The sequence below is a fragment of the Chryseobacterium manosquense genome, from assembly GCF_014623485.1.
In the GTDB taxonomy this organism is placed as follows: Bacteria; Bacteroidota; Bacteroidia; order Flavobacteriales; family Weeksellaceae; genus Kaistella; species Kaistella haifensis.
In genome coordinates, this window is record NZ_CP060203.1 from 2,401,947 (window position 1) to 2,517,289 (window position 115,343).

Annotated in this window: 116 protein-coding genes, 1 tRNA gene and 3 pseudogenes (1 of these 120 only partly in view); 73 read left to right on the forward strand and 47 right to left on the reverse strand. The window is 38.3% G+C overall.

Features of this window, described 5'->3' with window-relative positions:
• Together H0S70_RS11485 and H0S70_RS11490 are read right to left on the reverse strand one after the other, a co-directional pair.
• Positions 1 to 429, reverse strand: partial view of a 3'-5' exonuclease gene (locus H0S70_RS11485; protein WP_188320894.1) — the 5' portion only. Its footprint begins 798 nt before the window's first position; only the first 429 of its 1,227 coding nucleotides appear in the window; it begins with the start codon at positions 427 to 429; its stop codon lies beyond the left edge, outside the window.
• A 33-nt stretch (positions 430 to 462) separates the two neighbouring features.
• Positions 463 to 1,989, reverse strand: coding sequence for a helicase HerA-like domain-containing protein (locus H0S70_RS11490; protein ID WP_188320895.1), 1,527 nt, complete (start codon positions 1,987 to 1,989; stop codon positions 463 to 465).
• A gap of 137 nt (positions 1,990 to 2,126) precedes the next feature.
• On the opposite strand from H0S70_RS11490, the gene H0S70_RS11495 reads away from it, so the two are divergent.
• The 9 genes from H0S70_RS11495 (at position 2,127) to H0S70_RS11535 (ending at position 9,498) form a co-directional block, all read left to right on the forward strand.
• The gene (locus H0S70_RS11495) at positions 2,127 to 2,489 is read left to right on the forward strand and encodes a hypothetical protein (protein WP_188320896.1); all 363 of its coding nucleotides are present in this window, start codon (positions 2,127 to 2,129) and stop codon (positions 2,487 to 2,489) included.
• Between the two features lie 100 nt (positions 2,490 to 2,589).
• Positions 2,590 to 3,447: a hypothetical protein gene (locus H0S70_RS11500; protein WP_188320897.1), complete on the forward strand. Its 858-nt coding sequence runs from the start codon at positions 2,590 to 2,592 to the stop codon at positions 3,445 to 3,447.
• A 122-nt stretch (positions 3,448 to 3,569) separates the two neighbouring features.
• Positions 3,570 to 5,558, forward strand: coding sequence for a TonB-dependent receptor plug domain-containing protein (locus tag H0S70_RS11505; protein WP_188320898.1), 1,989 nt, complete (start codon positions 3,570 to 3,572; stop codon positions 5,556 to 5,558).
• Between the two features lie 75 nt (positions 5,559 to 5,633).
• Positions 5,634 to 6,086, forward strand: coding sequence for a hypothetical protein (locus tag H0S70_RS11510; RefSeq protein WP_228453731.1), 453 nt, complete (start codon positions 5,634 to 5,636; stop codon positions 6,084 to 6,086).
• A 77-nt stretch (positions 6,087 to 6,163) separates the two neighbouring features.
• On the forward strand, positions 6,164 to 6,964 hold the full coding sequence (locus tag H0S70_RS11515) for a sulfite exporter TauE/SafE family protein (protein WP_188320899.1): 801 nt from the start codon (positions 6,164 to 6,166) through the stop codon (positions 6,962 to 6,964).
• Between the two features lie 2 nt (positions 6,965 to 6,966).
• Positions 6,967 to 7,326 (forward strand): hypothetical protein, encoded by a 360-nt coding sequence (locus tag H0S70_RS11520; protein ID WP_123249174.1) that lies wholly within the window; start codon positions 6,967 to 6,969, stop codon positions 7,324 to 7,326.
• Positions 7,327 to 7,416: 90 nt separating this feature from the next.
• Positions 7,417 to 8,823: an MBL fold metallo-hydrolase gene (locus H0S70_RS11525; protein WP_188320900.1), complete on the forward strand. Its 1,407-nt coding sequence runs from the start codon at positions 7,417 to 7,419 to the stop codon at positions 8,821 to 8,823.
• Positions 8,824 to 8,844: 21 nt separating this feature from the next.
• Positions 8,845 to 9,156: a rhodanese-like domain-containing protein gene (locus tag H0S70_RS11530; protein ID WP_188320901.1), complete on the forward strand. Its 312-nt coding sequence runs from the start codon at positions 8,845 to 8,847 to the stop codon at positions 9,154 to 9,156.
• A gap of 30 nt (positions 9,157 to 9,186) precedes the next feature.
• On the forward strand, positions 9,187 to 9,498 hold the full coding sequence (locus H0S70_RS11535) for a thioredoxin family protein (protein ID WP_031504476.1): 312 nt from the start codon (positions 9,187 to 9,189) through the stop codon (positions 9,496 to 9,498).
• Here H0S70_RS11535 and H0S70_RS11540 read toward each other — a convergent pair.
• Positions 9,495 to 10,253: an amidohydrolase gene (locus tag H0S70_RS11540; RefSeq protein ID WP_188320902.1), complete on the reverse strand. Its 759-nt coding sequence runs from the start codon at positions 10,251 to 10,253 to the stop codon at positions 9,495 to 9,497. The two genes, H0S70_RS11535 and H0S70_RS11540, sit on opposite strands and share 4 nt — an antisense overlap.
• Before the next feature lie 111 nt (positions 10,254 to 10,364).
• On the opposite strand from H0S70_RS11540, the gene H0S70_RS11545 reads away from it, so the two are divergent.
• From H0S70_RS11545 to H0S70_RS11565, 5 genes are all read left to right on the forward strand, one after another.
• Complete coding sequence (locus H0S70_RS11545) at positions 10,365 to 10,805, forward strand: DUF6646 family protein (protein ID WP_188320903.1); 441 nt, start codon at positions 10,365 to 10,367, stop codon at positions 10,803 to 10,805.
• A 39-nt stretch (positions 10,806 to 10,844) separates the two neighbouring features.
• The gene (locus H0S70_RS11550) at positions 10,845 to 11,306 is read left to right on the forward strand and encodes a hypothetical protein (RefSeq protein WP_188320904.1); all 462 of its coding nucleotides are present in this window, start codon (positions 10,845 to 10,847) and stop codon (positions 11,304 to 11,306) included.
• 110 nt (positions 11,307 to 11,416) lie between these two features.
• Entirely contained in the window at positions 11,417 to 12,754 is a 1,338-nt protein-coding gene (gene rseP, locus H0S70_RS11555; protein ID WP_123904005.1) for an RIP metalloprotease RseP, read from the forward strand.
• Between the two features lie 77 nt (positions 12,755 to 12,831).
• A tRNA-Asn gene (locus tag H0S70_RS11560) sits at positions 12,832 to 12,905 on the forward strand.
• 157 nt (positions 12,906 to 13,062) lie between these two features.
• A complete protein-coding gene (locus H0S70_RS11565; protein ID WP_188320905.1) occupies positions 13,063 to 13,965 on the forward strand; it encodes a hypothetical protein in 903 nt (300 codons plus the stop codon).
• Between the two features lie 7 nt (positions 13,966 to 13,972).
• Here H0S70_RS11565 and H0S70_RS11570 read toward each other — a convergent pair whose 3' ends face one another.
• The gene (locus H0S70_RS11570; protein WP_088263474.1) at positions 13,973 to 15,319 is read right to left on the reverse strand and encodes an IS5 family transposase; all 1,347 of its coding nucleotides are present in this window, start codon (positions 15,317 to 15,319) and stop codon (positions 13,973 to 13,975) included.
• A gap of 349 nt (positions 15,320 to 15,668) precedes the next feature.
• Here H0S70_RS11570 and H0S70_RS11575 point away from each other — a divergent pair, with 349 nt between their 5' ends.
• The 30 genes and pseudogenes from H0S70_RS11575 (at position 15,669) to H0S70_RS11710 (ending at position 44,454) form a co-directional block, all read left to right on the forward strand.
• Complete coding sequence (locus H0S70_RS11575; RefSeq protein ID WP_059344231.1) at positions 15,669 to 16,010, forward strand: helix-turn-helix domain-containing protein; 342 nt, start codon at positions 15,669 to 15,671, stop codon at positions 16,008 to 16,010.
• The gene (locus H0S70_RS11580) at positions 15,998 to 17,185 is read left to right on the forward strand and encodes a VapE domain-containing protein (RefSeq protein ID WP_188320906.1); all 1,188 of its coding nucleotides are present in this window, start codon (positions 15,998 to 16,000) and stop codon (positions 17,183 to 17,185) included. Before H0S70_RS11575 ends, H0S70_RS11580 begins: the two co-directional genes overlap by 13 nt.
• Before the next feature lie 273 nt (positions 17,186 to 17,458).
• A complete protein-coding gene (locus tag H0S70_RS11585) occupies positions 17,459 to 18,382 on the forward strand; it encodes a toprim domain-containing protein (RefSeq protein WP_188320907.1) in 924 nt (307 codons plus the stop codon).
• A 236-nt stretch (positions 18,383 to 18,618) separates the two neighbouring features.
• Positions 18,619 to 19,095: a plasmid mobilization protein gene (locus H0S70_RS11590; protein ID WP_188320908.1), complete on the forward strand. Its 477-nt coding sequence runs from the start codon at positions 18,619 to 18,621 to the stop codon at positions 19,093 to 19,095.
• Positions 19,061 to 19,969 carry a relaxase/mobilization nuclease domain-containing protein gene (locus H0S70_RS11595; RefSeq protein WP_188320909.1) on the forward strand — a complete coding sequence of 303 codons (909 nt, stop codon included), beginning with the start codon at positions 19,061 to 19,063 and terminating at the stop codon, positions 19,967 to 19,969. Before H0S70_RS11590 ends, H0S70_RS11595 begins: the two co-directional genes overlap by 35 nt.
• A 28-nt stretch (positions 19,970 to 19,997) precedes the next feature.
• Entirely contained in the window at positions 19,998 to 20,582 is a 585-nt protein-coding gene (locus H0S70_RS11600) for a hypothetical protein (RefSeq protein ID WP_188320910.1), read from the forward strand.
• Between the two features lie 58 nt (positions 20,583 to 20,640).
• Entirely contained in the window at positions 20,641 to 21,057 is a 417-nt protein-coding gene (locus H0S70_RS14325; protein WP_228453732.1) for a hypothetical protein, read from the forward strand.
• 225 nt (positions 21,058 to 21,282) lie between these two features.
• Positions 21,283 to 21,669: a hypothetical protein gene (locus H0S70_RS11605; protein WP_188320911.1), complete on the forward strand. Its 387-nt coding sequence runs from the start codon at positions 21,283 to 21,285 to the stop codon at positions 21,667 to 21,669.
• 19 nt (positions 21,670 to 21,688) lie between these two features.
• Entirely contained in the window at positions 21,689 to 22,312 is a 624-nt protein-coding gene (locus tag H0S70_RS11610; RefSeq protein WP_188320912.1) for a DUF3347 domain-containing protein, read from the forward strand.
• A gap of 14 nt (positions 22,313 to 22,326) precedes the next feature.
• Positions 22,327 to 23,610: an efflux RND transporter permease subunit gene (locus H0S70_RS14505; RefSeq protein WP_031504500.1), complete on the forward strand. Its 1,284-nt coding sequence runs from the start codon at positions 22,327 to 22,329 to the stop codon at positions 23,608 to 23,610.
• A 2-nt stretch (positions 23,611 to 23,612) separates the two neighbouring features.
• Complete coding sequence (locus tag H0S70_RS14510; RefSeq protein ID WP_188320913.1) at positions 23,613 to 25,571, forward strand: efflux RND transporter permease subunit; 1,959 nt, start codon at positions 23,613 to 23,615, stop codon at positions 25,569 to 25,571.
• Positions 25,572 to 25,589: 18 nt separating this feature from the next.
• On the forward strand, positions 25,590 to 26,837 hold the full coding sequence (locus tag H0S70_RS11625) for a TolC family protein (RefSeq protein WP_188320914.1): 1,248 nt from the start codon (positions 25,590 to 25,592) through the stop codon (positions 26,835 to 26,837).
• Positions 26,834 to 28,084, forward strand: coding sequence for an efflux RND transporter periplasmic adaptor subunit (locus tag H0S70_RS11630; RefSeq protein WP_227587140.1), 1,251 nt, complete (start codon positions 26,834 to 26,836; stop codon positions 28,082 to 28,084). The genes H0S70_RS11625 and H0S70_RS11630 overlap by 4 nt, the downstream gene beginning before the upstream one ends.
• An 11-nt stretch (positions 28,085 to 28,095) precedes the next feature.
• Complete coding sequence (locus tag H0S70_RS11635; protein WP_188320915.1) at positions 28,096 to 29,301, forward strand: efflux RND transporter periplasmic adaptor subunit; 1,206 nt, start codon at positions 28,096 to 28,098, stop codon at positions 29,299 to 29,301.
• Between the two features lies 1 nt (position 29,302).
• Positions 29,303 to 29,764, forward strand: a complete 462-nt coding sequence (locus H0S70_RS11640; protein ID WP_031502512.1) for a heme-binding domain-containing protein — start codon at positions 29,303 to 29,305, stop codon at positions 29,762 to 29,764.
• 120 nt (positions 29,765 to 29,884) lie between these two features.
• Complete coding sequence (locus H0S70_RS11645) at positions 29,885 to 30,454, forward strand: helix-turn-helix domain-containing protein (RefSeq protein ID WP_188320916.1); 570 nt, start codon at positions 29,885 to 29,887, stop codon at positions 30,452 to 30,454.
• Positions 30,455 to 30,787: 333 nt separating this feature from the next.
• Positions 30,788 to 31,039 (forward strand): heavy-metal-associated domain-containing protein, encoded by a 252-nt coding sequence (locus tag H0S70_RS11650; RefSeq protein WP_059344219.1) that lies wholly within the window; start codon positions 30,788 to 30,790, stop codon positions 31,037 to 31,039.
• 335 nt (positions 31,040 to 31,374) lie between these two features.
• Complete coding sequence (locus H0S70_RS11655; protein WP_332030246.1) at positions 31,375 to 31,611, forward strand: four-helix bundle copper-binding protein; 237 nt, start codon at positions 31,375 to 31,377, stop codon at positions 31,609 to 31,611.
• Between the two features lie 47 nt (positions 31,612 to 31,658).
• Positions 31,659 to 31,808: pseudogene (locus tag H0S70_RS14640) on the forward strand (hypothetical protein); the annotation flags it as partial.
• Between the two features lie 79 nt (positions 31,809 to 31,887).
• Positions 31,888 to 32,919, forward strand: a complete 1,032-nt coding sequence (locus H0S70_RS11665; RefSeq protein WP_188320917.1) for a type II glyceraldehyde-3-phosphate dehydrogenase — start codon at positions 31,888 to 31,890, stop codon at positions 32,917 to 32,919.
• Positions 32,920 to 33,072: 153 nt separating this feature from the next.
• The gene (locus H0S70_RS11670) at positions 33,073 to 34,134 is read left to right on the forward strand and encodes a class I fructose-bisphosphate aldolase (RefSeq protein WP_188320918.1); all 1,062 of its coding nucleotides are present in this window, start codon (positions 33,073 to 33,075) and stop codon (positions 34,132 to 34,134) included.
• A gap of 26 nt (positions 34,135 to 34,160) precedes the next feature.
• On the forward strand, positions 34,161 to 35,003 hold the full coding sequence (locus tag H0S70_RS11675) for an ATP cone domain-containing protein (protein ID WP_188320919.1): 843 nt from the start codon (positions 34,161 to 34,163) through the stop codon (positions 35,001 to 35,003).
• Between the two features lie 13 nt (positions 35,004 to 35,016).
• Positions 35,017 to 36,390 carry an MBL fold metallo-hydrolase RNA specificity domain-containing protein gene (locus tag H0S70_RS11680; RefSeq protein WP_188320920.1) on the forward strand — a complete coding sequence of 458 codons (1,374 nt, stop codon included), beginning with the start codon at positions 35,017 to 35,019 and terminating at the stop codon, positions 36,388 to 36,390.
• Between the two features lie 9 nt (positions 36,391 to 36,399).
• A complete protein-coding gene (locus tag H0S70_RS11685; protein WP_188320921.1) occupies positions 36,400 to 36,960 on the forward strand; it encodes an AAA family ATPase in 561 nt (186 codons plus the stop codon).
• A gap of 46 nt (positions 36,961 to 37,006) precedes the next feature.
• On the forward strand, positions 37,007 to 37,579 hold the full coding sequence (locus H0S70_RS11690) for a DUF305 domain-containing protein (RefSeq protein ID WP_228453733.1): 573 nt from the start codon (positions 37,007 to 37,009) through the stop codon (positions 37,577 to 37,579).
• A gap of 37 nt (positions 37,580 to 37,616) precedes the next feature.
• Positions 37,617 to 39,743, forward strand: a complete 2,127-nt coding sequence (locus H0S70_RS11695; protein ID WP_188320922.1) for a heavy metal translocating P-type ATPase — start codon at positions 37,617 to 37,619, stop codon at positions 39,741 to 39,743.
• A 7-nt stretch (positions 39,744 to 39,750) separates the two neighbouring features.
• Positions 39,751 to 39,894, forward strand: a pseudogene (locus H0S70_RS14645) (heavy metal-binding domain-containing protein); the annotation flags it as partial.
• A 246-nt stretch (positions 39,895 to 40,140) separates the two neighbouring features.
• A complete protein-coding gene (locus tag H0S70_RS11700) occupies positions 40,141 to 42,657 on the forward strand; it encodes a multicopper oxidase domain-containing protein (RefSeq protein ID WP_394367327.1) in 2,517 nt (838 codons plus the stop codon).
• A gap of 570 nt (positions 42,658 to 43,227) precedes the next feature.
• Positions 43,228 to 43,551, forward strand: a complete 324-nt coding sequence (locus H0S70_RS11705) for a hypothetical protein (protein ID WP_188320923.1) — start codon at positions 43,228 to 43,230, stop codon at positions 43,549 to 43,551.
• A gap of 24 nt (positions 43,552 to 43,575) precedes the next feature.
• Positions 43,576 to 44,454: pseudogene (locus H0S70_RS11710) on the forward strand (nucleotidyl transferase AbiEii/AbiGii toxin family protein).
• A 36-nt stretch (positions 44,455 to 44,490) separates the two neighbouring features.
• On the opposite strand, the gene H0S70_RS11715 reads toward H0S70_RS11710, so the two are convergent.
• Entirely contained in the window at positions 44,491 to 45,702 is a 1,212-nt protein-coding gene (locus H0S70_RS11715; protein ID WP_188320924.1) for a site-specific integrase, read from the reverse strand.
• 406 nt (positions 45,703 to 46,108) lie between these two features.
• Positions 46,109 to 47,368 carry a peptidase T gene (gene pepT / locus H0S70_RS11720; RefSeq protein ID WP_188320925.1) on the reverse strand — a complete coding sequence of 420 codons (1,260 nt, stop codon included), beginning with the start codon at positions 47,366 to 47,368 and terminating at the stop codon, positions 46,109 to 46,111.
• A gap of 150 nt (positions 47,369 to 47,518) precedes the next feature.
• On the opposite strand from pepT, the gene H0S70_RS11725 reads away from it, so the two are divergent.
• Positions 47,519 to 48,367 carry a beta/alpha barrel domain-containing protein gene (locus H0S70_RS11725; RefSeq protein ID WP_188320926.1) on the forward strand — a complete coding sequence of 283 codons (849 nt, stop codon included), beginning with the start codon at positions 47,519 to 47,521 and terminating at the stop codon, positions 48,365 to 48,367.
• Positions 48,368 to 48,383: 16 nt separating this feature from the next.
• Entirely contained in the window at positions 48,384 to 48,788 is a 405-nt protein-coding gene (locus H0S70_RS11730; RefSeq protein ID WP_123904032.1) for an OsmC family protein, read from the forward strand.
• Between the two features lie 9 nt (positions 48,789 to 48,797).
• On the opposite strand, the gene H0S70_RS11735 is transcribed toward H0S70_RS11730, so the two are convergent.
• Genes H0S70_RS11735 through H0S70_RS11750 form a run of 4 tightly spaced genes read right to left on the reverse strand, consistent with a single transcriptional unit; the run spans position 48,798 to position 50,580 of the window.
• Positions 48,798 to 49,124: an SUF system Fe-S cluster assembly protein gene (locus tag H0S70_RS11735; protein WP_031501288.1), complete on the reverse strand. Its 327-nt coding sequence runs from the start codon at positions 49,122 to 49,124 to the stop codon at positions 48,798 to 48,800.
• Between the two features lie 40 nt (positions 49,125 to 49,164).
• Complete coding sequence (locus tag H0S70_RS11740) at positions 49,165 to 49,863, reverse strand: 3'-5' exonuclease (protein WP_188320927.1); 699 nt, start codon at positions 49,861 to 49,863, stop codon at positions 49,165 to 49,167.
• A 50-nt stretch (positions 49,864 to 49,913) separates the two neighbouring features.
• Positions 49,914 to 50,258, reverse strand: a complete 345-nt coding sequence (locus H0S70_RS11745) for a tRNA-binding protein (protein WP_188320928.1) — start codon at positions 50,256 to 50,258, stop codon at positions 49,914 to 49,916.
• Between the two features lies 1 nt (position 50,259).
• Positions 50,260 to 50,580, reverse strand: a complete 321-nt coding sequence (locus H0S70_RS11750; RefSeq protein ID WP_228453734.1) for a c-type cytochrome — start codon at positions 50,578 to 50,580, stop codon at positions 50,260 to 50,262.
• Positions 50,581 to 50,667: 87 nt separating this feature from the next.
• On the opposite strand from H0S70_RS11750, the gene H0S70_RS11755 reads away from it, so the two are divergent.
• Positions 50,668 to 51,663: an enolase C-terminal domain-like protein gene (locus tag H0S70_RS11755; protein ID WP_188320929.1), complete on the forward strand. Its 996-nt coding sequence runs from the start codon at positions 50,668 to 50,670 to the stop codon at positions 51,661 to 51,663.
• 21 nt (positions 51,664 to 51,684) lie between these two features.
• Entirely contained in the window at positions 51,685 to 52,668 is a 984-nt protein-coding gene (meaB, locus tag H0S70_RS11760; RefSeq protein WP_031501282.1) for a methylmalonyl Co-A mutase-associated GTPase MeaB, read from the forward strand.
• Positions 52,669 to 52,671: 3 nt separating this feature from the next.
• Here meaB and H0S70_RS11765 read toward each other — a convergent pair whose 3' ends face one another.
• A complete protein-coding gene (locus H0S70_RS11765; protein ID WP_188320930.1) occupies positions 52,672 to 53,196 on the reverse strand; it encodes a DUF4251 domain-containing protein in 525 nt (174 codons plus the stop codon).
• A 106-nt stretch (positions 53,197 to 53,302) separates the two neighbouring features.
• Here H0S70_RS11765 and H0S70_RS11770 point away from each other — a divergent pair, with 106 nt between their 5' ends.
• Together H0S70_RS11770 and H0S70_RS11775 are read left to right on the forward strand one after the other, a co-directional pair.
• Positions 53,303 to 54,112, forward strand: coding sequence for a M48 family metallopeptidase (locus H0S70_RS11770; RefSeq protein ID WP_188320931.1), 810 nt, complete (start codon positions 53,303 to 53,305; stop codon positions 54,110 to 54,112).
• A 77-nt stretch (positions 54,113 to 54,189) separates the two neighbouring features.
• A complete protein-coding gene (locus tag H0S70_RS11775; RefSeq protein WP_088264118.1) occupies positions 54,190 to 54,507 on the forward strand; it encodes a lipopolysaccharide assembly protein LapA domain-containing protein in 318 nt (105 codons plus the stop codon).
• A gap of 37 nt (positions 54,508 to 54,544) precedes the next feature.
• Here H0S70_RS11775 and H0S70_RS11780 read toward each other — a convergent pair whose 3' ends face one another.
• The 8 genes from H0S70_RS11780 to lon all read right to left on the reverse strand — a co-directional run bounded on the left by H0S70_RS11780 (position 54,545) and on the right by lon (position 64,021).
• Positions 54,545 to 55,168: an outer membrane beta-barrel protein gene (locus H0S70_RS11780; RefSeq protein WP_188320932.1), complete on the reverse strand. Its 624-nt coding sequence runs from the start codon at positions 55,166 to 55,168 to the stop codon at positions 54,545 to 54,547.
• Complete coding sequence (locus H0S70_RS11785; RefSeq protein ID WP_188320933.1) at positions 55,161 to 55,970, reverse strand: ABC transporter ATP-binding protein; 810 nt, start codon at positions 55,968 to 55,970, stop codon at positions 55,161 to 55,163. Before H0S70_RS11785 ends, H0S70_RS11780 begins: the two co-directional genes overlap by 8 nt.
• A complete protein-coding gene (locus tag H0S70_RS11790; RefSeq protein WP_188320934.1) occupies positions 55,970 to 56,722 on the reverse strand; it encodes an MlaE family ABC transporter permease in 753 nt (250 codons plus the stop codon). Before H0S70_RS11790 ends, H0S70_RS11785 begins: the two co-directional genes overlap by 1 nt.
• Before the next feature lie 37 nt (positions 56,723 to 56,759).
• On the reverse strand, positions 56,760 to 58,127 hold the full coding sequence (locus tag H0S70_RS11795; RefSeq protein WP_188320935.1) for an exopolysaccharide biosynthesis polyprenyl glycosylphosphotransferase: 1,368 nt from the start codon (positions 58,125 to 58,127) through the stop codon (positions 56,760 to 56,762).
• Between the two features lie 33 nt (positions 58,128 to 58,160).
• On the reverse strand, positions 58,161 to 58,793 hold the full coding sequence (locus H0S70_RS11800; RefSeq protein ID WP_188320936.1) for a 7-carboxy-7-deazaguanine synthase QueE: 633 nt from the start codon (positions 58,791 to 58,793) through the stop codon (positions 58,161 to 58,163).
• The gene (locus H0S70_RS11805; protein ID WP_188320937.1) at positions 58,786 to 59,670 is read right to left on the reverse strand and encodes a bifunctional 5,10-methylenetetrahydrofolate dehydrogenase/5,10-methenyltetrahydrofolate cyclohydrolase; all 885 of its coding nucleotides are present in this window, start codon (positions 59,668 to 59,670) and stop codon (positions 58,786 to 58,788) included. The genes H0S70_RS11800 and H0S70_RS11805 overlap by 8 nt, the downstream gene beginning before the upstream one ends.
• A gap of 28 nt (positions 59,671 to 59,698) precedes the next feature.
• Positions 59,699 to 61,339, reverse strand: coding sequence for a glucose-6-phosphate isomerase (gene pgi, locus H0S70_RS11810; protein ID WP_188320938.1), 1,641 nt, complete (start codon positions 61,337 to 61,339; stop codon positions 59,699 to 59,701).
• A 276-nt stretch (positions 61,340 to 61,615) separates the two neighbouring features.
• Positions 61,616 to 64,021 (reverse strand): endopeptidase La, encoded by a 2,406-nt coding sequence (gene lon / locus H0S70_RS11815; RefSeq protein ID WP_031501276.1) that lies wholly within the window; start codon positions 64,019 to 64,021, stop codon positions 61,616 to 61,618.
• Positions 64,022 to 64,259: 238 nt separating this feature from the next.
• Here lon and H0S70_RS11820 point away from each other — a divergent pair, with 238 nt between their 5' ends.
• The 7 genes from H0S70_RS11820 to H0S70_RS11850 all read left to right on the forward strand — a co-directional run bounded on the left by H0S70_RS11820 (position 64,260) and on the right by H0S70_RS11850 (position 71,868).
• A complete protein-coding gene (locus H0S70_RS11820; protein ID WP_188320939.1) occupies positions 64,260 to 66,407 on the forward strand; it encodes a peptidylprolyl isomerase in 2,148 nt (715 codons plus the stop codon).
• Between the two features lie 127 nt (positions 66,408 to 66,534).
• Positions 66,535 to 67,485, forward strand: a complete 951-nt coding sequence (locus H0S70_RS11825) for an MlaD family protein (protein ID WP_188320940.1) — start codon at positions 66,535 to 66,537, stop codon at positions 67,483 to 67,485.
• A 19-nt stretch (positions 67,486 to 67,504) separates the two neighbouring features.
• Positions 67,505 to 68,836 (forward strand): (Fe-S)-binding protein, encoded by a 1,332-nt coding sequence (locus tag H0S70_RS11830; protein ID WP_188320941.1) that lies wholly within the window; start codon positions 67,505 to 67,507, stop codon positions 68,834 to 68,836.
• 60 nt (positions 68,837 to 68,896) lie between these two features.
• Positions 68,897 to 69,682: a (Fe-S)-binding protein gene (locus H0S70_RS11835; protein ID WP_188320942.1), complete on the forward strand. Its 786-nt coding sequence runs from the start codon at positions 68,897 to 68,899 to the stop codon at positions 69,680 to 69,682.
• A gap of 57 nt (positions 69,683 to 69,739) precedes the next feature.
• Positions 69,740 to 70,867: a hypothetical protein gene (locus H0S70_RS11840; protein ID WP_188320943.1), complete on the forward strand. Its 1,128-nt coding sequence runs from the start codon at positions 69,740 to 69,742 to the stop codon at positions 70,865 to 70,867.
• 21 nt (positions 70,868 to 70,888) lie between these two features.
• A complete protein-coding gene (locus H0S70_RS11845; RefSeq protein WP_188320944.1) occupies positions 70,889 to 71,377 on the forward strand; it encodes a hypothetical protein in 489 nt (162 codons plus the stop codon).
• Positions 71,378 to 71,382: 5 nt separating this feature from the next.
• Positions 71,383 to 71,868 (forward strand): acyltransferase, encoded by a 486-nt coding sequence (locus tag H0S70_RS11850; protein WP_188320945.1) that lies wholly within the window; start codon positions 71,383 to 71,385, stop codon positions 71,866 to 71,868.
• Positions 71,869 to 72,687: 819 nt separating this feature from the next.
• Here H0S70_RS11850 and H0S70_RS11855 read toward each other — a convergent pair.
• A complete protein-coding gene (locus H0S70_RS11855) occupies positions 72,688 to 73,215 on the reverse strand; it encodes a hypothetical protein (RefSeq protein WP_188320946.1) in 528 nt (175 codons plus the stop codon).
• Between the two features lie 41 nt (positions 73,216 to 73,256).
• On the opposite strand from H0S70_RS11855, the gene H0S70_RS11860 reads away from it, so the two are divergent.
• The 3 genes from H0S70_RS11860 (at position 73,257) to serS (ending at position 76,326) form a co-directional block, all read left to right on the forward strand.
• Positions 73,257 to 74,468, forward strand: a complete 1,212-nt coding sequence (locus H0S70_RS11860; protein ID WP_188320947.1) for a lipopolysaccharide biosynthesis protein — start codon at positions 73,257 to 73,259, stop codon at positions 74,466 to 74,468.
• A gap of 18 nt (positions 74,469 to 74,486) precedes the next feature.
• Positions 74,487 to 74,978 (forward strand): hypothetical protein, encoded by a 492-nt coding sequence (locus tag H0S70_RS11865; RefSeq protein WP_228453735.1) that lies wholly within the window; start codon positions 74,487 to 74,489, stop codon positions 74,976 to 74,978.
• 79 nt (positions 74,979 to 75,057) lie between these two features.
• Positions 75,058 to 76,326: a serine--tRNA ligase gene (gene serS, locus H0S70_RS11870; protein WP_188320948.1), complete on the forward strand. Its 1,269-nt coding sequence runs from the start codon at positions 75,058 to 75,060 to the stop codon at positions 76,324 to 76,326.
• A gap of 17 nt (positions 76,327 to 76,343) precedes the next feature.
• On the opposite strand, the gene H0S70_RS11875 is transcribed toward serS, so the two are convergent.
• The 9 genes from H0S70_RS11875 to H0S70_RS11915 all read right to left on the reverse strand — a co-directional run bounded on the left by H0S70_RS11875 (position 76,344) and on the right by H0S70_RS11915 (position 86,711).
• Positions 76,344 to 77,690 carry an IS5 family transposase gene (locus H0S70_RS11875; protein ID WP_088263474.1) on the reverse strand — a complete coding sequence of 449 codons (1,347 nt, stop codon included), beginning with the start codon at positions 77,688 to 77,690 and terminating at the stop codon, positions 76,344 to 76,346.
• Positions 77,691 to 77,872: 182 nt separating this feature from the next.
• Positions 77,873 to 78,616: a sulfite exporter TauE/SafE family protein gene (locus H0S70_RS11880; protein ID WP_188320949.1), complete on the reverse strand. Its 744-nt coding sequence runs from the start codon at positions 78,614 to 78,616 to the stop codon at positions 77,873 to 77,875.
• Positions 78,607 to 79,062, reverse strand: a complete 456-nt coding sequence (locus tag H0S70_RS11885; RefSeq protein ID WP_188320950.1) for a FixH family protein — start codon at positions 79,060 to 79,062, stop codon at positions 78,607 to 78,609. Before H0S70_RS11885 ends, H0S70_RS11880 begins: the two co-directional genes overlap by 10 nt.
• A gap of 5 nt (positions 79,063 to 79,067) precedes the next feature.
• On the reverse strand, positions 79,068 to 80,516 hold the full coding sequence (gene ccoG / locus H0S70_RS11890) for a cytochrome c oxidase accessory protein CcoG (RefSeq protein WP_188320951.1): 1,449 nt from the start codon (positions 80,514 to 80,516) through the stop codon (positions 79,068 to 79,070).
• Positions 80,517 to 80,612: 96 nt separating this feature from the next.
• Positions 80,613 to 81,491, reverse strand: coding sequence for a c-type cytochrome (locus tag H0S70_RS11895; RefSeq protein WP_188320952.1), 879 nt, complete (start codon positions 81,489 to 81,491; stop codon positions 80,613 to 80,615).
• An 11-nt stretch (positions 81,492 to 81,502) separates the two neighbouring features.
• Positions 81,503 to 81,697 (reverse strand): cbb3-type cytochrome oxidase subunit 3, encoded by a 195-nt coding sequence (locus H0S70_RS11900; RefSeq protein ID WP_031501305.1) that lies wholly within the window; start codon positions 81,695 to 81,697, stop codon positions 81,503 to 81,505.
• Between the two features lie 19 nt (positions 81,698 to 81,716).
• Complete coding sequence (gene ccoN / locus H0S70_RS11905) at positions 81,717 to 83,996, reverse strand: cytochrome-c oxidase, cbb3-type subunit I (RefSeq protein ID WP_188320953.1); 2,280 nt, start codon at positions 83,994 to 83,996, stop codon at positions 81,717 to 81,719.
• Between the two features lie 23 nt (positions 83,997 to 84,019).
• Positions 84,020 to 84,205 (reverse strand): cbb3-type cytochrome oxidase assembly protein CcoS, encoded by a 186-nt coding sequence (gene ccoS, locus H0S70_RS11910; RefSeq protein WP_188320954.1) that lies wholly within the window; start codon positions 84,203 to 84,205, stop codon positions 84,020 to 84,022.
• 115 nt (positions 84,206 to 84,320) lie between these two features.
• Positions 84,321 to 86,711, reverse strand: a complete 2,391-nt coding sequence (locus H0S70_RS11915; protein ID WP_188320955.1) for a heavy metal translocating P-type ATPase — start codon at positions 86,709 to 86,711, stop codon at positions 84,321 to 84,323.
• Between the two features lie 91 nt (positions 86,712 to 86,802).
• Here H0S70_RS11915 and H0S70_RS11920 point away from each other — a divergent pair, with 91 nt between their 5' ends.
• The 3 genes from H0S70_RS11920 to H0S70_RS11930 are packed head-to-tail and all read left to right on the forward strand — an operon-like array spanning position 86,803 to position 88,722.
• Positions 86,803 to 87,516: a Crp/Fnr family transcriptional regulator gene (locus H0S70_RS11920; RefSeq protein WP_188320956.1), complete on the forward strand. Its 714-nt coding sequence runs from the start codon at positions 86,803 to 86,805 to the stop codon at positions 87,514 to 87,516.
• Positions 87,517 to 87,576: 60 nt separating this feature from the next.
• Positions 87,577 to 88,392, forward strand: coding sequence for a 3-methyl-2-oxobutanoate hydroxymethyltransferase (gene panB / locus H0S70_RS11925; RefSeq protein WP_188320957.1), 816 nt, complete (start codon positions 87,577 to 87,579; stop codon positions 88,390 to 88,392).
• Positions 88,393 to 88,722 carry a hypothetical protein gene (locus tag H0S70_RS11930; RefSeq protein ID WP_188320958.1) on the forward strand — a complete coding sequence of 110 codons (330 nt, stop codon included), beginning with the start codon at positions 88,393 to 88,395 and terminating at the stop codon, positions 88,720 to 88,722.
• Positions 88,723 to 88,725: 3 nt separating this feature from the next.
• On the opposite strand, the gene H0S70_RS11935 is transcribed toward H0S70_RS11930, so the two are convergent.
• The 6 genes from H0S70_RS11935 to H0S70_RS11960 all read right to left on the reverse strand — a co-directional run bounded on the left by H0S70_RS11935 (position 88,726) and on the right by H0S70_RS11960 (position 94,450).
• Positions 88,726 to 89,184, reverse strand: a complete 459-nt coding sequence (locus tag H0S70_RS11935; protein WP_188320959.1) for a heme-binding domain-containing protein — start codon at positions 89,182 to 89,184, stop codon at positions 88,726 to 88,728.
• Complete coding sequence (locus H0S70_RS11940; RefSeq protein ID WP_188320960.1) at positions 89,184 to 90,872, reverse strand: Ig-like domain-containing protein; 1,689 nt, start codon at positions 90,870 to 90,872, stop codon at positions 89,184 to 89,186. The genes H0S70_RS11935 and H0S70_RS11940 overlap by 1 nt, the downstream gene beginning before the upstream one ends.
• Before the next feature lie 91 nt (positions 90,873 to 90,963).
• Complete coding sequence (locus H0S70_RS11945; RefSeq protein ID WP_188320961.1) at positions 90,964 to 92,181, reverse strand: serine hydrolase domain-containing protein; 1,218 nt, start codon at positions 92,179 to 92,181, stop codon at positions 90,964 to 90,966.
• A gap of 88 nt (positions 92,182 to 92,269) precedes the next feature.
• On the reverse strand, positions 92,270 to 93,199 hold the full coding sequence (locus tag H0S70_RS11950) for an NAD(P)-dependent oxidoreductase (protein WP_188320962.1): 930 nt from the start codon (positions 93,197 to 93,199) through the stop codon (positions 92,270 to 92,272).
• Between the two features lies 1 nt (position 93,200).
• The gene (locus H0S70_RS11955; RefSeq protein ID WP_031501299.1) at positions 93,201 to 93,716 is read right to left on the reverse strand and encodes an acyl-CoA thioesterase; all 516 of its coding nucleotides are present in this window, start codon (positions 93,714 to 93,716) and stop codon (positions 93,201 to 93,203) included.
• Positions 93,683 to 94,450 (reverse strand): HU domain-containing protein, encoded by a 768-nt coding sequence (locus H0S70_RS11960; protein WP_188320963.1) that lies wholly within the window; start codon positions 94,448 to 94,450, stop codon positions 93,683 to 93,685. Before H0S70_RS11960 ends, H0S70_RS11955 begins: the two co-directional genes overlap by 34 nt.
• A 300-nt stretch (positions 94,451 to 94,750) precedes the next feature.
• Here H0S70_RS11960 and H0S70_RS11965 point away from each other — a divergent pair, with 300 nt between their 5' ends.
• From H0S70_RS11965 to pdeM, 8 genes are all read left to right on the forward strand, one after another.
• A complete protein-coding gene (locus H0S70_RS11965) occupies positions 94,751 to 95,266 on the forward strand; it encodes a pyridoxamine 5'-phosphate oxidase family protein (protein WP_188320964.1) in 516 nt (171 codons plus the stop codon).
• Complete coding sequence (locus H0S70_RS11970) at positions 95,266 to 96,249, forward strand: catalase family protein (RefSeq protein WP_188320965.1); 984 nt, start codon at positions 95,266 to 95,268, stop codon at positions 96,247 to 96,249. The genes H0S70_RS11965 and H0S70_RS11970 overlap by 1 nt, the downstream gene beginning before the upstream one ends.
• Positions 96,250 to 96,394: 145 nt before the next feature.
• The gene (locus tag H0S70_RS11975; protein WP_188320966.1) at positions 96,395 to 96,643 is read left to right on the forward strand and encodes a GlsB/YeaQ/YmgE family stress response membrane protein; all 249 of its coding nucleotides are present in this window, start codon (positions 96,395 to 96,397) and stop codon (positions 96,641 to 96,643) included.
• Between the two features lie 87 nt (positions 96,644 to 96,730).
• A complete protein-coding gene (locus H0S70_RS11980) occupies positions 96,731 to 97,723 on the forward strand; it encodes an SDR family NAD(P)-dependent oxidoreductase (RefSeq protein WP_188320967.1) in 993 nt (330 codons plus the stop codon).
• Between the two features lie 67 nt (positions 97,724 to 97,790).
• Positions 97,791 to 98,798, forward strand: coding sequence for a ligase-associated DNA damage response exonuclease (locus H0S70_RS11985; protein ID WP_188320968.1), 1,008 nt, complete (start codon positions 97,791 to 97,793; stop codon positions 98,796 to 98,798).
• 196 nt (positions 98,799 to 98,994) lie between these two features.
• Complete coding sequence (locus H0S70_RS11990; protein ID WP_188320969.1) at positions 98,995 to 100,575, forward strand: ATP-dependent DNA ligase; 1,581 nt, start codon at positions 98,995 to 98,997, stop codon at positions 100,573 to 100,575.
• The gene (locus H0S70_RS11995; RefSeq protein ID WP_262891115.1) at positions 100,572 to 103,034 is read left to right on the forward strand and encodes a ligase-associated DNA damage response DEXH box helicase; all 2,463 of its coding nucleotides are present in this window, start codon (positions 100,572 to 100,574) and stop codon (positions 103,032 to 103,034) included. Before H0S70_RS11990 ends, H0S70_RS11995 begins: the two co-directional genes overlap by 4 nt.
• Positions 103,031 to 103,678: a ligase-associated DNA damage response endonuclease PdeM gene (gene pdeM / locus H0S70_RS12000; protein ID WP_188320970.1), complete on the forward strand. Its 648-nt coding sequence runs from the start codon at positions 103,031 to 103,033 to the stop codon at positions 103,676 to 103,678. Before H0S70_RS11995 ends, pdeM begins: the two co-directional genes overlap by 4 nt.
• Positions 103,679 to 103,763: 85 nt before the next feature.
• Here pdeM and H0S70_RS14515 read toward each other — a convergent pair whose 3' ends face one another.
• Positions 103,764 to 103,895: a hypothetical protein gene (locus tag H0S70_RS14515; protein ID WP_262891116.1), complete on the reverse strand. Its 132-nt coding sequence runs from the start codon at positions 103,893 to 103,895 to the stop codon at positions 103,764 to 103,766.
• Between the two features lie 234 nt (positions 103,896 to 104,129).
• Here H0S70_RS14515 and H0S70_RS12005 point away from each other — a divergent pair, with 234 nt between their 5' ends.
• Both H0S70_RS12005 and H0S70_RS12010 read left to right on the forward strand, forming a co-directional pair.
• Positions 104,130 to 104,681 carry a ferritin gene (locus tag H0S70_RS12005; protein ID WP_188320971.1) on the forward strand — a complete coding sequence of 184 codons (552 nt, stop codon included), beginning with the start codon at positions 104,130 to 104,132 and terminating at the stop codon, positions 104,679 to 104,681.
• Between the two features lie 775 nt (positions 104,682 to 105,456).
• Complete coding sequence (locus tag H0S70_RS12010; RefSeq protein ID WP_228453736.1) at positions 105,457 to 105,942, forward strand: GreA/GreB family elongation factor; 486 nt, start codon at positions 105,457 to 105,459, stop codon at positions 105,940 to 105,942.
• Positions 105,943 to 106,494: 552 nt separating this feature from the next.
• Here H0S70_RS12010 and H0S70_RS12015 read toward each other — a convergent pair.
• The 11 genes from H0S70_RS12015 to H0S70_RS12065 form a co-directional block, all read right to left on the reverse strand.
• Entirely contained in the window at positions 106,495 to 107,652 is a 1,158-nt protein-coding gene (locus tag H0S70_RS12015) for a cation:proton antiporter (protein WP_228453737.1), read from the reverse strand.
• Between the two features lie 30 nt (positions 107,653 to 107,682).
• A complete protein-coding gene (locus H0S70_RS12020) occupies positions 107,683 to 108,306 on the reverse strand; it encodes an HdeD family acid-resistance protein (protein WP_228453738.1) in 624 nt (207 codons plus the stop codon).
• A gap of 217 nt (positions 108,307 to 108,523) precedes the next feature.
• Complete coding sequence (locus H0S70_RS12025; protein ID WP_139418839.1) at positions 108,524 to 108,883, reverse strand: hypothetical protein; 360 nt, start codon at positions 108,881 to 108,883, stop codon at positions 108,524 to 108,526.
• Positions 108,880 to 109,878: a sigma-70 family RNA polymerase sigma factor gene (locus H0S70_RS12030; RefSeq protein WP_188320973.1), complete on the reverse strand. Its 999-nt coding sequence runs from the start codon at positions 109,876 to 109,878 to the stop codon at positions 108,880 to 108,882. Before H0S70_RS12030 ends, H0S70_RS12025 begins: the two co-directional genes overlap by 4 nt.
• 175 nt (positions 109,879 to 110,053) lie before the next feature.
• Complete coding sequence (locus H0S70_RS12035; RefSeq protein ID WP_188320974.1) at positions 110,054 to 111,022, reverse strand: DnaJ C-terminal domain-containing protein; 969 nt, start codon at positions 111,020 to 111,022, stop codon at positions 110,054 to 110,056.
• Positions 111,023 to 111,037: 15 nt separating this feature from the next.
• Positions 111,038 to 111,523, reverse strand: coding sequence for a zinc metallopeptidase (locus H0S70_RS12040; RefSeq protein WP_228453739.1), 486 nt, complete (start codon positions 111,521 to 111,523; stop codon positions 111,038 to 111,040).
• Between the two features lie 309 nt (positions 111,524 to 111,832).
• Positions 111,833 to 112,201: a hypothetical protein gene (locus H0S70_RS12045; protein WP_188320975.1), complete on the reverse strand. Its 369-nt coding sequence runs from the start codon at positions 112,199 to 112,201 to the stop codon at positions 111,833 to 111,835.
• A gap of 257 nt (positions 112,202 to 112,458) precedes the next feature.
• Positions 112,459 to 113,403 (reverse strand): YfdX family protein, encoded by a 945-nt coding sequence (locus tag H0S70_RS12050; RefSeq protein WP_188320976.1) that lies wholly within the window; start codon positions 113,401 to 113,403, stop codon positions 112,459 to 112,461.
• A 21-nt stretch (positions 113,404 to 113,424) separates the two neighbouring features.
• Positions 113,425 to 113,862, reverse strand: a complete 438-nt coding sequence (locus H0S70_RS12055) for an Hsp20/alpha crystallin family protein (RefSeq protein WP_076781576.1) — start codon at positions 113,860 to 113,862, stop codon at positions 113,425 to 113,427.
• A gap of 78 nt (positions 113,863 to 113,940) precedes the next feature.
• On the reverse strand, positions 113,941 to 114,381 hold the full coding sequence (locus H0S70_RS12060) for an Hsp20/alpha crystallin family protein (RefSeq protein ID WP_188320977.1): 441 nt from the start codon (positions 114,379 to 114,381) through the stop codon (positions 113,941 to 113,943).
• A 111-nt stretch (positions 114,382 to 114,492) separates the two neighbouring features.
• Positions 114,493 to 115,176 (reverse strand): Crp/Fnr family transcriptional regulator, encoded by a 684-nt coding sequence (locus tag H0S70_RS12065; RefSeq protein WP_188320978.1) that lies wholly within the window; start codon positions 115,174 to 115,176, stop codon positions 114,493 to 114,495.
• Positions 115,177 to 115,343: the final 167 nt, after the last annotated feature.

Genomic DNA, 115,343 nt, shown 5'->3' on the forward strand with positions numbered 1-115,343 from the left:
CTGATCAACCAGAGGAATTCCCAAGGATTTCACCAGTTTTCCCAATGAATAACTTTGCGCTTCAGGAATGAGTTTTTTAGCTAAAGGAATGGTGTCTAAAGTGTTGATTTTGAATGTGTAACCGAGCCGTTTAAACTCCTGGCGAAGCATTCGGTAATCGAAATCAATATTATGACCTACCAAAGTTGTATTTTCGGTAATTTCGACCACTCTTTTAGCAATTTCGTGGAATTTTGGAGCGGTTTTAACCATTTTTGGTGAAATTTTGGTGAGTTTTTGCACAAACGGTGTGATCTCGCCTTCCGGATTTACCAAAGAGATAAATTGATCTACAATTTCATGACCATCATATTTATAAATGGCGATTTCAATGATGCTTTCTTTTCGGAAACCGGCTCCGTTACTTTCTATATCGATTACTGAATACATTTTTCGTTTTGCTTCTTCTTTGCTTGGGGCAATTTATCTTTTTCTACCTCCTAAACCCAACATTCCCAATACAAATTTTGCACCTTCTCTTGCCAAAGTTGTTGTGAAAGTTCTTCCAGCTCGAGATTTCATTACGCTTTCAAACATCCCCGGTTCTTCTTTTACAGGTCGGGATTTTTGTGTAGTGGATGTGTTCTGTGTGGCTTGTTCCATACGATTTGCCAACATTTCGTAGGCAGAATCTTTGTTAACGGTCTGTTCATATTTCGCAACCAAAGCGGACCGCGAAGTAAGATCGGAAACTTCCGCATCAGTCAGTACATCCATTCTAGATTCAGGTGAGATCAAATAAGTATGAACCAAAGGTGTAGGAATTCCTTTTTCATCCAGCGCAGTGATAAATGCTTCACCAATTCCTAAGTTCTGAATCAATTCATCCGCTTTATAAAATTCTGTAATTGGGTAATTTTCAACTGCTTTGGAGATTTCTTTTCGGTCTTTTGCCGTAAACCCTCTTAAGGCATGTTGTATTTTTAAACCTAATTGAGAAAGCACATTTTCCGGAACATCACCAGGAATTTGAGTGATAAAATAAATTCCAACTCCTTTCGAGCGGATTAGTTTCACCATGGTTTCAATTTGTGCCAATAAAGTTTTGGACGCTTCATTGAAAATTAAATGCGCTTCATCGATAAATAAAACCAATTTTGGTTTGCCGGAATCGCCTTCTTCAGGAAAAGTCATGTAGATTTCCGCAAAAAGTGACAACATAAAGGTAGAAAACAATTGAGGTTTGCTCTGGATATTTCCGACCCTCAGAATATTTACAACTCCTTTTCCGTCTCTTTGGTGCAGTAAATCTTCCACATCGAAACTTGGCTCCCCAAAAAACTGTGCGGCACCCTGTTGTTCGAGCGACACAATTGACCGGAGAATTGCGCCTAAAGATGCCGGTGCAATAGAGCCGTAATTATTGGCTAAATCTGCTTTCCCTTGTGGATTGTCGGTGACGTACTGCAGGACTTTTTTCAAATCTTCCAGATCGATGAGCGGCAAACCTTTGTCATCGCAATATTTAAAAATAATTGAAATTATACTTTGCTGGGTGTCATTCAGTTCCAGAATTTTCGAGAGTAAAATGGGCCCGAATTCCGTTACTGTGGCGCGCAGTTTTACACCTTTTTCACCGGAAATGGTCATCAATTCTACCGGAAAAGCCTGTGGCTGATAGCTAAGTTGGGTTTTTGCGTAACGTTCTGTAATGACTGCATTTTCAGAGCCCGGTTCTGCAATTCCAGAAAAATCTCCCTTGATGTCTAGAACTAAAGACGGAATTCCTTTATGGGAAAGCTGCTCGGCAAAAGCCTGCAAAGTTTTTGTTTTTCCTGTTCCGGTAGCGCCGGCGATAAGGCCGTGTCTGTTAATGGTTTTCAGGGGAAGAGTAACGTTTACTTCAGGTATAACTTCACCATCGAGCATCCCTTTTCCCAATATTATGAAATCTCCTTTTGGAGAATATCTTGCCGAAAGCTCTTCAATAAATTTCGCTTTATCTGCCATGTTGAATCAAGTTTTATTTTATAAAGATAAAAAAATATTGAAAGACTTCAGAAGTTTTCGAACAGATTAGTCATTAAGGTGATGATGAAAATCATTTTTTAATCCGGATAAAAAAGTCTTAAATTTGAATTGTCAAAATGAGACGGTTTTTTCTTACCATATTATCCACGTTAATTTTTCTGGCAAGTTTTCAGAATTCGCTGATTTTGGTCGATTATCAAATCAACAGGGATTTCTATGAAATTCATTGCGTAAACAAGGCTAGACCCGAGCTGAACTGCCACGGTAAATGCGAGATGCAGAAGGAAAGCAGCAAAAAAGAATCTTTGCTAAAGGTAGTAAAATACAGTTTTGAATTTAACATTTTACCTTCACCGCAAACTGCAATTGTCGACACGAAAAATCCAGATTTCGAAACCCGCCAGAAGATTAATACAGATAAAGATTTTGATTTGCTGAAAATTTATCTGAACATTCTTCCTCATCCGCCGCAAGTTTAAATTTCATTTTATCTTACTGTTCGATTTTGAGCAGCATATTCCTATTTTTTTAAAGACAAAGTCTTTAGAACAATTTCTCCAATCTTAAAATTTATAAAAAATGAAATTTTCACTAAAAATATTCTTGGCACTTTTTGCCCTTTCAATCTTCCTTATTTCCTGCAGAACATCAGATGATCCTGTAACTCCACCATCAGTTAACGAACTCGAAGGTCTGGCTAAGGTTAAAGAATTCTCAAACGACACCCATACCATCGAACTTTATACAGTCACCGGAACGACACAATTAGGTTATAACGAACTTAAATTCAGAATCAAAAATAAATCAAATAATCAGTATGAAAAAAATGCGACAGTAAATTGGAATCCAGTAATGCACATGACAACCATGAGCCACTCCGGGCCAAAATCCGAAGTCACTAAAGTTACGCCGGATGGAACGCTGTACGCTGGATATCTTGTATTTCAAATGCCACAAAACGCGACGGAATACTGGGATCTGAAATTTGACTATTCAATAAACGGAATGGCTTATACAGCAACCACCGTCGTTGATGTTCCCAATTCGTTAAAAAGACGGGTTAGTTCTTTTTTAGGCAGCGACAATACAAGATATATTGTTGCGTATATCGAACCGAGAACACCAAAAGTTGCTGTTAATGACTTGACGGTTGGGGTTTGGAAAATGCAGGATATGATGACTTTTCCTGTGGTAAACGGTTACACCGTGAAAATCGATCCCAGAATGCCGGGAATGGGAAATCACGGCTCGCCAAATAATGTGAACGCGACCCAAACTTCAGCCGGAAAGCTGTATAACGGAAAACTTTCGCTTACCATGACCGGTTACTGGAAGATTAATCTGCAGCTCGCAAACGCAGCCGGAACAGTGTTGAAAGGTGAAGAAGTTACGGAACAAAATCCTGAATCATCATTGTTTTTCGAGATCGAATTCTAAGAAATATTTTTCGCAGTCTTTTTAGCATTTTGAATGCCCGTTTTCAAAGGATTCTTTTCCTGAAGTTGGTCATCTTAGCCAGCCAGAACGGACATTTCTTTCATTTTTGAATACAAATTATAATGAAAAAGAATTTCGTCCTGATTTCAATACTTATTGCTGTGGCAGCCGTTGCTCAAAATATCAATCCGGATTCTCTGCAGCACCACAGCATTCAGGAAGTTGTGGTTATCGGTACCAACCGAATTTCTGCGAAGGATTCCAAACCCCTGAGTTCCATTGATGAATACCTGCAGAAATCAGCAAAAATTGAAATGATAAAGCGGGGAGCTTACGCCTGGGAGCCTTTGCTGAATAATATGCCAACCGAAAGAACGATAATAACCATCGATGGTATGAGGATTTTCGGGGCGTGCACCGACAAGATGGATCCGGTGACTTCTTATGTGGAAGTATCGAATCTTTCAGAAGCGGAAATAAGTTCAGGACAGGCCGGAACAGCGCATGGCAACACGATTGGCGGAGCAATTGATCTGAAAAGAAACCGGACAGGATTTGGTGAAAAAAAATGGAGTTTCGGGGTTAATTCCGGTTTTGAAAGCGTTAACCGACAGAAAATTTTCGGCGGTTCTGCGGCCTTTAAAGCGCCAAAATTTTTCGCAGATTTTAATGTGATGTCCAGAGATGCCGACAATTATAAGGATGGTGGTGGCCTTGAAGTTTCTTATTCACAATTCCGAAAAATTAATTTTTCAGGAAATTCCGGAGTTAAATTAGGCGACAATAAAATGCTCGAAGCCTCCGTGATTTACGATAAAGCAACAGATGTAGGTTATCCGGCTTTGCCTATGGACATTTCACTGGCCGAAGCGCTGATCAGTTCATTTAAATTTCAGCTCATTCCCGTTTCAGATTTCTTTACCAACTGGGAAACCAAGGTTTATTTTAATAACATCACGCACAGAATGGATGATACCAAACGTCCCGCAGTTCCCATCCATATGGATATGCCAGGTTGGAGCAAAACATTTGGCTATTTTACCAACCTGTCTGCAGAATTGCCCGATCATCATTTTACTATAAACTTAAATGGATTTTCGAATTTGTCAACTGCTGAAATGACGATGTATCCAGCCAATTCCACCGAAAAACTGATGTTTATGTATACGTGGCCTCAGGTGAGGACTTTGTTTCAGGGGATCTACCTTGATGATCATTTTAATCTGAACGGAAATTCTTCGCTTCAGATTTCCGGATCTTTGGGTTTTCACTCCAATAAAGTAGAAAGTGCATTTGGGCTGAACAGTCTGCAGATTTTTTATCCTGAGATGAATGCCCAGAAAAACAGGATGCTGAAGAGTATTTCTGCAAAATATCAGTATTCAGCAAACGGGTTTGAGTTTGGTATTGGTGGGGGTTACGGCGACCGCGCGCCTTCGGTTTCGGAAGGGTATGGTTTTTACCTTTTCAACAGTTCCGAAAAGTATGATTATATCGGAAATCCCAACCTAAATAATGAATCGTCGCTGGAAGCGAATGCGTTTGTCGCCTTTAAAAATGAAAGAATTTCCGCAAAACTTTCTTCAAATTATTTCCATATCTCAGATTATATCGTTGGGAAAGTTATAGAAGGACTTGTACCGATGACGATTGGTGGAAAGGGTGTAAAGCAATATGGCTCTCTGGATTATGCCACAATTTTTAATGCAGATCTCAATACGCAGGTTCAGCTTTTTTCTTTTCTAAAATGGAATTCGCAGTTTACCTATGCCCGCGGAAAGGATTACAGCAAAGAAAATCTTCCGTTTATGAGTCCGTTGAGTTACCGTTCGGCATTACAATTTTACAAAAACAGACTCTCCGCAGAATTTTCAGTTTTCGGCAATTCCAGATACCGTGATTTTGCAACTGTTTACGGTGAAACAGAAACGCCGGATTACACAATCTTTAATGTTAATGCAGGTTACCAGTTCCGCTTTATTGGGGTGAAAGTTTTAACTAAAATTGGCGTTGAAAATATATTCGACCGACTTTACACAACGTATGCTGACTGGAATAAAATTCCGCGTCCCGGAAGAAATTTTTACCTTAATCTGAATCTGAATTTTTAAAATCTTTAATTCAAAAATCACATTTCGACCCTGAAAAAGGCAGATATTTTTAGTAAATTTGTTGACCATCAAAAAATGAAAATAATGAAAAGGGATTTAATTCTTGAGAAGCTGATCGCTGAGCAGCGTAAAGTTATAGAAAGCTTGCAGCAATCTGTAAATCAATATAAAAGTGCTTCGGATATGGATGAAGAAAGCACGCACGATCCGGAAGATTTCTCTCAGCAATCCCAGGCTAAAGATATGCAGTTGCGTTTTGAAAAGATGTTGGGCGAGGCTGATGAAAATCTCAGTTTTCTGATGAACGAGAAAGAATCAAGTCACCATATGATCGAAAAGGGGAGTGTAATCGAAACCGATAAAAACTTTTTATTCGTCGGAATTTCGGTGCCAGTTTTCGAAGTTAATGGTAAAGAAGTGATTTCCTTTTCGGATAACGCTCCTATATTTGAAGGGTTTAAAGGAAAGAAAATCGGAGACAGTGTAAAGATTGGTGATCATTCATATAAAATACAATCCGTTGGCTAAATGTAGCTACAGTGGCTTGTAACAAAGGTTACGCTGGTTCTTAATCTAATAAGCTAGTTTTGCCAAAAAAATAACAGATGGAGTTTTTAGGATATTTTTCGGCATTAATAATAGGACTGGTAATGGGCCTCATCGGAGGTGGCGGAAGTATCTTGAGTGTTCCGATTTTTGTTTATGTTTTTGGTTTTGATGCGGTTACCGCTACTGCGCTTTCGTTGTTTGTCGTGGGAATTACAAGTTTGGTAGGTTCTGTAGGCTTCATTAGACAGAAACAGATTGATTTTAAAACCGCGTTTACATTTGGGATTCCTTCAATTTTGGGAGTATTGTTTTCCCGCAGGCTTATTCTGCCGCATTTGCCGCACTATATCATTAATCGGTGGGGAATTACCCTAACAAAAGATATGTTTCTGCTTTTGCTTTTTGCGATTTTAATGCTGATCGCTTCATATAAAATGATCAGAAAAAATGAAAGGCCAAGACTGCAGACTTTTGAGGATACCAATTATACCATTTTAATTTCGCAAGGACTTCTGGTCGGCATTATTACAGGATTAATTGGTGCCGGCGGTGGATTTTTAATCGTTCCCGCACTTGTAATGCTGCTGGGAGTTCATATGAAAAAAGCGGTGGCAACCTCACTTTTTATCATATCGATGAATTCTATTTTGGGATTCATCAGCACCATGGAGATGGTGAGCCATGACTGGGGATTTCTGCTTGGATTTACCGGTTTATCCGTGCTGGGAATCTTTGCGGGCATTGCAGTTTCAAAAAAAATGGATGGCCGAAAACTAAAACCCCTTTTTGGATGGATCGTTTTGGGAATGGGACTTTTTATCATCATCAAGGAAATATTTTTAAAACAACAATTTTAAACATGAAAAATATACTCGTAGCAGGCTTCGCTTTGCTTTTAATGAATTCTTGTACAAAAGCAGAAACCAATTCAGTGTCAACAGAAAATGAAAAATCTACTGAAATAGGACTAGTTCAGAAACCTTTAACACTGAAAAGCCCTACAGGTGAAGAGATTTCAGTAACCTATTTCTCAGAAGGTGATGTGGTTGCTGTAAAAATTCGGAAAGCAGGGGAGGAAGAACAGAAACTATCTGCCAAAACAGTTAACCCAAGCGGCAATCCCATTTTTACGAATGAAGAGTACATGTGGGAGCTCACCCAGGAAGGGCAGGCAGGAAAACTGTCCGACAAAGACGGTAATGTGACAGAATATAATTAATTCCATACACCTTAATCGATTATTTCAATTTATCGCTGGTGTATATTGCTGGCGAATTCACGAAATTTGTCAGGTATTTAAAATGATACTATGAAAATAGAACAAATATATACAGGATGTCTTGCACAGGGTGCCTATTATATCGTTTCTGAAAAAGAAGCGGCAATCATCGATCCTTTGCGAGAAACTAAACCGTATATTGACAGGCTGGAGAAAGACGGAGTGAAGCTCAAATATATTTTTGAAACGCATTTTCATGCCGATTTTGTTTCAGGACATTTGGATCTGTCCAAAAAAACCGGAGCACCAATAGTTTATGGACCAACTGCAGAACCCGATTTTGAAGCGATTATCGCAGAAGATAATCAGATTTTCGAAATTGGAAATATTAAAATTAAAGTGCTCCATACGCCAGGTCACACGATGGAAAGTTCAACTTTTTTATTGATCGATGAGAACGGGAAAGAAACTGCGATTTTTTCTGGAGATACTTTGTTTCTAGGAGATGTGGGAAGACCGGATCTGGCGCAAAAATCAGCACATATGACTCAGGAAGAGTTGGCGGGGTTGCTGTACGACAGTCTGCAGAACAAAATTGTTCCGCTTTCTGATGATATTATCGTATATCCTGCTCATGGCGCCGGATCTGCCTGCGGAAAAAATATGCAGAAAGAAACGGTAGATACTTTGGGAAATCAGAAAAAGACCAATTACGCACTAAAACAGCCTAATAAGGAATCCTTCGTTAGAGAAGTTCTCGACGGACTTTCTGCTCCACCGAAATATTTCGGTATGAATGTCGCGCTCAACAAAGGTGGCTATGAATCTTTCGACAATGTCCTGCATCAATCCAATCAGCCAATAAGCGCAGAAGATTTCGAAGGAGTTGCTGAAGATACGGGTGCTTTGGTTTTAGATACCAGAAATGCTGCAGATTTTCATCAGGGATTTATTCCGAATTCGATAAATATTGGTTTGAAAGGAGATTTCGCACCGTGGGTTGGCGCAATGATTGTAGATGTACATCAGCCTATTTTACTGGTTTCGGATCCCGGAACAGAAGAAGAGGTGATTACTAGACTTTCCAGAGTTGGCTTTGATCATGTTTTAGGATATTTGGAAGGGGGTTTCGAGTCTTGGAAAAATTCAGGTAAAGAAATTGATACGATTCACAGGATTTCACCTCAAGAATTTGCAGCAAAATTTAGTGACGATTCCAAAGTAATCGATGTAAGAAAAGAATCCGAGTATGATGCTGCACATGTGGAAAAAGCTTATCGCAGACCTTTAGCAGATATTAATGAATGGGCAAATGCTTTAAATAATGATGAGCATTTCTTCATTCACTGTGCAGGTGGATACAGAAGTATGATCGCAGCAAGTATCTTAAATTCAAGAGGAATTAGGAATTTCACCGAAATTGATGGTGGTTTCAATAAAATAAAGGAAACGAGTGTTCCAAAAAGTAATTTTGTTTGCCAAAGCAAAACATTGTAAGCCATATTAAAAACTACAAAAATGATCGATTTTTTCAAGAAATTATTCGGTAAAAACAAAGTTGATTATAAGGCTCTTGTAGAAAATGGGGCACAAATTATTGATGTGAGAACTCCCGCAGAATTCAGCAACGGCAATATTAGATTTTCTAAAAATATTCCGTTGCAAGAATTAGCTGCCGAAATGAAAAAGCTCGATCTGAAAAAGCCCATTATCACGTGTTGTGCAAGTGGTATGAGAAGCGCTTCTGCAAAAATTATCTTCGAGCAAAATGGTTTCGAAGCTTATAATGGCGGAAACTGGAAGTCGCTGGAAAATAAATTGAAAGGATAATTTTGTTTAATGATTTTAATTTTTTAAAAAATGTCACAGAAATTTCAAGAACTTATCAATTCTGAAAAGCCGGTTTTAATCGACTTTTTTGCCACTTGGTGTGGACCATGCAAAGTGCAATCTTCGGTTCTCAATACCGTTAAGGAAAACGTGGGCGATTTGGCGCGCATTGTGAAAATAGATGTCGACCAATTTCCTGCAATTGCGGCTGAATACGGAGTGCGTGGAGTTCCGACATTGGCGGTTTTCCAAAATGGAAATCTTCTTTGGAAGGAAAGCGGAGTTCATGATGTGAATACGCTTACCAATTTATTGCAAAATTTTGCGAATCAATCCAACTAAATTATTTCAAAGGAATCGCGATCGTTTAGAAACCGGAATTTCTCTCGGAATTTCAGGAGCTTTTCTGCATTGAATTCTGCGGATACAATATTGTTTTCAGTAGTTGAAACCAAAGTGCCGTCCGGCGCGTAACAATATGAACTTTCAGGATAATGCAAATTATTTCCATCCGTTCCAATTCTGTTTAAACCAAAAACATAAGCTAAATTTTCAATTGCGCGGGCTTTCAGAAGGGTTTTCCACGCATCGATTCTTACTTCCGGCCAATTGGCTACGTATAAAATTGCATCGTAATCGTCATTATTTCTCGCGAAAACCGGAAATCTAAGATCGTAACAAACCTGCAACAAAATTCGCCAACCTTTGTAGTTTACAACGATCCTTTCTTTCCCAGCCGAGTAGGTTTGATCTTCTCCTGAAAATGAAAACAAGTGACGCTTGTCATATTGATGATAGTTTCCGTTGGGTTCTACGAAATAGAAACGGTTATAAAAATTTTCTCCTTCCATTATTGATGCGCTTCCTGCCACCGCGCAATTTTTTTCCTTTGCAAATTTTTTCATCCATTCCAAGGTTTCGCTGTTTCGGTCTGCAACTTCTTCGGGTTTCATATAAAATCCTGTAGGAAACATTTCGGGGAGTAAAATAAGGTCCGTTTTTATTAGTTTCATCGAGTTTTCGATGAGCTTAAAATTTTTCTTTTTTTCTTTCCACCGGATATCAAGATTAAGTCCGGAAACTGTAATATTTTGCATAATAAATTGGCATAATGCTTCACTAAATGTACGGAATATATATGGAATATCAAAAAACCTTCTGTTTTTGGTCTTATTTTTGATGTTCACAATTTATACTAAACTTTTTATATGAAGAAATTATTTTTTATGATGATGGTGGTTGCACTTTCTCAAACATCATTTGCACAAGCATGGAACGGAAGTGGAGACCAAAAAGTACAAGTCGGATTGAGCGGTTGGGGAAATGGAACCGGAATTACCGGAACTTATGATTACGGAATCAGTAATTTAATTTCCTTAGGTGGTGGAGCAAATCTGTATTTCGATGGGTACAAAGATGATAATAAGGACAATAGTTTTTTTGTATTTGGACGCGTAAATTTCCATTTGCAGGATGCTTTGGGATTGCCTGAACAGTGGGATATTTATCCTGGAGCAGATGTTGGAGTTTTGGGAAATACTTTTGGATTAGGCGTTCACCTTGGAGCAAGATATTTCTTTAATGATAAATTCGGAGTATTTTTAGAAGCGGGTAATAATGGAAGTTTAGGTGTCTCTATCAATCTATAAAATACATTAAACAAAATATAACAAATTAAAATTACTATTATGAAAAAGTTATTCGCAGTTGCAGCATTCGCTGCGGCAACAATGTTAGGAGTTTCCCAGGCACAAGCACAAACCTACAAAACCGGAGCTGGTGTATTGGTAGATTTTGGTGATGGTTCAACCTTCGTTGGTCCACATGTGAAACATTTCTTCAAAGCAAATCACGCAGGAGAATTCAGCGTATTGTTTGCAGATGGTGCAACCTTAGCACAGGCAAACTATCAGTACCACCAACCTTTTGCAGGAGTGAACGGACTACAGTGGTATGTTGGTGCAGGTCCTGGAATCATCTTTGGTGATGGGTCTACAGAATTTGCTCCATCCGCAATGTTAGGTTTGGATTTTAAAATTCCTGGAGCTCCACTTGATTTTTCAATGGACTGGAGACCTAGATTCATCATTGGTGACAACTCTGATGCTGAAGCGGGAAGATTTAACGCTGGTTTCAGATTTACTTTCTAAGAAAACCTCTTAAAAATAACACTAAAGGTTCCCATTTGGGAGCCTTTTCGTTTTGGCATACTTTTGATAATTCGTATCTTCGCAATTATTTAAAATTTTAATAAAAATAAATGACACTCATCCAATTATTTCAATTCATATTGAGTATTTCAATTCTGGTTATCCTTCATGAATTAGGGCATTTTATTCCAGCAAAACTCTTCAAAACTAAAGTTGAAAAATTTTACCTCTTCTTCGATCCGTGGTTTTCGTTGGTAAAGAAAAAAATAGGTGATACCGAATATGGTATTGGCTGGCTTCCGTTCGGTGGTTATGTGAAAATCGCCGGAATGGTAGATGAAAGCATGGATACCGAACAGTTAAAAAAACCAGCTGAGCCTTGGGAATTCCGTAGCAAACCCGCGTGGCAGCGCCTAATTATTATGATGGGAGGTGTTACGGTGAACTTCTTTTTGGCTTGGTTTATTTACTCGGCATTATCATTTTTTAATGGTGAAAAATACCACGACAATTCAAAATTTGAAAACGGAATTGCAGTAAGTGACGAAGGGCGTAAAATGGGCCTTCAAACGGGTGATAAGATTTTGAAAATTGACGGAAAAACAGCAGACCGGTTCGAGACTTCTACTGTAAATATGCTCTTTGCGGATGAAGTAACCGTTTTAAGAAAAGGAAAAGAAGTTACCTTCCCTGTGAACGAAAATGGTGTAGCAGATGTATTGAAAGCGAATGAAGCCAAGGCATATTTCTCACCGAGATTTCCGGTTGTGGTAGACAGTATTCTTCCAAAAAGCGGTGCCGAAATTGGTGGATTAACAAAAGGAGACAAAATTGTAGGAATTAATGGGAAATCCATCCAGTACTTTGACCAGCTTTCTGATGAGTTGAAAAATCTTAAAAATCAGGAAGCTGTAATTTCAGTTGTTAGAAATAATCAAACTTTAAATAATACCATAAAAGTATCTAATGATGGCACTATTGGATTTTTTCCTAACAAAAAAATACAACTTGCTGAATTTGACAAAGCCGCAGTAAATAAAAAGTACTCATTTTTAGAAGCTATCCCAAGAGGTTTTACAAGAACAATTGATGTTCTTACGATGCAGATCAAGCAGTTCAAAATTGTTTTCAATACCACTACTGAAGGTTACAAGAAAGTTTCCGGACCAATTGGGATCATCAAACAAATGCCAGAAACCATCAATTGGGAATTTTTCTGGAGCTTTACCGCGATGTTTTCGGTATGGTTGGCGTTCCTTAATTTAATTCCGATTCCGGGTTTAGATGGAGGTCATGTGGTGTTTACCTTGTGGGAAATGATCACCGGAAAGCCAGTTCCGCAGAAAGTTTTGGAAAATGCACAAATGATCGGCGTAATTTTCTTATTAGGTTTAATGGTCTTAATCTTTGGAAACGACATAGTTAAGTGGATTACCGGAAAATTTTAGTAAAAATTTTGCAAAAATATTTTGGAGAAATTAAAAAAGTTTTTATATTTGCACACGCTTAAAGCAAAGGAAAACACTCCTCTTTAGCTCAGTTGGTTAGAGCATCTGACTGTTAATCAGAGGGTCGCTGGTTCGAGCCCAGCAAGAGGAGCACTGAAAATGAGACACTTACAGAAATGTGAGTGTCTTTTTTTATATTTGTCACGAACATTTCACGAACAAAAGTATTTTATTTTAATGCTATTTTTGTGTAAGAATATTTTAGTACGTTATCTATGACTAACTTCTATATCGCAATATATATTCTAATGGTAACCTTTACAATCCTTGTCCCCTTCTATCTTGCAGGGCGGCTTTGGTTTGAGTTCAGTCCGTTTGCGATAAACTATTACTCCAAGGAAAAGGCAAACTGGTATAACGAGTGGAACACCCAGCGGTTTTTAATCGTTTTGAATTTATTTTTGGTTTCATTGTCGCTTTCCTTTTTCTGGGGCGGGAAAATACTGGAAGATATCCATGCCGAGAAGATCGACTTTACCCAAATCCTATTCTATATCATTCTTCAAATTCTTGCCGTAATACTGTTCGAGGTAAAAATGGAACACCCATTTAAGCCAATTCAGGCATTCAAAAAATTCAAGAAAAACAGTTATAGCGAAAGGTTTGAGTTCCGAGAAAAGCAAGACGCGGCAGATAAAATAGAACACCATTCCAATGAGTTAAAAAGAGAATTTTTGAAAGTTGGCACTAAGATTTCAAACGAATTAAATAATCAACAAATCATTTTATCTGAAACCAACGAACTCGCAAAACACAACAATAATATCCTACAGGAATCCGATTTTGCTTTTGAAATAAAAAAGAATCCGAATATGGTCATTGATGACATTTTGCGGGATTATTTTATTTCTAAAGATTCCGAGAGGGTTTTATCGGACTTTTTACTGCGGAAGAAAAACTCTGGAAAGATTCTGTTTACAAAGCCTGCAAGGAACGGCGTGAGCGTACAGCCTATTTTGGACTTTTTATCGGCCTTTACTAATGTTATGGAAAGTTGTAAATCCGGCACAATAACCCAAGCCGAAACCTGCAAAATTATCAACGCCGTCACCTCGGCAAAAGACAGGCTCGGAAATATCGCAGAAGAGCCAATAAACAGCAGGAACCTCTCAAAATATCTTTCCAACAGCGATGTTCAGGATGATATATAGTCGTTCCTTAACAATATAAATATTTTCTTTTTATTGTGAAAAAATATGCAGCAAAGAGGAAATTCTGCAAAGAAAAATATAGCCAACGAAGATTGGCTTTAAGAATCTCCATCATTTTCTTCATATTCCAGGCAGTTGCTGCTAGGAAGGCATTGATTTGAGGCCCCGTTTCTCCCATAAAGTAATTTTTAGCCAGCCTGAAATCAGTTTTTAAATGTCCGATGATAGGCTCTATGGCAGCTCTGGTTCTGAATTTTTTGCGCTTTGTTTGTTTCTGGTAGAGGGTGTCTTTTTTTCTCGGTGGACCTGGAATGGAGATTTTCACTCCTTTTATTTCCGATTTCCCTTTTCCGCCACGGTCGTAAACCAGTTCTTTGGGAAGGGGTTGGCCACCTGTTTCCATTTGTTCCAAAAGTGGTTCAATGGTGTGACCATCATAAGGGGTTTGTAAAAATGCTTTAATTGCGAGAATGATTTTTTTTCCTTTATTAGCGGTGGTGATCAAGCCCACTTTATTCCCGAATTCGTATTGTTTATGCGCTTTTCCTTTGGCGATGCATTGGGTAAAAGGTTTGTGCAGGCTGTAAATTTTATCGGTACCTTTTCTTTCCTGAGTGACGGCTTTGGAGTAAAGAGCGAGTAAATCTTTGTAGAATTCTTTTTGTTCAGGAGTAAAGTTGCGCTCCAGTTCGCGTACCATCCTCAGGGCAATAGTCTTTAATCGTCTTGCAGATTTTCTTGCTCCTTTGGCTCGCTTAGGATGTTTGCCATTATAGGTGTCACGAACCAATTGTTTACTGACTTTCGTGTAGCGTTGTCTTTGTTTTATGCCTTCTTTTTCGGCTATTTTGTTGCAATAATCAATTACTTTCTTGCACAATTTTGCATCGGTGGGAAAAGTGGTATTATTCTCCTGAACAGTAGTGTCTGATAAAACAAAGTTCGAGGTCTTCGTCTTTACATCGTGCATCCTTACGCTGTAGGCGAAGATTTTCTCAATTCCCTTCTCGCCAATTCTTTTTCGGAAATGAACCAAATTGCTCGGGTCACACGGAAACTCGTGTTCAAAGAAAACCCTGCCACAAAAATATTGCATGTAAGGATTCATAATCCAGGCTTTTTCTAAAGTCTCATCGCCCAAATTGTAAAGGTGTTTCAGAAGCAGACAGCCCACCATAAACCGGATCGGATGGCTTGCGTTTCCTTTCTTGGAATATAGGGAGGCGAATTCTTTTTCAAAATAATTCCAATCAACTTTTTCTGCAAGCAAAACAAGTTCGTGCGTATTATCAATAAAATCTATCAACATAGGACGGAATAATTCTGGCAGTTTCTCTGGATTTTTTCCCAACATATTTGCAAGGTTTTAAGGCTCTAAGATACAAAAGCCTGCAAGAAAACACAAGTGAAATATTGATTAAAACACTAATATTCAATATGTTAAACACATTTTAAGGAGCGACTATATAGTCTAAAATCCAAAAAAACATTTTCTCTTTAAAAATCATATTTGTCCGATAACCAGAATTATAAAGGCGACAGTTAGTCGCTTTTAATGGTTTATTGACTAAACCATTATCAAACAAAACCTCCTATTGAACGCACATTTCTTTAGGTTGTTTTATTTTACAAAAAACTTTTTAAGTCGCTTTTAGGCGGCTATTTCTTTGGGAAATATCTTGGCCTCAACAAAATTCAACGAAATGAAAGACCAAGAAAGACTAGCTGCGCTAGAAAGTCAAATGTCCACCTTGGTAAACTCGCAAAAAGAGTTTACCTCCAAGGCGCTACAGATGCTCGCCCTCGGAACCAAGAAGATCTATTCCAAGGAAGAGGCCGCGCTGTTCCTCAACCTGGATCCGGACTATCTCTACCAACTCAAACACCACGGCAAACTGAAGGCCTACAAAAAGAAGGGGCAAAAGAAAATCTACTTTCGCAAAGAAGACCTGGAAGCTTATCTTCTGGGGGATAATGTGGAGGAAATACAAAATGATGACTACGATGCATTCGAGCAGGAAATTCTGGAGCGATGGAAGAAATAACCAACAAGCCGGCTGAAGAGCAAAAAATCCCAGTACTCTACCAAACCGCTTCCGAGACCACTACCATTTTCGATATGGTGATGAAGTATCTGGGAAGCAAGTATGACCTTCGCTTTAACGCCATCGCCCTGGAGATAGAAATATCGCTCAAGGGAAAGGACGACTGGACAGAGCTAAACATCAACTCCCTGCTGATAGAACTCGTACAGGCCGGGATGCAGATCACCATGCAGAAGCTGGAGATCCTCGTTCGGAGCCACCTGATAAAGAGATACAACCCGATAGCTGAATACTTTAAAAAACTCGCGGGCTGGGACGGCGAAGACCATATCCGGAAGCTGGCGGGATTTGTTCGGACCAACGACAGCGAAGCGTTCCGCTACCATCTCGAGAAGTGGCTGACCCGCGCCGTGCTTTGCGCATTGAAGAAAGACTATGTCAACAAGCAGTGCCTCGTGCTGGCAAGCTCCAAACAGAACACGGGCAAAACCACCTTCCTGCGGTTCCTCATTCCCGACGGGCTTAGGGGTTATTATTCCGAAAATGTCACAGTGGACAAGGACGGCATCATTGCCATCTGCAAAAATTTCATCCTCAATGCGGACGAGCTGGCCGTGCTGTCCAAATCGGATGTCAACACCCTGAAATCCTTCATCTCGATGGGCGGCGCGAAAGTAAGGGTGCCGTATGGGAGAAAGCCGGAGAACATGGATAGGATATGTTCCTTTGTTGCCTCAACCAACAGAACAGATTTCCTTACCGACGAGACAGGAAGCGTAAGATGGCTGGTTTTCGAAGTTTTAAGCATTGACTTCAATTATTCCAAGGAAATAGACATAGACAAGGTATGGGCGCAGGCGTACCACAATGCTTTTGAAAGAAAAAATTACCAACCGGAAATGACGCTCTCGGACATAGAGGCTAATGAGCTGAGGAACGAGCAGTTTTCCCAGCTTTCACTTGAGCAGGAAATCGTTTCCGCACACTTCGAGAAATCGAAGGACATCAAGGATTTTCTTACGGCGACGGACATCGTTGTGGCAATGAACAACGCCCTGAATTTAAGATTGAACAACATCAAGGTCGGAAAGGCGCTCACCAGGCTCAAGTATGAAAGAATCAAGCATCCGAAACTCCAGGTTTACGGCTACCTGATCCGAAGAAAGATTGACTGAAAGAAAGTTTAAATCCTTGACATTCAATTTATCCTACCTACTTACCTAAGTGGACTTACAGAACTCATTTTCAAATTTTTATCAAGGTAATAAAATAGATAAGACTTTACCTAAACTACCATCGTTAAAGAAGGGATCCAATTAACAGGTAACAACAAGGTAAGTTATAAAATGATATAACTAACTGATATTCAATATTTAGGTAGGCAGGTATAGAAAAACGGTAAAAACATAACTGGATATAAAAAAAATAAACTTTAAAAAACACAAAAGATGAACTGCAAACAAGCCAACGAAAATATCAGCATCAGAGAAGTAATGGAAAGTTTTTCTCTATTCCCAAGCAAAGAACATCCGAAAACAGCCTATTATTATGCTATCAATCGACAAGAACGAACGCCAAGTTTATTAGTGAATTATGTGAAAAATATTGCCTTTGATTTTGGCACTGGAAAACAATACGATGTCGTGTCGATAGTTCAGGAGCTCAAACAATGCACTGTATCCGATGCTCTTGAATATCTTGAAAAATTTGATTTTTCTTTTCAAAAGCAAAAGGGAAATTTAAACAATCCAAAAGAAGAAACTAAATCTTATCAAATATTAGAAGTAAAAGAAGTGTCACATCCAGCGTTGATTGAATATTTAAAATATAGAAAACTCGAATCTCAAAAATCTGAACTTCAGGAAATTCATTACGAAATGAATGGGAAGAACTATTTCGGATTAGGATTCAAAAACGATTCGGGAGGCTACGAGATCCGCAGCAGGTTTTCCAAAATCTGTCTTGGAAAAAAGGATATCACCACGATAAAAAATAATTCTGAAAACCTAAAGGTTTTCGAGGGCTTTACCGACTACCTCTCCCTTAAAATTTTAGCACAAGAAAAGACACCTTCCGACCATCTAATTCTGAACTCTGTCGCCATGGTTCGCAAGGCATCAGGGATTTTTAGAAATTATAAATCTGTCGAAATGTATCTGGATAACGATCGCGCCGGCGAACAGTGCCGGGATTCAATTTTGAAAATATTCCCGGAGGCAGATGACCGGTCGAATGAATATTTCCCTCATCAAGATCTGAATGATTTCCTGATATCACAGGAAGAAAAGACACTTGAAAATAAGCTTGAAAAAAATCAAACAGCCATACACGAGTCCGAGGAAAACCGGAATATTTACAGGAGAAAAAGATGAAGATTTATACAAGCCGGGCTGCGCAAAATAAGCACAGGTGGGATACTCTAAAAAAGCTGGGTAAAAACTTGCCATGTATTTAGTGCAAAAAGTACCCAATGTTTACAACAAGCGTATGCTTGCCGTAAAAATCGGGCTTTTTGGTTTCCTCCTATCGTCGGAAACGCATGTCTGGAACTACGATTCAAGCCCATAGTTTAAAATTATAAAAAAATTAAACACCACATAAACACAAGATGAAAAATGACTTTTTAAAACAGTTTGTCAGGCAGATTTCCGAGCAGCAAATTGCAAAGGTTGCAGAAGAAAAAAGAAAGAACCGGTTCCGAGAAATCGGTAGAGAGGGAGGTTTGAAAAAGAAGACGGCGAACCACTTTTCAAAGGTAGTCTCAGTTCGTTTTACCGAAAAGGAGTTTGAGAAAATTCGAAAGGAAGCAGAAAAATATAACCTGAAAATTTCAAAATATTTAAGGCTGATTTCTACCGAAAAGGAAATTAAAGTTAACGAGTTTCAAACCGATGCGGTTCTGTTGAATTACGGCAACAACTTTATAAGGATATCCAATCTGCTCAGGAACAGAGAATGGAACGAGTTTGAAAACAAGAAAGCGATCCTTGAAGAAATTCACACCGTCACCAAATTAATCAGAGAATTCCTCTACCAACAAATCATCAAGCATGAACAATTCGGCAACGACGAGGAGGATCAGTAAGATCGCGATTGAATACAATGGCAACGACAAAGGCACGGCAGAATGTATTTATTCCAACAACCTGCTTTCAACAACGCCGGAGGAAAGATTTGAAGAGATGAAGATTGTCGCCGAGAGAAATCCGAATGTAAAGAAATGGGCTCTCACAGGTTACATTTCTCCGGCAAAGGAAATTGGAGACATACTGACCAACGACGAATTGAAGGAACTGGCTTTAAAATCATTGAAAGACGTGGGACTTACAGAAAATAACCAGGTCGTCCTGGATGTCCACAATTCCACGAAGCAGAAACATATCCATTTCATCGTGAACCGCATAGATGTTTATGGTAAATGCACGGTAAAATCTGCCAATATCGGAAAGCGCTTCGGTGAATCAGTGAGAAATGTTTGCAAAGAGATGAACCTCAAAACAGATGTGGAAATCGGAAAGGAAAAAAAGCAGCAGATGCTGAAAGTGCTGCAAAACTGTCTGAAGGTCTCAAGAAATTTTGATGACTTGGTCGATTATATGCGGAGATGTGGTTACAGAGTGACGCTCTCGCAGAATGTGAAGGACGGTATTTCGGGGATGCGGATTGTTAGATTAAAGGACATCAACGACCATACCCAGAGGCAGTACCATCCCGGTTACAAACTTTCGGAGATCACCAGCAAACTGAAGATTAAGGACATCAAAGAAATCCTAAACCGGAATGCGGAAAACCATCATTTGGCAATTTTCACTCAGAGTAATCCGCAAACGAACGAAATAAAACATCCGGAAAAATCTGCCCTCAGGGAGATTGAGAGTGCCATGAAGGAACTGCTCAAACCGAGCTACGCACCTGCGGCTGACGACGAATTGCTGAGGAAGAGAAAAAGGAGGCGATAAATTTAATTAACATCAATAAAAAAACAAAATGAACAACAACGAATTTAACAACCAGGAGAATACAGAAAATTATTCTTCACAAGATGCAGGCATCGAACTTTTGCACCGCGTCATAGAAAGTAATAAGGCGGTAGAAATTTCGGGGAAGGCGATTTTCCACATGTACTGCGACATCAAGGAGGATGTGAAAAAGATCCAAGCACTGGCACATGAAGAAAATCTAAAACGGCAGGAATTGCTTAAATCCATCCCCAACAATATTTTCGCAGAATTATCTCCGGACGGTGTAAAGCATCTGGAAAAATTCCATCATAGATCACATACAGTTAAATATTGGTTTTTCGGAATTTTAGCTATGCTGCTGGTTGCATTTTTTATTTTAACAGCAACTGTTTATCTAGGAAAAAACTGGTACCGAGAGAGCATCCGCACCAAGACCGAGGTTCGAGAGGAAATCCTCAAGGAGATCAAGGATGAAAACAAGGCGATTTATGAAACAGAGCAAGTAAAACAGCTGGAGCACAATACCGCACTAATGAAAAAATGGATGAAGAAAAATCCAAAGGACGCAGAAAAGTTTTTGAAGTTTAAGGAGGGGTATGAGAGTAGGTAGACTAAAAATTATTTGTCCATTCTAAAATAATTCCCTATCTTTGTGCTGTTTACTTACAATGGTCAGAAATTTTAAAATACTGTTGCTTTCCCTTACACTCGCGTTATTTCTGGCGCCAGGGATTTCTCAGGCTTGCAGTACAAAGGAGAAGCAGGTTATTAAAACCGCGACCAGTTCGCAAACTTTCATAAAACAGTCATTCGCACAGATACAGCCGTCTTGCGACAGCGGCGATTGCAAAGATGAGTGCTGTCACCCCAAATCACACAATTGTCAAACGGAAGGATGCTCAGGAAACTGTAGCGGAAACCTTTGCAGTTCTGCTCAATACACTGTTTTAGCGGATAGTAAATTTTTAGAGGATTCTAAAAATGAAGACTCCGGCTATTATAGCAACAATTCCAATTTCTATTATCAGAATCCCCATTACTCTGGTGGATTCCATACCATTTGGGAACCGCCCAAAATAGGTTAATCACTTTCTTTTACAGCCCGAATTATGCCCGGTCGTGAAGTGTTTTTTAACACTTTATCGCTGTTATTTTCGCGGCGCTGTAAATGAATTTGAACTTCTACTACTCTTTTAAGAGTAAATCTTTCAAAATAGATTCCTTTTGATTAAGGACACTTTTGAAGATCTGGATGTTCGTAAGCAGTTTCTAAACACGGAAGCTTAAATTAACCTGTAATCTAAAATTTAATGAAGAATATTCTTTTGGGAATACTGGCTTTTGCATCGGTATTTCTCGTTTCCTGCAACAATTCAAAAGCCGAAAATACACAAATCGCGGTCGCAAAGTTCACCACGGGCGATATTGTTCCTCACGACCAGGTCTGTATGGTAAACAACGCCTACATGGGCAAAAAACAGCTCGAAGTAAAGCATGACGGCAAAACCTACTACGGTTGCTGCGAAAACTGCAAACTCAGAATCCCGCAGGAAGAAAATGCGCGCATGGCGTATGATCCGATATCTCATCAACTCATCGATAAAGCAACCGCAATTATTGCAATCTCTGATAAAAATGATAATGTCGTGTACTTCGAAAATAAAGCAAACTACGAAGCCTTTTTTAATAATAAATAACCTTTAAACTTATAAAATAATGAAAACACTAATATTCAGCCTTTTAGCAATTGGCACACTTGCACTCTCTTCTTGTAAAGAAAACAAAGAACAGAAAAAATCCACTGAAACATCCATGCAGCACGATATGAGCACAATGTCCGATAGTGCAGCGATGGGCAATATGGCAACGGATAAAGAGGTAACCGTTACTGAAGCCAAAAAGTCTTCCGCTGATCTTACGGAGCTTTATTCCCATTACACCCACCTTACATTCGCTTTGTCCGGTGATGATGATAAAGAAGCGGTTAGTGCAGCGAAAGGGATCCTGGCCTCTTTTCCTAAAATAGACAAAAATGGGTTTTCCGCTGAACAGAAAAAAGAATATGCAGAACTGGAATCAAGCATTAAGGAACACGCACAGCATATTGCGGATAATGCCGGAAACATTGATCATCAGCGCGAACATCTGGATTTAATGAGCGCAGATTTTTACGACCTGCTGAAAGAGTTCGGAACTCCAAAACCTGTGTATAAAGTATTCTGCCCGATGTATAATGACAACAAAGGCACATTTTGGCTCAGCGATTCACGTGAGGTGAAGAATCCTTATTACGGCAAAGAAATGCTTTCATGTGGCGAGGTCCAGGAAGAAATTAAGTAAAACCGAACAGAACCATGATTCAAAATTTAATCAAACTGTCCCTCCGCAACAGGTATTTCGTTTTGCTGATAGCAATCGGCCTTTTTATCTGGGGTATTTTTGCGGTAAGGGACAATCCCATCGATGCAATTCCGGATCTGAGTGAGAACCAGGTCATCGTTTTTACGGAGTGGATGGGCAGAAGTCCCCAGATTATTGAAGATCAGGTGACTTTCCCGCTGGTCAGCAACCTTCAGGGAATTCCGAAAATTAAGAACATCCGCGCCTCTTCCATGTTTGGGATGAGCTTCGTGTATGTTATTTTCGAAGATAACGTGGACATTTACTGGGCCAGAACCCGGGTAATGGAACGGCTTAACTATGCCCAGCGTTTACTCCCGCAAGACGTTACGCCTACTCTCGGACCGGATGGCACCGGTGTAGGTCACGTCTTCTGGTATCATTTCGATGCACCCAAAATGGATTTGGGAGACCAGCGTGCCCTTCAGGACTGGTATGTAAAGTTTGCGCTTCAGACGGTTCCCGGTGTGGCGGAAGTAGCCTCCTTTGGCGGCTTCGAAAAACAGTACCAACTCATTGTAGATCCTGTAAAACTCCAGTACTATAACGTATCCCTCATGGATGTGATGAACAAAGTGAAAGCCAACAATAATGATGTGGGCGGACGTAAATTTGAGATGGCCGATATGGCCTATATCATTCGCGGCCTGGGTTATATCAAGAACGTAGCCGATATCGAGGAAATTGCTTTGGGAAATTACAACGGAATTCCTGTGCGGGTGAAAGACATTGGTTCTGTACAGATGGGTGGTGATTTGCGTCTGGGTATTTTTGATGCAGACGGTGAAGGCGAAGTCGTGGGCGGTATCGTAGTGGCACGGTATGGCGAAAATGCAGATAAGGTCATCAACGATGTGAAAGAGAAAATGAAGGACGTTGAAAAAGGACTCCCTGAAGGTGTCACCTTCAAGACATCGTACGACCGCAGTACCCTTATTGAAGGGGCAATAGACAATATCAAAACCAAGCTGATTGAAGAAATTATCGTGGTCGCTATCATTGTTATTCTGTTCCTATTCCACTGGCGAAGTGCATTGAGCATCATCATTCAGATTCCGGTCACCATTGCCATCAGTTTTATTCTGCTCAATGCGTTTGGACTTTCCTCCAATATCATGTCCCTTACAGGAATTGCGCTGGCAATTGGGGTGATCGTGGATAACGGAATTATCATGTCCGAAAATGCCTATAAAAATCTCTCCGATTGGCAGAACCATCAACAAAATAAAAACCCATAACAATGAAAACCAACTGGTTTAAAAATATATTCAGAAAAAAAGACAAAGAGAAAGAGAGTTACGTTAAAATTCCCGAAGATATTCGGCTGAAGATTATCGAAAAATCATCCTTACAGGTATCCAGAGGGGTCTTTTTCTCTACGGTGATTATCGTGGTTTCCTTTCTCCCCGTATTTATGTTGACAGGTCAGGAAGGTAAACTTTTTCACCCGCTGGCGTACACCAAAACCTTTATACTGATCGTTGATGCGATCCTGGTACTTACCCTTGCACCGGTGCTTATCTCTTTTTTCATGAAAGGAAAGTTTAAGGATGACAATAAAAACCCGATAAACAGAGGGCTTGAGCGGATATACGAACCCATCATTCGCTGGTGCATGGAATGGAAAAAAACAACGCTTGGCATTAATATTCTTGCCCTTCTTATCAGCATCCCTTTAATTATGAACCTCGGCCGTGAGTTTATGCCGCCCTTAGATGAAGGCTCACTACTCTTTATGCCGGTTACCCTTCCCGATATTTCAAACTCTGAAGCCAAAAGATTACTCCAGGTGCAGGATAAAATCATTAAGGGTGTTCCTGAAGTCGATCATGTCCTCGGAAAAGCTGGACGGGCAAATACCGCCACAGACAATTCTCCCATCTCCATGATTGAAACCATTATTCTGTTGAAACCTCAGGACGAATGGCGCGACGGCCTTACAAAAGACGATCTTATTAATGAATTGAATGCCAAACTGCAGATTCCCGGCGTAACAAATGGCTGGACCATGCCGATTTCCAACCGGATCAATATGCTTTCAACAGGGATTAGAACGGATGTGGGCGTAAAAGTGTACGGACAGAACTTGGACAGTATCGCCGTCCTTTCCGAAAAAATAAAAAAGGAGCTCACCGGTATTGAAGGAATTAAAGACATGTACGTAGAACCCATCACCGGCGGAAAATATGTGGATATTGAAGTGAAACGCGAAGAAGTAGGAAGATACGGCCTAAGTGTGGATGATGTAAATGCCGTCGTGGAAAGTGCCCTCGGCGGAATGAAACTCACCACCACCGTGGAAGGCCGACAGCGCTTTTCGGTAAATGCCAGGTACGGCCAGGATTTCAGAAATAATTTGGAATCTCTGAGAAGACTGCCCATGCAGACGATGGAATTTGGTTCCATTCCGCTAAGTGCAGTGGCTGACATTCGTCTTACAGAAGGACCACCAATGATCAATTCTGAAAACGCAATGTTGCGCGGAACCGTTCTGTTCAACGTCCGTGACCGGGATTTAGGCAGTACCGTAGAAGAAGCCCAGGCAAAACTCAATAACATGGTGAACAAAATGCCTAAAGGTTATTTCGTGGAATGGAGCGGCCAGTACGAAAACCTGATTCGAGGAGAGCAGACTTTAAAAATGATTATGCCCCTCGTATTAATCGTGATCTTTCTTTCCATGTACTTTGCATTCAATTCTTACCGCGAAGCTTTTTTTAATCTCATCAGTATTCCTTTCGCCTTAATCGGCGGTGTCTTTATGATTTCGCTTTGGGGTGTTAATCTCTCCGTAGCAGTAGCAGTGGGATTTATTGCCCTGTTCGGACTTGCGGTAGAAACCGGAATTGTTATGGTCATTTACCTGAACGATGCCATGATTCAGCTTATTGCCAAAAATGGCAACTCACGGGAGACCATTACCAATGAAGAACTTCGGGAGTACGTCATCAATGGAGCAGCGAAAAGATTAAGACCTAAAATTATGACAGTGTGTGTTACCCTCTTCGGACTGGTTCCCATCCTGTGGAGTCACGGCGTTGGAAGTGATATGATGAAACCAATCGTATTACCGATGGTGGGTGGCGTTTTTACTTCCGCAATTCACATCCTTTTGGTAACACCTGTTATCTTTTATATGCAGAAAGAGTGGGAACTGAACAAACTGGGGAAAATTGACGTCCTCGACTCTTCCCATTAATCCTTAAATGATTACAAAATGAAAAAATTCATAATAACAGGAGTACTTACCTTGCTTTTTACCGCCACTTTTGCTCAGCAAATGTCCCTGCCCGCTGTAATGGACAGTATCGCAGCCAACCATCCGGTGGTTAAAATGTATAATGCGGAAATCCGGTCAATGGATGCTGCAGCCAAAGGCGCAAGAAGCTGGATGCCGCCAACCGTTGGAGCCGGTTTCTTCATGACGCCCTATAATGCAAAACTGTGGCAGCGCGACGGCGATATGCTCGGTATGGGCTCAGTAGCAGTTTCGGTAGAACAGATGTTTCCCAATAAACAAAAACTCGATGCCAACGAAAAGCTGATGAAGGCAATGTCTTCCGTAGAAAAAGAAAAGCTTTATGCGGCCCTCAATGAAAACTTTCAGGATGCGAAAAAACTGTATTACAGTTCAATCGTCCTGGATAAAAAGCTGAAGGTCGTTAAGGAAAACGAAAAGATGCTGGACTTTATGATTAGAAACGCCGAGATCCGGTACAAAAACGGGCTTTCCAAAATATCTGCATATTACAAAGCCAAAGCCGCCCTCGGAAGCTCCAAAAACATGCAGCTCATGTACGAGAATGACCTTCGCGTCAACCGGATCCGGTTGAATGCCCTCATGGGAAGAGACGCGCTCGCACCGCTGGAGATTGAGCCCGAATACAACCTGAATGACTACTCTCTCGAGACTTTTGGTCAGGATCTCTTTTATCAGAACAGAAGTGATCTCCGCGGCATCGACCGGGAAATCAATATTGCCAAACTCAAACAGGATCTGGAAAAGCAGAATCTAAAGCCGGAATTTGGCGTAAAGTTCGAAAACATGTTTGGTTTTGGCGGCCAGCCCATGCAGTTTTCTCTGATGCTGATGGCAAAACTGCCTTTCGTATCCTGGGCTTCAGGCATGAATAAAGCCAATATTGAAAGCCTGAAACTGAAAGAAGAAGCCTTGCAGGCACAGAAAGAAATGATGGTGAACGAATACAGCGGAATGGCCTACGGAATGCGCAATGAACTGGACCTGAATAAAAATCAGCTGAAACTCTATGAAGACACCATTATTCCGGCCTTAAAAAACAACTACAAATCCATGCAGTTGGGCTATGAGCAGAATACGGAAGAACTCTTCATGTTATATGACGCATGGGAACAGCTGAATATGGCCCAGCTGGAATATTTCGAGATCCTTACCAAAGCACTGCAGACGCAAACTGAAATTGACCGCTTAATTGAAAGAAGATGAGAAAAATTATAATATTCACTATGCTTTTATTTGGTTTGACGGCGTGTGACAAAGTTAAGTTCTGGGAAGATAAGCACTCGGCAGAAGCTGCAATGCATACTTATACCTGTCCGATGCACCCGGAAGTGATTTCAGACAAACCCGGCAAATGTCCCAAATGTGGGATGGATTTGGTCCTGAAAGATGCCCCTGAAAAAAAGGAAGAGGGGATTAAACTCGACGATCTGCTGAAACCAACCAATGAATTTGTAGTGTCGGAACAGCCCGTAATAAAAGTAAAAAGAGAAAACATACCCACCACGGTTGATGCTTTAGGGACGGTAGAATACGATACTCGACAGATTGGCAGTATTTCCTCACGCGTTGCGGGCCGTATCGAGAAACTCTATGTGCGGTATAAATACCAGAAAGTGTCGAAAGGGCAGCGTATTTTAGATATATACAGCCCGGAACTTTTAACCGCACAGCAAAACCTGCTCTTCGTTATTAAAAATGACCGCTCAAACAAAACAATGATCGATGCTTCACGCCAGAAACTCCTTCTTTTGGGAATGCCGGCTTCACAGATACAGAAAGTCATCCAGCGAGGGAAACCTGATCTCACAGTTCCGGTTTTCAGCAATTACAGCGGACACATTCAGCAGGCAGGATCGGCCGGAAGCATGGGGTCATCACCACAATCTGCACCCGCAATGGCTTCAAATACGGCAGCCACCGCTGAACTACCCCTAAAAGAGGGAATGTATCTCCAGAAAGGACAGAATATTTTCAGTGTCTACAATCCCAACAGAACCTGGGCCCTGATCAATATTTTCTCTGAAGACATTGCACTGGTCAGCAAAGGACAGTCAGTCATGATCATCCCGGAAGCCAATCCTGAAAATCGCTTCAAAGGAATCATCGGTTTTATTGAACCCTTTTTCAGGCAGGGCAGCAAAACCGTAACGGCGCGCGTCTATTTTGATAATTCCACCGCAAAAATTCCTGTCGGAAGTCAGGTTAAAGCGGAGATTATGAGCCACAACAGAATGGCAGACTGGCTGCCGAAATCAGCGGTGGTTTCTTTAGGGATTGATAAAATCGCGTTCAAAAAAGTAGAAGGCGGTTTTATTGCCCATAAAGTTGTTACCGGCGCGGTGGTAGGCGATAAAATTCAGATCGTCAGTGGTTTGCTTCCTGAAGATGGAGTTGCCGAAAATGCACAGTACCTGATGGACAGCGAAAGTTTCATAAAAATTAACAGATAAAAATTGATAAGATGAAATTCAATATTTTAATGCTTGCCTTGCTGGTTTTTCTTTACTCCTGTAAAAAGGAGGAAGATCCGCATGCCGGCCACGATATCTACTACACCTGTTCCATGCACCCGCAGGTAGTCTCCGATAAACCCGGAAAATGCCCCATTTGTCACATGGATTTGGTGCCTGTCGAGAAGAAAAAGAATGCGGATCCTAACGAAATTGTTTTGAATGACGAGCAGGTTAAACTTGGGAATATCAAAACAGTCGCACTATCTGATGGGTCTATGGCCGACAAACTTACCCTGACTGGAACACTCAATTTTAATCAGTACCAAATGCAGGCAGTAAGTTCCAGAGTAATGGGTAGAGTTGAACGGTTGTATTATAAAAACATTGGCGATTTTGTTCCGAAGGGGGCGCCGTTGGTCGATATTTACAGTGAAGAACTCAATAATGCAAAGCAGGAATATTTGCTGGCATTAGAAAGACGCAAACTTTTCGTCGGTAAGACTTCCATTGATTTTGACCAGCTGCTCCAGAGTGCCCGCAACAAGCTTTATTTATGGGGAATGTCCGAAGGCCAGATCAAACAGCTGGAAAGATCAGGAAAAGCCACACCTACTACTACCGTGTTCAGCAATGCAGCCGGTTACATCACCGATCTGAGCATTGCCGAAGGCGATTATCTTGCCGAAGGTGGCACCATCGTGAATCTGGCAGATCTTTCATCGCTTTGGGCAGAGGCGCAGGTGTATTCTTCCCAAATGGCTCTCCTTCAGAAAGACAGCAAGGTCACCGTATATATTCCCGATCTGGATAATTTGAAGATTAATGGGAAGATTGATTTTACAAACCCAGAAATCAGCGCTTCCAGCAGGATAAATCTGGTTCGCATTTCCGTGCCCAACAAAGGAAATCTGCTGAAACCCGGCATGCCGGTATATGTTCTGGTGGAAAACAAATCCCGTGATGGTCTATCAATGCCTGTGGATGCGGTAATCAGGGATGGCAAATCTTCCACGGTGTGGGTGAAAACCGCGAAGAACACCTTCGTCAACAGAATGGTGGAAACGGGTCTCGAATATGAAGACAGAATAGAAATCACATCAGGAATTAAGGCGGGAGACGAAGTAGTGGTCTCCGGGGCCTACCTTCTGAACAGCGAATATATATTTAAGAAAGGGGCAGATCCCATGGCGGGTCACGATATGAGCACAATGTAATATGAGAAAATTGAATATGATAGGCTGGCTGGCGGTGCTAGTGGTGGCTATTGTTTTAGTCATTCAGGTCATACCGGTGGAGCGTAATGTCTCCACCGTTCCGCCAGGTCAAAGTTTTGAAAAAACCGAAAAGGTGCCCGCCAACGTGGCTGCAATCCTTAAAGTTTCCTGCTATGACTGTCATTCAAATAATACCCGTTATCCCTGGTATTCGGTATTACAGCCGGGCGCGTGGTTCATGGCCCGGCATATTAAAAAAGGCAAAGAAGAACTCAATTTTGATGAGTTCAATAACTATTCAAAAAGACGTAAAAAAGCAAAAATAAAAAGCATCATCAGCCAGATTGAGAAAGACGAAATGCCTTTAAAATCATACCGCATGATGCACGGAAACGCCAGATTATCAGCGGATGAAAAAAAAGAACTGTTAGATTTTTTTCGTGACAACGAATATAGTAAGTAACGCAGAACATAAGAAATGACGCTCGACTTTGGTTTTTAGAGTATCAGAAATGGCCGTTTAGAATAAAAAAGGATCGGAAAAGACTATGCTGTAGAATCAACAAAAATTAAAAACAACGTGATGAAATTAAATATTAAAAATATGGTTTGCAGCCGATGTCTCAAAGTGCTTAGGCAAGAGCTTGAACAACTGGGAATTAAGGTTTCATCAATTGAACTCGGGGTATTGGTAATCGACGAGATGGCTGGTAATCATACTGAAATCTTGGCGAAAATTGAAAGCGTTCTCCATACCAATAAATTTGAAATAATCCATAGTCCAGAGGAAGTGCTCGTCGAAAAAATCAAACATTTTTTACTTCGTAAAATAGAAGAGCCCCCTCTCGATTCCACGGTAAACCTATCTCAAATTTTAAGCACGGAGTTCAACCACGAATATAAGTCACTGAGCAAGTTGTTCTCACACTTTGAAAATACAACGCTCGAAAAATATTTTATTAAATTAAAAATTGAGAAAGTAAAACAACTTATTCAACTCAGGCAGTACACCTTTTCAGAAATAGGGCATCTCCTGGATTACAGCAGCGTCAACCATCTGTCGAGACAGTTTAAAGAGATTACCGGAGAGAGCATGACAGAGTATAAAAATGCTGAACTAGCCAATCGAAGACCCTATGATGAAATTAGTTAACCTTAGAACTTAGGCGTATGAAATTATAAATAGGAAATAGTTGCGAAATAGAAACGGCAATCACAGGGACGTTTGCGCAACTCTCGATAAACTTCAGGTATAGTTTTGATGTTACTTGGCCTTTTTTTCAAAGCGAAATTATATAGAAACTAACGAAAATTATGCAGAACATCCGTTTAAGAAACTTGTACTTTTACAGTAGTAATTACAGCCAGCTCGCTTTCAAAAAACTATTTTATTGCAACACGAGTTTGGCCAAGTAAGGCTCACAGAACGTATTGTAAAACGGATAGTCGGAAAGTAACAATATATAAAAGAATAAAATCAAACAAAATGAAACAACAAATTGAAATAACAGGAATGTCCTGCGAAGGCTGCGTTAAAAATGTCGAAAAAGCGTTGAAAGAAATTGATGGCGTACAGAATGTAAAAGCGAGTCTGCATCCACCACGCGCAGTTATTGAAGCAGAGAAATCGATTAATACAGCGCAGTTAACGCAAGCCTTGGCGAAAGTAGGTTATAGTATTGCCGGCGCTTCCGTAGATGAGAATTTAAAAAAGTCTGGTGGCTCCTGTTGCTGTTGAAAAGTATGAACTGCGCGGGCAAGTATAATGTTAGTACGATGTGAACGATAACGGTAGAAATGCTCCGCTGAAAACTAAGTGAAAGAAGCAAATAAATTTTTTAAAAAAAATCAAAGTAGCCAGCAATAGCTTGCCTGATCAAACGCACTTATGATTGCGACAGGATCAGCGCAGGAACTGCATATTTATTGAAAAAACCAACCTATTTATTAACATAAAAACCAACAATTATGACAGGTTATCACACGTACCAAAGTTGTATTGAAGCATGTTTAAAATGTGCTGCAATATGTAATCACTGTGCTTCATCATGCACTGAGGAAGAAGATGTAAAAATGATGGCGAGATGCATTCAGTTAGACATGGAATGCGCAGCGATCTGCTATGCCTCAGCACAGTTAATGAGCCTCGGCAGCGACAAAGCAAAAGAAATTTGCCGCATTTGTGCCGACATCTGTGAAGCATGTGCTGCAGAATGTGAAAAACATGCACAACATGGAATGGATCATTGCCGTGAATGTGCAGAAGCTTGTAGAAAATGCGCCGAAGAATGCCGGAAAATGGCAGCGTAATTTAAAACGGGTGGTGATTTAAGAAGGCTCACGGTGTAGTAGTAAGCAACGATGGTAAATCAGTTTTTGTAACAAATACTATAGATAATACCGTTTCTGTGATTGATGTGGCAAGTCAAAAAGTAATCCACACAATCCCGGTTGGCAAAGGCCCTAATGGAATAAGCTATTGGTTTGAAACTGGTGGAATGCCGTAAACAGGATATTAAAGGAAATAGATATCAAAGAACGTTCTAGTAATATCAATTTATATAAATTAAGCTAAATAAATTTATTATGGAAAAGATTAAAGTAGCCGTAAACGGATATGGTGTCATTGGCAAACGGGTTGCCGATGCCGTACAGATGCAGGAAGACATGGAACTGTCAGGTGTATGCGATGTGGTAACTGACTGGCGCATTCAAATGGCGGTATTAAAAAAATATCCTGTGTTTGCTTCCGATGACATGTTTAAAACAAAGATGAACGAAGCAGGCATAAATTCATCAGGCACGTTGAACGATCTGCTTGCATCCTCAGATATTATTGTGGATTGTACGCCCAAAAAAATTGCGGCTCAAAATATAGAGCTTTATAAAAAACTTGGTAAAAAGTTTATATTACAAGGAGGTGAAAAGCATGAAGCAACCGGTCATTCCTTTAGTGCCGAAAATAATTATGCAACTGCAATTAACCTTGATGCTACAAGAGTAGTTTCCTGTAACACTACTTCCATTGTAAGAACACTAACCGCACTGAAGAATGCAGGCTTGCTCTTAAAAGCAAGAGGCACTTTACTTCGTCGTGCAACCGACCCATGGGAAAGCCATTTGACCGGGATTATGAATACCCTGGTTCCCGAAAAAGATATACCCAGCCATCAGGGACCCGATGCGCAATCCGTTGACCCCTCTTTTGACGTTATCACATCAGCAGTTAAAGTACCGGAAACGTTAAGCCATCTACATTACTGGAATGTACAGTTGACCAGAAAGGCCGATAAGGAAGAAGTTTTGGATGCGTTCAATAAATCTACCAGAATTGCAATGATTAAATACAGCGATGAGTTAGCAGCTAATAATACAGTTAAGGAATTAATGCTTGCAATAGGCCGCCCTTATGGAGATATGTATGAAGTAGCAGTGTGGAAAGATATGCTGAAAGTAGTTGGGGATGAGTTGTTTTATGCATACATAGTAGATAACCAGGCTATAGTAATCCCCGAAACTATCGACGCTATACGTGCATTGGCGGGAATAGAACCAGACGCTGAGAAGTCAATAAAAAAGACCAACGAAAGCCTTGGAGTAAAACAGAGTTTTTATTAGGAGTAAGCAAAAAGTAAATTATCAAATTAATAAAACGAAATGTTAAGGAAAATGGTTTTGTACCCTGCAAATATTTGTAAGACGCGCACTTCCGCAAATGCCTATTTCTAAAACAAATAGAAATTTAGGGATTAAATTAAAGTTTAAAAAAAAATGAAAATGATCGATAACATTGCAGACTTATTAGGCAAGAAGGCAGCCTTCTATTTGGATCACGTTTGCCAAAAAATTACAAAAGATGAACTGCTGACTCCAGGCAAATACAGTCTGGAAAAGGTCTTTGGCGATAGCAACAGAAACCCGCAGGTTCTGCGGAGTCTCGCTCAACTTTATGGTCAGGGTAATCTTGGCGGCACGGGTTATCTGAGCATTCTTCCCGTTGATCAGGGTATTGAGCATAGTGCTGTGTACTCATTTTATAAAAACCCCGACTATTTCGACCCTGAAAACATTTTAAAACTTGCACTCGAAGCCGGCTGTAACGGTGTGGCTTCTACCTTCGGCGGGTTAGCCTTGAATGCCCGAAAATATGCGCACAGAATCCCTTTCATTGTAAAGATTAATCACAATGAATTACTGAGTTTTCCAAATAAATATGACCAAACGCTATTTGGAAAAGTTAAAAACGCCTGGGATATGGGGGCCCTTGCCATAGGAGCAACCATCTATTTTGGTTCCGAAGAAAGCGACAGACAGATCAAAGAAATTGCCGAGGCGTTTGAGCACGCCCATCAGCTCGGTATGGCGACTATATTATGGTGCTATCTTCGAAATGAGGCATTTAAAACAGCAGATCAGGATTATCACTCCGCTGCGGATTTGACAGGACAAGCCAATCATATCGGAGTAACAATTCAAGCTGATATTATTAAACAAAAATTGCCGACAAATAATTTTGGATTCAAAAACATTAAGTTCGGTAAATACGATGACGCGATGTATGAGGCATTAACAACTCCCCACCCGATTGACCTCTGCAGGCTGCAGGTAGCGAACTGTTACATGGGCAAAATCGGATTAATTAACTCCGGTGGCGATTCAAAAGGTGAGTCAGATCTGCTTGAGGCCATTACAACAGCGGTCATCAACAAAAGAGCGGGCGGCACTGGACTGATTATGGGTCGGAAGGCATTTCAGCGCCCGTTTAAAGACGGTGTGAACTTGCTACAAAGGGTACAGAGTGTATATCTCGATAATAAGATAACAGTTGCCTAAAATAAGTTTCAACAAACTATCAGAAAATGAAGATTCCCATTAGCATCGTAAAAAAGTCCGGAGATATTGTCGCATTTGATGTCGAAAAACTCATTAATTCACTTAGGCGCGCGTCTGCTGGGGAAAACGTCATTCAGCAAATCGTTGGTGAGGTTCAGTCCACGATTTACGAAGGCATGACCACCACAAAGATCTATAAAATTGCTTTTGATTTGTTAAAAAAATATTCCCGCGTAAGTGCTTCAAAATACAAACTCAAAAACGCACTCTTTGAATTGAGTCCCTCCGGTTTTCCCTTTGAAAAATTAGTGGGCAAACTGATGGCTCATGAAGGTTTTTCCACCCAGGTTGGGGTCATTGTTCAGGGAAATTGCGTGTCGCATGAAATAGATGTCATCGCTGACAAAGACGACCAGCACTGTTTTATTGAATGTAAATTTCACAGCGACCAAGGGAGATTTTGCAATGTAAAAATTCCTCTGTATGTCAATTCCAGATTTCTGGATGTAGAAAAACAGTGGAAAAAACAAAAAAGTAACGAAGGAAAAATATCTAAAGGAGGTGTGTACACCAATACAAGATTCACTTCTGATGCCACACAATATGGGAAATGTGCAGGTTTACTAATGGCAAGCTGGGACTATCCTTTTGGGAACGGTTTAAAAGAGAGAATAGACAAATCCGGTTTGCATCCATTAACCGCATTAACGACCCTGACAAAAAACGAGAAAACAAAATTGTTAGACCTTGGTGTAGTTCTTTGCAGAGAAATTTACGAAAACCCGGGGGTCTTAAACCAAATCGGACTTGCAAAACCACGCCATAAAAACATTATCGAAGACGCAAAAGAATTATGCACTCAGCACTAAATCAATCTGCCCAATGAAAAATACAAAAATTACCATTCATTTTTTGGGCGCTGCGGGTACAGTAACGGGTTCCAAATATTTAATCGATACAGGAGCACATCAACTCCTAATCGACTGCGGAGTTTTTCAAGGATTAAAGGAATTACGGCTTAAAAACTGGGAATATCCGCCTGTGGACGTTTCAGCCATTGATGCCGTTTTATTGACTCATGGCCATTTCGACCACACAGGATACCTTCCACGATTAATAAAATATGGTTTTAACGGACCAGTTTACGGAACAAATCCCACTTTGGATATTGCCACAATCATTCTGAATGACAGTGCCAAAATCCAGGAACAGGAAGCGGCGCGAGCTAATAAAGAAGGTTACTCCAAACACAGTCCGGCAGAACCGCTGTATGGTGTGAAGGATGTAGCAAAAACCATTTCCCATTTTAAGGAGGTTCCACCATCACAGTGGATTCCGTTGTTTGAGGGCATCAGTGCCCGATTTCAGTACAATGGGCATATCTTGGGTTCTACTTTCATAGAGCTGGAGATACATGAAAAACGTTTTGTTTTTTCCGGGGATATTGGACGCACAAATGATTTATTGTTGTTTCCACCCCTGAAACCAGAAAAGGCGGATGTTCTTTTCATAGAGTCGACCTACGGAGGAAGGTTTCATCCGGATGAAGTGGAAGCGGTTCTGGAGATTGAAAAATTAGTCAACGATACCATTAACCGTAGAGGCAGCGTGTTTATTCCCAGTTTTTCGGTTGAACGTGCTCAACTGATGATGCTTATTTTATGGAGGTTGCTTAACGAAAATAAAATACCCAAAGTACCGATAATCATGGACAGTCCGATGGGAGCCAGCATACTCGATCTGTTTTACCGTACCAGAGATTGGCACCGGTTAACAACCGACGAATGTGATGAAATGTGCGATCATTTCACGGTGGTCAGCAGCTATCAGGAAACCATGGAGTTGCGGTCCGACAACAAACCAAAAATTGTTATCGCCGGCAGCGGGATGCTCACCGGTGGCAGAATGCTCAACTATCTTGAAACCCAGGCACAAAACCCTGATAATACCCTGCTTTTTGTCGGCTATCAGGCCGAAGGAACCCGTGGAAGAAAACTATTGGATGGTGAGAAAGAACTAAAAGTGTATGGAAAATGGGTTCCTTTCAATATGGAAATAGCGGAAATTGAAGGACTATCTTCACATGCAGACCACAATGAACTCATTGGTTGGATGAATGAAATAACAAATATTCCTGAAAGAATTTTCATCGTACATGGAGAAAAGGAAGGCGCAGAAGCGCTGCAGCTGGGCATAAAAGAAACCTACGGCTGGGATTCGCAAATACCGCAACTTTATGATATTGAAGAATTATAATTTGGAGAGATGAATCATATAACGGACAGTAAAATCAAGCATTCAGAAGAGACCAACTGGTATGTGATTACCGGCGGACCCAGTACCGGAAAAACAACGACCATTGATTTGCTTCAGAAGCAAGGTTACCATACGACAATAGAACACGCAAGGCATTACATTGATACCATGCATAATGAAGGAAATTCCGTTAAAGAAATTAGAAGCAATAAGAAGAAATTTCAATTGGGCGTGTTAGATATGCAGATTGCCCAAGAAGGATCGCTCAATAAGGAGGATATGGTTTTTTTGGACAGGGCTATCCCGGACGCAATGGCTTATTATCAATTTTTAAACTTGGATTATGATGAAAAGTTACTTAATGCCGTCAACGGGGTTTCCTACAAAAAAATCTTTATTCTAGACCGATTGCCGTTTACCAAAGACTATGCGAGAACCGAAAATGAAGACGATCAAAAACTAATTCATCAGTTGATAATAGAAAGCTATACCAATCTCGGTTTCACTATCGTTTTTGTTCCGGTTTTGCCTCCCGAAGAAAGAGTGAAATTCATTTTAGATAATTTATGAACAAAAAATATTCATCCAAATTGTTAACATATAAAAAATTATTATTATGAAAAATTCAGAACATGATCACAACATGCTTAAGGATACTGATTCAGCAACAGGCAATCATTCCAAACATGAAATGGAATCGGGCAAGGAGTCTGTCCAGCACGCGCAAGAAAGCCATGCCTCTGCATACAAAAAGTTATTTTGGATGCTTCTGATTTCCTTTATTTCAATGTTTATACTAATGTATGCGATGGTGGACAAGCTGGCTAACGTAATTCCAAACATAAACCAGTTATACATGGCAGGCCTGATGGCTTCTCCTATGTTAATCATCGAACTGCTGTTAATGGGGAAGATGTATCCCAACAAAAAACTCAATAAAATTCTTATGGGCCTAGGAGTGCTGATGATGGTGCTGTTTTGGTCCGGGATTCGGCAGCAGACAGCCGTGGGAGATGTCCAGTTTCTAAAGTCCATGATTCCACACCATGCAGGGGCTATTCTTATGGTCGAAGAAAGTAATCTGGTCGATCCGGAAGTGAGAAAGTTGGGCGAGGAAATTATCAAAGCACAGGAGGAAGAAATTGCCGTCATGAGGGCGAAAATTAAAGAACTTCAAACCCGGAAGTAATCTCAAATAGCAGAATTTAACGCAAAAAAATTGAATTATGAAAAAATACACCTGTCCCATGCATCCCCAGATATTGAAGGACGAACCGGGGAAATGTCCACTTTGCGGAATGAACTTAATTCCCTTGGGAGGAACCGCCCGACCTGAAAAAGACGAACACAGCCATCATCATCAGAATCATGATCATCACTCCGAATCTGATAGTTCAGCGGCGGGATTTGACAAACATGCAGGTCATCATACTCCGGATTTCCTGAAGAGATTCTGGATCTCTTTGGCACTTACCGTTCCGGTCCTTCTGCTTTCTCATATGATTCAGCAGTGGCTTGGTTTCACCATAGCTTTTCAAGGCGATAAATACGTGCTGTTGGTTTTGGGAAGTATTATTTATTTCTACGGTGGAATGCCTTTTTTCAAAGGGTTTTTGGGCGAAGTGAAAGCCGGAGCTATTGGGATGATGACGCTCGTTGCTTTGGCGATTACCGTAGCTTATGTCTATTCCGTTGCCGTCGTATTCGGGCTGCCGGGCATGGATTTCTTCTGGGAACTTGCCACCTTAATTGTGATCATGCTTCTTGGGCACTGGCTCGAGATGCGTTCGCAGATGGCTGCTTCAAAAGCGTTGCAATCTCTAGTTGCCTTACTACCAAATGACGTAACCGTCGAGCAGAACGGAAGTCCGGTTAAAATAAAACTGGAACAGCTGAAAAACGGAGATACCGTAATCATAAGACCGGGCGAAAAAGTCGCCGCTGACGGTCTGATTGTCGAGGGCACTTCTTTCTTAAATGAAAGCATGCTGACGGGAGAAAGTGTTCCTGTAAGAAAAGAGTCCGGTGGAAAGGTTATCGCAGGGTCTATCAATGGAGACGGGGCTTTAAAGATAAAAGCAACAGGGGTTGGAAAGGATTCGTACCTCAATAAGGTCATTAATTTGGTTCAGGATGCGCAGGCAGCAAAGTCGAACACTCAGAATCTGGCGGATAAAGTAGCCAAATGGCTTACTATAGTAGCAATTGTGGTGGGAGTAGGAACTTTCGCTTACTGGTACATCACCATGGGAGATTTGGCTTTTGCTCTGGAACGGATGGTAACGGTAATGGTAACGGCCTGCCCTCATGCTTTAGGAGTGGCAATCCCTCTGGTGGTGGCCATTTCCACTACACTTTCAGCGACAAATGGTTTACTCATCAGAAACCGCACGGCTTTTGAAACCACCAGAAAATTATCGACCATTATTTTCGATAAAACCGGCACCCTTACGAAAGGTTCCCACACTGTGCAGAAAATCATTCCTCTAACGGAACACTATTCGGAAAACGATTTACTCCAGTATGCAGCAGCAGTGCAGCAGAACTCCGAACATCACATTGCAAAAGGAATCATGCAGACCCTTTCCGAGAAAAAACTGGAGCTATGGAAGTCAGACAGTTTCCGCTACATGCAGGGAATTGGAGTGACAGGAATCGTAAACGGTAAATCGGTTGTCGCGGCTGGTCCTAATTATTTTGTTCAAAACAATAAACAGGTACCTGCCATTCCGGAAGAAATCAACCAGGATGCAGAAACAGTGAACTTTATTTTGATTGATGACGTGCCCGTGGGTATTGTTTCTTTAGCAGATACCATTCGCGAAGGCGCAAAAGAAGCTATTGACCAACTTCGAAGCATGAACATTAAATCATTCCTGCTTACAGGTGATAACGAAAAGGTAGCGGCGGCGGTGTCAAAGCAGTTAGGAATGGACGGATATTTGGCAAATGTACTTCCGCACCACAAACAGGAAAAAGTAAAAGAATTTCAGGACAAAGGGGAAATCGTTGCGATGACAGGTGACGGCGTAAATGATGCACCGGCTTTGGCAGCAGCAGATGTAGGCATTGCAGTTGGCAGCGGAACTGATGTTGCTGCCGAAACCGCAGATATTATTCTGGTCAACAGTGACCCTCGAGACGTGGTGAAAATGATAGATTTTGGAAAGAAAACCTACAACAAGATGATCCAGAATCTCGTATGGGCAGTGGGCTATAACGTCGTGGCTATTCCACTTGCTGCAGGTGTTCTGTATCCCACATATGTCCTGAGTCCCGCCATGGGCGCAGTGCTGATGAGTGTAAGCACCATCGTGGTCGCCATTAATGCAAGTTTGTTAAAAATTAAATAATCACAAAATGAAATACCTACTATCGCTCTTAATTTTTGTGGCAATATCCATAAATACCTATTCACAGAGCACCAAAACCGTGTACACCTGCCCGATGCATCCGCAGGTGGTGAAATCAGCACCCGGTAACTGCCCCATTTGCGGTATGACCCTGGTGAAGAAAACCCTTACTGAGAAAAAAACGGCGGCCAAATCCGCGGCCGCTCCTAAAAAGGCCACCGTAGTTAAAAAAACTACGGGTAAGAAACCTGAAATTACCGCTGCAAAAACAAAGACGGTAACGGAAGTTAAAAAACCGGTGATGCCAAAGACTAAAGCAGTACCGAAAGACCCAGCGAGCATCAAAACGCCGGAACATTCAACACCTGCTCCGCATCAGCATGAAGCAGCGCAAAAGATGTACACCTGCCCGATGCACCCCGAGGTGGTTTCGGACAAACCCGGAAAGTGTCCCAAGTGCGGTATGAATCTGGTCCCTCAGAAGGAAAGCGGCCGGCATCAGTCTACCGGCAAAACCCCGGAACATCAAACTTCAGATGCGCATCAGCATGAAGCAGCGCAAAAGATGTACACCTGCCCGATGCATCCCGAGGTGATATCGGACAAACCCGGAAAGTGTCCCAAGTGCGGTATGAATCTGGTGCCTCAAAAAGGAAAGAAGGAAGATCATTCTGCACACGGAAACATGCAGATACATGGTGAACACAAAATGGTCATGCCCATGCCCGAAAAGCACCTAAAAGGTGGACGCAAAGTGACCTACCATCTTTATGTGAAAGACACCCCGGTAAATTTCGCGGGCAAACAGAAACGCGCCATTGCCGTAAACGGGCAGATTCCGATGCCAAAACTGGAGTTTTATGAGGGCGATACGGCGGAAGTGATTGTCCATAATTTAATGGACGAAGAAACTTCTCTGCACTGGCACGGTCTTCATCTTCCAAATAAAGAAGATGGGGTTCCCTGGCTTACCCAGAAACCCATTCCACCACATTCAACCTACACGTATTCGTTTCCGATCATCCAAAACGGAACCCACTGGTATCACTCACATACTGGCCTGCAGGAGCAGATTGGAATGTATGGGATGATGATTCTGAAAAAACGTCCCGAAGATCCTACTTTCCGACCGGGGATTGATAATTTGCCCACGGAGCACCTTATCCTGAGCGAGTGGACAAACCTGAACCCCAATAATGTTCAGCGGATGCTCCGCAATGCGAACGACTGGTTCGCAATTAAAAAAGGCAGTACTCAAAGTTATGCCGAAGCCATTAAAGAAGGCCACTTTAAAACAAAACTCACCAACGAGTGGAAACGGATGCTGGCCATGGACGTGAGCGATGTATATTATGATGCATTCCTGATTAACGGTAAAATCGAAAGTCAACTCTCCCGATATAAAGCCGGTGATAAAGTTCGGCTTCAAATCGCCAACGGTGGTGCTTCCTCCTATTTCTGGCTCAATTATGCCGGAGGAAAAATAAAAGTAGTGGCCAGTGATGGATTGGACATTGAACCGGTCGAAGTGGATCGCCTGATCCTGGCGGTTTCCGAAACAGTGGATATCGTAGTGGAAATTCCTGAAAAAAACACCTCCTACGAGCTCCTTGTTACGCCCGAAGACCGCACAAAATCTGCGTCAGTGTTTATTGGAGAAGGAGCTACGAAATCCCATGATCCATTACCCAAACTCAAATACTTTGAAGGGATGAAGATGATGAACGACATGATGAAGATGAACGGTGACATGAAAGATATGGGCATGAAGATGAGTTATCAGACGATGGATATGAATCAGGTGATGTATCCCGAAATCATCGCGGAAAACAATGCGACCATGAAAATGGAAACCGAAGATGCCGAAATGGACCATTCGAAGCACCAAATGCCCGCATCAGGAATCACCACACTGAACTACGGAATGATGAAATCGCCTTATGATACTTCATTATCCAAAGACGCGCCGTTGCGCGACCTGAAATTTACCCTCACAGGGAACATGAACCGGTATGTATGGAGCATGGACGATAAAGTGCTGGCCGAATCTGATAAAATATTGGTAAAAAAGGGTGAGATCCTCCGCATTACGCTTTTTAACAATTCCATGATGCGCCATCCGATGCACCTTCATGGTTTTGATTTCCGCGTCCTCAACAAAAATGGTGTTCAGGCACCCCTCAAAAATGTGTTGGATATTATGCCGATGGAAACTAATGTCATCGAATTTGAAACAAAAACTGACGGGGACTGGTTTTTCCACTGTCACATCCTCTACCACATGATGGCGGGGATGAACCGTGTTTTTGCTGTTGGTGATTATCAGAATCCTTTGCTGCCCGATAAAGCTTCAGCTTACAAAAAGCTCCAGCGCGAAAGTAACATGTGGCACCTGATGGCCGAAAACGATTTCGCCACCAATGGTAACGACGGGATGGCGAGGATCTCAAATGCCCGCTGGGAATTGGGAACAGAATGGCGTTTAGGTTACAATCCCCATCACGGCTACGAGGTAGAAACCCAGCTCGGTAGATACGTGGACCGTATGCAGTGGCTGAAACCATTTATCGGATTTAACTATCGTTATAGAAAGATTGACAGGAATAATATTGAAAAAAACCTTTTTGGACAGGCATCTACTAAAGATGAAAGAAAAACTTTCAGCGCTGGTATCATGTATAAACTCCCGATGTTGGTGGACCTGCAGGCAGAAATATTTACAGACGGAATTGTAAGGTTCCAGCTGAAACGTGAAGACATTCCGTTGACTGCGCGTTTGCGCGGGGCATTCATGGTCAATACCGACAAAGAATATATGGCAGGTCTTAAATATATCGTCACAAAAAATATCGGAATCTCCACACACTACGACAGCGATATGAGCTGGGGTGCAGGGATTACTTTGAATTATTAAGATACTTGTTGATGAGCAATGTTTAATAGGGTGCAACACGTTAAATAAAGACCGATTGCACTTTATTTTGCTCGTACGCAACCACTTATGTAATAAAGGAAGGGGGAAAATACTTATTACGAAGAAATTTGAAGTATCAATTTCTAGTCCCTACTTCTAAAATCAGGGACTAAATCGGGGATTGTTTAATGGTTTATACGATGCCTTATGCGTTTATAAAATTATCTAACTTGCTTACTGTCAGTAAAATGATGACTTACATTGCTTTATTGGTTTAAATAAAAACTCCCTGTGGAACTAGACTGCACCCAAAAGTTTTAAATTTTTTAAATGACAATGAAGAGAAGATAATTGAGGGCTACGAAGAAAATGACGGGCACCCATTTCAGCATGTCTTTAATTCTTTTCTAAATTTATTTAAAGTAAGGTTTCCTCTTGTAACAAATTCAGAAGTTAACATTTTTAGATATTTTTTTGTTGAAAAGTTGCAAAGTCACTTCCGCAAAGAACTTCAGGACTCAATTGAAGTATGCAGTCAAACATATTTTGGAAAATTACTACATAACATTCGTGAAGATAAATCTCGATCCGAAAGATGTTTCTTCTGTTTATGCCGTTAAACCTAAACTTGACAACCCAAGGATTGCCAAGCAACATGGGGCATTCTTAATTTTTGGTATTAGTCCATCATTATTTACTGTTTTCGGGTTATATAAACCAATGGCTAAATTTAACAAAAAATGGATTGAAAGAGGAAGTGATTCAGATCAACGAATTATTATCGATAAAAAGTCTAAAACTCAAATATTACAACAACTGGAAAGCTTTGGTTTCAACCAAGCTACTTTATTTCCAGAAGTCAATATAGTTGCAAGTTTTGTAAAATTCAAATAATTAAAAAAACTGGATTAATAGATTTTGGATTTTAATAATAAATATGAAACATTCAAAGGTGGCACCTCGCTGAGCAAGGCGTGGAACCTCATAGAAAGGTTTTCCGAAGACATTGATTTGGCCATCGAAAGAGAGTTTCTTGGCTTCGAAGGAAGTTTGACTAAAAACAAGAAAACCAAATTAAGGAAGGCTTCCGGCCAATATATCAGCGAGGTTTTTTATTTAGAATTGCAGGAAAAATTTAAAGAGAAAGGCTTGGAAAATGTCACTTTCTCGTTGGCCGAAACCCAGGATTCCGATCAGGATCCTCGTATTATCAATATTTTTTATCCAAATATAATTGAAGTTACGGAATTTCTGAAGCCGAGAGTTCAAATAGAAGTCGGGTGCCGTTCATTGATTGAGCCATTTACGATGAAAAAAATTTCCGCGATGGTTGATGATGAATATCCAGAGCAGAGTTTTTCGGAGAAAAGCGAAGAAATACCATCCGTTAATCCGGAAAGGACTTTTTTAGAAAAAATTTTCCTTCTGCATGAAGAGTTTCAGAAAACCGCTTAAAAAATAAGGGTAGATCTGCTCAGCCGCCATTTGTACGATCTATATGCTTTTTCAAAAACAGAATATGCAGAAAGTGCCCTACAGAATAAGGAACTCTATGAAACCATTGTAAAGCACAGAATGGAGTTTGCCAAAATCTCCGGTATCGACTATAGCCTGCACAGGCCAGCCACAATAAACCCTATTCCACCAGAAAATATCATTGAATTATGGGAAAAAGATTATGCCAAAATGCGAGAAGAAATGGTTTATGGCGAAAACAGACCAACTTTTTCTGAAATAATTGAAACTCTTAAAAGACTGAAAGATAAAATCAACAGCCTCAATTGGGAAATGATTTAAGGGAAAAGGTTTTGCTAAAATATTAAACAAATACTCTTACTTCAAAACCTCGTCAATAATCTTATCCAATTTATTATCCGGAAGATTGTTTAAATAAGACATTGTAGATTTTATATCTTTTTGCCCAAGTGCTTCGCGAATAGTCTCAATTGAAATATTATTGAACTTCAAAACTGTGGCAAACGAGTGACGGGCGCAGTAATAAGAGATATTCTTCTTGATTTGCAGTTCTTTCATTATTTCTTTTAACTGCATATTCACATAATAGGTCAGCACTTTTTTGGATCTGTTTTTTAGGTAAATCTGCGTTGGCTTTTCGGTATTCATTATGTTGAAAATGAACTTTGAACTGTCTTCGGATTTGTATTTTTCCATGATATTCCGAGCGTAATCATTGATTTTAAAACTCACCGGAACGCCTGTTTTACTGCGGATATAATCAATACGATCAATATTCAAGAATTTTTTTTCCAACTTAATCAAATCCAAAAAGTTGATTCCTCTTGCATAATAACTGAACAAAAACATATCTTTTGCAAAAGAAAGTTTTTCGTCTTTTGGCTCATATTTCTTGAGTTTTTCTATTTCTTCTTCATTCAGATACTCCTTTTTCCCACTTTCCTTCAGTTTTGAAATTTTATAATGCCTAAAAGGATATTGTTTTTCCGTAATTACTTGGTTTCTAATGGCTTGATTAAAAACCGAACGCAAAGTCCGCATTCTAATCGCGATACTGGACTCCCTATTCCCGCGAGAAATGCAATAGGCTTCAAATTTTTTCAAGTTAGAATAATCCAATTCATTAAAGCTAATGTCTTTTTTGCCAAAGAACCGTTGCAGCGCATTCAGAGTATCTTTTTCCACTTTCGCTGTTCCGGTTTTATCCGATGCCAAAAGATTTCTAATCAAATCTTCGTGGAAACTCGTATAGGTTAAGGAAATGCTTTGTCCGCTGCTCGTCTTTAGTTTATTGATGAGATCAGGAAGCGTGAAGTAGATTCCATTTTTATCGAAATCGTCGATAATCTCGTCAATGATCTTAATTCTGCGCTCAATAAATTTGTTGAGGTTAGCGTGATTGGGATGCGAAGTTTTCAGACGACAAGCGTCAAAACTCCAGTCCTTCTCCTTGCAAGTTTTCCCGATGGAAAGACTTGTGTTTTTGCGGTCTTTTATAAATAAAATTATGATACTTCTCTCCCCTGTTTTATTCGCTTTTGGAGCAAGTGTAAAGGTGTAACTTATCATTTTGTGTCAATTTTTATCATTTTTCACGAACATTTTTTTCAGATGTTCCTGTTTATCGTGTTTTACAAAAATTTTTTCACGAACATTTCACGAACATTTGCGCTCCAAAAGTAAAATATTATAAAATACTGTACAAGAAAAATATTTGTAAACAATTGATAATCAAAGAAAATAAAGCATAATAAAGATTAAGCAAATTATAATAAAACACAATAAAACCGACTGTTAATCAGAGGGTCGCTGGTTCGAGCCCAGCAAGAGGAGCAAAGACTTACAGAAATGTAAGTCTTTTTTTTGTTTTAATACTTCAGAAACCACTTCTATTAAAGTGGTTATTGGCATTTTATTCCAAATAAAAAACCCCATCCGATAAAAGATGAGGTTTTTTTCTTGATGAGGTTTTTACTTATTGTTTCTTGATGGCTTTCGCAATGTTGATGATTACTTTCACCGCTTTTTCCATACTTTCCAAAGCTACATATTCGTACGGACCATGGAAGTTGATTCCACCCGCGAAAATGTTTGGACAAGGTAAACCCATATAAGAAAGTTGCGCGCCATCGGTTCCGCCACGAATTGCTTTTATTTTTGGCTCAATATTCGCGTCTTTCATTGCTTGTTCTGCGATATCTACGATGTGCATTTTCCCTTCAAATTGCTGTTTCATGTTTCGGTATTGCTCTTTAATTTCAACTTCAGCAGTTCCTTTCCCGAATTTTTCGTTGAATTCTGCAACTTTTTCTTCCATGAATTTTTTTCTTGCTTCAAATTTTGCTTCATCGTGATCACGAATGATGTACTGCAATTTCGCTTCAGAAACGTCCGCTTTTACTTCCATTAAATGATAAAAACCTTCGAAACCTTTCGTTGTAGAAGGGGTTTCGTTTTCCGGAAGCATTTTGATGAATTCTGCTGCCAAAAGTGAAGCATTCACCATTTTCCCGAATGCATAACCAGGATGCACGCTCAAACCGTGAATTTTCACCACTGCTCCGGCTGCGTTGAAGTTTTCGTATTCCAACTCGCCAACTTCGCCTCCATCCATGGTGTAAGCCCATTCTGCACCGAATTTTGCAACGTCGAATTTATGGGCGCCTCTTCCGATTTCTTCATCTGGAGTGAAGCCGATTGCTATTTTTCCGTGTTTTATTTCAGGATGCGCTAAAAGATATTCCGCCGCAGTTACGATTTCTGCAATTCCAGCCTTGTCGTCCGCGCCGAGGAGAGTGGTTCCATCAGTTGTGATCAAAGTTTTTCCTACATAATCTTTTAAGCTTTCAAATTTCGACGGAGAAAGGATAAAACCGGTTTCTTTGTTCAATAATAGATCTTTACCATCATAATCGTCCCAAATTTGTGGCTTCACATTTTCCCCATTAAAATCTGGCGAAGTGTCATAATGAGAAATAAAACCTACCACCGGCTCATCATCATTTTCCAGATTAGAGGGAACGTAAGCATAAATATATCCGTTCTCATCCAAAGAAACATCGCTTAACCCTAAAGTTTTCAATTCCTCAAAAATATATTTTGCGATATCCCATTGTCTTTCGGTGGACGGGGTTGTGTCGCTCTCTGCGTCGCTGGTTGAAAAGATTTTTACGTAATTGATAAAACGGTTTTGGAGTTTGAGTTTCCACTCAAGATTGAATTCTATCGTATTCATTTCGATTAAATTTAATTTTAACAAAGATAAGGATTTTGCAACTCGGAAATGGCGATTTAAGGCTATTTTTAACCCAAATTCCTGTGGGAATTCTTTAAAAAGACTTGCTTTGAAAAAAATTATTATCTTTGAGAAAACCTAAAATCACTCATGTTTTTAACCGAATGTTCACGAGATGCGATGCAAGGTTGGGGCGAATTTATCCCGACAACCAAAAAAATTGACTATATCAACAAATTGATGGATGTAGGTTTCGATGTGTTGGATTGTGGGAGTTTTGTTTCCCCAAAATCGATACCGCAAATGGCAGATTCGGGAATTGTAATTGATGAAATTGACAAATCGATTTCCAACACCAAACTTTCGGTGATTGTCGCGAATTATCGTGGTGCTGAAAAGGCTTTGGAACATCAGCAAGTTGATATTTTGGGTTTCCCTTTTTCCATTTCCGAAACTTTTCAATACCGAAATACCAACAAAAATCAGGAAGAAGCATTTAATGATATTCTACAAATCTCAGAATTGCTGAAAACCGATGGCCGCATACTGAATGTTTATTTTTCTATGGCTTTCGGTAATCCTTATGGAGAAATGTGGAAGTGGGAAGATGTCGATTTCTGGGCAAACCGTTTTAATGAAATCGGCATAAAAAACATCTTACTTTCCGACACCACCGGAACAGGAACTGTGGAACAAATTGAGTTGCTTTTCGATAAAATTCCGGCAAAATATCCAGAGATCGATTTCGGAGCGCATTTTCACAACCGCTACGAAGATTCTTATAAAAAACTGAAAGCTGCGTATGACAAAGGTTGCAGAAGATTTGATTCTGCAATTAAAGGAATTGGAGGCTGCCCAATGGCGAAAGACGATTTAGTGGGAAATATGCCGACAGAACAAGTGATTAATTTCATGGCTTCAGAAAAAATAGATCATTCTTTGAATTTATTAAACTTCGAAAGCGCATGGAATAAAGCAAAAGATATTTTTCATTTTTAACAAAAAAAATTTCAAAATGACTTCAATTGTAAAATATATTGGCGATTTGCGTTGCGAATCGGAGCATCTTCAATCGGGTACGATCATCAAAACTGATCCGCCCACAGACAACAATGGAAAAGGCGAGATGTTTTCTCCAACAGATCTCTGCGCCACTTCTCTAGCTCAATGTATGCTCACCACGATTGCAATTTTGGGTCGTGATCGAAATCTGATTATCGACGGTTCCTACGCAGAAGTAACCAAAATTATGGTTCCAAAACCTAGAAAAATAGGGGAAATTGTTTGTAATCTTTATTTTAAAGGAGAATTTTCGGAAGATGAAAAATCATTCATCAAAGAAACCGCGTTGAATTGTCCTGTCGCACTTTCGCTTCACCCGGAACTGAAGAAAACGGTGCATTTTAATTACATTAAATAAAGGATTTTTTTAAAGCATTCCCAACTCGAAACGAGCTTCCTCACTCATCATATCTTTGTTCCATGATGGTTCGAAAGTGAGTTCCAAATCTACTTCTTTTACGCCTTCTACTTCCGAAGTTTTTTCGCGGACTTCCGCCGGGAGCGATTCTGCAACCGGGCAATTTGGCGTTGTAAGCGTCATGATGATTTTCACGGCTCCTTCATCGGAAATCTGCACATCATAAACCAACCCCAATTCGTAAATATCAACAGGGATTTCAGGGTCGTAAACGGTTTTTAAAGCTTTGATGATATTTTCGCCGATATCGGCTATCTGGTCGTCGGTATATTTCATTTTAAGGATAGCTGTATTGTTTTTAAGACTTTTCAGCAAATTATTTTTCTAATTTTTCAAGTAAATCTTCCTGTCGCATGCGCCGGAAAATATTTGCCAAAGTTAAGACATCTTTTTCACAATATTGAACTATTCTAAATAAGTCTTTTTCTATATAATAAATTGATGCAACCATTGAGCCGTCGATATCGTCTTTCGGAGTGGGGATTCCGAAGACATGAGCCAACAATTCGAGGGAAACGAATGATTTATAATCACCGAATTTCCAGAGTTCCATCGTGTCGAGATGAGGAATTTCCCAAGGTTTTTTCCCAAACATTTGGAAAGGTTTCGGCGGTTGCATTCCGTTAATTAAAAACCTTCTTGCAATCCACGGAAAATCGAATTCTTTCCCATTATGAGCACAAAGAACAACATCTCGAAGTTTCGGATGGTTGAAAATGGAACCAAATTCTTCCAAAAACTTTTTTTCATCATCGCCGTAGAAACTCTTGATCATCAATTTCTCGTTTTTCTCTAAAATACCAACAGAAATACAGATGATTTTGCCAAATTCTGCCATGATTCCACCTCTTTCCGTGTAAAATTCTTCCGCAGAAAAATCCTCTTTTCGCTGCATTTTGGTTTTTTTGTCCCAAAGTTTTTGCGATGATTCATCCAAATCTTCCCAATTTCCGTATTGTGGAACGGTTTCGATGTCGAGGAAAAGTATTTTTTCAAAAGGAATATTTTGAATCATGATTTGTGTTTTTTTTCTTGAATAAAATTTAGTTTACAACTCCTAAGCAATCAACCAACCTGCAATCCGTTTTTCACCGGCAGCGTTGTTGAAAGCAGTGTAACCTCATTATTTTCACCATAAACCCCCAAAACCAAACATTCGCTAAAGAAATTGGCGATTTGTTTTTTAGGAAAATTTACGACTGCCAAAATCTGTTTTCCAATCAAATCTCCTTTGGGGTACAAAGTGGTGATTTGCGCCGAAGATTTTCGAATTCCCAATATTCCAAAATCGATTTCGAGTTGGTAAGAAGGATTTCTGGCTTTCGGAAAATCAGAAACCGAAATAATTGTTCCGCTTCTGATGTCTATTTTTTCGAAATCTTCCCAAGAAATTTCTGGTTTTATCAGCATTTTATTTTTTTACAGAAACCACGTAATCGTAAACCAAAGCGTGTTGCTCATCATTGAGTTTTGCTTTTGGCGCCATACTGTTCATAATTCCTACCCAATCTTGCGCGGAATGTGCGGTCGGATTTGGTAATTCATGGCATCTGTTGCAAGAATTTTCGTAAATGGTTTTTCCGGCTGCGAGTTTTTCGGCGTTGTCGGTTTTGGTTCCTTCTGCTACGGCTGGTTTTGGCGTACAAGAAGCGAGAAAACCGGAAGCGGAAACAGCGATTAAAAGTGTTTTCAAAGTATTTTTAAAATTTTTGAAAGAATGTTGGTTTTTCATAAATTAATATTTGTTTTATCCAAAAATAGTCAATTTTCACCTAAATTTGTTTCAGTACGTTATTTTTCCTTCAAAATTTTTACCTCGATGAAACTTAATTGGATTACCAAAAAACTTAAATTAAAAGAAACTTTTTCCATTTCTTACGGAAATTATGATTTTCGGGATTCACTCTTGATAAAGCTTTCTTATGGCAATTGTAACGGATTTGGCGAATGTGTTTCCATTAATTATTATGGAATTAATCTGGACGAATTTATTTTGAAATTAAAATACGTTCAATCTCGAATTGAAAGTCAAAAAATCGTACATCCGAAGGAGTTTTATCGTTTTCTATCGTCGCTTAATCTTCATTCTTTTATGATTTCTGCGTTGGATTGTGCGTATTGGGATTTGTTCGGTAAATTAGAAAATAAAACTTTTTCGGAGATTAATGGGTTAGAAATCAGTAAATTACCGGAGTCTTCTTACACGATAAGCATCGCTTCGATTGAGGAGCAAATTAGAAAAATCGAAAGTTCGGATTGGCGAAAATTTAAAGTAAAATGTAATGGTTTGGATCGCGAAAATATTTTTAAACTTCTCGATACCGGAAAAGAGATTGCTTTAGATTCAAATACAAGTTTTTCGGATGATGATTGTAATTTTCTGCAAAACAACGAACTAACTTCTCGGTTTTCTTATTTGGAACAGCCCCGACCGATTGGTGAATATCAAATTTTAAATAAAAATCTTCATGCAAATTGGATGGCGGATGAAGATTGCCAGAACATTTCTTACCTTGAAAAACTGCGTCCGCATTATGCTGCAATCAATATTAAGTTGATGAAATGTGGCGGGATTTCGCCGGCTTTGGAATTAATTTCGGAAGCTAAAAAACTCAATTATCAAGTCATGATCGGATGTATGACAGAATCTTCAGTTGGGATTTCTGCGGGAATTGCAGTCGCATCTTTATGTGATTTTGCTGATTTGGACGGTGCTAATTTAATTTCAAATGATTTTGCAAAAGGCAGTTTCGTGGATTTCGGAAAACTTATTTTATCTGAAATGCCAGGGCTTGGAATTGAAATTATTTCATAAAAGAATCGTATTTTTGAGTTTATGAAAAAATTTTCAACCGAAGAATTGATTACAGGCATAAAATCCGGCGACAAGCGCATCCTCGGGAAAGCTATCACTTTGGTTGAAAGCAAAAAACGGGAACATCGTGAACAAGCTGAACTTATTTTAAAGGAAATTTTACCGTTCACCGGAAAAAGTGTGAGGGTTGGAATTACCGGAGTTCCAGGTGCTGGAAAATCGACTTTTATTGAAAATTTCGGGAGGTTGGCGATTGAAAAAGGAAAAAAAGTTGCAGTGTTGGCCATCGATCCGAGTTCTTCGTTGAACAAAGGTTCGATTTTGGGCGATAAAACACGTATGGAAGAACTTTCAAAAGAGGAAAATGCGTTTATACGTCCTTCTCCAAGTTCCGGATTTCTAGGCGGAGTAGCCAACACGACTTTCGAAACCATGTTGATTTGCGAAGCAGCGGGTTACGATTATATTTTGATAGAAACCGTTGGAGTGGGCCAAAGTGAAGTTTTGGTCGCGGATATTACCGATGTTTTCCTTTTTTTGAAAATCATTGGCGCAGGTGATGAACTTCAGGGAATTAAACGAGGAATCATGGAGATGGTCGATTTGATTTTTATTAATAAAGTAGAAGAGGACAATCTTCAGAAAGCGAAATCAACGAAGACCGAATTGTCGCGTGCCTTGCATTTTTTGCAACCTAAAGAAAAAGGATGGAAAATACCGGTTTTGCTTGGTTCTGCATTGAACAATAAGGGGTTGGTAGAGGTTTTCAATTCGATTTCCAAGTTTATTGATTTAAAAATAAAGAACGGAAATTTTGAACAAGCCAGGAAGCAACAAGCCGAAAAACGCTTTGAATATTGGGTGCAGGAATATATTTTGCAAAAGACCAAGGAATCCGGTTCTTCGGAAAATCATTATTTAGAACACAAGAAAAAGGCCTCCGAATTGAAATCTAATCCAAGTTCGGAAGCCAAAATATTTGTAGAAAATCTTCTAAAAAAATAAATTTTATTTCGAATTTTCTTGAATGTATCCATCATAAGAAATGGGTTGTCTGTCGGTTGAATCGATGCTGAGATAAGCTTTCCCATTAGGGAAAACTTCCAAAATCATTCTTCGAACATTCTGTTGATCTTTGGTATTGATGAAGTAGATTGTACTTCCTTTTTTACCTGCTTTTTGAGTAAGGGTGAAATCTTTTGAAGTAAATCGATAGGAATTATTGGTATTGTCATAATTTGAAGTAAACATTCTTCCGAAGTATGGCAAAACTGCAGTAATTCCGTTTTTCATGATTTTCAAGGAGTAACCGTAATCTAGGTTTAATACTTGTGTGGAGGTGGAATTTGGCATTGAAGTTAGCACATTTACTACATCAGCACTGGCCGGATTGGCTCTTTGCGCAATGAAGGTGAACTCATTTTCTTTAAGTAATTTTGAAATATTCGCATTTGCAGCGGTATTTTGGGAGCTACAAGCATTGAAAATCGCCATCAATACGCCGAGCATTATAATCTTGAATAAATTTTTCATTGTCTTATTTTTTTGTTTTTTAATGCAAAAATTATGCTAGTAATTTAAAAACGAAAATTGTGGAATAAAAATTGTTTATAGAACACTATTAAAATATTAAACTATTATGAAAAATGTTAATAGAATTTTAGGAATCGGTGCATTATCTTTGATGATGATGGCTTGTACCACGAACCCGATTACCGGTAGAAAATCTTTGCAATTGGCCAATGACCAAGAAATTACGGCGATGGCTTTGCAACAATATCGAGAAACTTTATCAAAATCGAAAGTGATTAGCGGAACTACGGCTGCGAAAAGCGTTCAAAATGTAGGCGCCAGAATAAAAAATGCAGCGAACAATTACTACCGCTCAATCGGTCGCGAAAGCGATCTTTCAAATTACCAATGGGAATTTAATCTCATTGATGATAAGCAAGTAAATGCCTGGGCAATGCCGGGCGGAAAAGTGGCAGTTTATACCGGAATTTTACCAATTTCTAAGACAGATACAGGTTTAGCAGTAGTTTTAGGACACGAAGTATCTCACGCACTTGCCGGACACGGTAACGAGAGAATTTCTCAGGCAATGGTTGCACAGGGTGTTGGCGGAATTGTAGGCGGCGTTTTAACCAGCGGACAGATGGCTCAAATCTTTCAGCAGGTTTATCCGATCGGAGCACAGGTGGCACTCTTGAAATATGGTAGAAGCCAAGAGTTGGAAGCTGATGAAATGGGATTATATTTAATGGCGATGGCGGGTTACGATCCTCGTGAGGCGCAACCTTTCTGGCAGAGAATGGAAAGTTCTTCTTCTAGCAGCGGAACACCTGAATTTCTTTCAACGCACCCAAGTCCTGAAAACAGGAGAGCAGATTTAAATAAACACATGCCGAAAGCTTTGGAATATTATAAAAATGCAGGCGGGGAAATTTAAAATATAATAAAAAAAGATTTATCACAAACCTTTCCGAAAAATTCTTATTTTTGGAAAGGTTTTTTAATAATACGACTATGAAAAATTTAACTTTTATTGGTTTCCTACTATTGGCGGTGGCATTTTTACTTTATTATTTATTGCCGGAATTTTCTTTCGTGAAATTATTTGAACCCATCAGTTTAATGGGAATTCTTGCGGGAATTGGAATTGGGTTAATTATCGGTGGAATCGTTGGTTATGTAAGCAAAGGAAAGGCTTTGAAAGCAGAGCAGAAGCGCCAAGAATTGAAACAACTGAAAAAAGAAAAAGAAGAATTAGAAAAACAAGCTGCCGAACTGGCGAAGCAGCAAACATTCCAAAATACTACAAACGAAAATCCTCAGAACTTTTAATTCTGAGGATTTTTTTTATGTTTAAATAAAGTTTTTATTAAAACTGATAACCGACTCCGACCATGAATAAACTTGGGCGAGAATCATAACGAATCGTTTCGTTGATACCGGAATTGTTGTTGATAAATTCTCTTTGGTCTTTGGTGAAAGCACCTTCGTACCTTGCATTGAAAATTAATTTTTGGATCTTAGCTTGCGCACCAAATTGATAACCTACGGTGAAATTATTAAGTGCATTTTCCTTAAAATCATCATACTGATTTTCCTTAGCAAGGTTGTAGGAAGCAACCGGACCTAAAAATACACCTAAATTATCTCCTATAATATTGTATCCTAATAGTACGGGAACATCAACGCGATTGCTTTTCACTTCAAGAGTTGTTCCTGTTTCCGGCACTTCAAATTCTGATTTGAAAGTGGTGTAATAGATTTCTGGCATTACAAACAAGGAAGCCGGCAAATTGATTTTTGCAGATAAACCAACATTGAAACCAACATTGTTTTTCCCTGAATTGTTGTATGCTGTAACTGCAGTTCCTTTGATGTTTTCCCAAGTTGGCTTATCCGTTTTGAAAACCAAATTTGCCTTTCCAGATAAAGTCACTTGTGCCGATACAAATACCGATGCAGAGAGTAATGCGATGCTAAGTATTTTATTCATTTTCATTAGATTTTGTAATAATATTATCGATGGAAGTTTTGTTGGTTTCTAAGAAATATTCTCGAAGTTCCTTGAAAAGTTCCGAGGAATAAACGAAATCGATCAGGTTTTTATTTCCTGCATTGATGAGGATGTCTTTGTTTCCTTCCCATTCCTTAATTCCTAAACGTAGGTATACAATTTTCTCGCCAATCGTCATTACCGAGTTCATATCATGGGTATTAATAATGGTAGTCGTGTTATATTCTTTAGTAATTTCCAGGAGTAAATCATCAATGATATTCGATGTATAAGGATCCAGACCCGAGTTGGGTTCGTCGCAGAATAAATATTTCGGGTTATTCACAATCGCTCTTGCAATGGCCACCCTTTTTTGCATTCCTCCGGAGATTTCTGAAGGAAATTTGCGATTGGCTTTTTCAAGGTGAACCCTTCCGATTACTTCGAAAACACGTCTTTTCTTTTCTCGGTAAGTAAGGTCGGTAAACATATCTAGTGGGAAAGTGATATTTTCTTCCACCGTCATCGAATCGAAAAGCGCACTTCCTTGAAATACCGTTCCGATTTCGGAGCGTAGGATCTGTTTTTCGTCGCGCGACATTTTATTGATGTCTCTTCCGTCAAAAAGTATTTCTCCGGAACTTGGTTGGTAAACATTCAGCAAACATTTCAGGAAAACAGTTTTTCCGGATCCACTTTGCCCGATGATGAGGTTTACCTTTCCGGTATCGAAAGTGGTGGTAATTCCTTTTAAAACTTCCACTTCCTCGAACTTTTTCTTTAAATCTTTTACTTCAATCATCAGCTGAGGAACATTTGAGTTAATATTAAATTGGTGATAATGATGCAAACAATCGTCCACACCACAGCTTGTGTACTTGCCCGACCTACTTCCAGTGAGCCTCCTTTTACATTATACCCGAAATATGCTGGGATGGAAGCGATTAAAAATGCAAAAACTGCCGTTTTGAAAATTGCGTACCAAATGAAATATTCGGGCATATACATTTGGATCCCGGTAATATAATCTGCCTTGCTCCAATTTCCGGTTGCTATTCCGGCCAAATATCCTCCCCAAATACCAAAAACAATACTGATTAGGATGAGCAACGGGTTGAAAATCACACTGGCTAAAATCTTAGGTAAAATCAAGAAATTCGGTGAATTTACACCCATAATGTCTAATGCATCAATTTGTTCCGTAACTCGCATGGTGCCGATACTTGAAGCAATATATGAACCCACTTTTCCGGCAAGAATTACCGAGATAATGGTTGGAGCAAATTCTAAAATTAAAACCACTTTAGTTGCGTAACCAATAAAGGAATTGGGGATCGGAAAAGTGGATGCACTAAAATTACTATACATCTGAATTGCCACTACCGCTCCAAAAAATATCGAGGTGAAAAGTACTAAACCAAATGAATTGACGCCCAAGTCATATATTTCTCGCATGAAAAGTTTGCCGAAAACAGAAGATTTCTGTGGTTTTTTTATCGTTTTTGACAGCAGTAAGAAATAAGCTCCTACTTCGCTCAAAAGTTTTTTTAACATTCCGCTAAATTAATGTTTTATTTATTATATCAATTTTTTAATTGGCGTTTTTATCACCACCTATCACTAAAAAAATGGTCTTAAAAATGATAACTAAATCCAAACTTATGCTCCAGTTTTTTACATAAAAAGCATCCGCCAAGATTCTTTTTTTCATTTTAATTTCAATATCACCAGTATTGCCGCGCAATCCATTCACCTGAGCTAATCCTGTGATACCAGGCTTTACCAAGCTTCTTACCGAATATCTCCCGATCTTTAGTTTATAAAAATCATCTACCAACAACATGTGAGGCCTTGGTCCTACTACCGACATATCGCCCCACAAAACATTTAAGAATTGTGGCATTTCATCCAAACTTGTTTTTCTTAAGAAACGCCCGATTTTGGTTACTCTTTTATCGTTTTCCTCCGTAGTTTTCGTGGTGCAACCATCATTTACATACATTGTCCGAAATTTATAACATTGGAAAACCTGATCATGAAATCCGTATCTTTTTTGAAGAAAGAATACCGGACCTTTGCTGTCAAGTTTAATCAAAATCGCAATTAATGGGAAGAGCCAGGTACAAATCAAAACCAAGACCACTATTACAAAAAAAATGTCAAATGTTCTTTTGATGATAATATTTGTGAGAAAATCTAAGGGAAATTTTGAGCGGATCAAAACGGGCTGCATCTCGATATATCCCAAATCATATTGAAAAAAAATATTCTTGGCAATACTCGGAATTAATGAAATACGTACTTTGTGGCGATCTGCCAACCGCAAAATTTCCTGTTCTTCTTGGTGATTAAATCTTAATGAAGAAAGGTATAAAGTGTGAATCCCATTTTCTTTCCAGAAATCCACCAATTTATCATTGCTAAATTCTTCATTATCAGGAAATTCGAATATCCGAAAACCGTAATCTTTTCTCTCAGTTAAAATGTTTCTAAGGATTTCTGTCGCAGGATCATCATTTAAAAACATAATATTTCGGTAATTTATCCCTTTAGCTCTTAAGTATTTCAGGGTGAAAAACACAACAGATTTAATGAAAAAAAGCAATGAAAATAATGAAATCGCAATGTAAAAACGATCCATTTTCAAAAAATCATTATTACTTACTTTTGCTAATAGAATAACCCCAAAAATAAAAATAAGGATATGAGTTACAAGTCGTTCTAAGTAAATGGTGTAGGTGATATTTCGAGCAATAGAGTAAAGTTTTGTCCTACCACTAAGTAGAATCCAAAACAACGTAAGCAAAATAATCGATAATGCATTTTGTTCCCAAATGTTTTGATCATATCGCACCTCATTGTTCTTCATGAAAAAAAACAAGAAAACCCCTGTAATTACAATAACATCAAGAAGAATGAAAACGATCTTAAAATACCGAGAATATCGAATTTTTTGCATAAATCCTTATATAAAAAGTAAATTTAATATAAATTATGGGATATTCAAATATTTATGAGTCTGTACGGAAGCTTGCCATTTTGGGTTCGCAAGAATAAAATCGGTGATCTTTGGATACATTTCATTTCTTTTGCTCCACTCGCTTTGTAGATATAATTTGCAGTTTTCCGAAACTTTTGCAGCTTGTTCCTCCGCGAATTTGAAGTCGTTATTATTGAAAACAATGACCTTTAATTCACTGGCTTTGGCATAAATTTCTTCTTTTGGAAGTCCGGTTTTTTTTGGTGAAAACGTGATCCAGTCCAAAATTCCGCTCATGTCATAAGCACCGGAAGTTTCAATGTGAATGGTGCATCCCAACTCTTTCAAACGGGTAGTAAGCGGAACAAGGTTCCACATTAGTGGTTCTCCGCCGGTTAAAACGATGGTCTTACAGTATTTTGCTGCCGTTTGGGCAATTTCTTCAGTATTCATCAGTGGGTGAAGGTTTGGATCCCAACTTTCCTTAACGTCACACCAATGGCAACCCACGTCGCAACCGCCGAGACGGATGAAATAAGCAGCCTTTCCGGTATGCGAACCTTCTCCTTGTAAAGTGTAAAAATGCTCCATCACAGGGAGCATTTTTCCTTCATTTAGTAATATATTTTCTTCTTCTTTAATCATTATAAACTGAGGTTTTATAAGCTAATATGGTGTTTTTCATGAGCATCGCTCTGGTCATAGGACCTACACCGCCGGGAACTGGTGTAATCCAAGAAGCTTTTGTTTTACAACTTTCGAAATCAACATCCCCTGCGAGATGATATCCTTTTTCCGAAGCATCGTCAACTCTGGTAATTCCCACGTCGATAATTACCGTACCTCCTTTGATCATTTCGGCTTTAAGGAAATTTGGATCGCCTAATGCAGTGATCACAATATCAGCGTTTTGTGTGAATTTTTCAATATGTGGAGTGTAAGAATGCGTGAGGGTTACTGTGGAATTTCCGGGGAAATCTTTGCGGCCCATCAAAATACTCATTGGTTTTCCAACGATGCGACTTCTTCCGATAATTACACAGTGTTTTCCTTTGGTTTCGATTCCGTAACGTTCTAATAATGTGAGAATTCCGTATGGAGTTGCGGGCAAGAACGTATCCATCTCCAAAGCCATTTTCCCGAAATTTTCTGGGTGAAAACCATCTACATCTTTTCTTGGATCAATCGCCATGATGATTTTTTCCTGATCGATTTGTTTAGGCAAAGGCAATTGTACAATAAATCCATCGACATCCTTCGATTTGTTGAGTTCATCAATCTTTTCTAAAAGTTCCGATTCCGAAACAGTACTCGGGAATTTCACCAAAGAAGATTTAAAACCGACCTCTTTGCAATCTTTTATTTTGTTATTAACATAAGCGATGCTCGCGCCATTATTCCCAACCAAAATTGCAACCAAATGTGGTGGTCTTCTTTTGTTAGCGACGATTTTTTCTACGTCTGCGCGGATTTCTTTTTTTATTTCTTTCGAAACTTTAAGACCGTCGAGGATTTGTGCCATTTTATTTTTACTTTTTATTGATTTCAGATTATTTATTTGCTTTAAAATAATTCATCAAACCATTGGTAGAAGAATCATGAGAGCTTACCAGCTCTTCATTTTTAAGTTCCGAAAGTACTTTCCCGGCTAAAACTTTTCCTAATTCTACACCAAATTGATCGAAACTGAATATATTCCAAATTACACCTTGTACAAAAATTTTATGCTCGTAAAGCGCAATTAATTCTCCTAAGGAAAAAGGAGTTAATTCATTGAATAACAATGAGTTTGTTGGAGTATTTCCGTGGAAGATTTTATAATTAATCAAATGTTGATATTCTTCTTCTTTTTTACCTTGATTTTCAAATTCTGCAATTACTTCGGCTTCAGTTTTACCAAAAGCTAAGGCTTCAGTCTGTGCAAAAAAGTTTGCCAATAGTTTTTCCTGATGATCATAAATTGGATTACAAGATTTCACATAAGCAATAAAATCCGCCGGAATCAACTCCGTTCCTTGATGAATCAATTGATAAAATGCGTGTTGACCATTAGTTCCTGGTTCTCCCCAAATAATTGGTCCGGTTTCGTAATCCACAAATTCGCCATTTCTGTCAACAGATTTTCCGTTACTTTCCATATCTGCTTGCTGAAGATAGGCCGGAAAACGATCCAAATATTGCGAGTAAGGCAAGATCGCATACGTTGCCGAATTAAAGAAATTTCGGTACCAAATTCCCAAAAGTGCCATCAAGACGGGAACATTTTCCTTGAAATCTGCTGTTTGAAAATGAATGTCAGTTTCGTGTGCGCCTTTCAATAACTGTTCGAAATTTTCGTAGCCTACCGCAAGAGCGATGCTTAAACCGATTGCGCTCCAAAGTGAATATCTTCCGCCAACCCAATCCCAGAATTCGAAAATATTTTCTTCCGCAATTCCGAAGCTTTTAACGGACTGAATATTAGTTGATAAAGCTACAAAATGTTTGGCTACATCTTCTTGTTTTGCAGATTTTAAGAACCAGTTTTTAGCTGTTTCCGCGTTGGTCATTGTTTCCTGAGTGGTAAAAGTTTTCGAAGCGATGATGAAAAGAGTGGTTTCTGGATCGATATTTTTCATCACTTCGGCGATATGATTTCCATCGACATTCGACACGAAATGTACATTTAATCGAGTTTTATAATGTTTTAAAGCAGAACAAACCATCGCTGGACCCAGATCCGATCCACCAATTCCGATATTCACCACGTCGGTAATTTCTTTTCCTGAATACCCTTTGTGTTCTCCCGAAATTACTTTTTCGGAAAAGGTTTTCATTTGATGTAGCACTTTTTCAATTCCGGGTTTTATGTTTTGTCCGTCTACAAGAATTTCTTTTCCTGAAAAATCTCTCAATGCCGTATGCAAAACAGCTCTTCCCTCGGTTTCGTTGATTTTGTCCCCGGAAAACATTTTTTCGATTGCAGACTTCAGTTCGGTTTCTTCGGCTAATTTTACTAATAATTCGAAAGTTTCATCATTAATAAGATTTTTTGAAAAATCAAATAGATAATTCGGACGAACTCTCGAAAATTGGTTGAAACGCTCCGGATTGTTTTGAAAAAGCGAACGCAGATCAAAATCGGTGTTAGCAAAATGTTGGTTTAGGGCTTTCCACGCGGAAGTTTGAGTCGGATTTATTTTTGGTAACATATATTTTTAATGAATTAAGGAATTTAAACGCCACAAATTTACGGAAAAATAAAAACCTCCGGAAAATCCGGAGGCGAAGTTTGTCGATTAAGCTAAATTTAATACTAATTAAAAATGGTTTTTAATTTTACAGCATCCGCATGTCATGGAAAATTTGTCGAGCCCTGCATTGACGAACATTAATGAGAAAAGCAAAAATAATTTAAGTCTTATAATTTCTTTAATTAAGCTATTAATTGAAAAATAAGATTACTTAATTATCGATTTCTATTGAAATTATTTTTCAATTGCAAGGTCGATTACTTCACTCATGCGGTTTACGTAATTGATTTTAAGAGTTTTTAGATAATCTTTTTTAATTTCTTCAACATCTTTTCTATTCGCTTCACACAAGATAATTTCGGTGATTCCGGCTCTTGCTGCAGCGAGTAATTTTTCTTTAATGCCGCCAACTGGAAGCACTTTCCCGCGAAGTGTAATTTCGCCGGTCATCGCAAGATGAGATTTTACTTTTTTGTTCTTAAAGCTTGAAACAATAGAAGTAAGCATTGCAATTCCTGCAGAGGGACCATCTTTTGGTGTTGCGCCTTCCGGAACGTGAACGTGGATGTTTTTCTTCTGAATATCTTCGGAAGAAATGCCCAATTCATCATGCTTTGCTTTGATGTATTCCAGCGCGATGGTTGCGGATTCTTTCATCACCGTTCCTAGATTTCCTGTCATTGAGAGATTTCCTTTTCCTTCGCTCAAGATGCTTTCAATGAAAAGGATGTCTCCACCAACTTGCGTCCATGCTAAACCTATTACCACACCGGGAACTCCGGTGATTTCTGATAAACTTTTTGGTCTTGGAACCCCCAAAATTTCATCAATTTTGCTGATGGTGATTTTTGGATCGTACACATTTTCTAAAGCGGTTTGCAAAGCTACCCATCTTGCTACCGAAGCGATCTGTTTTTCCAAACCACGCACGCCACTTTCCGAGGTGTGTGCATCTATAATATGTTTCAGTTCGGGATTTCCGAGTTTGAAAGATTTTGTATCAAGCCCATTTTCTGCTTGTTGTTTTTTAATTAAATGTCTTTTGGCGATTTCTACCTTTTCTTCTAAAGTGTAACCAGCAATCTGAATAATTTCCATTCTGTCCAACAAAGGTCGCTGAATGGTAGAAAGTGAGTTTGCGGTCGCAATAAACATTACTTTAGAAAGATCGTAACCCAGTTCTAGGAAATTATCATAGAAAGAATTATTCTGTTCCGGATCGAGAACTTCTAGTAAAGCGGAACTCGGATCTCCGTGAATTCCCTGTCCGATTTTATCGATTTCATCTAAAACGATCACCGGATTGGAGGTTCCTGCTTTTTTTATTGATTGTAAAATTCTACCTGCCATCGCACCGATATAGGTTTTTCGGTGTCCGCGAATTTCGGATTCATCGTGCAAACCGCCTAAAGAAACTCTCACATACTTTCTGCCAAGTGCGTCTGCAACAGATTTTCCGAGGGAAGTTTTACCAACTCCCGGAGGTCCAACCAAACATAAAATTGGCGATTTCATATTGTTTTTGAGTTTTAGGACCGCCATGTGTTCTAAAATTCTTTTTTTAATGTCTTCTAATCCAAAATGTGCTTTATCGAGAACTTTTTCGGCTTTACTAATATCGAAAATGTCTTTCGAATAAGATTCCCACGGAAGTTCGGTGAAAAAATCGAGGTAATTTCGCTGAACATTATAGTCTGGTGAATTTGGATTTTGTCGCTGAAGTCGGCTGATTTCTTTTTGGAAATGGTTTTCTACTTCTTCGTTCCATGATATTTTTTTTGCCTTTTGCAAAAGTTCTTCAATATCGGATTCTGGGCCGCCGCCAAGCTCTTCCTGAATGGCGCGCATTTGCTGGTTCAGGAAATATTCTCTCTGGCTTTTGTCGAGTTCGCGATTTGTTTTTTGATGAATTTGATTGCGCAATTCCAGTTTTCGGAAATCATTATGCATCAGTTCATAACATTTCTCGGCTCTGTTCATCAGGTTTTTTTCTTCCAGAAGTTTTTGTTTTTCTGCTGAAGAAAAATTTGCATTGGTACAAATAAAGTTCAGCAGATCTTCATTGTCGCTCATATTTTTGATCGCGAAATTTGCTGCATTTGGAATATTTGGATCCAAATCGACAATTTTTAACGCTAAATCTTTGATGTTTTCTATAAGCGCAGCATATTCTTCTGGTTTTTTAGAATTAACCTCTTTTAGTTTGGAAATTTCCGCTTTAAAATAAGGTTTGGATTCGGTGAATTTTTTAACGGTAAATCTTTGGAAACCCCGAGTAATCGCCGTAACGTTTCCTTCCGGTAGTTTAATAATTTTGATGATCTTTGCTAAAGTACCGGTTTTATAGAGGTCATCCTCAGTGGGATCTTCTATGCTCGAATTGTTTTGGCTCAAGATTCCAATATATTCGTTGTTCTTCTGTGCTTCTTCGAGAAGTTTGATCGACTTTTCGCGGCCCGCCGTAATCGGGATGACTACTTTCGGGAACATTACCATATTTCTAACCGGTAAAATCGGAAAAATCTTCTGTTCCGAATTTTCGGAAAGATCAACATCATTATCCATATTGATTTCTTCAGCGACAATGCTGAAACCTTCATCCATTATTTCATCAAAATTGAAATCTTCAAATTCTTTCATAATATTATAGAATGACAAAATGTCATGTAAATTAAAATATATTAATAAGCAAATTGAAAGTTTTGCTCTGTAACTCCCTAAAATAATTAGGCGCATCTAATTTCACAAGCATTGTGCCATTAGATAATTTAGCCAAAATTTCCATTTCTGGTAAAAATTATTTTTAAAAGGATTAATTTTTTTCTTAATCTGTTAAAAATGTGTATTTTCGCACACTGATAAAAATTATATAAATAAAATGGCAGTTTTAGGACAGATTAGAAACAGACCTTGGCTTTTGATGGGAATTATCGCATTGGCGATGTTGGCTTTCGTAGTAAACCCGGATAGTTTAGAGAAACTGTTTGGTGCGAATCCAGGTGTTTTAGGGAAAGTGAATGGCGAAGAAATTTCAAAAGAAGATTTTGATGATCAGCTTTTCATATTGCAACAGCAAGCTCAGCAACAAGGTCAACCAACTTCTGGTTTAGAAGAACAAGCATGGCAAATGTTGGTGCAATCCAAATTAATCAAACAACAATTTGAGAAAATGGGGCTTACGCTAACAGAAGAGATGTTCTGGAATCAATTGCAATATGATCCTATGTTTGCCCAAAATCCTGAAAATTTTGATGCTAAAGGCAATTTCAAAAGTCAGGAAATAAAGAAGCAAATTGAAGAGCTGAAAAACAGCGGAAATGTTGAGATGTACAACAATTGGTTGAAAACCAGAAAAGCTATTGAGTATAGAATGATGGCTAGACAATTTTTTGCGAACGTTTCAACCGGTATTACCGTAAGTAAAAAAGAAGCGGAAGAAATGATGAAGCAGAGAGATCAACTTGCTAATATCGATTATGTAAAAATTGATTATAACGCTTATGCGCAGAAAAATCCTATAAAAGTTTCTACTAAAGATTTGGAGGATTATATCAAGGCTCACCCGATCATGTTCAAAAGAGATGCGAGCAGAAATCTAGGAGTTGTATATTTCCCTGCAGCAGCAAGTGCGACTGACGATGCGGCAACTTTAGCTGAAATCACCAAACTTTATTCGCAAGGAAGCGACGTGAGCGGAGGAAAAGAAAATTTCCAAAATACAGCAAACGATTCCATGTTTGTTGCGTTAAATTCGGATATGCCTTTTAATCCACAATATTTTTCAGCGAACCAACTTCCTTCAGGAATTAAAGATAAAGTAGCAGCAGCAAGTCCTGGAACTACTTTCGGACCTTATAAAGAGCAAAATTTCTATGTTGTTTCTAAATTATTAGATAAGAAAACTTCAGATTCTACACTATCAAAACATATTTTGATTGCTTACAAAGGAGCGGAACGTTCTACAGCAACAAGAACTCAGGCAGAAGCGAAAAAAATTGCAGAAGACTTGTTGGCACAAATCAAAGCAAATCCGGCAAAATTTGCTGAAGGTTTAAAACTTTCTGACGAACCAAATGCTGTTGAAAGAAACGGAAGTGTGGGATGGACAACTCCTGAAACACCTTTCGCACCTGGATATTTGAATTTCTTGGCTTCTAATGCAAAAGGTAGTACTGGTATCGCGGAAACGCCTTTCGGTTATCACATCATCAATATCGAAGATAAAAAATCTGGAGCGATGACCTATAAAGTTGCCAACCTTGTGAAAGCAATTAAAGCATCTGACAAAACAGAAAACGAAGTTTATACGAAAGCAACCAAATTCATTCAGCAGGTGCAAGGGAAATCCTTCAACGATTTTGCGAATATTGCAAAGAAAAATAATTACCAATTTTTCAATCCGAAAGAAGTTGGCCGTTTCCAAGGGCAATTACCAGGTTTAGGAACCGATAAAGATGAAGAAATCATCGCTTGGGCTTTCGATAAAAAACGTGAAAAAGGAGATACAGACATTTTCACAGTGGATGGAACCGGTGACCGAGTTATTGTTTATTTGAACGGCGTACAAGATGCAGGAACAGCTGATGCAGAAGCGGTAAGGGAACAAATCGAACCAATTGTGATGAATAAATTGATCGCAAAACAAATTTCAGATAAAATTGCCGCAGCGAAAGCAACTTCATTAGATCAAATCGCGAAATTGTTCTCTACAGGAAAACAATCTGCACAAGTGAATTTGCTAAGCCCGCAACTTGCTGGAGCAATGGAACCTAAAGTAGCTGGAGCAGCATTCGGAGTGGCAAAAGGAAAACTTTCGAACCCTGTGGAAGGAGCAACCGGAGTTTATGTTTTGGTGAAAAAATCTGAAACGATCAACAAGCAACCCGGAGATGCAAAGCAGATTGCGCAGTCTATTGCAAGCCAAAATGCACAACAATTTGGGCAAGCATTGCTGAAAAGCCTTCAGGATAATGCCAAAATTAAAGATTATAGAATCGAAGTTTATAACAAGGCAGCACAACAATAAGCTCCTTACTAGCAATAAAATCAAAAGCGACTCTCTAAGGTCGCTTTTGGTGTCTTTTTAAACCAAGGCACAAAAATTGCGTTTCAGTAAAATGTATTATATTTGTTCATTAAAAAAATAAATCAGAGTGAAGTACTCAAAAGAAATAAAAGCAGGATTAATCGCACTTTTAGCGATCGTAGGGTTTGTAATTCTATTCCAATTTATGAAAGGCAAAAGCCTTTTCACCACCGATAATATTTTCTATGCCAAATTCGACAATGTTGAAGGGCTAGAAGCTTCGAACCCGGTATCAATAAATGGTTTGAAAGTGGGCCAGGTTGATCAAATCATACCAGTTACCGAAAAAGACGGTAAAATTCACTTTGTGGTGAAAGTTACGGTGGATGATGAATTTATATTTTCCAAAAAATCAACCCTTGAAATCTTCGAACCAGGGCTAATGTCCGGCAAGCAAATGCGTGTCAATCTTGCTTACGGAAATCCGATGGCAAAAGATGGCGATACTTTGGCTGGAGCTTTCACCCTTTCGATGATGAATAATATTTCCTCGCAAGTGGGTCCGGTGAAAGATCAATTGCAAATTGTTTTGAAGCGTGTAGATTCTCTTGCCAATAATGCAAACCAGATTCTTAATGATCAAAACAAAGCTGAAATTAAAGCTTTATTGCAAAACCTTAACCGAACCGTAGCTTCCTTCGAAGGAACATCTCGACAAGCTAATGCGTTGCTCGCTAACAATGATCCGCGTGTTCAGCAAGTTCTCGATAATGCAAATTTAGCAACGATTAGCGCCAGAACTGCGATTGATAAATACGGAAGAGTGGCGGAACAAGTAGATGTGCAAAAGCTTAATAATACAATTGATAAACTCAGTCTTACTGCAGATAAATTAAATGGTGTTATTTCCGGCATACAGAATGGTGAAGGATCGCTTGGAAAATTGACGAAAGATGAAGAACTTTACAGAAATCTAAATGAATCTTCGCAAAACCTAAATAAACTGATTCTTGATTTGAAAGAAAACCCAAAGAGATACCTCAATTTCTCTGTATTTGGGAAAAACAGTTCCAACTAAAGACTAAAAACCTCTCAATATGCAATATATTGACAATATCATTTTCTTGATCGCCCTTATCGCAGGCTTTGGACTTTTTTTTAAAAGTATAAAAGAAATTTACCGTAACATCAAACTCGGAAGAGCCATCGATCGAACCGATCATCCGTCCGAAAGATGGAAAACCATGGGAAAAGTAGCGCTCGGACAGAGCAAAATGACCAAACGTCCGATAGCCGGATTTTTGCACATTTTGGTTTATGTGGGTTTTGTGATCATTAATATTGAATTATTAGAAATTATTGTTGATGGAATTTTCGGTACCCACCGTTTTCTTTCAGGGATTTTAGGACATTCTTTGTATGCTGCTTTTACTGCGACTTTGGACGTTTTAGCACTTTTGGTGGTTTTTGCGGTCGTGGTATTTTTTATCCGTAGAAATTTCTATGGAGTGAAAAGACTCAACATGAAAGAACTTTTCGGTTGGCCAAAAATTGATGCAAACTGGATTTTAATTATCGAATTTGCATTGATGATGGCTTTCTTTACAATGAATGCCGCAGATTGGGTTCTTCAGCAAAGAGGCGTTCTTGCCGAACACGGAAGTTTCCCGATTTCGTCCAATATTTTAGCTCCAATTTTCAATAATTTTAGCGATAATACCTTAATTTTTATCGAAAGAGCCGCTTGGTGGTTTCATTTCCTGGGAATTCTTTTCTTTATGAATTACCTCTATTATTCGAAACATTTGCATATTATTCTTGCATTTCCAAACACATGGTTTGCGAATTTACAGCCGAAAGGAAAATTCAATAATCTGGATTCGGTTACCAAAGAAATTAAACTGATGATGGATCCCAACGCTGATCCTTACGCAGCTCCTGCAGATGCAGATCCGAACGCAGTTCCTGATAAATTCGGTGCCAATGATATTTTCGATTTGAATCAGGTTCAGTTGTTGAATGCTTATTCTTGCACAGAGTGCGGAAGATGTACGGCGGTTTGTCCGGCGAATATTACAGGCAAAAAACTTTCACCACGAAAAATTATGATGGACACCCGCGACAGAATTGAAGAAGTGGGTAAAAACATTAATAAAAACGGAAAATTTGTCGATGATGGCAAAAAGTTACTCGACGATTATATTTCAAGAGAGGAACTTTGGGCATGTACCACCTGTAACGCTTGTGTGGAGGACTGTCCGGTGTTAATTGATCCGTTGTCTATTATTTTTGAAATGCGCAGATTCCTGGTGATGGAGCAGTCTTCAGCGCCACAGGAATTAAATCTGATGATGACCAATATTGAAAACAATGCTGCACCGTGGCAGTACAACCAAGCTGATCGACTAAAATGGGCAACCGAAAACTAAGTTCTAAAACATTTGAAAATCGGATAATTTGATAATTGCTCCTTAATTACTTATAAAAACATGGATTTCACAATAAAAACAATGGCAGAATATGCTGCCGAAGGAAAAGCACCGGAAGTTTTATTTTTCGTTGGTTGCGCAGGAAGTTTTGATGATAGAGCGAAGAAAATTACCAAAGCATTCTGCAAAATTTTGCACAAAGTAGGAGTGGAATTTGCGGTTCTTGGTCAAGAAGAATCGTGCAATGGTGATCCCGCAAAACGAGCTGGAAACGAATTCATTTTTCAGATGATGGCATTAACCAATATCGAAATTATGAATGCTTATGAGGTGAAAAGAATCGTAACCTCTTGTCCGCATTGTTTCAATATTATTAAAAATGAATATCCAGGTTTAGGCGGAAAATACGAAGTAATGCATCACACCCAATTCCTGAAAAAATTGATGGAAGAAGGACGATTGAAAATAGAAGGAGGTAGCTTTAAAGGCAAAAAAATCACTTTCCACGATCCGTGTTATCTCGGAAGAGGGAATGATGAATATGAAGCGCCAAGAATGCTTCTAGAAAAATTAGATGCGGAATTAGTAGAAATGAAACGTTGCAAATCCAACGGACTTTGCTGTGGAGCCGGTGGTGCACAAATGTTCAAAGAACCTGAAAAAGGTAACAAAGACATCAACATAGAAAGAACGGAAGAAGCTTTAGCAGAAACTCCAAATATCATCGCTACCGGTTGTCCTTTCTGCAATACCATGATGACCGATGGCGTGAAACATTTCAACAAGAACACTGAAGTCGCCGTAAAAGACATCGTAGAACTTCTTGCGGAAGCGGAGGATTTGTAATATTGAGGGCTTTAAAATATTTATTTAAAAATTTTAACGGAATTATAAAACTCAAACGTGAACATAAAGTACATTATTTCTTGTCTGTTTCTTTTTGTACTTGGTGTTTTAACTGTTTCTTGTTACCAAAATAGAGTTTACGATTGGGATATGCCCGGTTATTTGGGAAGTATTTATACTTGGGAATATCCCCAAAATCCAGAATATGTTCATGAGCTGGTGTATAGCACAATAAAAAAAGAAGCGTCTCCGAAAGAGTATCATGATATAATTGCATATAATGAAGCCAACAAGGTTTTCGTGAAGAATTTTAAGGCTTTTGGAGAGCAATTGCCTTATTATCAAATCAAAGTAGGATACAACGCGGTTGTTTATGTTCTCTATAAATTAGGAGTTTCGGGGCCACATGCGGTACTTTTACTCAATATATTTTCTTACTTCTTTTGTGGAGTTCTGCTTTTTTATTTATTTAAATCTTTCTTTCCGAACAATCACTTTTTAGCCGCTACTTTGAGTTTGTTTTTAATGTGGTTTCCAGCGGTAAGAAGTATGGCGCAGAATCCAACACCGGATATTTTTCTATTGGTTTTCATGCTTTTGTTTGTCATCAATGTTATTCAAAATAAAAATCAGGTCTGGAGATATATTATTTTGCTTTGTTGCGTTCTTATTCGGCCAGATTTTATTTTATTCGCACTTACTTATCTTCTCGCAGTTTTTGTATATGATTATTTGAAAAAAGATAAAAAAATAGGTTTTCATCTTATTTTACAAGGCTTTTCATTAATGTTGATTTACCTTTTTATCATAAAATTTTATCATTATCCGGGCTGGAAAGATGTGTTTTATGATACTTTCATCTACCGAAGACCAATTATTTCTGCTCAAAAAGCAGATTTTACTTTCGTAGAATATCGGGATTTCATTATTTTGAAATTAATTAATTTTAAAAAAGTTACTCTTCTTTCACTTTTTCTATTAGGAGCAACATTTTATTTTTCAAAGGATTTATGGATAAGGATTTTGGCCTCGTTGTTTTTTGTAAACATTTTTATTAAATTTCTATTTTTTCCACAAGGCGGGACTTTAAGGTTTTTCATTGGATTTGTAATGCTTTTATTCATCATTTTCTTATTTGCATTGAGCAAGAAATATGGGAAACACCAAATCAAGAAAATTGCGTAATTTTATCCTTTAAAAAAAAGAATGAAAATAGAAGAATCAAACATAATAGAAACTAGTGATTATAGAGTGATTATTTTTCCTGCATCACGACCTTTTTCACCTAAAGAAAGCAAAATAATTACCGAAAAATTATATGATTTTCTGGCGACGTGGGCTGCTCACGGCAAACCGCTTTCATCTTCATTTAAAATCGAGAAAAATCAATTTATTGTGATTTGTGTTGACGAAGAAAAAGAAGCTGCTTCCGGCTGCAGCATCGATGCTTTGGGAACTGTGATGAGAGAAATGGATTCGGAATTTGAATTGGGACTATTTGATAGAATGAAAGCTAGTTTCATCGAAAACGGAGAAACCAAAACCATGAAATTGCAAGATTTCCGAAAAGGTTTGAAAGAAAAAACCATTTCGTCCGACATCGAAGTATTCGATTTTTCGAAGAATTCTTATGTCGCTTTTTTAAGTGATTTTCTTTTGCCTCTCAACAGAAGCTGGGCAGGAAGTATAGTATAAAATTTATGTTGAAGAAGATACTCAAATTAGCATTAAGAAACAGTGATTATTCGCTGAGTTTTATTGTGCTAGATTTTCTTTTTAGAAAAATTTTAAAAAGAAATTCAGGTGTAAAGTGGCCGGTTCATTTCACAACGACCATTCACAATCCTGAAAAATTGAGAGTTGGAAAGAATACTTATCCCGGAGATTCTCCTGGTATTTATATCAATGCACAAATGGGTATTAGTATTGGCGATAACACCAATATTGGACCCAATGTAGTGATGGTTTCAGCTAATCATGATCCAATTCTTAATTCAAACTTTTTGCCATCAGAACCTATTTATATAGGCGCTGATTGTTGGATTGGTGGAAATGCCTGCATTTTGCCGGGTGTTAGGCTTGGTGACAGAACTATTGTTGGGGCCGGTAGTGTGGTTACAAAGAGTTTCCCAAAGGGTAATTGTATTATTGCCGGAAATCCGGCTAAAATAATCAGAATTTTATGAGGATAAGTTTACTACTGAGCTCCCTCCATTTTTTTTCATTTAAAAATAAAATGCTTAATAAACATTGTTCCACAAAAAAGACATCTGCGAAAAAATAAAGGACAGTGTGTATAATGATTACCAGCCAGAATAATAAATTATCCCATCTTTTTGTAAAAAAACCGAACATAAAACTACCTTCTCCCAAAAATATAATGTATGTGCCGAGATTTAGAATCCATTCGTTGTTTATAAAGAATTGGTATATGGGCAGATATATTGTGTTTTTTCCGGAATAAATTATCCATGAAACATTTTCTTTAAAAGCAAAACTTCCAAATTCATATTGGAAAATACTGCCATTGTAGAATTTTAAAAAAAATGCCGAAGCATACATCCAGCAAACATAGTAACGAAAGCCTTCCCAAATTAAATTAAAATTTTCTGCCTTCTTGAACATGAAACATAGCGGTAAAAGAATAATACCAGACAATAAATGTGAACTGTGTCCATAATTAATATTGACACCGATACAATAAAAAAGAATCAATAGCCAAAATGAAAATACTAATATTCTGTTAAATGGCTTTAGGAATACAATAAGGGAAAATAAAGTGAGCAATAAAGTAAAGATAATTGAAGTAGTTTTATTTTGAAAAATAAAATTTAGTCCAGAATTATAAAAAAGAATATTAGAAAAATCCTGTTCTAAATTAAATATAACAGGTTGCTGAAACTGATATGGAAGTAGTCCAGAGCTAAATCTTAATGCTAAAAAAAGAAAAAAAAATAAGAAAACAAAGTGAGCAATTATTTTCTTATAAGGGTATATGTTTCTTATCATTTTCTGTAAATTAGAATTAGACTATCAGAAATTATTTTTTGTTGATTTCCTAAGTAGGATACTTTTAATAATCTTATTTTTAGCTCATTGGTTCTATTTTTATCATCAAATTTACTAAATCGAGCAAGCCATGGGGGAAATTTATCTAAATTTTGTGCAGCACGATACGAATCCTCAAATGATTTAATTTCAAAACCTAGATTTGAAAGTCTTTTATTCCAGTTCGGAGCAAATAATGGTTGTTTTTTTTTCGCTCTTATATAAAATCCAGTAAGAAACTGGTAGGCCAATTGTCTGTTATGAAGCCAAGGTAATTTATATTCCAAGGGTTTTCCGTTTTTTTCAATAACAAAAAAACTATAACTGTCAATTTTAGGATATGGTGTAGAAAAGACGCCCCAATTTACAATAGGGAAACTATTTTGTTTAGTGAAAGTAATGAAAATATTTGCTATAATAAACACCATTGTAAAGAAGAAAATTTTCCTATTTCTTTGATAGCATAGTGAAAGATAATTTTTCATTTATAAATCGAGTTAAAAGTGTATATTTGTGTTAGCTAGCAATGGATATAAAGAAAATTTTTATTGGTAACAAGGGCGTCTGGGTAGGTGCTGCAATGTTGCTGTCCAAAATTAGCAATTTTATAATAACAATCCAAACTGCCCATTTGCTAACGGAGAAAGAGCTAGGGGGGGTGCTATATAACCTAAATTATCTCTCATTTTTTATTCCGCTTGTTGGTTTAGGATCGTATCAGGGAAGTCTGCGCTACGGTTCGCTGGAAAAAGATGAAGTAGTTCGAAAACAGCTCTACAATTATTCTTTTTATTGGGGATTTATTTTTCAGCTGGTACTAACAGTTCTAATGTGTTTACTTTCTTTAGCTATACTAAAAGAAGCCGGAAAAATTGAAATTTTACTTCTGTTATCTGTACGTTTCTTTGGACTTTTTTTAATGGAGCAGGCCAAAGCAGAATATAGAGCCAGTGGGGATAATCGATCTTTTGCAAAGATAGATTTGTTATTCAGTATGGTTTCGGTAATTTTAACTGCTGTTCTTACTTGTTTTTTCAAAGTTCAGGGATATATTTGGGCTTTAATGTGTGCGCCATATTGTGTTTTGCTTATTCATAAATTTAAATTAAGAAAAGGTAGTATTAAAATTCCATACGGTGAATTTTGGAACTACAACTTTTTTACTGCCTTTACTTTGCAAATTTGGCAATGGATTTTTATTATAGATGTGTTCATGGTGGGGTATTTTTTTTCTAAAGAGTCGGTTGCTTACTACAAGATAAGTTCAATGATACCTTTTAATGTATTGTTTATCCCCCAAGTCATTATGCAGACAGAATATGTTAATTTTTGTGTAAATCAGAATGATAAAAATTATTTTATTGATTTTCTTAAAAATTATTTTAAGTGGATGTTTCTAGTTTCTATTTGTTTATTGGGAGTGAGTTATTTTTTTTCCGAAGAAATAATGGCGCTTTTTGGAATAAATTATCGCAATCCAGAGATTTTTAAAATTCTTATTTGGGCATCAGTAAGTTCTTTGTTTTTTAGAATACCATTTGGCAATCTTCTTGCGGCGCGTGGACTTTCTAAATATAATTTAATAACGGCGGTTGTTTCTTTGGTTTTGTTAGTGGTATTAGGAAATATAATGAAGGAGTCTTTTGGTTTGAAAGGAATAGCCTATGCTAGTATTATATCAATAAGTCTTTCAGGGTTGTTATCCTGCATTCTTTTTTTTAGAAGTTTTAAAAAATAATTATCTTGTAGAATTAACATGAAACATATTGTTCTTTTATTTTTTTTATGTTTATTTTCTTGTCGGGCAGAGGGAGAGAATCAAGCCCAGCAAATCGATCAGATACTTCAGGTTTATATTGATTCGGCAGGTCAAGATATGCTGAATTCCAATTTGAAGGGTGGCTACACGAACATTTCCATGAACGACGTTTATGGAATTACCGATAATGCTCCGGTGAGTTTTAATCAAAAAAAAGATGCTGATACAATAAGCTATATTGAATATGTTGCCGGTTCCCGAAGAGTTCTTGTCGATTCCTCGGCTTCTCAGAAAATTTACGAATCTAAAATCGCTTTAGCAATGACCAAAGTTATCAACGATTCTACCAACTATTCTATTAATGACACGATGATTGTGCACTATAATTCTTCTCCTACGCTTTTCCAGGTGGCAAACGTTTGGTATAATGGGCAACTTAAATTTACCAAAGTACAAGATCAGCCGAACATCGTAAAAATCGTGAAATAATCACTAAATTTGTGCTCAATCGATCACTTGGTCATCGAACCGATTATTAAAATCATAATTATACAATTTTCACTCCGTTATGTTACAGGTTAATTTTTTGCGCGAAAACAAAGAACGCATTTTGCAGGGTTTACAGAAAAGAAATTTCAAACAACTGGACTTGGTTGATGAAGCTATTTCTGCCGATGACGAAAGAAAAAAATTCCAGTTCGAACTCGACCAGAATTTGGCCGAGATGAACAAAATTTCAAAAGAAATTGGAATTCTGATGAAAGATGGAAAAAAAGAAGAAGCAGAGGCAGCTAAATCTAAAACTGCAGAATTTAAAGAAAACTCGCAAAACCTTCAGCAAAATTTAAAAGAAACCGAAGCTCGACTTTTGGAAATTCTTTATCTAATTCCGAATATTCCTTACGAAAAAGTAGTTGCGGGAACTTCCGCTGATGACAACGAAATCATCTACCAATCTCATGATGTAGAAGGTTTGGACGAAGGTGCTATTCCGCACTGGGAATTGGCGAAGAAATATAACTTAATTGATTTTGAACTCGGTGTGAAGATTGCCGGAGCAGGTTTTCCGGTATATTTCGGGAAAGGAGCGAGATTGCAAAGAGCGCTCGTGCAATATTTTCTTGATAAAAACACCGATGCCGGTTATTTGGAAGTGAATCCGCCTCATGTGGTGAATGAAGCTTCTGGTTACGGAACAGGACAACTTCCTGATAAAGAAGGTCAAATGTATTTTGTAAACGAAGATAATCTTTATTTAATACCTACTGCGGAAGTTCCTGTGACCAATTTGTACAGAGATGTTTTGTTGGATGAGAAAGAGTTGCCAATCAAAAACACCTCATTTTCACAATGCTATCGAAGAGAAGCTGGTAGTTATGGCGCCCATGTTCGTGGTTTGAACCGTTTGCACCAATTCGAGAAAGTGGAAATCGTTCGTTTAGAAAAACCTGAAAATTCTTACGCAGCTTTGGAAGAAATGGTTGAACACGTAAAATCTATTTTGACTGATCTAGAGCTACCTTTCAGGATTTTAAGACTTTGTGGCGGAGATATGGGTTTTACTTCAGCGATGACTTACGATTTCGAAGTTTGGAGTGCAGCGCAAGAAAAATGGTTGGAAGTGTCTTCCGTTTCCAATTTCGAAACCTTCCAGGCAAATCGTTTGAAATGTCGTTTCAAAGGCGAAGGAAGAACTCAATTGGTTCATACTCTAAATGGTTCTGCAATGGCTTTGCCAAGAATTATGGCAGCACTTTTGGAAAATAACCAAACAGAAAACGGAATTCGTATCCCAGAGAAAATTGCAGCTTACACCAGATTTGAGTTGATCGACTAAAATTATTTAGTCGTTCCTTAACAATATAAATATTTTCTTTTTATTGTGAAAAAATATGCAGCAAAGAGGAAATTCTGCAAAGAAAAATATAGCCAACGAAGATTGGCTTTAAGAATCTCCATCATTTTCTTCATATTCCAGGCAGTTGCTGCTAGGAAGGCATTGATTTGAGGCCCCGTTTCTCCCATAAAGTAATTTTTAGCCAGCCTGAAATCAGTTTTTAAATGTCCGATGATAGGCTCTATGGCAGCTCTGGTTCTGAATTTTTTGCGCTTTGTTTGTTTCTGGTAGAGGGTGTCTTTTTTTCTCGGTGGACCTGGAATGGAGATTTTCACTCCTTTTATTTCCGATTTCCCTTTTCCGCCACGGTCGTAAACCAGTTCTTTGGGAAGGGGTTGGCCACCTGTTTCCATTTGTTCCAAAAGTGGTTCAATGGTGTGACCATCATAAGGGGTTTGTAAAAATGCTTTAATTGCGAGAATGATTTTTTTTCCTTTATTAGCGGTGGTGATCAAGCCCACTTTATTCCCGAATTCGTATTGTTTATGCGCTTTTCCTTTGGCGATGCATTGGGTAAAAGGTTTGTGCAGGCTGTAAATTTTATCGGTACCTTTTCTTTCCTGAGTGACGGCTTTGGAGTAAAGAGCGAGTAAATCTTTGTAGAATTCTTTTTGTTCAGGAGTAAAGTTGCGCTCCAGTTCGCGTACCATCCTCAGGGCAATAGTCTTTAATCGTCTTGCAGATTTTCTTGCTCCTTTGGCTCGCTTAGGATGTTTGCCATTATAGGTGTCACGAACCAATTGTTTACTGACTTTCGTGTAGCGTTGTCTTTGTTTTATGCCTTCTTTTTCGGCTATTTTGTTGCAATAATCAATTACTTTCTTGCACAATTTTGCATCGGTGGGAAAAGTGGTATTATTCTCCTGAACAGTAGTGTCTGATAAAACAAAGTTCGAGGTCTTCGTCTTTACATCGTGCATCCTTACGCTGTAGGCGAAGATTTTCTCAATTCCCTTCTCGCCAATTCTTTTTCGGAAATGAACCAAATTGCTCGGGTCACACGGAAACTCGTGTTCAAAGAAAACCCTGCCACAAAAATATTGCATGTAAGGATTCATAATCCAGGCTTTTTCTAAAGTCTCATCGCCCAAATTGTAAAGGTGTTTCAGAAGCAGACAGCCCACCATAAACCGGATCGGATGGCTTGCGTTTCCTTTCTTGGAATATAGGGAGGCGAATTCTTTTTCAAAATAATTCCAATCAACTTTTTCTGCAAGCAAAACAAGTTCGTGCGTATTATCAATAAAATCTATCAACATAGGACGGAATAATTCTGGCAGTTTCTCTGGATTTTTTCCCAACATATTTGCAAGGTTTTAAGGCTCTAAGATACAAAAGCCTGCAAGAAAACACAAGTGAAATATTGATTAAAACACTAATATTCAATATGTTAAACACATTTTAAGGAGCGACTATTTAAACACATTAAAACCACCGTGATTGCGGTGGTTTTATTTTTGTGAATTATTATTTTTTCAATTAATAATTAATGGCAACTGTGGTGATTACCTTGTTGGTGATCAATGGAATTGTTGTGAATTACTTGCAATGCTTCTTTTTTTGGTGAAACATAAGGAATGCCTATTTCTAATCCACGAAGGATGAAAAGACTTCCCAAAATGATCATCATTACAGGAACAAATTTTAAAATTTTGATTCTGAAAGCAGTTGTCATTAAATTTCCTACAAGAACCACGAAAAACATGAACGGTAAAGTTCCTAACCCGAAAAGCGCCATAAAAACTGAACTTTGCCAAACTCCGCCTGCTGCCAAACTTGCTGTTAGAGCCATGTAAACCATTCCGCAAGGCAAGAAACCATTGAGAATACCTGTGGTGAAACGAGATCTGTAATCGGCTTTTTGAAGAAGTTTTCCCAAGTTCATTTTTACGGTGAAAAGGAATTTAGAGAGAAAAGGAATTTTGGAAGCAAAATCTTTTCCACCAAATGAAAACAATGCCATTAAAATCAATAAAACACCAACGCCTATGGTTAAATATTGCTGAAAGCCAACCATTTGAAAACCTTGCCCAACGATTCCCAAAATTCCGCCTAAAAATGTATAAGTGGCTATCCTTCCGAACTGATAAGTGAGGTTTTGGAGGTAATAATTGGAAGCTTGTTTTTTGGTCAATCCCATTGAAAGTGCGATAGGACCGCACATTCCAATACAGTGGAAACCGGATGCGAATCCTAAACCCAATGCCGAAATGATGAGTGCTATTTCCATTGAACGTCGTAATCGAGTTGATAAGGTTTTTTGTTTTCTTTCCAACTTACTTTCAAGGTGTATGATCCTGCTGAAAGTACTTTCGAAGGAATAGTAAATTGCTTACTTCCGTCCAAAGTAATTTCTTTTTTCACATCAAGATTTCCGTCGTCGGTACGGAAAAGGGTGAAATTTACTTTGGAATCATCGATATTGCTGTTTTGCGGGAATACAATTTTAATTCCGTTTTTATCTTGGCTATACGCAGGTTTTTGGCTTAAAGTTTCTGCGTTATTTTTAGCATCAATCACTTGTTGATAGGTGAGTTCATCTTGATAATAATCATCCGAAATAAGTTCGGAATTCTTCATTCCGCTGGAGTAAACGAAGATTAAAAAAAGAATAAATATGATGAAAGAACCGAGCGCTATTGCGACACCGTGCCCCCAATTGAGTTTTTTTAGCATTTTAATTAAAATTGTAATTTAAATGGACCTTCAAAATAGGTTTCGAAGGTATCCAGTAGTTCTCCTTTTTGATCGTAAACCCCTATTTTCACTTTCTGTTTGGAAAGTTTAATTTCCTTTTCCGGGAAACTGATGTTCACTGTTCCTTTGGTTATTTGATCTTTTTTGAGAAGAATTTTATCGGCTGTACTTAATGTTACCGTTCCGTGAGCTGGCTCCATAATTTTTATGGTCACGAGCTGGTCTTTGTTGGATTTATTAAGGAAGGTGTAGTTGTAGATATTGGTAATCTGTCCGTCTCGCACAAAATACGTAGAACCGGCCGGTTTGATGAATTTGGCTTCCATCGTACCACGATTACTAAGCAAGAATCCTAAAAAGCCAAGCATCAGCAACAAAACAACAGAATAAGCCTTCATTCTTCCGGTAAATTTGAAAGGAGCTTCTTTTTCGATTTCTTCTTCTGTAGCATATCGAATTAAACCTGTTGGTAAACCTACCTTCACCATCACTTCATCGCAAGCGTCTATACATGCTGTACAGTTCACACATTCAAGTTGCTGCCCGTTTCGGATATCAATTCCAGTAGGACATACTACAACACATTGGTTACAATCGATACAATCGCCTTTTCCTTGTGCTTTTCGGTCTTCGCCTTTTCTCCATTTCGAACGCTTTTCTCCTCTTTTGAAATCGTAATATACGTTGATGGTTTGCTTATCAATAAGCACCCCTTGTAATCTTCCGTATGGACAAACCAAGGTGCAGACCTGCTCTCTGAACCATGCAAAAGTGAAATAAAAGGCGGCCGTGAAGACAATCATTACCAAAAAGCTGGTAAAATTATTGAAAGGACCTTCTTTAACCATGTTAAAGACTTCTTGATATCCCACAATATACATAAACATCCAATGAGTGATGATTAAGGAAATAATGAGGAATATTGACCATTTCAAGGATCTCTTCCAGATTTTTTCAGAATTCCATTCTTGTCGGTCGAGTTTCATTTGTTTGTTTCGGTCTCCTTCGATTAAATAGTCAATTTTTCTGAAAATCATTTCAAGAAAAATGGTTTGTGGACAGATCCATCCGCAGAAAATTCGCCCGAAAACTACGGTAAACAAAATGATAAAAACAATAGAAGTAATTGCTCCTAAAGCTAAAATAAAGAAATCTTGCGGGAAAAAGGGTTGCCCGAAAATGAAAAACTGCCGATCAATTACATTGATGAGAAGCACGGGATTGCCATTGATTTTTAAAAAAGGAAGGATAAAAAATACGGCCAATAGGAAATATGCTACTATGGTTCTATAATTAGTATATTTCCCGCTAGGTTTTCTAGGAAAAATCCATTTTCTTTTTCCTGCATTATCCATGGTTCCCACCGAATCTCTGAACGTTTCGGGATCTACTACTTGTCCTTGTCCGCCTCTAAAATTTTGATCTTCTGCCATTGTTATTTATTTTTTAAATAAAAAAACATAATCCGTTATCTTATTTTACAAAAATAACGAATTATGTTTTCAAAAGCTATTGTTTTACTCGATTACTTACTTTTCCCAATGGGCAGGTGTACCTTGTGGTGCAGCACCACCTTCAGCAGGAGTAATAGGTTTTTGTTCTTGGTTAATATGATAAACATAAGCTGCCACATTTTGGATATCAAATCCGGTAAGTACCCCATTTTTGCCCCAAGCTTGCATGGTTGGGTTGTTTGGAGAACCATTTTCAACAATATGGAATACGTTTTTAAACAAAGTTTTTTCTGGTTGATTAATCCAATAATTATCAGTCAGGTTCGGACCAATTCCTCCTTTCCCTCCGTCGCCGTGACAAGAAACGCAGTTGGTTTTGAAAACCTCTGCACCTGCTTCGATATTGTCAGGTGAGTACACCGCATTTTCGATGGTTGGCGGAGGTGTATTTTTTACATATTCAGCGATGCTTGCGGTTTGAGCTTTATACTCTTCGTCATACTCGTTCTCTTGGTGTGCAAAATCCGTGAAAGCGAAAGACAGCATGTAAATTGCACAATAGGAAACCCCAAACCAGAAAAGGCCGAGCCACCACTTTGGCAATTGGTTATCGAGCTCCATAATTCCGTCGAAGCCATGGTCGATCAGAATGTCTTTTTCTTCAGTTGCAGATTGCTTTTTGAATGCACTATTGTAAAGTGCCTTAAAGTAAGGAACTTTTTTAGTTTCTAGATAAGCTTTTTTCTCCTCTTCGGAAAGTGCCTTAAACTTTGCATTTTCAATTAAGTCTCCGATTGAATTATGGATCAGGGCGATAATAGTAGAAATAACTGCAGTACCCCAAAAATACGGAGAGCTAAGAAAAGACGCATTTTGAACAAACATGTAAAATACAATATATAAAATACAAAGTATTATGAGTATGGTAACGTATACCGGCGTTCTTTGTTTCATTTTTAGATAGTTTAAAAGTTGTTGTCTTCAGTGATATCGTCTTGTAAAGGTGCGTTTGCTTCCTCGTCGTAGTGCTTTTTCGGACGAGAAAAAACATAATACACAATCCCTAGAAAAAAGACAAGGAAAAATAACATTGCTATTGTTTGCAAAAAGCCAACGTTTTCACTATTTCCAAGTATTTCTTTTACATTTTGAGGTATCATTGAATACTTTTTTTAATGATTAATTAGTACTTGCGGTTTTGATTTCAGTAGTTTTGATATCTGTACCCAATCTTTGCAAATACGCAATCAAAGCGACGATTTCTTTTTTCTCTAGCGGAGTAAAGCTAGCCCCTTCAGCAGCTTTTCTTTGTTCGTAAGCTTCTTTTACGTCGGTTGCTTCCGAGTAAATTTGTTTTACAATATATGCTGCCTGGTTATCGGCCCACTGATCTGCTGAATCGATTTGCGCCTTGGTGTAAGGAACATCAAATGTGTTCTTCATCAATTTGATTTTATCAACCATTTGGCTTCTATCCAAATCATTAGCAATTAACCAAGGATAACGTGGCATGATGGAACCTGCGGATGTTACTCTTGGGTTCAGCATGTGTTTATAGTGCCAAGAACTTGGGTTTTTGCCACCTTCTCTGTGCAAATCCGGACCTGTTCTTTTAGATCCCCAAAGGAATGGTCTGTCGTAAATAAATTCTCCCGCTTTTGAATATTGTCCGTTTTTACCGTTGAATCTTACAACTTCATCACGGAAAGGTCGAATCATTTGGCTATGACAAGAGTTACAACCTTCTCTAATGTATAAATCTCTACCTTCTAATTCCAACGGAGAATATGGTTTTACTGCTGAAATCGTAGGTACATTATCTTTAATAACTAGCGTCGGTACAATTTCTACAAAGCCACCGATTGCTACTGCTACAAAAGACAATATGGTTAATAACAAAGGAGTTCTCTCTAACCATAGGTGGAAACCTTCTCCTTCTTTTCTCTTCTTGGTTACCTCTGCAAGTGCAGGAGCTTCTGCTGGTACTTCTTTTTGGAAAGAGCCGCTTCTTACCGTAGCGATTACGTTTACTACCATTAAAATAGCTCCGAAAATATAAAGCACACCACCTACAAATCTCATTTGGTAATAAGGGATAATCGCAGTTACCGTATCCAACCAGTTTTTGTAAACCAACGTTCCATCAGGGTTGAATTGTTTCCACATTAATCCTTGTTGGAAACCTGCAATGTACAATGGTATTGCATAGAAAATAATTCCTAAAGTTCCTAACCAAAAATGCCAGTTCGCTAATTTTACAGACCAAAGTTTGGTTCTCCAAAGAATTGGTAACAAATAATAAATCATACCAAAAGTTATGAATCCGTTCCATCCTAACGCTCCAACATGAACGTGACCAATAACCCAGTCGGTATAGTGACCGATTTTGTTTAATGTTTTAGTGGCTAATAATGGACCTTCAAATGTAGCCATACCGTAACAAGTTACCGCCACTACAAAGAATTTAAGAACAGGATTTTCTCTCACTTTATCCCATGCACCTCTCAAAGTAAGGAGACCGTTAAGCATTCCACCCCAAGAAGGAGCGATAAGCATGATAGAGAAACCTGTAGCCAACGCCTGTGCCCAACCTGGTACTGCAGTATATTGCAAGTGGTGAGGACCAGCCCAGATATAAACAAAGATCAAAGACCAGAAGTGAATAATTGATAATTTATAAGAAAATACAGGTCTGTCTGCTGCTTTTGGTAAGAAATAGTACATCAAGCCCAGAATTGGTGTTGTCAATACAAAAGCAACCGCATTGTGCCCGTACCACCATTGTACCAAAGCGTCTTTTACCCCTGCGTAAGCGGAATAAGATTTCCAACCGCCGAAAGATAATGGCACTTCTAAGTTGTTGAATATGTGCAACATTGCTACTGCTACCCAAGTTCCCAAGTAGAACCAAATGGCAACATATAGGTGACGAACTCTTCTCACAGCAATGGTTCCAATCATATTTACTCCGAAGATAACCCAAACCACAGTGATCAAAATATCGATTGGCCACTCGTGTTCTGCATACTCTTTAGAGGTGTTGATACCCATCAAGAAAGTAATTACCACAGAAACAATCATCAGTTGCCATCCCCAGAAATGAATCCAAGAAAGCGTATCGCTCCACATTCTGGTTTTTAGTAATCGCTGCATAGAATAATAAGCTCCCGCAAAAAAACCATTCGCAACGAATGCAAAAATTACTGCACTGGTGTGTAGCATTCTGATTCGCCCAAAACCAAAGGCTCCTTGGGTGTTGATTAATCCCTGAAGGTTACCACTCTGCAAACTTTTGATGGTAGCATCATCTGTCCCAAAGAAAAACTCAGGAAGTTCCGGGTAGAAAAGCATTAATGCTGCAGTAAGACCCAATAAGAAACCTACAAGTCCGAAAACTATGGTTGCATAAAGGAACGCACGCACAATGCTGTTGTCATAACTAAATTTTTGTGTTTCCATATAAACTAATCACTTTTTTTCTGCTATAAATTTATTTTTTTTTCTTGATTTTCCGGTTCTTCCTTGATGATTTCCGAATCCAAAAGAATTCTAACCGCTGGTGATTCATCGTCTTCAAACTGTCCCTTTTTCGCATTCACTATAAAAATGATCAAAAAGATAACAGCTAAAGTTACACTGCAAAGAATCATTAAATATAAGATGTCCATTTTTATGCAAAATTAACGTATAAAACGTCCCCAAATTTAGCGAAAAATAATGATAATAATCATTAAATGTTAAATTTAGTTAATTTAAAATATTTCTAAATAAAAATCAGGTCGCTTACTTCCTGATTTTAAAGTACTTTGTGCTTCTAGCCCAAGTTGAAACGGAAGTAAAGGCTACAACACTAATTGAACTGATTGGCATTAAAATCGCAGCGAAAATGGGAGACATATGACCAGTCACAGCAAATCCCAAACCGATGATGTTGTACATAAAACTGATCCCAAAAGTGAATTTTACAATTCGCATCGCATCTTTCGAAAACCGCAAATACTTATCAAAAAGTTCAAGTTTTTCACCAGACATGATCACATCCGAAGAAGGCGTGAAAGAATTGGTGTCATCAGCAATCGCGATTCCTACATTACTTTGTTTTAGAGCTCCGGCGTCATTCAAGCCATCACCCAGCATCGCAACTTTATGCTGCTGATCTTGTAGATTCTTAATGTAATTCAACTTGTCTTCCGGACTTTGGTTGAATGCCATTCCCCCAGCATTGGGTATCATTGATTTAAGTTGTTTTTCTTCCGAAGAATTGTCGCCGCTGAGAATGTGGATTTCATAGGAATTTAACTTCTGAAACAACGAATTCAAATTTGCCCGATATTCATTTTTGAAAATATATTTTCCTAAAAACTCCTCGTTTTTACTGATGTAAACTGCTGTTTCTAAGTTTTCGGAGACTTTCCCAACCAATTTAGCAGATCCTATCTTGTAATGATTTCCCCGAACCATGGCTTCGTAACCTTTCCCTGGAATTTCCCTGAAGTTTTCAATTGGAAAATATTCATCATTCACCTCCAAAAATTCATAAATTGATTTCGATAATGGATGGTTGGAATTTTTAAATAAACTTTTAATGTTTTTTAAATCAAATTCTTGGAGTTCAGCGCCTTCATATTTAATATTTGATTTTTTGTGATGGGTAATGGTTCCGGTTTTATCGAAAACCAAGGTGTCGATTTTCGAAAGTTTTTCAATCGTGAGGGTATCCTTTACATAAAATTTATTTCTGCCCAAAATCCTCATCACATGTCCGAAAGTAAATGGAGCGGAAAGTGCTAAAGCGCAAGGACAAGCGATAATAAGAATCGCGGCAACCACCTGAAACATTTTTTCGAAATCAATTCTTCCCCAGTATATTCCGGCAATTAATGTGATGCCTAAAATAATGAAAGTGAAGTATTTGGAGATTTCATTTGTTAAAGTGTCGAGTCCGGTTTCGTATTTTTTGAAGGCTTCTTTATTCCAAAGTTGAGTCAAATAACTTTGGTTTACCGTTTTGATGACTTCGAGTTCCAGCGCAGAACCTAATTGTTTTCCGCCGGCAAAGATCTTGTCGCCAGGTTTTTTCGGAATTGAGGCGCTTTCACCTGTGATAAAACTGTTGTCAATATTTCCTTCACCATTAATTAAGATTCCATCAACAGGGATAATTTCCTGGTTTCTTACCATAATTCTATCGCCGATTTGCAACTCCGAAAGCAAAATATTCTCTTGCTTTCCGTTGAAATCAACTTTTGTTACAGCGATCGGGTAAAAAGATTTGTAATCTCTGTCGTAGGCCAATGCACTATACGTTCTTTTTTGGAAAACTTTTCCGAGCAGCATGAAAAATAAAAGTCCACACAGCGTATCGAAATATCCGGCTCCATAATCTGTGACAACCTCATAAATACTGCGTCCATAAAGCATGATGATTCCCAAAACAATCGGTACATCAATATTTACTATTTTATTTTTCAAGCCATACCAAGCAGATTTAAAATAATCTGAAGCGGAATAAAAAACCACAGGAGTTGCCAAAAGAAACATGATGAATCGGAACAAATTCTTGTAGGTTTCCATCCAGTAATCGGTAGTTCCTGCCCATTGGCTCGTATATTCCGGTAAGCTGAAGAACATTCCATTCCCGAAAGCAAAACCGGCAATTGCCAATTTAATAAGCAAAGTTTTATCGAGGAATTCTTCTTTTTTGTCAGCAGTTTCTAGGTTCACAACCGGTTTATAACCTAAATTGGTGAGAAATTTTGCAAGTTCGCTGAGTTTTAATTCTTCGTGGTTGAAAGAAATTTGAACGTTTTTCCGGGTAAAATTTACTTGGGAATAATGAATATTGCTATTCAAAGTATGAAGACTTTCTAAAAGCCAAATGCAGGATGAGCAATGAATCACCGGTATTTTGAAAGTGACAAGGCTAGTTTTGCCCTCAGAGAAATCGGTTATCGTACTGAAAATCTCTGGCGTATCGAGGTAGTCGAATTGTGAAGTTTGCTCGTTATCTGGTCGAATTCCCGAGCGCTTATTGAGTTCGTAGAAATTACTTAAATTATTGATATTCAGTATTTCATAAACGGATTTACACCCATTGCAACAGAAGATTTTATCATCAAATGCAATGCGTTCTTTCTCAATATTCTGGCCACAATGAAAACAGTTTTCAGACACTTTCCTATAAATTTGACTTGCAAAATTATGATAAATAAATTTGTCTCTGGGGTTTAAAAAACCTATTTTTGCTGATAAATGTCATAAAATAATGTCTTTAGAAAAACAAACGCTCATTGAAGAAAATTTACAAAAAGTTTTCAGTGACGAATCCTTCAAAGAAATGCTCTCCCTGGAAGATTTTAATGCATACCTTTCCGCAAAACAAACTCTTAAATTTCATAAAGGAGAAACCATCTTCGAGGATGGTGGAACCCCAAATGGTGTTTATTTTTTAAGCAAAGGAACCGCAAAATTGTCTAAACAAGGGGTTTATGGCAAGGAACAAATTCTAAGATTCATAAAAGAAGGCGATTTAATTGGTTACCGATCTTTGCTTTGTGGCGAAGATTTTCAGGCAAAAGCTGAAGCAATGACCGAGGTGGAAGCACAGTTTTTACCTTCTGATATTTTCCTTCATCTTTTAGAAGTAGCTCCTAGACTTTCATTTGTAATGCTTCAGAAAATTGCTTTCGAATTGGGCGAGTCTGCAAACACCGTAACTTTCCTTGCACAAAAGACAGTTCGAGAAAGATTGGCGGAAATCCTTTTGCTCCTAGAACAAAAACTGGGAACGGATCCCGAGGGCTTCATCAAAATTTCATTGACCAGAGAAGAAATTGCAAACATCATTGGGACCGCTACTGAAAGTGCTATTCGATTAATTTCAGAATTTAAACAAGATGGTTTGATTGAGGTTGAAGGTAGAAATTTAAAAATATTAAATCACGATAAACTCATTAAATTAGGTCACGTTGTGATGTGATTTCAGAGGTGCTCTACGCCAAAAATCATCTCATAATATTCATTTTTAATAAAAGAAACCATGTCTGTACATTCAGAAATAAAAAAAATTACCACCGAAACTTTGCGAAAAATGAAATTCGACAAAGAAAAAATCACCATGCTTACTGCTTACGATTATACGACCGCAAAAATGGTAGATGCCGGTGGTGTAGATTCTATCCTGATCGGAGATTCAGCGGCAAACGTGATGGCGGGTTTCGAAACTACTTTGCCGATCACGCTGGATCAATTGATTTATCATACGCAATGCGTGGTTCGTGGCGTGGAAAGAGCACTTATTGTTGCTGATTTACCATTTGGTTCTTACCAAAGCAATTCTGAAAAAGCATTGGAATCTGCTGTGAGAATGATGAAAGAAGGTGGCGCACATGCGGTCAAAATCGAAGGGGGAGTAGAAATTCAAAAATCGATTAAGAAAATAGTGAACGCCGGAATTCCTGTGATGGGACATTTGGGACTGACTCCGCAATCCATCTATCAATTCGGAACCTATAAAGTGAGAGCCAAAGAAGATGCAGAAGCCGAAAAACTGCTTTCTGATGCTAAACTTTTGGAAGATTTAGGATGTTTTGCTTTGGTTTTAGAAAAAATCCCTGCAGAGTTGGCTAAAAAAGTTTCAGAGAGCATCAGCATACCAACGATCGGGATCGGGGCCGGACCAGATTGCGACGGACAAGTGCTTGTGTACCAGGATATGGTGGGAATGAACCAAGGATTTTCACCGAAATTTTTAAGAAGATATCTCGATTTATACGCCGAAATTACAGGAGCTGTTTCACAATATGTAAAAGACGTGAAAGCTGTTGATTTCCCTAACAAAAATGAAAGTTACTAAATGAATACCAATACTCAAACCATACAGGGAATCCTTTCGATTGCCGCATTACTCTGCCTGATTGTAGGATTTTTCAATCTATTTTCCCCAGAAATCAATGATTTGCTTTACAACAAAATCTTTTATGTTTTAATCGGAGCAAGTTTCATTTTTCAAGCTCCAACATTGTTGAATAAAAATTTCATTTATCCAATGTATGCTGCTGCGGCATTGTGTATTATTGGTGCGTTTTTACCTGAAAATTCCCAATTTTCTGCTATTAAAACAATTGGACTTTTCGCGGGTGTGATTATGTCGATTTTTAATAGACCACGACAACTAAGAAAGTAAAAATCAGTACTTTCCTGATTTTAAAATTTCCTCAAAGTAATTTACCAATAGTACCCGCTCTGCTTTGGTGAGATTGGCTTCGGGATGTTGCGCAACGTAGCCCGGGAAAGGCATAGAGTAGTCTTTTACTGCATTTATACTATTTTCCAACATATTACGCTTTAAATCAGAATTGAATTTTCCCCATTCAGAAAAATTCAAATGCTCCCGACCTTCATTGATGTGGTGCTGTACCGACCACGAAATTGGCGCTACATAAGCATATTTTGGATAAACAGTTTCGTTGCTGTGGCAATCGTAACAAGCTTTTTTCAAGATTTGCTGAACGTTTTTGGGCGTATTGAAAACCGTAACGAAATTCTCTTGTTGATTCACAGGTTTTAAAGTTCTGTCCACCGGAATGAACTGGATCACTGCAAAAATAATTAGCGACCAATAAACAATTTTCTTGAAAGTTTTCATTAAGGTTGATTGGAAATTGGAGTGGTAGTGACGGTTTTTTCTGTGGGTTCCTGCGTTGAAATTGTTGGTTTCTCCTCGGTTTTTTTCAAATCCCAAGTCTCTCGAACTTCCCATAATGGACGAATTTCTACCGGTTTTTCAAATACGAAAACATCTTCTGCAAATTCTAATTTCCCGAAATCTGCCGAATCCCAAATTCCGTTTTCGTTATTATCGACCAAAATCCGCAATTTATATTTTCCGGGTTTTAAAGAATTAAATGTCAAAACATTCTCCGTTCCGTATCGGGAATAGGCGACAGTACCGTGTTCGCTAAGGAGTTGAACCCAAAATTTCTGCGACGGAGCATTGGTGATTGTCAACACAAATGTTCCGTAATTTTCCATTTTATCGGATTCAAAATCAAACCGATAAGATTTAGCAATGGTTTCATAAAACGAAGAAATACTTTCTTTCGGAACCGTCAACGAGTATTTTTTTCCTTCTTTAAAACTGGATTTTATGTGAATTTCATAAGGATTGTTGTCGGAAATTTTTGCAGTAAATTCTTGTTGGATGCTATCCGAAGCCAACGTCCATTTTTCAGGTTGAATTCGATCAATAAAATAATTCGAACTGATGACAAAATCCTGATTGGGTGGCAACAAATTTCCTTTTGCATTGCTAATCGACATCTCGTTTTTCGCGTTGTAGCGATAGAAGACAGAAACAGTATCTTGTTTTTTGCCATCGTCGTAGCTGAACTTCAGATTTTCGCTACTTTCAAGTCCGATGTTTTGTTTTTTAGCATCAAACCAAATATTGATTGAGTCCGATTTTGGCGAATGAGTAACTCTGTAATCTTGTAGTTTTTCATTTAATGAAAGTACTTTCACGGTTTCTGGATTGCCTTCGAAAGTCATTAGAATTCCTCCGGCAGTTTCCTTCATTTCGGCATATTTCTGCTCTTTTCGGGATGGAAAAAGATTAATTTTAAGGCCGGAAATGTTTTTATCTAATGTTAGTTTTTCTTTCAAAAATCCGATATTTTCTTTTCCTGGATCATATACCGAATTGGAATTGGCATCGTCGAAAGCAATAATATGGTAATTTCCCGGCGACAGATAATTGAGTTCGAAATATCCATCTGGATCAGCTTTCGTGATGTAATACGGCTTTTGGCGGTAATTCATCGTGTCTTTCTCCTGATAAAGTCCGACTACCAAGTTCGATTCTTCCGATTTTTTTTCTTTATCTTCAATTAAGCTTTTCAGCTCTCCGCTGATGTACAAATCATCAATTTTTTCTCCTGTAGATAATGCAAAATTGTAATATCGAAGCGCATTTCCTTCGTTATTATCAACAATTGCATTCCCGAAGTTGAAATTATAAGTAGTATTTGCTTGCAAAGTATCTTCCCACTTAATCAGCAAATATTTATTGGCTATTCCGGAAGGAATTATTTTGGTCATTTTCTTCAGCGGTGGCGAAATAATCAATTGTTTGTTGATATCTTTCAGCGTGATATATTCATCAAAATCGATGCGCAATTCTTTGATATCTCGCGGAACATTCACACGAGGCGTATCAATATTGGAACTTACGACTTTTGGGGGAATCGAATCTTTTGTGCCTCCGACTGGTGATCCAACACGTGCGCAGGACAGCAAAATAAAATTGAGAATGACAAGAAAACACAATTTCTTCATTGAAATGTTTTGAACAAAATTAAGAAAATTATTCGCTGTACGACTCATTTTTGGTATTTAGCGAATCTGTAGCGTTCGGAATTTTCGCTGCTTACGTGTCAGTCATGATTTTCTGGAACTTTTCTTTCTCCACCGGGAAATTTTCAAACAGGCCGGAAAGCGCCAACGAAGTATAAACCCGATTAGAATATTTGTTTCCGATTGCGATAATGGTAACATTCGACTTCAGCAAATGCGCAAAAACCGAATTGGTTCCATGCCACCAACCGTTATGATAAGTGAGTTTTTCGTTATTGTCGAAAATCTTCATCCGGAAACCGAGTCCGTAGTTATTTACGCCTGGTTTTTCGTTGCTGTGTGGTTCGAAAACCATCTTTTTTAAATCTTCTCTAAGGAAATTTTCAGCGAACAATGCTTTAGAAAAATTCAGCAAATCCCGTGGAGTGGTGTAGACGTTTTTATCACCGTAAATCAAATCGAGGCGGTCGTAAGGATAAACACGTGGACCTCTTTGGTAAAAAGATTTCGCAGATCTTTCCATATCTTTTTCCTGAAGAATGTACGTATTTTTCATCTTCAGCGGTCGGAAAACAATTTGCTGCATCGCTTCGGGAAAAGGAGTTTTGGTAATTTTTTCTATTATTAAAGCCAACAATGCGTAGTTCGTATTGCAATACATAAAACCAGTATTGGTCGGTCTTGCGAGTTCTGGTTGATAACGAATCAGAAGATTCAGCACATCCTGATTGGTGATGTAATTTTTGGTAAGTTCTGCAGGTTGTGGTTGAATTTTTTCAATGAAATGCTCATATTTTGGCAAACCGCTTCTTTGGGAAAGCAAGGTGAAAACCGTAACTTCCGGATAAGGGAATTTCGGAAAGAATTTAGTGAGTGGATCATCCAATTTCAGTTGGCCGGCTTCAACTAATTTCATCGTTGCCATCGCAGTAATCGATTTCGAGATGGAAGCAACGTGAAGCGCAACGGTATCATTAATTGGGACTTGCTGATTGTCTTGTGCAAAACCGCGGTAGCTTTCGTAGAGGATTTGGTCGCCTTTTGCTACTAAAAATCCGCCCCACAAATCGCCTTTTACCCAAACTTTTTGGTAGTAATCATCAATTGCCGAAACTATGGAATCTTTGTTTTTTAGTTTGATGTCTTTATTTTTGAAAACATCATCCAGATCGACGTTTCCGTAATTGGGCAATGTGGTTTTTTGCTGGTTTTCTGCGGGATTTTCTTTTTTGCACGAAATAAGAGAACAACAAAGAATTAAAAGGAAAAATAATCTGCGGGATAACTTCATCTAAAAAATTTTATGAAAAAAAATCTCCGCAAGATAAGGGATTTTGCTAAAATTTTAGAGTTGGAAACTCATAAAGAATTGTTAAGAATTACGGAAATTGGGCAAGTATCTTATCCACAATTATTTGCGCCAACTTTTCTTTGCTTTGTATAGTCCAACCAGCGATATGTGGCGTTACGATGGCGTTTTCCGAATTCAATAGGTATTCTAAATCTTCATTTTTCTCAGTGATATTTTCGAAAGATGGTTTCTCGAATTCCAAAACATCGAGGCAGACGGCTTTTATTTTTCCGGATTTCATCGCTTTTACCAAATCTTTCGTATTCACATTTTCTCCTCTGGCGGTATTGATGAAATAGAAGTTTTTCTTCATTCCGGCAATCATTTTTTCATTAAAAATATATCGCGTTTCGGGAGTAATCGGCAGGTGCAGACTCAAAATATCCGCTTCTTCCTGAAGTTGTTTTAATGAAACTTGAGTTGCAAATTCATCGGAAAGATTGGGCAAAATATCATGGAAAATCACCTTAACTCCAAAACCTGATAGTCTTTTTGCCACGGCTTTTCCCATATTTCCGTACCCGATAATGCCGAAGGTTTTCCCTAGAAGTTCGTCACCGCGGTTTTCTTCACGTTTCCAAATTCCGTTTTTCACTTCGTTGGATGCGATGAAGAGTCGGTTCATCAAAATTAAAAGCATTCCCAAAACGTGTTCCGCTACAGCATCCCGGTTTCCTTCTGGCGAACTGATTAATGATATTCCAGATTTGGTCGCAAATTCACCATCGATGTTTTCCATTCCGGCACCGACTCGGGCAATGAATTTCAGGTTCCTACCGTGTTCCATAAAGTTGCGGTCAATGGAGATTCTGCTGCGGATAATGATGCCCTCGTACGCATCTATTTTTTTTAAAACTTCATCATAAGACGAGCTGAAATCATCATCAATTTCGAAACCTTTGGCAGAAAGTTGTTCGGTAATGAGCGGATGATTTTTATCCAGTTGAAGAATTTTCATTTTATTCTGAAAATAGTTTTTTTAATTCTACGGACTCCGAAGGTTTCATTCTTCCGGAAAGGATTAGTGAAAGTTCTTTTCTTCTCAATGCCGCATCAAATCTAAGTTTCTCTTCTTCGGTTTCCGGCTCGATTTTAGGAATCGGAATCGGACGGTTGAATTCATCTACCGCTACAAATGTATAAATTCCTTCGTTGGTGTGCGTTTTTGTTTGATTAATGGGATCATCCAACCACACATCTACATAAATTTCCATGGATGTAGAAAATGCCCGCGAAACTTTGGATTCCAGCACTACTATTCCGCCTTCCGGAATCGGATGATTAAAGGAAACATGGTTCACAGAAGCCGTTACCACGCGTCTTTCGCAATGTCTTGCCGCCGAAATCGATGCGCAACGATCCATTCTCGCGAGCAGTTCGCCTCCAAAAAGATTTCGGAGTGAGTTGGTTTCGTTGGGCAAAACGATATTTGTCATTACCGTTAATGATTCTGAGGCTTTCTTGATTTTTTCCATTTAGAAGTAGATTTTTTTTTCGAGCTCCACTTTTTTGCTGGAGCGATGGTTGTGGCTGTTGAATCTGTTTTAAGGGAGTCTGTAGCCAATTGCTTGACCACTGCGGAATCCGTTTTTGCTGATGGATTCACAATTTTTTTTGCGATGGGCTTACCGAAGCCATTTCTAAAAGATTTCTGGCCGAAAATTATTTCCGGTTGCGATAAACCGAGGTAAGTAATCACGCCGATTCCCAATAGAACTGGAATGAGCCAGAAAATTGTTTTGCTGAAACGATAGGGTTGTGCAGCGTTTTCTGTGCTTTCAATCGGTTGCGGGTTTTTGATTTGTGAAAGATTGATTTCTTCCAAACCGTAAAAATCCGGCGATAAGTTTACAGTTCTTTCGCCTGTGAAGCGCAGTTTGCTGTCATCAAGAAAGAAAGTTCCTATGTTTTCGATGGCGATTTTACCGTCTTTTTCCAGGGTGGAATTCCAGAAATTAGTGAGTTTTCTTATTTCAATTTCGGCTTCAATTCGGGAAAGATTGTTTTTTTGGATAATAAAATCCGCCAGATTTTCATCTTTTTCAGAAGTTTCTGTGCGAAAGGCAACCTCTTTTCCCGGCGGCAAAATATGAGCATTTTCATTGTCCAATGATGCATTGGTGTCCTTCAGATAGAAAACACCAAAACCCGGAATGTTCACATGACCATGCTTGTTGAGAAACTCGAGAATGAGAACTGGAAAATTCATATTTCGCAAATTTATGTTTTTTGAATGATTTATTCAAAAATAAAAAGATTTGTTGCGAAAAGCAGTCGTCAGCATAACCATTTCCAAGCTTTTGTTTGCTTTTTTGTTGGGTTTGTAGGTGTAAGGAAAGTCTGCTTATCCTACCAAAGCGATTACAATAATTAAGACAATTTATAGCAGGCATTATGGTGGCTCATTTATTTACTGTCAACTTTTTTTCGAATTTGTTTTGATGATTATTTTATTTTTTGAGGCATAATACTTGCAACAGCTTTTGAAACAATCAAAAAACAAAATATTATGGCAAATGCACAATCACCGCACGAAGATCTAAGCGGAAAGACGGCAATTGAAAAAATTAAAGAAATCGCAGAATCTGCAGGTACCTGTTTTTTCTCAACAAATGTAAACAACGAGACAAAAAGTAGACCCATGGCTCTGCAGGAAGTGGATGAACAGGGCAATCTTTGGTTTTTGAGCGATGTAAATAGTGATAAGAATCAAGATATCAAAAATGATTCTCATGTTGAACTTTATTTCATGAATAACTCAAAATACGAATACATTTTTATTAAGGGCAAAGCGAGTATTTCTCAGGATAAAGCACTTATTGAAAAGTATTGGACGAATTTTGCCAACGCATGGTTCGATGGAAAAGACGATCCCAATATAAGCGTAATTAAAGTTTCGCCGAACGATGGTTATTATTACGAAACTAAGGAAAATAAACTCATCGCAATGTCTAAGATGATTTTTGCGGCAGTTACGGGAAGTTCTATTGAAGATGGAGGTGTGGAAGGTAAACTAGATGTTTAGTGAAAACTTCGTTACCATACCATCCTAAATACAATCAACTTTCGGCGGAAGAGGAGGCTCTATTAAGTGAAGCTTTGTCTTCCGTCGAGTTTTTTGTTAAAAAATCGAAGAGAATAAGCGACGTGGATTACGCCACCCGAGACGCCCATGCAAAGTCTTATGCCTACATTAAGGCAGTTTTTGAGCCGTCCCATGATGAATCTGTTAAAGAATTTTTTCCTCAGGATTTGTACGAGTCGTTAGTCCGTTTATCGCATGCAAATCTTAAGATATCAAAATCGGATAAGCAACTTCCCGTCTTTGGCTTTGCATTGAAAATTTATAGAGCCGAATCGAAGGAAGTCAATTATCCGTTGGTTAATTTCCCCGTATTTCCTACAGATTCAGTCAAAGGATTTTTGAAGTTATTTATAAAAATCAATCAGTTTTTCACGAGTTCATTTTTACTAAAGCCGTTTAAAGTATTAGGAATTATTTCAGCAGTATCACCCATGTTTTTGGAAATGTTAAATCTCTCATTTTTCAAAGCGGTAAAAACTTGGGTTAAAAATTTTCACCATTTCATTTTAGCTAGAAGTTATTATTCGGTTGGAGTGTATCGATTAGGAAATAAGATGATTAAATTGAAATTGGTTCCTAAACTTTTCGATCCCGAATTTAAAGTAAGTGAGTCCATTCATGAAAATGTGAAAGCATATCTTCATCAAGAAAAATTGCAGTACGATATCTTTTATCAGCTAGCTTATAACGAAAAAGATCAACCCATAAATACTTTGACAAGAGACTGGAAGAATACTGAATTCAAACATTTTGGAACATTAACTTGTTTGCAGGTTTTAGAAGAGAATGGTTTGGATTTGGAAAGACTATCATTCAATCCTTTTATAAATATGGAAGCGCTTCAACCGGTTGGTAAAATTCAACATCTCAGAAAGTCGGTTTACGAGAAATCAGAAAAAATTCGAAATAACTTAAATAGATAATAAGTGGTTTATTTTCAGATAGATGAAATTAAAAATTTAAATAAATTTTTTCCTTAGAGCCTAAGAATAAAGGTTTTTTGGCATCGCGTTTGTAAGTTTTTTAATAACTAATACTTTATTCATTAACATTAAAAAACCACATATTATGGGAATTCTTACATGGATTATTTTCGGACTTATCGCAGGAGCAATTGCTAAGGCTATTCACCCAGGAGCGGATCCTGGAGATTGGATTGTAACCATCCTAATCGGTATTATTGGTGCTGTTGTAGGAGGTTGGTTAGGTTCTATGATTTTTGGAGTAGACGTGACCGGTTTCAATATTTCAAGTTTTTTAGTAGCAATAGGTGGCGCAGTTATTTGTCTTGCGATTTATAGAATGGTCGCTAAATAAGCTTATCAGATCAATATTCTGATTCATAAAAGCCTCAGATATCTGTGGCTTTTTTTACTAAAATTTTTTTAAACAAAATTCAATATCATGAAAAATACATCAGAAGTAGACTTAAGTTTAATTAATAAAACTGCGGTAATCACGGGCGCATCTAGCGGTGTCGGTCTTGCCACGGCACACTTATTCGCAAAAAATGGCTATCAAATTGTGCTTGCTGCCAGAGGTGAGGAAGGTTTGCAAAAAGCTACCGACCAATGCCGAAATCTTGGTGCGACGGCATTTTACAAAGCAACCGATATGGGTTCTGCTGAGGACGTGAAATCTTTGGTTGATTATACGTTGGAAAAGTTCGGAAGAATAGATGTTTGGGTAAATAATGCCGGCGTTATGGCAAGCGGAAAATTTGAGGAAATCCCGATGTATATTAACGAACAAGTGATAAGAACCAACTTGATGGGGTATATGCATGGCGCGTACTACGTCTTACCTGTTTTCAAAGAGCAAAATCAAGGAATACTTATCAATAATGTATCGATTGGTGGTTTTATGCCGGCGCCCTTCAGTTCGGTTTATTCGGCGACAAAAACAGGGATTAAAGGCATGATGAGTGGTCTGCAAAGTGAGTACAGTACGTATCCTCAAATTCATATTTGCAATCTGTATCCACAAGTTCAGCGTTCCACAGGAAATATGCATTCGGCAAAATATTCGGGTTTGGATTTTAAAATTCCACCTTTCGCGGCCGATCCAAAAGATACCGCAAAGGCAATTTTTAATCTTGTGAAAAATCCGAAAAAAGATAAATTCCCAGATGTAACTTCATACCTAATTAAATTTGCACACGATTTATTCCCACATGGCGTAACCAATTTGGCAACTGGCGGACTGCGAATGATGATGAAAATGAATAAAAACAATGCCGATGACAGCGGAAATATTTTAGAGCCATCACAATATCCACACCGAATTTATGGTGAAACCAGTTTGCCTGTGCCTTCAAAAACAACGAAAAAAGTGTTGGCTGCCTCATTATTGTTAGGCGCTGGATTAATTTATTTCAATCAGAAAAAGAAAAAATAAAATCACCGATTTAGAATTAATTGAGGATCAAATTTTCCTAATTTTTTTCAAGTCTTGAATCAGAACAATGTTGCTTAAATTCACATCCAAAGGCATTTATTGCGTTCCGGGTAAATTTTATATTGACCCGTGGCGACCTGTGGATTTAGCGGTCATCACGCACGGACACGCAGATCATGCCCGAGGTGGAATGAAAAAATACCTGTGTCATCAATTTACAAAACCGATTCTCTATTCCAGAATTGGTCGCAATATTGAATGCCAAGGCGTGGATTATGGCGAGGTCCTAAATATCAACGGCGTCAAAGTTTCCCTTCATCCTGCAGGACACATCATTGGCTCAGCGCAAATCCGAATGGAGTATAAAGGTTACGTGGCAGTGATTTCGGGAGATTATAAAATTCAGGATGATGGTTTATCAACCCCATTTGAGTCGGTAAAATGCCACGAATTTGTTTCGGAAAGTACTTTCGGACTTCCCGTTTACAACTGGCTTTCTGTGGAGGATCAGGAAAAACAAATGCGAAATTGGGTAGAACAAAATCGAGCCAATGGTAAAACTTCCGTATTCATCGGTTATTCTTTGGGAAAATCGCAACGCATCATGAAAGCTTTGGAAGGTATGGGTGAGCTTAATGTTCATTACTCTATTGCAAAACTGAATGAAGCTTACCAAAGTGTTGGCGTTCATCTTCCCGGCTATAATGTGGTGGATTTGCGCGAAGAGAAAAAACATCTCAATGGTAAAATTGTGATTCTTCCGCCTGCTTTGGTGGATAATCCAGCGATGAAGAAAATTCCGAATATGGCTTATGCAATTTGTTCAGGTTGGATGCAGATTCGTGGGGCAAGGCGTTGGCGAAGTGCCGATGCGGGTTTTGCAATGAGTGATCACGCCGATTGGCAGGGTTTAATTGAAGCTATTAAAGCCACCGAATCCGAAAAAGTACACATCACACACGGTCAAACAGCTGTTTTCTCAAAATATTTGAATGAAATTGGAATTAATGCCGACGAAATTAAAACAGAGTTTGGTGACGATGAAGAGAAAACCGACATCGATGAAAGTATTTAGAACTAGCTATTTAATTATATGAAAAACTCATCAGTTCGAATGGAATTCAGAAAGAATTTTGTATCGAGAAATTCTATTTTTTTGAGCTTTAAAATAAGTTCACGACACAATTTTCATCCATTTTATTTCGGAAAATAACTACAACTGAAGTATCCTACATTTAAAAAACAGGTCAAAAAATTTTACGTTTAAAGAAATGAAAGATTTTGCCACTTTAATCAATGCGCTCGACAGCACCAACAAAACTTCCTTGAAACAGGAAGCGATTTCCGAGTTCCTGAAGGTGGCGTCTCCACAAGATAAATTGTGGTTTCTTGCTTTGTTTACAGGCAAAAAACCCAAGCGAAATGTCAACTCCACCTTTATGAAAACCTGGGCGATGGAGGTGGCCAAAATTCCCGAGTGGCTTTTTGTGGAAAGTTATTCGTCTGTTGGCGATTTGGGCGAAACCATTTCTCTCATTTTACCGCCTCCCACCGATAAAATCGAAATGTCGCTTTCCGAATGGATGGAAAAAATCATTGATTTAAAAGATTTTTCTGAAGCCGATAAAAAAGAATTTGTGTTGAACGCGTGGTCAAATTTGGATTATGTCGAGCGATTTATTTTCAATAAACTATTGGGGGGCAGTTTCCGAATTGGTGTTTCATCTAAGACTTTAATCAACACCTTAGCAAAACATTATGACCTGGATCCCAGCGCTGTAACGCACAGTATTATGGGCCACTGGAATCCCGATGAGGTTGATTTTGAATATCTTGTAAAAGGGAAATATACCGAAACGCACCTCTCAAAACCGTATCCGTTCTGCCTGGCTTATGCTTTGGAAAAAGAACTAAATGACTTGGGAGCGCCCGAAGATTGGTTGATTGAATATAAATGGGACGGAATTCGTGGGCAGTTTATTAAAAGAAATGATGAGGTTTTTATTTGGTCGCGAGGCGAAGAGTTGGTCACGGGTCAGTTTCCCGAAATTCGTGATGAGCTTTTGCAGTGGAATGGGAATTTTGTGATTGATGGTGAAATTTTGGCTTTCAAAGACGATAAAGTCCTTAATTTTAATGAACTTCAAAAACGACTCAACCGTAAATCATTAACCAAAAAAATGTTGGAAGAAATTCCGATTGTCGTTTTTGCTTACGATCTTTTGGAATGGGAAGGCGAGGATTATCGGTCTAAGAATATGGTGGAAAGGCGTTTGAAGCTTGAAGAAGTTCTCAACGACAATCCATCCGATAAAATACGGATTTCAGAAAAAATTGTTTTTGAAAGTTGGGATCAACTGGGCGAAATCCGAGAAAATGCACGTGATATCAACAGCGAAGGTTTAATGTTAAAAAACTACCATTCGCCTTACCACACGGGCAGAAAAAAAGGGGATTGGTGGAAGTGGAAAATCGATCCTTTAACCATTGATGCAGTTCTTATTTATGCCCAGAAAGGAAGCGGACGAAGAAGCGGATTTTACACTGATTACACTTTTGCGGTGAAAAAAGAAGACAAATTGGTGACGATTGCCAAGGCATATTCGGGTTTAACAGATAAAGAAATTCAAGAAGTAAGCAAATTCATTTCAAAAAATACCGTAGAAAAATTTGGTCCCGTGCGTACCGTGAAGCCCGAATTGGTTTTTGAACTGGCTTTCGAAGGCATTGGTTTCAGCAGTCGGCATAAATCGGGTGTAGCGTTGCGTTTTCCTAGAATTTTACGATGGCGACGAGATAAAACTGCAGACCAAATCGATGATATCGAAGATATAAAAAAACTCATTACGTGACCCAAAAATTTCAACAGTCGAAAGGATATCAACTTGTCCAAAAATGGATGAATGAAAAAGGAATGTCGGCTTTTTCTTTTCAGAACGAAGCATGGCAGCGCTTTTCCAACGGTTATTCGGGAATGGTTGTTGCTCCGACGGGTTTCGGAAAAACATACTCGATTTTTTTAGCAGTCATCATCGATTTCTTTAATCATCCACAAAATTACAAATCCGGATTAAAACTTATTTGGGTAACACCTCTGCGTTCCCTGGCTAAAGATTTGGCCCGAGCAATGCAGGAAGCCATCGACGAAATCGGTCTGGATTGGGTGGTAGAAGTTCGAAATGGCGACACGGATTTCAAACAAAAGATGCGACAAACCAAGAATATGCCCGATATTCTGCTGGTAACGCCCGAAAGTTTGCACTTGCTTCTCGCTCAAAAAGAACATCAACGATTTTTCAAAAATTTACAATGTGTCGCGATAGACGAATGGCACGAATTGCTGAGCACCAAACGTGGCGTTATGGTTGAGTTGGCATTAGCAGCTTTAAAATTTGAAAATTCGAAGATAAAAATATGGGGCATCACGGCGACTATCGGGAACTTAGATCAAGCCCTAGAAGTACTGATTCCCGATGCCACCAAACGAACGAAAGTGGTTGCCAAAGAGCAAAAAAAGATAGAAATTCTTTCTGTTTATCCTCCTGAAGTCGAAATTTTGCCATGGGCAGGGCATTTAGGTGGTAAATTGGTGCAGGAAGTGGTTCCTATTATTCTCAACAGCAAATCTACATTGATTTTTACAAACACGCGTAGTCAGTCGGAAATGTGGTACCAATTGCTTTTGGAAGCTTATCCTGATTTTGCGGGACAAATCGCTTTGCATCATAGTTCTATTGATGCCAATCTTCGGCAATGGGTGGAAGAAAATCTGAGTTCTGGTTTATTGAAAGCAGTGGTTTCAACCTCGTCCTTGGATTTGGGTGTTGATTTTAAACCTGTTGATACCGTCATCCAAATTGGATCCAGTAAAGGCGTTGCAAGGTTTATGCAAAGAGCGGGGAGGAGTGGGCATTCCCCTTTTGAAACCTCAAAAATTTATTTCGTTCCCACACATTCCTTAGAGTTGATTGAAGCATCGGCATTAAAAGAAGCGGTAAGATTGAGAATCATCGAGCATCGAGAACCCTTTGTTTTAGCTTTCGATGTACTCGTGCAGTTTTTGGTAACTTTGGCGCTGGGTGGCGGATTTTATCCCGATCAATTTTTTCCGGTGATTAAAAATACCTACGCTTTTTCTGAGATGACCAAAGACGAATGGAAATGGTGCATTTATTTTATTACTCAAGGAGGAAAAACAGGAAAAAATTACGAAGAATTCCATAAAGTGGTTCCTCAAGTGGATGGCAAACTGATCGTGGAAAAACGTAAAATTGGAATGCTCCATCGGATGAATATCGGTGCAATCGTTAGCGACTCCATGTTACGAGTGAAATTTCTTTCAGGCGGTTACGTAGGGATGATTGAAGAATATTTTATCTCAAAACTTCACAAAGGTGACAAATTTATTTTGGCCGGCAGAGTTTTGGAATATGCGATGCTCAAAGAAATGACGGTTTACGTGAAATCCTCTAGTGGAAAAGCGATCACGCCAAGTTGGTTGGGCGGAAGATTGCCACTTTCATCCAATTTAAGTTTCTTTTTACGAAAAAAATTAGCCGAATCGCTTTCGCCCAACGCCCGTGAAAAAGAACTGCGGTTTCTGCATCCGCTTTTAGCCAATCAAAATAAATTTTCGCACATTCCCAAAGAGGACGAATTTTTAGTGGAACAAATTAAAACCCGTGAAGGTTATCATCTGTTTTTTTATCCTTTTGAAGGGCGTTTGGTACACGAAGTGATGGCCGGTTTATTGGCGTATCGCATTTCAAAATTATATCCCATCAGTTTTTCGATGGCGATGAATGATTACGGTTTTGAATTGTTTTCCGACCGTGAAATCAAACTATCAGAAAAAGATTTACATCAAATATTATCCAAAGAAAACTTAATGCAAGACGTTATCAGCAGCGTAAATGCTACCGAAATGGCAAGACGAAAATTTCGTGATATTGCTGTAATTTCGGGAATGGTTGTACAAACGATGCCCGGGCGACAGGTAAATAACAAATCTTTGCAATCCTCTTCTGGCATTATTTTTTCGGTGTTGGAAGATTATGATCCGGAAAATTTGTTGTTGAGACAGGCCTACACCGAAGTTTTCAATCAACAATTAGAAGAAGCACGGTTTGTACGCGCTTTCGAGAGAATTAGCACGAGTAAAATTGTCTATATTTTCTCCGATCGGTTTACGCCATTAAGTTTTCCGATTAAAGTGGACAGTTTGCGACAATCCTTGTCTAGCGAAGATTTGGCCACACGAATTCGAAAAATGCAGGAGAACAATTTGAAGAAAAAAAGTAGAAAAGAATGATGCTTGCAGAAAAGAAAATACTCATTAGAAATCAAAATATTATTTTAACCAATCAGCGTGCGATGTTTTGGGAAGAATCTTCTGCGTTGATTTTTTCCGATCTGCATTTGGGCAAAACCGCTCATTTTAGAAAAAACGGGATTGCATTACCCGACAATTTAATTCAGAATGATTTGCGACGTTTGAGTGATTTGATTCATCATTTTCAACCTGATCAATTAATCATCGTTGGGGACTTTCTCCATGCGGGAAAGAACTCCGAATTGGATATTTTTCATACTTGGAAAATTCAATTCCCGAATCTTAAAATGATCTTGGTTAAAGGAAATCACGATCGACTGTCTAAAGACCATTTGCAAAAATGGGGTGTGGATGAAATTTATGCAACGTATGAAGAAGACGAGTTAATTTTCAGTCATGATAAATTAGAAAATCAGGAAAAATTTGTGATTTCAGGACATTTGCATCCTGGAGTGCGAGTGAAAACTGCGGTACATCGGTTTTTGAGATTTCCAAGTTATATTGTAACTCCGCAACAACTGATCTTGCCAGCTTTCAGCTCTTTTACGGGATTAGACACTAAGAATCACCCCGAAAAATGTCAATATTTCTTTTTTACTGAAGACGGACTTTATGAAATTTGAGAAATTCCCTCCGTTCCCGAGACTATTGTTCTCTATAGCATTAAGAAATTACAAAGATTGGCGTAAAATAGACTTATTAAAATCATCAATAACTCAAAAGCTCAGCGTAGGCTCTTTCTGCGCCTTTTAAGACTTCGGCATTTTGTTCTTCAGTAAAGTAAGTGTTGATGATGGAAGTGAAATTTTTCTTAAACGTGCCAATTTGGTCACCGTACATTCCAAAATAATTAAAATCAACAGTATTTCATAATAAAATCATAATGGAAGATAAAAAAAATCTTCATTGCAAGGCAGGTATTTTATTTGGGAATAATTATTTTAATGTTACTAACTGAAAATTTGTCAACGATAATAAAAATTTATTTAATTTTTTAGAATGAATTTAAGCTTAGAAAAAGGCTCTATGGACTTCTTTTTGATAGTTAAAAGGCATATTAAAATCAACACAATTATGGATGCAAAAAGAATTTCAGCCAATTTAGAAAACGCGATGAGTGCACAAATGAATGTTGAAGATTTACAGTCTCGTGTTTATCTTTCTTACGGAATTTGGGCGGCAGATCAAGGTTACGGCGGTATTGCCAATTTCTTGTTCCGCCACGCGCAGGAAGAGAGAGATCACGCGATTAAATTTATGAGTTATATCCTGAACAGAGGTGGCAAACCAAAAGTGGAAGCGCTTCCTGCTCCAGGTGAAGATCCTAAAAACCTGACAGACTGCTTTAATTTGGTATTTAAACATGAAGTGGACAATACTGAAAAAATATATGCGCTAGTGGATATGGCGATGGCAGAAAAAGATTGGGCTAGCTACAATTTCTTGCAATGGTTTGTGAAAGAGCAGATTGAAGAAGAAACTTTAGCCATGAATCTAATTGACAAATTAAAGATTGCCGGCGGTGACCAAGCAACAGATGAATCCTTATTTAACCTGGATAAAACTTTGGAGAAAATGCCAGATGATGCAGATCTTGCAAGGGATGCAACAGCAGAGAATCCATAAAAATTCTCTTAAAAATAAAAAAAGCAGTTTATCAAAAATAGGCTGCTTTTTTTATGAATATAATAAAATTTGCTTTTGGTTCAGCTCTGTAACAAAGCTCGCGAAGCTTCCGTTCAGCAGGAGTGTATCTCAGGTTTTTTTATTATTTATTTTGCTTCGGTGATTTTTTCAATTCAGTGTTGGTTTTTCAAGTCAAAAATGGTTTTGAGTTTGTAATATATTGGTACTTTGAAGAAAAGCCTAACCAAAAAAAATATCAGAGAAAGCTTTAGATAAACTTTATCTTCATTTATTTTTAAGTATTTAGTAATTTCTTCCAATTCGTTCTTAAATTCCTGGATTTTCAAAAAATTCTGACTAACGTTAAATTAATTCATTGATAATCAAATATTTATAGATTTTAATTTTTGACCATTTGATTATTCAAAATAGTGAAAATTTCTTCGTTAGCGGCTAAAAACAACTCCGTTTTCGAGTAGGGGAATTCCTGCTAACACTTCGACGCTAAGTGCAATTGCGTCTTTCGAAGAAAGTTGCGTCTGAAGAATGCGAAGTTACTTAAAAAATGTATATTTACATTACAGACAATGAAGCAATTGCTTCTAAGCGGCTGTTGGCTGAAGTGCGTGCTTTGTACTTAATTGCCTTTTGGAACAGGTTTGCAAACTTTATAACCTTAAAATTGTCAAGTTTATTTGGTGAATTTTTTAAGTATATCAGTAATTTTAAGTGTAACAGAATAAATGTATAACTGGAATATATAAGTAGAGGATTTGTGAAAGAAGGTGATCAGGAGGAACTCCCGATGATTCCGCCCCGCGCCGATTTACCGCCCGGTACGGTAAACTTCGTTACAGAGTTCGGATACAGTCAGTTACTCGCCGAACGTGATCAAATGATTCATGAGCGTGACAATACTTTGATTTCGGACGAGAATGAAAATCGTATTGCCGTAAATTTAATCAATGCGAAATTGCAATTGTTACTCGATCGAATTTCGTCTGCGAAAATTGTTAATCTTGCCAAACAACCAAAGAATATTGTCAGGTTCGGTGCTGAAGTGTACTTTAAGGTTGATTCCGATCCCAAAATCCAGCACTATCAAATCGTGGGCGTCGATGAGGCAAATGTTGCAGAAGGAAAAATAGCGTTTACCTCTCCGATTGCGAAAATCTTTATGGACAGAAAGGTAGGCGATCGCGCGATATTGAAATTGGGAAAAGCGGAAAAGCAATTTGAAATTGTGTCAATAAAATACTGATGGATTTATAAAGTGTCTGACTTTTGATTTGGATTTGGTCGCCGATCGCATTGCTACTATCGGAAAACGGCGTAGCGGATTTCGGAGCACAAAACAGTCAACCAGCACTACACTTGAATAGAAGCGCAAAGCTCCAAGTTTGCACGTCACCCCTCATTTTGCAAATACAATGTTGAACTAAAACTTAGTCAGTTTTTCCAATTGCATAAATCAGTTACTCTGTAAAGTTAATGAAAAAGACCCACAAAAAAAGAGACTCTTCCCGAAGTCTCCACCAAGATATACCCAAATATTATTTAGGTTTACCCCCGAAATTATAAGCGTTAAAAAAATCAAAGCAATCCAAAAAGCTATAGCAATTGTTTTTCTTACCAGAAATAGGACGATGTGGTTCATATGAATAAAGTGCAGAAAGCTTAATAAGTCGTTTTTAACGCTTTCAGAAGGAATACAACTATCACCAAAATAATGGTTAATCCCATCTTTATGAAATTTGAGTTCATTGAATTGAATAAGTCTGGGTTTAAATTGAATCCATTTACATCAGATAATTTAGTTCTGAGGTAATTTAGGGAGCTTATAAATGAAATTTTGTATTATCCCTATCCAAACAGAACTTATCATCATGGTAGCAGTTATTACAGCTAAGGTCATTTGATAACTATAATCGCCTATTACCCCCAGGGAAGCAGCCGCACTAGCAAGAACAAAACTAAATTCGCCAATCTGAGATAACAAAGCTCCGGCATATATACTATCATGCCATGTACTGCCCATGCCTTTAAATATCATGGCATTTATTAAACTATTAATAACCATAACTGCAAGGGTGATTAACGATATAACACCAATGTTTTGGTATGCGAAGTGTAGGTTAAGTTGCAAACCAACTGCTAAAAAGAAAAAGGATAAAAAGAAAACACGAAAAGGGACCAGGGCATGATCTAACCATTGGGTGGACTTATCCTGTCCTACCAATATACCTGCCAAAAGCGCCCCCAAAGCAGCCGATAACCCAAACCAATGACTTACCTGTGCCATGCCAAAACACAAAACAAAACCCAAAAATACTTGCAAGTCGTGGTCTCGTATCAAATCATGCCTGAATGGAATTTTTATTAGTTTTTTGCGAATGGCGAAATGCATAAAAATCAATATGGCCAGACCGCCAACTACTGTTCTTGCTAACTCAATGGTCTCCAATTTACCTTTGGCCATAAAGTTTAAGGTAAGCATCATTGGTACGATGAGTATATCTTGCATGATTAATACTCCGGATGTTAACAGCCCTATTTTACTTTTAATTTGCCCAGTGTTTGATAAATATTGAAAAATAATGGCAGAACTACTTAAACTGATGACAAAACTCAAAAGTATAATTACCTGCCAGGACCAATTTAAAATTTGACCTGTTATAGCCATGAAAGCAAAACTGAGTAGCAATTGCGATAATGTACCCAGTAACGGTTTTTTAAAACTTTTAGAAAAGTCGGGCAGGTTAATTTCTGTTCCGATAAAAAACATGAGTAATATTACACCAAGTTCTCCAATTTCGTTAATCGTTGATGAATTTGAAATAACCCCGAACACCTCAGGCCCCAGAATGATTCCCGCTATGATATAGGCAATAAAATAAGGTTGTTTCGCTCTTTTTAATAAAAGTGCTAAAAATAATATCGTAAGCGATACTATAAACAGTCCGTTTAACAATCCATGATTCATTTCAAATAAAAGTTAAAGTTACCAAAGTTTTGTTTTTTCACCATTTTCTGATGTTTTTTTTAATTTAAAACCCAAAAAGAAATAAGTCATTGCCGATAGAAACGCATTAATTCCAAGCAACCAACCCGAAGCCAACAATACATTTTCAGGTTGGGTTATAAACATCCAGAGGATGATAGCTCCCAATATAACTGAGAATAATCCGCTAAATATCATCCACAATTCTCCTTTGATTTCTTTGCGAAGCCGAAAGGCTGTTATTATTTCTGATATGCCAACGAATATTGACCAAAAACTAATGCTGGCCCATAAAAAGCTGGCAATTGCAACAGTGGCAATAAGTGGAGAAGCAATAACAGCAATACCTGCCAGTATACTTATAATAGCGCTAAAAATAAGCCATCCCCACCGCTTTCCCTTCCTGATTTTCCGAACCGATGCAATAATGCCAAAAATACCATCAGCTAAGGCAAATGCACCAAAAACAATTGCCAGGGCAAGTATGGCTGTAGCGGGCATAATAAAAGCCAACACAGAGAATATTAGCGCAAGGAAGCCTTTAATGATGAAAGCCCACCAGTTTGAGGAAATACTTTTTATTACCTTTTGTTCGTCTTGAAATTCATTACTAATTGTTGTCATTTTTATTGTTTTTTAGTTTAAAAGTTTGAAACTATTTATTCCCTCGAATATATTTTTAATTAGACATCTGCTTTTTAAACACTAATAATCGTCAAAATTGACTTTAGCACTTCTATTTCCGTGGAACCCTCTTGTTTATTGCCTTTGGCGAGCTCGCAAGCTCGGTTCATGTCCTTGTTGTGGACGGCAGTGCATAAGGGTTTCATTAAGAAATAAATCAGACCATTTTTTTTAACAACTCCCATTGAAAACGGCCAACTAAAGGATTGTCTGGGTTGCCATTAATCATGGTTAGGAAATACGCCGTTTTAGACATTTGCCAGTCAATCTTTAAGGTATGCGAATCGCTGTTAGAAACGTACCTTTTGCGGAAGTGCTGCGCAAGCGGAAACCCTAAATTCCTGCAAATAGCCATTGCCCGTTTAATAGCCATCCCCAACTCCTTATCTGATTCGAAAAATTGTTCCATGGATGCAGCATTGAAGTGCATTTCCAATTGTTCTATGGCTTCAATAAAAGCCCCAATATGCAATGGCACATTTTGGTTGTACAGAACTATTGTTTCTATCTTTTTCATACATTTTTATTTTTTAGTTTTGATACAATACTGAATGAGATATCATCAATGATATTTTCGACAGCTTCAATTTGCATATGCATCGATTTTGCAATCTCATTAGCAGGCATTTCATGTAGCCAGAACAGTTCAAAAGCCCGTTTAGCATTTTCATCAACATTAGCCAAAACCTCGTTTACAACGGGTTCAATTTCAAAATCGGCAGGGAGTTCAATTAGCGCATCGTTGTTGAGAATCTCATTGCCTAATTTTGTGTTCTCGTAAGAAATATCATCCAAATCTTCCTGCATGATAAGTTCTCCGTCTGCATCAGCGGTAAATTTTTCTTCCATGCTTAAAAGTTCTTCTTCAGCCAGCTTATCGAACGAAATATGTGCGTTTTTTGTGTAATGCTTTTCCATAAAACTTTCCAAAGTTTCGCGGGCAATTTGAAAACTCCATGGGGAGAACTCTTTGTCATTTTTAGGTCGTTCTTCAAATCTTTCATAAAGAGCAAGGTATATCTCATCCACCAAATCATCAATTGTAAACCCGCTGGGAACTTTTGTTTTGCTATACGAAAGATACCTGGCTACAAACCCGCGGATAGCAGGCAAAAGTTGTTTTATAAGGAAGTTAAAGTGTTCTTTATCCTCTTCGTTTCTTAGCTTATTAAGTTGGGATAAATGCTTGTTTGCTATGTTAAGTCTTGTTTTTTTTTGTGAAACTATAAATTGCCTTAAAAACCTGGATTTAAGCCGGGTCATTATTTGTTCAGCTAAGATCGCCGGATCAGTGCCTTCAGCTTCTACAAAAACCTGGTTAGCTCCTTGTTTTAAATAAAAAGTTGCTTTTATCCCCTTATTGGTTTCTGTTAAATAAACATCAAGTTTATTGGAATTAAGAAGAACATTCATGCGGTCAAACCATTTATTATGATTTTTTATGACCTCTCTAAACTGACTTGCCAAGTTGCTATCTGTCAATAAATGTTTGTTATGAATTGTTGTTTTCATCTTATTTCATTTTAAGGCACCGGTTTTTTTTGAAATATAAGCGGCATTACGTAGTGCTTTATCTGTGCAATCAGAAAAATCGGTAGGTACAATTATTGTTTTCATTTTAATTGGCTATTAATTTTTGATTCTTATTTGATTAAACTTTTTTCATATTTAATTTGGTCATTTTCAATCAACGATTTGTTTTCTGAACACTGTCTCTCAATTTCATAACCAGTTCTTTTTGTTCCGGGGTCAATTTATCCGGTAGCTTCACCTGAATTTTAACATATAAGTCACCATGGGAAGATGTACCATATACAGGCATACCCTTTCCTTTAAGCCTGAACTGTTTGCCGTTTTGAGTACCTTCAGGAATTTGCATGTTTATTCTGCCTGACAGGGTTTGGATTTCCATTTTGCCACCAAGTAGTGCTGTAAACAAATCCACAGGCATGTTCATATACAAGTCGTTTCCTTTGCGCTCATAATCCGGGTGAGGGGACACGTTGATGGTGATGTACAGGTTGCCTGCCTTTCCTCCCTGGGCTTTCTCTCCTTTTCCTTTTGCGAGGAGTTTTAATCCAGAGTAAGCTCCAGGTTTTATTTTCAGCTTAATCTTTTCACCCCCAATGTCAATAATGCGTTCGGTACCTGTGTAGGCTTCCTGTAAAGAAATAGTTATTTCTCCTGCCAGGTCGTTACCGGGTATATCTGCACCGAACCCGGAAAACCCGCCGGTACCAGAGAATCCTTTCCCCTGTCTGGTTCCTCTTCCAAAGAAAGACTCAAAAAAGTCTGAAAAACCACTGCTACCACCTCCAAAAAACTCAGAAGGGTCGCCTTCAAACTCATAATAATATTGCCCCCCGGGTGCACCCTGTGAATATCTTGCTCTTCCACCAGCGGTTGATGGGTCATAGCCAGCATCCCGGTATTGCTTCCAATTGGAGCCCAGTTGGTCGTATAGTTTTCTTTTTTCCGGGTCACTCAATACTTCATTAGCCTCACCAATTTCCTTAAATTTTTCTTCTGCCTCCTTGTTCCCGGGATTTTTGTCCGGATGGTATTTTACCGCCAGTTTGCGATATGCCTTCTTTATTTCATCCTGAGAGGCTTTCTTATCAACACCCAGTATTTTATAGTAATCTTTGTATTCCATATTCTTAAATAGTTGTTATTCATCACTATGTCCAAGCAAAGCAAACAAATAATAGAGTAAAGTAGCAAGCGAATACAAGGCAGCTATTACATAAGTTGAAGCTGCCAAACGCAATGCTTTTTCAGCCTTTGAGCGTGAATAATAATCGGTTATTCCGGTACGTTGAATCCATGCTAATGCCCTGCTGCTTGCATCAAATTCAACTGGTAGTGTAATAAATGCAAAAAGTGTAAAAACTCCATAACATGCAACAATTATTAAAGGTGCCGTTTGCATGGAGAATAAACTTCCGAGTAAAAACGAGCCAAAAAACATACCAATAAAAATCATATTTAAAATAGTTGCGCTGATATTTTGTAAAGGCACAAGCGCTGAAACTTCGGCTCCGCTCATGCCGTTGGCAGTAGGAATTGCTGAATATATTCTGAATTTGGATTTTAGTCTGCTTCCCGCAATCAAACTTAAAATAAATAATATCCCGAATATCAACCAAAGCATCATAATGTTAAAGATTTTAAGATTAAACAACTACTTTTTGCTACACAATCTGCAATTATGAAAATGTAACATTTCTATAAGCTTCTTTTCACTATATTTTAATACAATTTTGTTCCTTTCAGATGGTTCTTTTTTCCTGATGTAATGAAACGGACATTTCTCGGCAATTTCGTCTTTTAAGGGGCAGCCGAATATTAAACCCAAAATACTATATTTGTCAATATCATCCATTTTCTCAAGAATTACAGTTATTTGATGTTTATAATCTGTAACCCTATTTACTCAGGAATACCGATTTATAGTGAAATAATGTTATTCATTCTTTCCTTTCTCAGGAAATTGTTCCATGAAAAACTTGTTTTCGATAGAGTCCATTTCCCAAAATAGTCTTTCCATTTGTTGCATATTATTCATAAAACGTTCGTGAAAAAAGTCGTTTTTGTAAAAATCATACTTCAACAAGCTGTCTTCGAAAAACAAATCATTGAAATATGGCGTTGTTGAGAAAGAATAATTGTCTTCAAACATATTCCGGAAATTATTAAAAATACTGTCGGCAGCAATTTCATCTCCTTCAATATTTGAATAGTAATAGGTGTAAGTAGAATCATAACGGATTAAATTTCCATTCTCATCGTACTCTTTATTTACCTTAATATCTTCTATAGGTTGGTTACCCAATATTAAAGTAGTATCAGACTCATTATTATTCTTTTCCTTTTTTTATTTCCTGTACATTGCATGACGAAAAGGTTATTGAAAAAGCATTGAACAAGGCTATGTAATTCGCTTTCATGTTTGCACTGTTTTGGAATTATTAATCAACATTTTTAAACTTTCGAAATATTATTCCGGCTTTTATTGCCTAAAGGGGCTGTATGTTATTTAATATTTTACAGCCCCGGTTAATTTAATCTAAAAGTTAAGAATAAAAATTGTTATGAAGCTATTCTTTTCTTAAAATCAGCAAGTTTTGTTTTAAATTTCTCAAACAATGCCTGAGAATCACCATCATCTTTCACTGATTTTTTCAATTCTTTAATGGTTTTGTTTAGTTCTTTATATTCACGGTCGCGGTCGCCATAACCAAGCTCTTCGGCCATAATTAACTGGTATTCTGCATTGTCAAGAAGTGCGAGCACCTCTTTCTTTTTGTCTTCATTGGAAGCATCATCGGTTATGGCCTGTGCGATAAGCGCCTGTGCCCTCAGTATAGGCAAAGGAATGCGTTCTTCGCTTATAACTAATGTGTTAAGAGCTGTGTATAGCACTACTTTGGCTTCATCAGTTTTCCCTTTGTCAATTAAAACCGCTGCTGATTTCATGGCTTCGGGAAAAGTTGCTAAAGGTAATTCAACTTTAGTAACCTGCAATTCACTGGCCAGTTTTGCTAACTCATAGCGCAACACCTGGAAATGGTTCTCTTTTAAGGCCTTTCTTGCTGCTCTTTTTATATCCCTGATTGTTTCAAGGTCGGTCACCAGATCAACGGTTTTAACCGATACCTCAATAGGTACCAGTGCCAAATCGGGTTTACGGGCCAGTAAAATATTTAACTTGCCGGTTGATTTTTCAAGCGCTGCCAGAGCTCCTTTGGTATCCTTTGCTTCGAGGGCATCAAGCGCCACGTAAACTTGTGCGAGAGCTTCTGCGGCTTCTGCCACTATTTGGTCATTCAATGATTCAACAGCACCAATTGCCTGCTCCTGAACCTTACCTGCAAGTGAATCGGCATTCATACCCAACTCATCCGGTTTTTCCATTCGGATTTCTTCCGTTTGCGCGACACTATTTTCTTCGCTTTTGTTTTGGCTTTTAACTCCGCAACTTGTTAGTAAAACAATTGCCAGAAAAGTATAACGAATTTTATTTAATATTTTCATGATTATTTAATTATGTGGTTACTATTTAATTTCTATTGCCTTTTTGTTTTCTTCTTTACCCTTTATTTTACCAACTTTTATTTTCAATACCCCGTTTTTCATAGAAGCATCTATATATTCAGGGTCGGCATTCTCGGGTAATTGAAACATTCGTTGGAACGAGGCATAACCATATTCACGGCGCATCCAGTTGCCTTCGTTTTCTTCTTTTTCGTATTGTTTTTCAGAAGAAACAACTAAGCAATTGTCCTTAACTTCAAGTTTAATGTCTTTTTTATCCATTCCCGGCACGGCTAAAGAAACCTCAAAGGTGTTGCCTTTATCGTTGATGTTCACTGCGGGTACGCTGGCGATTTCTTCCGAACCCGAAGCCTGGTCGTCAATTTTTTTACCAAAAAATTTCTCAACAACATTTGGAAATTTTGGTTTAATGTTTTTTGTCCATTTAATTAAGTCCATATCAGCTAATTTTTAAAGTTTTACAATTAAATTCAATAACAGGTCATGGCAATTTTTGCGATGACCTGTTATAATAAATTACGAAATTTCAATGCTTTTTGGCGGTTTAGGCTTAGCTTCTTCCTTTTTTGGAATAGTAACGGTTAAAATACCATCGTTGTAAGAAGCGCTGACTTTATCAGCATCGGCGCTATTGGGCAGGGTAAAGGAACGGGTGAAAGCCTGGTAGGCAAATTCTCTCCTGGTGTATTTTTCACCTTCGCCCTCTTTTTGTTCTTCCTGCTTTTGCGAAGAAATTGTAAGCAGGCTGTTATCAACATTAATTTTAAAATCGCTTTTTTTCATACCCGGCGCAGCCATTTCAACTACAAACCCATTTTCGTCTTCCTTAATGTTTACTTTAGGAAGTGTGGTGTTGGTAGCCGAATAGTTTTGGTTTCTCCAATCGGCCAATTCAGTGCCAAAGAAATCATCAAAAAGATTTCCGAATAATGGAAAATTTGTTTTTACTAGTGCCATAATTTTTAAGTTTAAAGGTTAAAAACGAATAATTTAAAATGATTCTGACCAAAGTTATGTATTTTAGAAATGCTTTTCCTTGATTCAAGTCAAGACACTTAAATAATTTGTTCAATCGTTCATATTTGATATTTTAAATAATTTGTCTTTTCTTAAAAGTTCAATCATTCCGTTTATAGATTTAATAAGTCCGGATTCCTGAAACCTTGTTAAATACCTGCTAAGCGTTTCAGGGCTAATGTTTATTATTTTAGCCAAATCTTTTTTAGGTAAACGAATCAGGCTGTCATCATGCACAGGGCTATTTTCAGATGCCTGTTCGAGATCTAATAATAAAGTAGCCAACCGTGAATCAATTTTCTTTGAATGCAGGTTCACAATTTGTTTTTCACTGCTCCATATCTCATCACACAACATTTGAATAATTGACCTGGTAAAATCATTGTTCTCATGTATAAGTGTGAGGAATACATTTCGGGGGAAAAAGTATAGCTCGCAATATCCTAATGCCTGGGCATTGTCAGGGTATGGTGTATCTTTTAATAAAGATACATAACCGATAAATTCGTTATGCCCAAGCATCCGCAAAATAACCTCATCACCTTCATTGCCACCCCTAAATATTTTAACCCACCCATATTTCATAAAATACACACCTTTAGGCTTATTACCTTTTCTGTATATAAATTCTCCTTTTTTAAAAGTCCTTATCTCAAAGGGGCTATTTATTTCATTGCTGAAATGGTTGCAAAGCTCTGCAAAAAGTTTGTTCGATATGTTTCTTTTTTCACTCATTTTTGTTTCCTTGTTTACAACACTTCATTGAACAGACTATTACAGAGGCGAAATTTCAAGAAAGCATTAAAATTGATAGATGCAATTTACGTATTATTATTGGCAATAATTTAAGTGTTTTCCCGCAGTAATTCTTCCAATAATAAATCAAGGTTTACCGATGCAAA

Excerpts from the sequence above, each read along its gene's own strand:
- H0S70_RS11490 (WP_188320895.1), bottom strand. The coding sequence starts at position 1,989 with ATGGCAGATAAAGCGAAATTTATTGAAGAGCTTTCGGCAAGATATTCT.
- H0S70_RS11495 (WP_188320896.1), top strand. The coding sequence starts at position 2,127 with ATGAGACGGTTTTTTCTTACCATATTATCCACGTTAATTTTTCTGGCA.
- H0S70_RS11500 (WP_188320897.1), top strand. The coding sequence starts at position 2,590 with ATGAAATTTTCACTAAAAATATTCTTGGCACTTTTTGCCCTTTCAATC.
- H0S70_RS11505 (WP_188320898.1), top strand. The coding sequence starts at position 3,570 with ATGAAAAAGAATTTCGTCCTGATTTCAATACTTATTGCTGTGGCAGCC.
- H0S70_RS11510 (WP_228453731.1), top strand. The coding sequence starts at position 5,634 with ATGAAAATAATGAAAAGGGATTTAATTCTTGAGAAGCTGATCGCTGAG.
- H0S70_RS11515 (WP_188320899.1), top strand. The coding sequence starts at position 6,164 with ATGGAGTTTTTAGGATATTTTTCGGCATTAATAATAGGACTGGTAATG.
- H0S70_RS11520 (WP_123249174.1), top strand. The coding sequence starts at position 6,967 with ATGAAAAATATACTCGTAGCAGGCTTCGCTTTGCTTTTAATGAATTCT.
- H0S70_RS11525 (WP_188320900.1), top strand. The coding sequence starts at position 7,417 with ATGAAAATAGAACAAATATATACAGGATGTCTTGCACAGGGTGCCTAT.
- H0S70_RS11530 (WP_188320901.1), top strand. The coding sequence starts at position 8,845 with ATGATCGATTTTTTCAAGAAATTATTCGGTAAAAACAAAGTTGATTAT.
- H0S70_RS11535 (WP_031504476.1), top strand. The coding sequence starts at position 9,187 with ATGTCACAGAAATTTCAAGAACTTATCAATTCTGAAAAGCCGGTTTTA.
- H0S70_RS11540 (WP_188320902.1), bottom strand. The coding sequence starts at position 10,253 with ATGCAAAATATTACAGTTTCCGGACTTAATCTTGATATCCGGTGGAAA.
- H0S70_RS11545 (WP_188320903.1), top strand. The coding sequence starts at position 10,365 with ATGAAGAAATTATTTTTTATGATGATGGTGGTTGCACTTTCTCAAACA.
- H0S70_RS11550 (WP_188320904.1), top strand. The coding sequence starts at position 10,845 with ATGAAAAAGTTATTCGCAGTTGCAGCATTCGCTGCGGCAACAATGTTA.
- rseP (WP_123904005.1), top strand. The coding sequence starts at position 11,417 with ATGACACTCATCCAATTATTTCAATTCATATTGAGTATTTCAATTCTG.
- H0S70_RS11565 (WP_188320905.1), top strand. The coding sequence starts at position 13,063 with ATGGTAACCTTTACAATCCTTGTCCCCTTCTATCTTGCAGGGCGGCTT.
- H0S70_RS11570 (WP_088263474.1), bottom strand. The coding sequence starts at position 15,319 with ATGTTGGGAAAAAATCCAGAGAAACTGCCAGAATTATTCCGTCCTATG.
- H0S70_RS11575 (WP_059344231.1), top strand. The coding sequence starts at position 15,669 with ATGAAAGACCAAGAAAGACTAGCTGCGCTAGAAAGTCAAATGTCCACC.
- H0S70_RS11580 (WP_188320906.1), top strand. The coding sequence starts at position 15,998 with ATGGAAGAAATAACCAACAAGCCGGCTGAAGAGCAAAAAATCCCAGTA.
- H0S70_RS11585 (WP_188320907.1), top strand. The coding sequence starts at position 17,459 with ATGAACTGCAAACAAGCCAACGAAAATATCAGCATCAGAGAAGTAATG.
- H0S70_RS11590 (WP_188320908.1), top strand. The coding sequence starts at position 18,619 with ATGAAAAATGACTTTTTAAAACAGTTTGTCAGGCAGATTTCCGAGCAG.
- H0S70_RS11595 (WP_188320909.1), top strand. The coding sequence starts at position 19,061 with ATGAACAATTCGGCAACGACGAGGAGGATCAGTAAGATCGCGATTGAA.
- H0S70_RS11600 (WP_188320910.1), top strand. The coding sequence starts at position 19,998 with ATGAACAACAACGAATTTAACAACCAGGAGAATACAGAAAATTATTCT.
- H0S70_RS14325 (WP_228453732.1), top strand. The coding sequence starts at position 20,641 with ATGGTCAGAAATTTTAAAATACTGTTGCTTTCCCTTACACTCGCGTTA.
- H0S70_RS11605 (WP_188320911.1), top strand. The coding sequence starts at position 21,283 with ATGAAGAATATTCTTTTGGGAATACTGGCTTTTGCATCGGTATTTCTC.
- H0S70_RS11610 (WP_188320912.1), top strand. The coding sequence starts at position 21,689 with ATGAAAACACTAATATTCAGCCTTTTAGCAATTGGCACACTTGCACTC.
- H0S70_RS14505 (WP_031504500.1), top strand. The coding sequence starts at position 22,327 with ATGATTCAAAATTTAATCAAACTGTCCCTCCGCAACAGGTATTTCGTT.
- H0S70_RS14510 (WP_188320913.1), top strand. The coding sequence starts at position 23,613 with ATGAAAACCAACTGGTTTAAAAATATATTCAGAAAAAAAGACAAAGAG.
- H0S70_RS11625 (WP_188320914.1), top strand. The coding sequence starts at position 25,590 with ATGAAAAAATTCATAATAACAGGAGTACTTACCTTGCTTTTTACCGCC.
- H0S70_RS11630 (WP_227587140.1), top strand. The coding sequence starts at position 26,834 with ATGAGAAAAATTATAATATTCACTATGCTTTTATTTGGTTTGACGGCG.
- H0S70_RS11635 (WP_188320915.1), top strand. The coding sequence starts at position 28,096 with ATGAAATTCAATATTTTAATGCTTGCCTTGCTGGTTTTTCTTTACTCC.
- H0S70_RS11640 (WP_031502512.1), top strand. The coding sequence starts at position 29,303 with ATGAGAAAATTGAATATGATAGGCTGGCTGGCGGTGCTAGTGGTGGCT.
- H0S70_RS11645 (WP_188320916.1), top strand. The coding sequence starts at position 29,885 with ATGAAATTAAATATTAAAAATATGGTTTGCAGCCGATGTCTCAAAGTG.
- H0S70_RS11650 (WP_059344219.1), top strand. The coding sequence starts at position 30,788 with ATGAAACAACAAATTGAAATAACAGGAATGTCCTGCGAAGGCTGCGTT.
- H0S70_RS11655 (WP_332030246.1), top strand. The coding sequence starts at position 31,375 with ATGATGGCGAGATGCATTCAGTTAGACATGGAATGCGCAGCGATCTGC.
- H0S70_RS11665 (WP_188320917.1), top strand. The coding sequence starts at position 31,888 with ATGGAAAAGATTAAAGTAGCCGTAAACGGATATGGTGTCATTGGCAAA.
- H0S70_RS11670 (WP_188320918.1), top strand. The coding sequence starts at position 33,073 with ATGAAAATGATCGATAACATTGCAGACTTATTAGGCAAGAAGGCAGCC.
- H0S70_RS11675 (WP_188320919.1), top strand. The coding sequence starts at position 34,161 with ATGAAGATTCCCATTAGCATCGTAAAAAAGTCCGGAGATATTGTCGCA.
- H0S70_RS11680 (WP_188320920.1), top strand. The coding sequence starts at position 35,017 with ATGAAAAATACAAAAATTACCATTCATTTTTTGGGCGCTGCGGGTACA.
- H0S70_RS11685 (WP_188320921.1), top strand. The coding sequence starts at position 36,400 with ATGAATCATATAACGGACAGTAAAATCAAGCATTCAGAAGAGACCAAC.
- H0S70_RS11690 (WP_228453733.1), top strand. The coding sequence starts at position 37,007 with ATGAAAAATTCAGAACATGATCACAACATGCTTAAGGATACTGATTCA.
- H0S70_RS11695 (WP_188320922.1), top strand. The coding sequence starts at position 37,617 with ATGAAAAAATACACCTGTCCCATGCATCCCCAGATATTGAAGGACGAA.
- H0S70_RS11700 (WP_394367327.1), top strand. The coding sequence starts at position 40,141 with ATGTACACCTGCCCGATGCACCCCGAGGTGGTTTCGGACAAACCCGGA.
- H0S70_RS11715 (WP_188320924.1), bottom strand. The coding sequence starts at position 45,702 with ATGATAAGTTACACCTTTACACTTGCTCCAAAAGCGAATAAAACAGGG.
- pepT (WP_188320925.1), bottom strand. The coding sequence starts at position 47,368 with ATGAATACGATAGAATTCAATCTTGAGTGGAAACTCAAACTCCAAAAC.
- H0S70_RS11725 (WP_188320926.1), top strand. The coding sequence starts at position 47,519 with ATGTTTTTAACCGAATGTTCACGAGATGCGATGCAAGGTTGGGGCGAA.
- H0S70_RS11730 (WP_123904032.1), top strand. The coding sequence starts at position 48,384 with ATGACTTCAATTGTAAAATATATTGGCGATTTGCGTTGCGAATCGGAG.
- H0S70_RS11735 (WP_031501288.1), bottom strand. The coding sequence starts at position 49,124 with ATGAAATATACCGACGACCAGATAGCCGATATCGGCGAAAATATCATC.
- H0S70_RS11740 (WP_188320927.1), bottom strand. The coding sequence starts at position 49,863 with ATGATTCAAAATATTCCTTTTGAAAAAATACTTTTCCTCGACATCGAA.
- H0S70_RS11745 (WP_188320928.1), bottom strand. The coding sequence starts at position 50,258 with ATGCTGATAAAACCAGAAATTTCTTGGGAAGATTTCGAAAAAATAGAC.
- H0S70_RS11750 (WP_228453734.1), bottom strand. The coding sequence starts at position 50,580 with ATGAAAAACCAACATTCTTTCAAAAATTTTAAAAATACTTTGAAAACA.
- H0S70_RS11755 (WP_188320929.1), top strand. The coding sequence starts at position 50,668 with ATGAAACTTAATTGGATTACCAAAAAACTTAAATTAAAAGAAACTTTT.
- meaB (WP_031501282.1), top strand. The coding sequence starts at position 51,685 with ATGAAAAAATTTTCAACCGAAGAATTGATTACAGGCATAAAATCCGGC.
- H0S70_RS11765 (WP_188320930.1), bottom strand. The coding sequence starts at position 53,196 with ATGAAAAATTTATTCAAGATTATAATGCTCGGCGTATTGATGGCGATT.
- H0S70_RS11770 (WP_188320931.1), top strand. The coding sequence starts at position 53,303 with ATGAAAAATGTTAATAGAATTTTAGGAATCGGTGCATTATCTTTGATG.
- H0S70_RS11775 (WP_088264118.1), top strand. The coding sequence starts at position 54,190 with ATGAAAAATTTAACTTTTATTGGTTTCCTACTATTGGCGGTGGCATTT.
- H0S70_RS11780 (WP_188320932.1), bottom strand. The coding sequence starts at position 55,168 with ATGAATAAAATACTTAGCATCGCATTACTCTCTGCATCGGTATTTGTA.
- H0S70_RS11785 (WP_188320933.1), bottom strand. The coding sequence starts at position 55,970 with ATGATTGAAGTAAAAGATTTAAAGAAAAAGTTCGAGGAAGTGGAAGTT.
- H0S70_RS11790 (WP_188320934.1), bottom strand. The coding sequence starts at position 56,722 with ATGTTAAAAAAACTTTTGAGCGAAGTAGGAGCTTATTTCTTACTGCTG.
- H0S70_RS11795 (WP_188320935.1), bottom strand. The coding sequence starts at position 58,127 with ATGCAAAAAATTCGATATTCTCGGTATTTTAAGATCGTTTTCATTCTT.
- H0S70_RS11800 (WP_188320936.1), bottom strand. The coding sequence starts at position 58,793 with ATGATTAAAGAAGAAGAAAATATATTACTAAATGAAGGAAAAATGCTC.
- H0S70_RS11805 (WP_188320937.1), bottom strand. The coding sequence starts at position 59,670 with ATGGCACAAATCCTCGACGGTCTTAAAGTTTCGAAAGAAATAAAAAAA.
- pgi (WP_188320938.1), bottom strand. The coding sequence starts at position 61,339 with ATGTTACCAAAAATAAATCCGACTCAAACTTCCGCGTGGAAAGCCCTA.
- lon (WP_031501276.1), bottom strand. The coding sequence starts at position 64,021 with ATGAAAGAATTTGAAGATTTCAATTTTGATGAAATAATGGATGAAGGT.
- H0S70_RS11820 (WP_188320939.1), top strand. The coding sequence starts at position 64,260 with ATGGCAGTTTTAGGACAGATTAGAAACAGACCTTGGCTTTTGATGGGA.
- H0S70_RS11830 (WP_188320941.1), top strand. The coding sequence starts at position 67,505 with ATGCAATATATTGACAATATCATTTTCTTGATCGCCCTTATCGCAGGC.
- H0S70_RS11835 (WP_188320942.1), top strand. The coding sequence starts at position 68,897 with ATGGATTTCACAATAAAAACAATGGCAGAATATGCTGCCGAAGGAAAA.
- H0S70_RS11845 (WP_188320944.1), top strand. The coding sequence starts at position 70,889 with ATGAAAATAGAAGAATCAAACATAATAGAAACTAGTGATTATAGAGTG.
- H0S70_RS11850 (WP_188320945.1), top strand. The coding sequence starts at position 71,383 with ATGTTGAAGAAGATACTCAAATTAGCATTAAGAAACAGTGATTATTCG.
- H0S70_RS11855 (WP_188320946.1), bottom strand. The coding sequence starts at position 73,215 with ATGAAAAATTATCTTTCACTATGCTATCAAAGAAATAGGAAAATTTTC.
- H0S70_RS11860 (WP_188320947.1), top strand. The coding sequence starts at position 73,257 with ATGGATATAAAGAAAATTTTTATTGGTAACAAGGGCGTCTGGGTAGGT.
- H0S70_RS11865 (WP_228453735.1), top strand. The coding sequence starts at position 74,487 with ATGAAACATATTGTTCTTTTATTTTTTTTATGTTTATTTTCTTGTCGG.
- serS (WP_188320948.1), top strand. The coding sequence starts at position 75,058 with ATGTTACAGGTTAATTTTTTGCGCGAAAACAAAGAACGCATTTTGCAG.
- H0S70_RS11875 (WP_088263474.1), bottom strand. The coding sequence starts at position 77,690 with ATGTTGGGAAAAAATCCAGAGAAACTGCCAGAATTATTCCGTCCTATG.
- H0S70_RS11880 (WP_188320949.1), bottom strand. The coding sequence starts at position 78,616 with ATGGAAATAGCACTCATCATTTCGGCATTGGGTTTAGGATTCGCATCC.
- H0S70_RS11885 (WP_188320950.1), bottom strand. The coding sequence starts at position 79,062 with ATGCTAAAAAAACTCAATTGGGGGCACGGTGTCGCAATAGCGCTCGGT.
- ccoG (WP_188320951.1), bottom strand. The coding sequence starts at position 80,516 with ATGGCAGAAGATCAAAATTTTAGAGGCGGACAAGGACAAGTAGTAGAT.
- H0S70_RS11895 (WP_188320952.1), bottom strand. The coding sequence starts at position 81,491 with ATGAAACAAAGAACGCCGGTATACGTTACCATACTCATAATACTTTGT.
- H0S70_RS11900 (WP_031501305.1), bottom strand. The coding sequence starts at position 81,697 with ATGATACCTCAAAATGTAAAAGAAATACTTGGAAATAGTGAAAACGTT.
- ccoN (WP_188320953.1), bottom strand. The coding sequence starts at position 83,996 with ATGGAAACACAAAAATTTAGTTATGACAACAGCATTGTGCGTGCGTTC.
- ccoS (WP_188320954.1), bottom strand. The coding sequence starts at position 84,205 with ATGGACATCTTATATTTAATGATTCTTTGCAGTGTAACTTTAGCTGTT.
- H0S70_RS11920 (WP_188320956.1), top strand. The coding sequence starts at position 86,803 with ATGTCTTTAGAAAAACAAACGCTCATTGAAGAAAATTTACAAAAAGTT.
- panB (WP_188320957.1), top strand. The coding sequence starts at position 87,577 with ATGTCTGTACATTCAGAAATAAAAAAAATTACCACCGAAACTTTGCGA.
- H0S70_RS11930 (WP_188320958.1), top strand. The coding sequence starts at position 88,393 with ATGAATACCAATACTCAAACCATACAGGGAATCCTTTCGATTGCCGCA.
- H0S70_RS11935 (WP_188320959.1), bottom strand. The coding sequence starts at position 89,184 with ATGAAAACTTTCAAGAAAATTGTTTATTGGTCGCTAATTATTTTTGCA.
- H0S70_RS11940 (WP_188320960.1), bottom strand. The coding sequence starts at position 90,872 with ATGAAGAAATTGTGTTTTCTTGTCATTCTCAATTTTATTTTGCTGTCC.
- H0S70_RS11945 (WP_188320961.1), bottom strand. The coding sequence starts at position 92,181 with ATGAAGTTATCCCGCAGATTATTTTTCCTTTTAATTCTTTGTTGTTCT.
- H0S70_RS11950 (WP_188320962.1), bottom strand. The coding sequence starts at position 93,199 with ATGAAAATTCTTCAACTGGATAAAAATCATCCGCTCATTACCGAACAA.
- H0S70_RS11955 (WP_031501299.1), bottom strand. The coding sequence starts at position 93,716 with ATGGAAAAAATCAAGAAAGCCTCAGAATCATTAACGGTAATGACAAAT.
- H0S70_RS11960 (WP_188320963.1), bottom strand. The coding sequence starts at position 94,450 with ATGAATTTTCCAGTTCTCATTCTCGAGTTTCTCAACAAGCATGGTCAT.
- H0S70_RS11965 (WP_188320964.1), top strand. The coding sequence starts at position 94,751 with ATGGCAAATGCACAATCACCGCACGAAGATCTAAGCGGAAAGACGGCA.
- H0S70_RS11975 (WP_188320966.1), top strand. The coding sequence starts at position 96,395 with ATGGGAATTCTTACATGGATTATTTTCGGACTTATCGCAGGAGCAATT.
- H0S70_RS11980 (WP_188320967.1), top strand. The coding sequence starts at position 96,731 with ATGAAAAATACATCAGAAGTAGACTTAAGTTTAATTAATAAAACTGCG.
- H0S70_RS11985 (WP_188320968.1), top strand. The coding sequence starts at position 97,791 with ATGTTGCTTAAATTCACATCCAAAGGCATTTATTGCGTTCCGGGTAAA.
- H0S70_RS11990 (WP_188320969.1), top strand. The coding sequence starts at position 98,995 with ATGAAAGATTTTGCCACTTTAATCAATGCGCTCGACAGCACCAACAAA.
- pdeM (WP_188320970.1), top strand. The coding sequence starts at position 103,031 with ATGATGCTTGCAGAAAAGAAAATACTCATTAGAAATCAAAATATTATT.
- H0S70_RS14515 (WP_262891116.1), bottom strand. The coding sequence starts at position 103,895 with ATGTACGGTGACCAAATTGGCACGTTTAAGAAAAATTTCACTTCCATC.
- H0S70_RS12005 (WP_188320971.1), top strand. The coding sequence starts at position 104,130 with ATGGATGCAAAAAGAATTTCAGCCAATTTAGAAAACGCGATGAGTGCA.
- H0S70_RS12020 (WP_228453738.1), bottom strand. The coding sequence starts at position 108,306 with ATGACAACAATTAGTAATGAATTTCAAGACGAACAAAAGGTAATAAAA.
- H0S70_RS12025 (WP_139418839.1), bottom strand. The coding sequence starts at position 108,883 with ATGAAAAAGATAGAAACAATAGTTCTGTACAACCAAAATGTGCCATTG.
- H0S70_RS12030 (WP_188320973.1), bottom strand. The coding sequence starts at position 109,878 with ATGAAAACAACAATTCATAACAAACATTTATTGACAGATAGCAACTTG.
- H0S70_RS12035 (WP_188320974.1), bottom strand. The coding sequence starts at position 111,022 with ATGGAATACAAAGATTACTATAAAATACTGGGTGTTGATAAGAAAGCC.
- H0S70_RS12040 (WP_228453739.1), bottom strand. The coding sequence starts at position 111,523 with ATGATGCTTTGGTTGATATTCGGGATATTATTTATTTTAAGTTTGATT.
- H0S70_RS12050 (WP_188320976.1), bottom strand. The coding sequence starts at position 113,403 with ATGAAAATATTAAATAAAATTCGTTATACTTTTCTGGCAATTGTTTTA.
- H0S70_RS12055 (WP_076781576.1), bottom strand. The coding sequence starts at position 113,862 with ATGGACTTAATTAAATGGACAAAAAACATTAAACCAAAATTTCCAAAT.
- H0S70_RS12060 (WP_188320977.1), bottom strand. The coding sequence starts at position 114,381 with ATGGCACTAGTAAAAACAAATTTTCCATTATTCGGAAATCTTTTTGAT.
- H0S70_RS12065 (WP_188320978.1), bottom strand. The coding sequence starts at position 115,176 with ATGAGTGAAAAAAGAAACATATCGAACAAACTTTTTGCAGAGCTTTGC.